This is a genomic window from Streptomyces sp. NPDC055966 (assembly GCF_042269865.1).
In the GTDB taxonomy this organism is placed as follows: domain Bacteria; phylum Actinomycetota; class Actinomycetes; order Streptomycetales; family Streptomycetaceae; genus Streptomyces.
Genome location: NZ_JBHJYK010000016.1, coordinates 160,238 through 263,576 on the forward strand (window position 1 = coordinate 160,238; position 103,339 = coordinate 263,576).

Consider the following 103,339-nt stretch of genomic DNA (forward strand, 5'->3'; position numbering starts at 1 on the left):
GCCCCTATTTTCCCCCCGGGTTTTTAACCCGGGGGGGGGGTTTTTTCTGGGGGGGGGGGGGGCCCCCCCCCCCCCGGGGGGGGCCGGCCCGCGGCCGCTCCCCCGGCGCCGGACTGTGGCTGTCGTCGTCCCCGTGCCGTCACCAGCACATGACCGCTGTCTCTCCCGAACCCCAGGTCGAGTACGACCGGACCCGGACGGCATAGCGGCGGCCCTTCACGAGCCGGACGCGGACGGCGGCGTTGTCCGGACTGCCGCCGTCGTCGTGCCCCGCGAGGAAACGCGGCTCCCCCTCCCGCTCCTCGAAGACCACGAGCACGGTGTCGGCGTCGCCGAAGGTGCCCACGGTGTACTCGCGGGTCTCCGGCGGCTCGACGGTGAAGTCGGCCTGCTCGCCCGGTCCGAGCCCGAGCGGCGCCGAACGGAACGGCACCAGCGCGGTCGGAGCGGCCGGGCCGGCCGGCGGATACCAGCGGAGCACGAACTCCTTGTCGGCCGGGGACGGAGCACCGGAGGGGTGCAGTCCCCCGCGGTACTGCTCCGGCTCCAGCACCAGCCCAGGCCCGAACGGAAACGCCATCACCGACTGCGGATCCCACACGGATCCGCTCGCCTCGCCCGCGTCGAGCGCGCGCAGGACGTTGGTGTCCGTCGTCTCCCGGCTCCAGAAGTTCGGCGGGCCCGCCAGTTCGGCGTACACGGCCTCGTCGTCCCAGTGGAGCCCGGCGTACGGGCTCTGGTGCTCGTGCACCATGCCGAGCGCGTGCCCGATCACATGCAGGATCGTGCCGCGCTCCTGGGGCCCCGTCACATCCCATCCCAGGTTCATGGTGCGCTCGCCCCGGCCGACCGACAGCGCTTCCCGGCCCACCGCGGACCAGGAACCACCGCCATGCTGGAACCCGATCCGCAGCTCCGCCTCGTGCCGGTCGCCGACCTCGGTGAACATGACACCGATGCCGAGCCCCTGCCACTCGCGCAGACAGTCGCGAACCGCGTCCCGTTGTGCTTCCCCACCGGCCCACGGCACCCGGCGCAGCTCCCCGGTCCCGGGAACCGGGATCACGGAGGCGTCGGAGCCGTGCTCGTAGAAGCAGTAGTGCAGGACCGTGCCGTTGACCCACATCCGCCGCCCGGCGAGCAGCGCGCCCAGCCGCTCGGCTGTCAGCCCCGGTGCGAAGTCCGGGACCGGCTGCCGTGGTAGCGAGCACAGGCGTCGGGTCATGTGCCCAGACTGCCCGTCGGCCGCGGCCGGGCGCCTGAGTCGGGGTCTACTCAAGTCACCCTGTATCAAAGCTGAGTACGCGCGCTCCTGATGATGTGACGACTTACGAACAGGACGCGACGACCCCTCGGCCGCCCTGGCCGTTCACCGGCCGGGACGACGAGCTGGAGCGGGTGCGCGGCGCATGGGCGGCCGGCCGCCGGGGCATCGTGGTGACCGGCCCGGCCGGTCACGGAAAGACCCGGCTGATCACGGAGGCGGTCCGGGGCTCCGACCACGCCCTGGTCACCGGCACGCCCGAGGCCCGGGAGCTGCCCTTCGCCGCCTTCGCGCACCTGCTGCCCGACGCCGTCTCGCCGCAGCGCGCGGTCCAGATCCTGTCCGGGGTACGGCTCCTCGTCCTGGACGACGCCCATCTGCTGGACGAGGCCTCGGCCGCCCTGGTCCACCAGCTCGCCGTGCACGGGCGTACCCGGCTCGTCGTGGCCGCGGTGGACGGGGTGCCCACGCCCGGCGCGGTCTCCCGGCTGTGGACCGGCGAACTGCTGCCCCGGCTGGCCCTTGCGCCGCTGCCGTACGAGGACGTCGTGCAGCTCCTCGCCCCCAGCGGGCTGGAACCGCTCACCGTGCGCCGCCTGCACGGAGTGTGCCGGGGCGATCTGCGGCTGCTGCGGGACCTGGTCGCCGCGCCGGCCGGCGCCGGCCTGCTGACGTCCCTTCCCGGCACCGGCGAGCAGCGCGGGCGCGGCCCGCTGCCGGTCACCCCGGCCGTGCGCGAACGGCTCGTCCCGCTGCTGGAGCGCTCCGGCCCCGGCGAACGGGAGACGCTGGAACGCCTCGCGTTCGCCGAGCCGCTCGCCCTGCCGCTGGACGGCCTCGACCTCGACGCCCTGGAGCGACTGGAGGAGGACGGCCTGATCCAGGTCGACGACCGGGCGGCGGCCGTCACCCTCGCCCACCCCCTGCACGGCCCGGCCCTGCGGGCCGTGACCGGCCGGCTGCGCGCCCGCCGGCTGACGCGTGCGCCGCGCGACCTCGGCCCCGCACTGGAGGCCGAACGGCGCGCCCTGGCACGGGGGATCGAGCGGCTGGACGTCCGGCCGGTGCCCACCCCGGTGGGGGAGTGGCTGGTCGCGGAGGGCATGCCGGTCCCGGCCGGATACGCCGCCGTACGGGCGCGGTTCGCGCGGCTGCGGGGCGAGGTACGGGACGCTGCCGCCTGGGCGCGCGAGGGGGTGCGGGAGACGCCGGGTGATGCCGCCTGCGAGGCGGAACTCCGGCTGACCGACAGTGAATTGGCGGCCCATGACTCGGACGGTGTGTTCGCCGTGTATGCGGCGGTGCGCTCGGGGAAGCCCGGGCGGGCGGTGGGGCGGCTGCCCGAAGGGAGTGTGTTCGCGCGTCACGCCGACGCGCTGCGGCGCGGTGACGGAGGCGGACTGGACCGGGCCGCCGAGGCGTTGGAGGAGCGCGGGTTCCTGCTGTTCGCGGCCGAGGCGTACGCGCAGGCCGTACGGGCGCACCGGGATCCGCGGGCGGCACGGCTCTCCCGCACCCGGGCCGTCGCGCTCGCACGCCACTGCCAGGGGGCGCGGACGCCCGCGCTGGACGGACTCGTGCTCGGCGAACTGACCGCCCGGCAACGGCAGATCGTCACCCTCGCCGCGGCCGGGCTGAGCAACCGCGAGATCGCCGAGCGGCTGACGCTGTCCGTGCGGACGGTGGGCAACCACCTGTACAGCGCGTACACCCGCCTCGGCACGGGCGACCGCGGCGCACTGCCGTGGCTGGTCGAACTGCCGGAGTGCGTCTCGGCCTAGGGGGTATCGTTTGGATCATCCCGGCGTCGCGGGGTCTGGCACGCCCTCCCCCAGAGGGGGCACCCCCAGCCGGGTTGTCGTCACTCGCCGACTCCCCCACGCTCGGCTTCGCTCGCGCGGGAGGGGCCCCACGATCCCGCTCGGGTCGGCCGATCCGCACCGTTCGTCTCGGCCGGCCTGATCCAAAAGACACCCCTTGGGGCCGACAGGCCCCAGCGGTCCTCACGCCGCCCCGAAGGCCGCGAACGCCCAGCCCGTCGCCTGGTGGAGGGGGTCGTTCGGCAGGGTCGTGCGGGCGTCGCGCAGGGCCTCGGCCAGGGAGAGGCCGGTGTCGAGGCCCTTGTGCAGGGCGAGCATCAGCGGGACCACCGCCGCGTCGTTGACCGGGGCGCTGCTCGCCACCACACCGGCCGTGCCCAGCGGGAGCAACGCGGTGACCAGGCCGAGGAGTTCGTCGGCGCCGACCGAGGCGAGGCGGGCGGTGTCGCAGCTGGAGAGGATGATCCGGTACGGGCTGCGGGCGAGGCGCTCGAAGTCGTGCACGATCAGCGGGCCGTCGGCCATCCGCAGGCTGCTGAACAGCGGGCTGTCCGCGCGGAACGTGCCGTGCGCCGCGAGGTGCGCGAGCGCCGCGCCGTCGAGGTGCTCCAGGACCCGGGGGACCTGGGCACCGGCGCCCTCCAGCACCGTCGCCGTGCCGTACCGGTCGGCCACTTCCGGCACTTCCGCGCCGCCGGTGGCGAGGCCGGGGCCGCGCACCAGGACGTGCCGGCCGCCCGGCGGCGGCTCGGTCTCGCGGGCGCGCAGCCAACTGCTCGCCGACGGCGACACGCTGAGCACCCGCTCGCGCAGCGCGGGCAGCAGCGCCCACGGCACCCGGTGCAGCGCGCCCGGCGGCACGATCACCACGGGAGCGCCGCCGAGGTGCTCGGCCGCGCCGCCCAGCAGCAGCTCCTGGAGCCGCCGCCCGCCCGCCTCCACCATCGGCAGCCGCGCCTCGGCGCCGGGGTGGGCGAGCCGGCGCAGCCCCGCCTGGACGTACTCGGCCTCCGCCAGCGCCTCCGTCAGCGCCCCGCCGGCGAACCGCCGTACCCGGCCCTGCCCGCACAGCAGGATGTGCACCCGGCCGTCCACGACGGCGAGTTCGACCAGGCGGGCGTCGCCGAGCCGTGCCAGCAGCCGGACCGTGTCGAAGCGGTCCCCCTCGTCGGACGCGGCGCCGCGGATGTGGTGGGTACGTGAGCGGATCTCCCGCTCCAGACGCCGCTGTTCCCGCTCCAGCGCGGGCACCGGGCGGCCCTCCATGCGGGCCTCCTCCGCGCGGGCCGCTATCTCCCGGTAGGCGGTCAGGCCGCTGAGCAGGGCCGGGTCGGCCGGCGGCCGGGCCGGCGGCGTGGACAGGACCGTGGCCCGCCAGCGCTCGCTCCACTCCAGCAGCCGCCGCGGGCCGCCCTGTGCGAGGCTCACCTCCTGGGCGAGCGCCGCCAGTTCGGCGCCCTGCGCGGTCGTGCGGGCACGCAGCTCGGAGGCGCCGAGCGTCATCCGGTGGTCGTCCAGCACGTCCAGGCCGCGCCGGCAGGCCTCCAGCACCCCGCGCCGGGACCCGGCGGCCCGGGCCCGCAGCGCCTGGGCGGCCCAGCCCGTCACCCGGGCCGGCGGCGGCCCGCCGTGCCGGCTGCGCGCGGCCACCGCCAGGTGCCGTTCGGCGTCCGCCGTCCAGCCCAGCGCGAGCGCGATCCGGCCCGCGAGCAGCGAGGCCTCGGGCGCGGCGGGCGAACCGAAGGAGGCGAGCTTCTCGGCGACCGCGGCCGCGTCCGCGACCAGGCGCCCCGAGCTGCGCCCGGCCGCCACCCGGGCCTCGATCAGCACCAGCCGGGCATGCGTCTCCCACCACATCCGCCGCTGGGCCGCGAACAGCCGTACGGCGACGGCGGCGCGGGCCACGGCGGTGTGCGGGTCCCCGGCCGAGCGGGCCGCGCGCGCCGCCGCCAGCAGCAGCTCGGCCTTGCGGGTGGACTGCCCGCCGATCCGGTCCAGCAGCGCGATCGTCGCGTCCGCCTCGGCCAGCGCCTCCGGGGCGAGGCCGGCCGCCATCAGCACCTCGCAGCGCCGGATGGACAGCATGTACGTCGGCGTGCCGAGCTTGGCGTAGCGCTCCTCGGCCTCGTCCAGCAGCCGCAGCGAGGCCGGGATGTCCCCGGACCGGAAGGCGGCGAGGCCGCGGCTCTCCACCGCGTCGGCCTTGTCGTGCTCCTGGCCGGTGGTGTCCCACAGCCGCTCGGCCGCCGTGAAGTCCGCGACGGCCCGGTCCACCGCGCCGAGCGCCAGGTGCACGGTGGCCCGCAGGGTCAGCGCCCGCGCGGTCCAGATGTCGTCGCCGACCTGCCGCAGCACCGGCAGCGCCCGCCGTACGTCCTCCAGCGCCTCGCGGTGATGCCCCAGCACCCACCACACGTACGCCCGCCGGTACAGCACCCGGGCCCGGGTGTGTCCGCTGCCCCGGGCGACCCCGCGCTCGAAGGAGGTGAGCCCCTGCCGTGTGCGCCCCGCGTGCACCAGTGCGACCCCGAGGGTCGCGAGCACGTCGGCCTCCCGGTCGGCCGAGTCAGCGCGGGCGGCGAGGTCCCGGGCGCGGCGCAGATGCCCGAGCGCGATCCGCAGGTCGCCGAAGTCCCGCTGCCAGATACCGAGAACCTGGTGGGCGACGCTGGCGTGCAGCGGCGGCGGTCCGGCTCGCAGCACCTGTTCCGCGCGCGCCCGGGCCTCGCCCGGGTCGGCGAAGACCAGGGGCAGCAATTCGGAAACTGACTCGCTTCCCGGCGTCACGTCTCGCATGGTAGTGGCCAGCTGTATCAGACGGTGTGCTCGGGACTCTCACTGTCGAGCACCGTCTTGTCGGGGGAGGAGACACCATGGCACCACAGCGCTTCCACGAGCAGTTCGACCACATCCAGCGGTCCATGCCCGGCACCGCCCTGGCGATGGGTCCGGACGACTCCGGGCACTTCCTGTACGAGCGGGGAGTCGTCCTCGCCAGGGACGGCGAGGAGGCCCGGCTCGTCGAGGACACCGTGCGCGCCCACTTCACGGTGACCGCGGGGCTCGTCCCCGACCACGTGCGCCGGGACGGCCCGCAGACCAACCGCACCGGCGTCACCCGTATCCGGATCGGCGACCCTGCCGAGGGCGACGACGCCGTGCCGCACGCCCTGCGCGCCCTGCGCGAGGCCGAGGGCCGCCACGGCCGGCGGCTGGTGAGCCGCAACCACGTGGTGCACATCGCGGTCAACGCCTGCCCCGGCGACGAGCCGGTGCCCGTCGCACGCGCCCGGCAGGCCAACCCGGCCGTCGCCGAGGACCGGCACGGCGCGCGGAGCGACGAGGGCCGCGTGGGCGTCCTCGTGATCGACACCGGCCTCGTGCACGACCACGCGGCCTACCCGCCGCTCGCCCACACCACGGGCGACGACCAGCCGGCCGAGACCGACGCCGACGGGGTGCTGCGCCAGTACGTCGGCCACGGCACGTTCATCGCCGGGATCCTCGCGGCCGTCGCGCCCCACACCGAGGTGACCGTCCGCAACACGCTGAGCGACGCGGGCGCCATCCTGGAGTCGGAGTTCGGCGCCCGGCTCTTCGACGCGGTCGACGGCGGAGGCTGGCCCGACATCATCAGCCTCTCCGCCGGCACCACCACCGAGGGCGTCACCGACGGCCTCATCGGCCTCGACGCCTTCATGGCGGAACTGCGCGAGCAGCGCACCCTGCTGGTGGCCGCCGCCGGGAACAACTCCAGCCACGCGCCGTTCTGGCCCGCCGCCTACGCCGGCCTGCCCGCGTACCGGGACAGCGTCCTGTCGGTCGGCGCGCTGAGCGCGGACGGGGAGTGCGAGGCCTGCTTCAGCAACCACGGGCCCTGGGTGCAGGTCTTCGCCCCGGGCGAGCGCCTCACCAGCGCTCTCACCGGCTTCGACACGCCCGTGCCGTACGTCTACCAGCACTCCACCTACGAGGCCTGCCGGTTCGACTACGACTACGCCTGCACCTGCCAGTTCCCGCGCCACACCGGCGCGTTGAGCGAGAGCCGGGAGAGCACCGGCGCCAAGCCGCACCAGGTGATGTTCGACGGTCTCGCGCAGTGGAGCGGCACGTCGTTCGCCACCCCGGTCGTCGCGGGCCTCGTCGCCGCGCACATGACGGCGTACGGGGAGCGCGACCCGCGCGCCGCCCGTGACGCGCTGCTCGCGGCGGCCACCGGCAGCGCGGAGGTGCGCGGGGCGCGCGTCCCGGTGCTCAGGCCGCCCACCTGGCGTCCGGCCGCCGTCGTCGACCCGGCGGTACCGGTATGAGGTCCGGAACGCTCCACTCCACGGCGTACGATGACGTGCCGTACACGAGGGGTGGAGCCGTGGACCGTACAGAGGTCGGGGGGTTGGTCCAGTCCGCCGTCGACGGGGACGCCGCGGCCTGGAAGGCGCTGGTGGAGGGGATGAGTCCGCTGGTGTGGTCGGTGGTGCGCGCACACCGGCTCTCCGACGCGGACGCCCATGAGGTCTACCAGACCGTCTGGTTCCGCTTCGCCCAGAACCTGGGGCGGATCCGCGAGCCGGACAAGGCCGGTTCCTGGCTGGCCAGCACGGCCCGGCACGAGTGCCTGAAGGTGCTCAAGAGCCTGACGCGGCTGACCCTGACGGACGATCCGCAGGTGCTGGACCGGGCCAGCGACGACCGGACACCGGAGGAGTCGCTGATCGACTCGGAGGAGGCGGCGGACCGTGCCGAGCGGGTGCGCCGCCTGTGGCAGGAGCTGGAGGGGATGGGCGAGCGCTGCCGGCAGCTGCTGCGCGTGCTGGTCTCGTCCCCGCCGCCCAGCTATGTGGAGATCTCGGCCGCGCTCGGTATCGCGGTCGGCAGTATCGGGCCTCTGCGCCAGCGCTGTCTGCGCCGGCTGCGGGCGCGAATGGACGCACGAGGTGCGGCATGAGCGGCAATGACGGCAACGGCGTGCCCCCGGAGGGCGCGGACGAAGCGGACGGTTTCGCCCCGGCGGGCGCGGACGACGAGGGCGTGCCGTCCGACGAGGACGCGGGCGACGGCGGGTTCGCGATGGCGCTGCTGGAGGAGGAGCTGCGGCAGGCGGCCGCCGTCCTGGACCCTGTCCCGGACATTCTGCGCCAACTGGCGCTGGACGCCTACGCGTTGCACGACCTGGACGCGCAGATCGCCGAGCTGACCTTCGACTCGCTGGTGGACGCGCTGCCCATCAGGGGCGTCACGGATCCGCCGCGGATGCTGACGTTCCGGTCCGGCGAGGTGACCGTGGACGTCGAGGTCACCGAGGGCGGGCTGATCGGGCAGGTGATGCCGGCGGGGTCGGCGCGCATCGAGGTGCTCGGCGGCCCGCAGACCGCCCGCCCGGTCATGGTCGACACGCTCGGCCGCTTCACCAGCGACACGCCCCCGGCCGGCCCGTTCGCCCTCAGGCTGCGGACCGGCGCCGAGGTGATCGTCACCGAGTGGCTGCGGGCCTGAACCCGGGCCCGCGCGGTCAGCCGGACCAGGTGACGGGCAGCGTCCGCGGGCCGCGGATCATCGTCCGGTGCCGCCACTGCACCTGCTCCGGCGGCACGGCGAGCCGCAGTCCGGGCAGCCGCTCCAGCAGCGTGTCGACCAGCAGTTCGGTCTGCAGCCGGGCCAGCAGCGTTCCGGTGCAGAAGTGCGGGCCGTTGCCGAACGCCACGTGCGGGTTCGGCTCGCGGTCGGGGTCGATGCGGTCAGGGTCGGGGAAGACGGCCGGGTCGCGGTTGGCCGCGAGGTAGGAGACATACACCGGCTCGCCCGCGGCGATCCGGTGGCCGGCGATCTCCACGTCCTGAAGCGCGATCCGGGACAGTCCGACCGAGCTGCGGTGCGGGATCCACCGGAACAACTCGTCCAGCACCGGGCCGCGCGCGTCGGGACGCGCCCGCATCCGCTCCATCAGTTCCGGCCGGGTCAGCATCAGGTACAGCATCTGGCCGCAGTTGTTCGTGACGGCCTCGCCGCCGATCTGCAGCGGTCCGGCGAGCCCGACGGCCTCCTCCTCCCGGACGTCCCCGCGCGCCACGGCCGCGCCGAGCATCGAGTAGACGTCCTCGCCCGGACTCGCGGCCCGGGCCCGGATGGTCTGGGTGATCCACCCGTACAGGCCCTCCTTGGCCCGGCCGGCCGCCTCGGCCCCGTTGGTGGAGATGATCTCCCGGGTCCAGGCGTGCACCTGTCCCCGGTCGGCGGCGGGCACGCCCATCACCTCGCTGACGACGCTGAGGGGGAACGGCTCCAGCACCCGCTCGATCAGCTCGGCGGGCGGACCGTCCCGTACGACCCCGTCCACCAGGTCGTCCAGGATCTCCTGGGCGCGGGGCCGCAGCCGCTTCATGGCGCTGACCGTGAAGGCGCCGGCCACCGGCTTGCGCAGCCGGTTGTGGTCGGGCTGGTCGGCCCAGGCGAGCGAGCCGGGACGGGGAGCGAAGTTCGGTGCCATGCGGGTGACCTGACGACGCGTCACCTCGGCGCGGCTGAAGCGCGGGTCGTTGGTGATCAGCTTCACGTCGTCGTAGCGGGTCGCCAGCCACGCCCAGCCCTCGCCGAACGGCAGCCGGATCCGGGTCAGCGGCCCCTCGCGCATGAGGCCGGCGAGGCACGGGTCGAAGTCCGTTCCGTCCAGGTCGGGTGTGGACCAGTCCCGCACGGGCGGCGGGGCCTGGCCGGTGAGCGTGGTCTCCTCGGTCATGCACTCCACCCTGGTACGGGGGCGGGGCGGTGTCCTGCGGGAGTGCTCCAGGCGGGGTGCCAGACGCGTGTCAGACGGTGTCGACGAGCGCGGCCAGCGCCCCGGCCAACCGCTTGAGTCCCGGCCCCGCCGCCCCTCCCGGCTCCGTCATGTAGGTGTCCCGGCGGATCTCCACCATCAGGGCGCCGACCCGGTTGTCCCCGCCGTAGAACTCCAGGGGCACGTACGTCCCGGCGAACGGGCTGTCCAGCCCCGTCTCCCCGCAGGCCGCGAACGCCTCGCGGGCGGCCCCGGCCAGCCGCGGCGGCGTGTGGAAGGCGTCCGTGCCCAGGCACACCGCGGGACGCGGGCCCTCGGCGTGCAGCTCGTAGGGCAGCGGTGCGGTCGGGTAGGAGTGCACGTCGATGATCACGGCCCGCCCGGTCGCCGCCAGCCGGTCCGCCACCGCCTCGGTCATGGCGCGCGCGTACGGCCGGAACCAGCGCTCCAGCAGGGGCTCCGGATCGGTGTCCGGCCGGCGCAGCTCGCCCTGGTGCGTGGTCCGGGTGTACACGGCGCCCATGCCGACGGCCGCCATCTCCTCGCGCTCGTCCGGGAACCGCTCCGGGTCCACGACCAGCCGGGACAGCCGGTTCACGAACCGCCACGGTGTCAGTCCGGCCAACGCGGCGGCACGCTGGGCGAGTTCGGCGGTGTGGGCGTCCGTGATGTGGTCGAGCTCCCGCTCCAGCGCGGCCTCGTCCAGGACGATGTCGCGGCGCACGTCCGCCGGGATCGCCCGCGCCGAGTGCGGCACGTGCAGCAGGACGGGCGAGTCGGGGGCGCCGGGGAGCAGTTCGAAGGAGGGCACGTATGACTCCGGAGGCCGGGTGACCAGGTCGCAGGTCACCGAGACGGCTCCGCCCCGGCCGGGAGGTACCGGCCGGGGCGGAGTGCGGCACGGCGGGCCGGCCGCCGTGGGCGGTCAGCTCAGGGACGCGAGCATCGCGTTCCAGGTGGCCGACGGGCGCATGACCGCGTCCGCCTTGGCCTGGTCGACCTGGTAGTAGCCGCCGAGGTCGGCCGGCTTGCCCTGGACGGCGTTCAGCTCGTCCACGATCTTCTGCTCGTCGGCCGCGAGGGACTCGGCGAACGGCGCGAAGGCCTTGGCCAGGTCGGCGTCGTCGGTCTGCCGGGCCAGCTCCTGCGCCCAGTACAGGGACAGGTAGAAGTGGCTGCCGCGGTTGTCGATGCCGCCGACGCGACGGGTCGGGGACTTGTCCTCGTTGAGGAAGGTCGCCGTGGCGCGGTCGAGGGTGTCGGCGAGGACCTTGGCACGGGCGTTGCCGGTGGCCTCGGCGTACTGCTCGAAGGACGGCACCAGGGCGAAGAACTCGCCCAGGGAGTCCCAGCGCAGGTAGTTCTCCTTGACCAGCTGCTGGACGTGCTTCGGCGCGGAACCGCCGGCGCCCGTCTCGAACAGGCCGCCGCCCGCCATCAGCGGGACGACCGACAGCATCTTGGCGCTGGTGCCCAGCTCCAGGATCGGGAAGAGGTCGGTCAGGTAGTCACGCAGCACGTTGCCGGTCACCGAGATGGTGTTCTCGCCGCGGCGGATGCGCTCCAGCGACAGCTTGGCGGCCTCGACCGGGGAGAGGATCTTGATGTCCAGGCCCTCGGTGTCGTGCTCGGGCAGGTACGCCTTGACCTTCTCGATGATCACGCGGTCGTGGCCGCGGGTCTCGTCCAGCCAGAACACCGCCGGGTCGCCGGTGGCGCGGGCGCGGGTGACGGCCAGCTTGACCCAGTCGCGGATCGGGAGGTCCTTGGTCTGGCAGGCGCGGAAGATGTCGCCCTTGGCGACGGCCTGCTCCAGGACGACGTTGCCGGCCGCGTCGACCAGGCGGACCGTGCCGTCGGCCGGGATCTCGAAGGTCTTGTCGTGGGAGCCGTACTCCTCGGCCTTCTGCGCCATCAGGCCGACGTTCGGGACCGAGCCCATGGTCGACGGGTCGAGGGCGCCGTGGGCGCGGCAGTCCTCGATGACGGCCTGGTAGACGCCCGAGTAGCTGTGGTCCGGCAGGACGGCGAGGGTGTCGGCCTCCTGGCCGTCGGGACCCCACATGTGGCCGGAGGTGCGGATCATCGCCGGCATCGAGGCGTCCACGATCACGTCGGACGGCACGTGCAGGTTGGTGATGCCCTTGTCCGAGTCGACCATGGCGAGGGCCGGGCCGTCGGCCAGCTCGGCCTCGAAGGAGGCCTTGATCGCGTCGCCCTCGGGCAGGTTCGCCAGGCCCCCCAGGATGGTGCCGAGGCCGTCGTTCGGGGACAGGCCGGCGGCGGCCAGCGTCTCGCCGTACTGCGCGAAGGTCTTCGGGAAGAAGGCGCGGACGACATGGCCGAAGATGATCGGGTCGGAGACCTTCATCATCGTGGCCTTCAGGTGCACGGAGAACAGCACGCCCTCGGCCTTGGCGCGGGCGACCTGCGCGGCGAGGAACTCCTTGAGCGCGGCGACGCGCAGCACGGCGGCGTCGACGACCTCGCCCGCGATGACCTTCAGGGGCTCGCGCAGCTCGGTGGCGGTGCCGTCCGCGCCGACCAGCTCGAAGCGGAGCGTGCCGTCCTCGGCGATGACCGCGGACTTCTCGGTGGCGGCGAAGTCGTTCTCGCTCATCGTCGCCACGTTCGTCTTGGACTCGGCGGTCCAGGCGCCCATGCGGTGCGGGTGGGTCTTGGCGTAGTTCTTCACCGAGGCCGGGGCGCGGCGGTCGGAGTTGCCCTCACGCAGCACCGGGTTGACGGCGGAGCCCTTGACCTTGTCGTAGCGGGCGCGGATCTCGCGCTCCTCGTCGGTCTTCGGGTCGTCCGGGTAGTCCGGCAGCGCGTAGCCCTTGCCCTGGAGCTCGGCGACGGCGGCCTTCAGCTGCGGGATGGACGCCGAGATGTTCGGCAGCTTGACGATGTTGGCCGCGGGGGTCTTGGCCAGCTCGCCCAGCTCGGCCAGCGCGTCGGGGATGCGCTGGTCCTCGGTCAGGTACTCCGGGAAGTGGGCGATGATGCGCCCGGCCAGCGAGATGTCGCGCGTCGTGACCGGCACACCGGCCTGCGAGGCGTACGCCTGGATCACCGGCAGGAACGAATGCGTCGCCAGGGCCGGGGCCTCGTCTGTGTAGGTGTAGATGATGGTCGAGTCAGTCACCGGGTGCTCCGCTCCACGTCTGCAACATTGCTCGACATCAAGATATCTCGTGATCGGGGTCGGCTCGACAGGGGTCCGCGATCGGGCCGGCGTTTTCCGATCTCCCGGTGCCGCCGGCCGGGACGCTTCCGTTGCATCGAACGTATGCGCTATTCCGTGGCTGCCGGGATCACGTCCTCCCCGCTGCGCTGCTGCGGAATCACCACCGCTCCCTGCTGGAGCGCCACCGTGCGGGCCGGGGCCGGGATGCGGATGCCCTCCTCGTGGTAGCGGCGGTGCAGGCGCTTGATGAACTCGTGCTTGATGCGGTACTGGTCGCTGAACTCGCCGACGCCGAGGATCACCGTGAAGCCGATGCGGGAGTCGCCGAAGGTGTGGAAGCGGACGGCGGGCTCGTGCTCCGGGACCGCTCCGGGGACCTCGCGCATGGTCGCCGCGACGACCTGCGAGGTCACCCGCTCCACGTGCTCCAGGTCGGAGTCGTACGCCACCCCGACCTGCACCAGCACCGTCAGCCGCTGCTCGGGGCGCGTGAAGTTGGTCATGTTGGCCTTGGCGAGCTGGCCGTTGGGGATGACCACCAGGTTGTTGGAGAGCTGGCGGACCGTCGTCTGGCGCCAGTTGATGTCCACCACATAGCCCTCCTCGCCGCTGCTGAGCCGGATGTAGTCGCCCGGCTGGACGGTCTTGGCGGCCAGGATGTGGATGCCCGCGAAGAGGTTGGCGAGCGTGTCCTGGAGGGCGAGGGCCACCGCCAGACCGCCCACGCCCAGGGCGGTGAGCAGGGGCGCGATGGAGACGCCGAGCGTCTGCAGGACGATCAGGAAGCCGATCGCGAGGACCAGGACGCGGGTGATGTTGACGAAGATGGTCGCCGAGCCCGCCACGCCCGAGCGGGACTGGGTGACCGTGCGGACCAGGCCGGCGATCACCCGGGCCGCGGACAGGGTCACCACGAAGATCAGCCACACCTGGAGGACCTGGTCGGTGTGGTGCTGGACCGTGCGGGTCAGAGGCAGTGCGGCCGCCGCGACCGCCGCGCCGCCTGCGATCGCCGCCCACGGCACGACCGAGCGCAGCGCGTCCACGATGACGTCGTCGCCGCTCCACTTGGTCCGCTTGGCGTGCTTGGCGAGCCAGCGCAGCACCGCGCGCGACAGGAAGGCGAGCAGCAGGCCCGCGGCGAGCGAGATGCCGGCGAGGACGAGGTCGTCCAGGGTCAGCGCGCGGTTCACCGGTCACCTCCGGGTCTCGCGGCGGCTGCGGGGTGGGGAGGACGCGTCACGTGATCACCTGCTCGATGTGCGGGATGTGCGAGCGCGCCGGCCCCGAACTGCGGTGACCGGCGCGATCGTTCATCCTGCCGTATCCGGAACACCAGTTCGTACCCGGACCGGTGCCCCGCGGGCGGGCGGATCAGATGATGCCCTCCGCGAGTTCGGCCTGGTCGCGGTCGTCGCCGTACGCCGCGGTGGTGGGCGTGCCGTACGAACGGCGGGCGACGTACCACCAGACGCTCGCCAGCACCAGGACGGCGACGAGCGCCACCGAGGCGTAGTTCATCGTGTCGACGGTGACCGGCGAGGCCTGTGGCAGGCAGAACAGCACCGTCACACCGGCCACCCAGATCACCGCGATCCAGCCGATCGGCCTGCTCCAGCGGCCCAGTTGCCACGGCCCAGGCCGGAACCGGTCGCCCGCGCGCAGCCGCAGCAGCACCGGGATGGCGTAGGCGGGCGTGATGCCGATGACGTTGATGGCGGTCACGGCGTTGTACGCGGTCGCCGAGTACAGCGAGGGCAGGGCGAGCACACAGGCGACGATCACCGCGAGCCACACGGCGGCGACCGGCGTCTGGGTGCGGCCGCTCACCTTGCGCCACAGGTGCGAGCCCGGCAGCGCGCCGTCCCGGCTGAACGCGAACACCATCCGGCTGGCCGCCGCGACCTCGGCGTTGCCGCAGAAGAGCTGGGCGATGATCACGACCAGCAGCAGGGCGCTCGCGCCGTCGGAGCCGAGGCCGTCGAGCAGGATCTGCGCGGGCGGCACACCGGTGGCGGTGGTGCGCGTCGCGTCGTAGTCCTGGATGGCGAAGGTCAGCCCGGCGAGCAGGACGAAGCCGGCGAGCCAGGACGCCCAGATGGACCGCACGATGCCCTTGGCCGCGGACACCGAGGCCTGCGAGGTCTCCTCGGACAGGTGCGCGGAGGCGTCGTAGCCGGAGAAGGTGTACTGCGCGAGGAGCAGGCCGATCGCCGCCACGTAGACCGGGTTGTGCCAGCCGGTCTCGTCGACGAACTTCGTGAACACGAAGGACGCCGACCGGTGGTGGTCGGGGATGATCGCGAGCGCGCCGACGATGACCGCGACGCCCGCCAGGTGCCACCAGACGCTGACGGAGTTGAGCAGGCTCACCAGGCGGACGCCGAACAGGTTCAGCACCGCGTGCAGCAGCAGGATGGCGCAGAAGATCAGCATGGTCCGGCCGGGCGTCGGCGTGAAGCCCCACTGGAGGTTCGCGAACGCCCCGGTGAACAGGGCGGCGCCGTAGTCGATACCGGCGATGGCACCGAGCAGACCGAGCAGATTCAGCCAGCCCGTGTACCAGCCCCAGCGCCGGCCGCCGAGCCGGTCGGCCATGTAGTACAGCGCGCCCGAGGTCGGATAGGCGCTGGTGACCTCGGCGAGCGCGAGACCGACGCAGAGGACGAACAGGCCGACGCCCGCCCAGCCCCACAGCATCACGGCGGGGCCGCCGGTGTTCAGGCCGAAGCCGTACAGCGTCATGCAGCCCGACAGGACCGAGATCACCGAGAAGCTGATCGCGAAGTTGCCGAAGCCGCCCATGCGGCGGGCCAGCACCGGCCGGTAGCCGAGTTCGCGCAGCCGCCGCTCCTCGTCCTGCTGGGGAAGGGCCGACGAGAGCGACGGCGATGGATCGGGGGCGGCGGACATACGGGGGACCTCCGGTCGACAGCGGTTGCGGACGGGGGTGTTGCGTTCAGGGGCGGGCCGCCCGGCAGCGGTCCCGGGCCCGGAGGAAGACCTCCACGGCGCGGTCACGGCCGGGGGCGCGGTACATCCAGGGCGCGGGCGTGAAGTACGGGCCGATCGCGTCGAACACCCGGGCCGCGTCCGGGAACTGGAGCGAGCCCCACAGCGCGTGGGCCACGTGGTTGAGGTCCAGCAGCGAGCGCTCGCCGCGGTGCGTGTGCTCGAACCAGGAGCGCAGGGCGTGCCGCGCCTCACGGGCCGCGTCCTGCGCGACCCAGTGCAGGTCGAGCGCCGCGTCGCGGCCGCTCTCGCGCCGGTAGCGCTCGACCCGGACGTACAGCGGCAGCACGTGCAGCGCGGAGCCGGCCGGGGCCTGCGCGGCGGCCCACTGGGCGTAGCCGGCGGCCTGCGCGAGCATGCCCGTGCCGCCGCGCGCGTAGAGGAACTGGAGCATCCGGTGGTGGGCCTCGCGGTTGTGCGGATCGCGCTTGCCCGCCTCGGCCAGCAGCCCCCAGGGGCCCGGCGGCAGCATCGGCCCGGGCGCGGGCTGCCGGTGTTCCTCCCAGCGCTGCTCCGGGTCCAGCTGCGCGAGGGCCACCAGGCACACCCAGGGCACCGGGTCGTGCGGCGCGGCCCCGGTGGCGCACTGGGCGGCGTCCCAGGCCTCGATCCACAGTTCGTGGGTCCGCAGATGCCGCTCCCGCCGGGCGCGCAGGGCCCGCTCCACCGCGACCCGGGCGTGCATCACCAACGCGTGGGCGCTGCCCGGCTCCTCGGCGAGCCACGCGCGCACCACGTCGGAGCCGGCCGCGGCCGCCGCGAGGACCTGGGTGCGCTGGGTCCAGTGCCACCAGTCCGCGGTGTCCGCGAGCAGGGCACGCATGGCCATCCAGCGGCCGGTGCGCAGGTCCTGGAGGGCGGCACGCAGCGCGCGGTCGGGGCCGGCCGGGTCGTAGGCGGGACGTGCTCCTTCTCCGGCCATCAGCCGTCGGTCCGCGGCCACTGGCACACGGGCGAGGTGGCGGGGTGGCGTGGCAACAGCGCTCCAAGGGGCGGGGGTTGGGCGCGGGGCGGTGGTCGGCGGTCACTATAGAGGGACAGGTACCGGCCCACCATTGTTGTCAACTCAACCAACCGTCCGGCCATGTCGACGGTCCGCCGATGCTTGACTCCGGACGCGGCGCGACGGCAGGCTGACGCGGTGTGATCTTCGACGCGCGACGGGAGAAGGTGCGATGACCGGGCCGGTGCTCGCCGTCGACCAGGGCACGTCCGGCACCAAGGCCCTCGTGGTCTGCCCCGAGCGCGGCGTCCTCGGCACCGGATTCGCCGAGGTCCGCCCCCGGTACCTGCCCGGCGGCCTGGTCGAGGCCGACCCCGACGGGCTGTACGACTCGGTGCTCGCCGCCGGGCGCCAGGCGCTCGCCGAGGCCGCCGAGCCGGTCGTGGCGCTCGGCCTCGCCAACCAGGGCGAGACCGTCCTCGCCTGGGACCCGGCCACCGGCCGCCCGCTCACCGAGGCCCTGGTCTGGCAGGACCGCCGCGCGGACTCGATCTGCACCGAACTCGCCGGACACGCCGATGAGTTGAGGCACCTGACCGGTCTGCCCCTCGACCCGTACTTCGCCGCCCCCAAGATGGCCTGGATCCGCCGCCGGCTCACCCGCGAGGGCGTCGTGACGACCTCCGACGCCTGGCTCGTCCACCGCCTCACCGGCGCCTGCGCCACCGACGCCGCCACCGCCGGCCGCACCCAGCTCCTCGACCTCGACAGCGCTCGGTGGTCGCCGCGCGCGCTGGAGATCTACGGCCTGGCGGACGAACGGCTCCCGCAGGTGAGCGACAACGCCCAGCACATCGGCACGACCACGGCCTTCGGCCCCGAGATCCCGCTCACCGGTCTGGCCGTCGACCAGCAGGCCGCCCTGCTCGCCCAGCGCGTCACCCGCCCCGGCGCCGCCAAGTGCACCTACGGCACCGGCGCGTTCCTGCTCGCGCACACCGGCGAGCGCGCCCGGCGCGGCGGCTCCGGCCTGGTCACCTGCGTCGCCTGGCGGATCGCCGGCACGACCAGCTACTGCCTCGACGGCCAGGTCTTCGCGGCCGCCTCCGCCGTCCGCTGGCTCACCGACCTCGGTGTCATCTCCGGCGCCGCCGACCTCGACGCCGTCGGCGGCGCCGTCCCCGACAGCGGCGGCGTCACCTTCGTCCCCGCCCTCGCCGGACTCGCCGCCCCCTGGTGGCGCGGCGACCTGCGCGGCTCGCTCACCGGACTCGGCCTCGACACCACCGCCGGCCACGTCGTGCGCGCCCTGTGCGAGGGCATCGCCGCCCAGGTCGCCGAACTCGCCGACGCCGCCGCCGAGGATCTCGGCACCGGCCTGGACCTGCTGCGCGTCGACGGCGGCCTGACCCGCTCCGCGCTCCTCATGCAGACCCAGGCCGACCTGCTGCAACGCCCCGTCGAGGTGTCCGCGCTGCCCGACGCCACCGCCCTCGGCGCCGCCACGCTCGCCCGCCTCGGCGCGGACCGCACGCTGGACGTCGGCCACGCGCTGCCCGAGGGGAGGCCCGCCGCCGTGTACGAACCCCGCATCAGCGCCGACCGGGCCGCCGAGCGCCGCGCCCGCTTCCGCACCGCCGTCCGGGCCCTGCTCGACTCATGACCGGCACGGTCACCGTCACCGCACACGGCCCGCTGCCCGCGAAGCCGTACGACGTGGCGATCGTGGGCGCCGGCGTCGTCGGCTGCGCCATCGCCCGGGAGCTCGGCCGCCACCCGGAGCTCCGCATCGCCCTGCTGGAGGCCCAGGACGACGTCGGCCAGGGCACGTCGAAGGCCAACACCGCGATCCTGCACACCGGTTTCGACGCGACGCCCGGCACCCTGGAGGCCCGCCTGGTCCGCGAGGGGTACGAGCGGCTGGGGGCCTACGCCGCCGAGACCGGCATCCCCGTCGAACGCGTCGGCGCCCTGCTCGTCGCCTGGGACGAGGAACAGCGGGCCGCCCTGCCCCGGCTGGCCGGCAAGGCCGCGCGCAACGGCTACGACGCGGCGCGCCTGCTGCCCGCCGACGAGGTGTACGCCCGCGAGCCCCACCTCGGCCCCGGCGCCCTCGGCGCCCTGCACGTCCCCGGCGAGAGCATCATCTGCCCCTGGACGACGACCCTCGCGTACGCCACCCAGGCGGTCCGCGCCGGAGTCGATCTGCACCTCAACACCACGGTGGAGCAGATCAGTTGGCAGGGCGGCCACCGGCTGCTCACCTCCCGGGGCACCCTGCACGCCCGCCGCCTGGTCAACGCGGCCGGACTGCACGCCGACACCCTCGACCGGCTGCTCGGCCACGAGGACTTCACCGTCACCCCGCGCCGCGGCCAGCTCCTGGTCCACGACAAGCTCGCCCGGCCCCTCGTACGGCACATCCTGCTGCCCGTCCCGACCGCGCTCGGCAAGGGCGTCCTGGTCGCGCCCACCGTTCACGGCAACGTCCTGCTCGGCCCCACCGCCGAGGACCTGGACGACAAGCGGGCCACCGGCTCCACCGCCGACGGCCTCGCCGGCCTCCGGGAGCAGGGCCGCCGCATCCTGCCCGCCCTGCTGGACGAGGAGGTCACCGCCGTCTACGCCGGGCTGCGCGCGGCGACCGGCCGGGAGGACTACCGCATCGCCGCCCACCCCGAGCAGGGGTACGTCACCGTCGGCGGCATCCGCTCCACCGGCCTGACCGCGTCCCTGGCCGTCGCCGCGCACGTCACCGGCCTGCTGGCGGACACCGGGCTCGGCCTGGGCCCCGTCCGGGACCTGGCGCCGCTGACCATGCCCAACCTCGGCGAGGCCTTCCCGCGCCCCTACCAGCGGCCCGAGCTCATCGCCGCCGACCCCGAGTACGGCACCCTCGTCTGCCACTGCGAGCGCGTCTCCCGCGGCGAGATCCGCGACGCGCTGGCGAGCCCGGTCCCACCGCGCAGCCTGGAGGGCCTGCGCCGCCGCACCCGGGCCCGCGCGGGCCGCTGCCAGGGGTTCTACTGCGGCGCGGCGGTACGGGAGTTGTTCGAGACGGCGCGGGGCGAGGAGCGGGGGTACGGCCATGACCGCTGAGGCAGGCGCGCCGGGTCCGCCGGTCCGCCGGGTCGACGTCCTCGTCGTCGGCGCGGGACCCGCGGGTCTGGCGACCGCCGCCCGCCTGGCCGCATCCGGTGCCGGCCGGGTCGAGGTGCTGGAGCGTGAGCAGGCGGCCGGGGGAGTGCCCCGGCACTGCGCCCACGGCGGCTTCGGCACGCGCGCACACCCGCTGACCGGCCCCGCGTACGCCCGGCTGCTGACACGGGCCGCCGCGCGGGCGGGCGCCGTGATCCGGACCGGGGTGACCGTCCTGGACTGGGGGACCCCCGCGTCCGTGGCCGGTGCGGAGTGCGCCGCCGCCCGCCCGGTGCTCACCGCCGTCGGCCCCGGCGGACCCGAGACCGTCGAGGCGCGGGCCGTCGTCCTCGCCACCGGCGCCCGGGAACGGCCGCGCGCGGCCCGGCTGGTGCCCGGCACCCGTCCCGCCGGTGTCTACACCACCGGCGAACTCCAGCAGTCCGTGCACCTGTTCGGGCAGCGCATCGGCACCCGCGCGGTCGTCGTCGGTGCCGAGGGCGTCTCCTACGCGGCCGCCGACACCGTGCGCGCCGCCGGTGCCGAGGTCGTCGCCCTGGTCACGGAGCTGCCCCGCGCCCACGTCCCCGCGTTCCGGGCCCAGTCGGCCCGGCTGCGGCACCGCGTCCCGCTGCTGACGGACACCACGGTCACCGAACTCCTCGGCCACGGCCGCCTGTCGGGGGTCCGCGTCCGCCACCGTGACGGCCGTACGACCGTGCTGGCTTGCGACACGGTCGTGTTCACCGCAGACTTCGTCCCGGAGCACGAACTCGCCCGCCGCGGCGCCCTCGCGCTGGACCCGGGCACCCGCGGCCCCGCCGTCGACGGCACCCTGCACACCTCACGGCCCGGGGTGTTCGCCGCCGGGAACGTCCTGCACGCCGTCGAGCCCGCCGGCACCGCCGCCCGGGAGGGCGCCCGGGCGGCCCGCGCCGTCCTGGACCTCCTCGCGGGCAGCGCCTGGCCCGGTCCCGGCGTCCCGCTCACCGTCGAGGCCCCGCTGCGCTGGATCGCCCCGAACCGCGTCACGCCCGCGGCCCGGCCCGAGCGCTACGTCCTGCGCGACGACGCCCCGTCGCGCGAGCTCGTCGTGTTGCACGTCCATCAGGACGGCCGCCTGCTGCACCGCGAACGCCCCTGGCCCAGGGCGGTGTTGCCCCGCCACCCCCTGACCCTCACCGCCCGCTGGCACGACCGGGTCGATCCCGAAGGCGGCGAGGTGCGGGTGAGCCGCGGCTGAGCGGCCGGGGTCGGCCCGTGTCTCGCGGTCCTTCCGCCACCGGCGGGCCGGCCCGCTTCCGGGACGTACCGCGCCGAGCCGACACACCGGCGGGGCCGGACCGGTGCCGCGCGCTCAGATCCCGTCGAACGAGCCGTGCCGTCCGGCGCCCGAGGCGAAGCGGGCCGCGCCCTGCGTGCTCTGTGCCAACACGCCCATGCCGTGGCGGAGTTCGGTGCGCAGTGCCGCCTCCTCGGTCAGCCCCTGCTGGTCGAGGACCGACGCGCGGTCGCTGCGCAGACACGCCTGCGGGAACCGGGCGATCTCGGCCGCGAGCGCCTCCGCCTCGGCGCGGGCGGACCCGGCCGGCACCACGCGGTTGGCGAGGCCCATCTCGTACGCCTCGCGGGCCGGTACCGGGCGGCCGGTCAGGATCAGGTCCATGGCCCGGCTCGCGCCGATCAGCCGGGGCAGCCGTACCGTCCCGCCGTCGATCAGGGGGACGCCCCAGCGGCGGCAGAACACGCCGAAGACGGCGTCCTCCTCGGCGATCCGCAGATCGCACCACAGGGCGAGTTCCAGGCCGCCCGCGACCGCGTGCCCGGCCACGGCCGCGATCACCGGCTTGGACAGCCGCATCCGGGTCGGCCCCATCGGAGCGTCGCCGTCCCCGGCCACGCGGTTGCCGCGCGCGGTACCGATCGCCTTCAGGTCCGCGCCCGCGCAGAACGTGCCGCCCTCGCCCCACAGCACCGCCACCCGGGCGCTGTCATCGGCCTCGAACTCCCTGAAGGCGGCGGCGAGTTCGCCAGCCGTGGGGCCGTCCACCGCGTTGCGGCACCCGGGCCGGGACAGGACGACCGTCGTGACGTACCCCTCGCGCTCCACACGGACCGGCACGGTGAACTCCCTCGTCTGGGCTGGGAGGGCCACTCTGCCTCAGATGACCTTGAGCCGCACCAGCGCCCCCAGCGTCAGCGCCCCGGGCACCAGCGGCACCCACACCGTGATGATCCGGTAGGCGAGCACCACCGCCGTGGCCACCGCCACCGGGCCGCCCGCCGCGACCAGCGCCACGATCAGCGCGGCCTCGACGGAGCCGATGCCGCCCGGCGTGGGCACCAGCGCCACCGCCACCGTCGCGGCCAGGTACGCCAGCGCCATGTGCGCGGGCGGCACCGGCAGCCCCAGCGCCTGCCCGACCGCCACCAGACCGGTGGCCTGCAGCGCCGGGAACGCGAGCGAGCCGCCCCACAGGGCGAGCGCCCGGGCCGGACGCGTGTGCACGGAGCGGGCTTCGCCCAGGGCGGTGCGGACGAAGCCGAGCGCGGCCGTGCGCAGCCGTCGTACGAGCGCCAGCGCGGCCGCCGCCACCACCAGCACCGCCCCCGCGATCACCAGCAGCGGGCCGACGGCCCCGGCGGGGACCAGGGTGCCGATCCGCAGCGCGTCGGGGAAGGCGAACAGCAGCGCGGCCAGCAGGCTCAGCCGGCCGACCGACTCGGCGAGCAGATACAGCGCGAGCGCGGCGGAGGAGCGGGCGAGCGGCACCCCGCACACGGTCATGAACCGCAGGTTGACCGCGCCCGCGCCGAGCCCCGTCGGCAGCAGGTGGTTCGCCGAACCGGCCGCGAACTGCGTGGCCAGCAGCCGCCACCGGGGCAGCGGCTGGATGACGGCGCCCTGCCGGGTGAAGGCGGCGGCCACCCAGGTCAGACACGTGGCGCCGCCCGCCGCCAGCAGCCAGGGCCACGAGGCCGTGCGCAGCCGGGCGAAGCCCTCGACGAGCACCGACCGGTTCTGCACGGCGACGACCGTCACGAGCACGAGCGGCAGCAGACACAGGATCTGCCGCACGGGCAGACGCCGGGCGAGCGCCGGCAGGCGGCCCGTGCGCAGGGCGGGGAAGTGGGGCGCGGTCACACCCGGAGAGGTTTTCCGTGCCGTCCCAACGGCGGGTGGCGGATTCGAGGACGGCGGTTTACAGGCTGTGGTCATCGGGGCCTTCGGGAGTGAAATGCGGCGGACATTGACCTCAACGAAGCTTGAGGTTCTACGTTCTTGCACATGAGCATGGAGACCACCGCATGGACGCAGCTGCACAGCGTCATGAACGCCCAGGACGACCGCCGTCCCTTCGCCCGCGCCACCCTGCGCCGTATCGCCGCCTTCGCCCGGCCGCACCGCGCGGGCATCATCCGGTTCGTCCTGTTCGGGGTGGTGACCGCCCTGCTCGCCGTCGCGACCCCCGTGCTCGCCGGCCGCGTCGTCGACGCGATCGTGGCGGGGCACGACTCCGGGAAGGTCGTACGGCTGTCCCTGCTGATCGCGCTCGTGGCGCTCGCGGAGGCGGGGCTCGGCGTCCTCGGGCGGCGGCTGTCGTCGTCGCTCGGGGAGGGACTCATCCTCGACCTCAGAACGGCTGTGTTCGATCATGTGCAGCGCATGCCCGTCGCGTTCTTCACACGGACTCGTACGGGCGCGCTGGTCAGCCGACTCAACAACGACGTGATCGGCGCCCAGCGGGCGTTCGCCAACACCCTGTCCGGCGTGGTGAGCAACCTGGTCACGCTGGTGCTCACGCTCGCGGTGATGCTGACCCTGTCCTGGCAGATCACCCTGCTCGCGCTGGTGCTGCTGCCGGTGTTCGTGCTCCCCGCCCGCCGCATGGGCAGCCGGATGGCCCGGATGCAGCGGGAGGCGGCGGCGCTGAACGCGGCCATGGGCACCCGGATGACCGAGCGGTTCTCCGCGCCCGGCGCCACCCTGGTTAAGCTGTTCGGGCGGCCCGAGGAGGAGTCCGCGGAGTTCGCGGCGCGCGCCGCCCGGGTCCGCGACATCGGGGTGCGCACGGCCACCGCCCAGTCGGTGTTCATCACCTCCCTCACCCTGGTCTCCGCCCTCGCGCTCGCCCTCGTCTACGGCCTCGGCGGCTGGTTCGCGCTGCACGGCACCCTCCAGGCGGGCGCGGTCGTCTCCCTCTCCCTCCTGCTGACCCGGCTCTACGCCCCGCTCACCGCGCTCGCCGGCGCCCGGGTCGAGGTGATGAGCGCGCTCGTCAGCTTCGAGCGGGTCTTCGAGGTGCTGGACCTCACGCCGCTCATCGAGGAGAAGCCGGACGCCGTCGAGGTCCCCGAGGGCCCGGTCGCCGTCGAGTTCGACGACGTCCGCTTCTCCTACCCGGCCGCCGACCAGGTCTCCCTCGCCTCGCTGGAGGAGGTGGCCACCCTCGACACGCGCGGCGGCGCCGAGGTCCTGCACGGCATCTCCTTCCGCGCCGAACCCGGTGAGACCGTCGCCCTCGTCGGCTCCTCCGGCGCCGGGAAGTCCACCATCGCCCAGCTGCTGCCGCGCCTGTACGACGTCGACGCGGGCGCGGTGCGCATCGGCGGGAGCGACGTCCGCGACCTGACCGCCGCCTCGCTGCGGGCCACCCTCGGCATGGTCACCCAGGACGGCCACCTCTTCCACGACACCGTCCGCGCCAACCTGCTGCTGGCCCGCCCCGGTGCCGGGGACGAGGAGCTGTGGGACGCCCTCGGCCGGGCCCGCCTGGACGGTGTCGTACGGTCCCTGCCGGACGGCCTGGACACGGTCGTCGGCGAGCGCGGTTACCGGCTGTCAGGCGGGGAGCGCCAGCGCATGACGATCGCCCGGCTGCTGCTGGCCCGCCAGCGCGTGGTCATCCTGGACGAGGCCACCGCCCACCTGGACAACACCTCCGAGGCGGCCGTCCAGGAGGCGCTCACCGAGGCCCTTCAGGGGCGTACCGCCGTGGTCATCGCCCACCGGCTGTCCACGGTCCGGGCCGCCGACCAGATCCTGGTCGTGGAGTCCGGCCGGATCGCGGAACGCGGCACGCACGAGGAACTGCTGGCGGCCGGCGGCAGGTACGCCGAGCTGTACCGGACGCAGTTCGCCGAGCGGGACGACGAGGTGGCGCCGGCCTGAGCGGGCGCGGCGGGCGGGGTGGGCGGCGACGGGGTCGCCGCCCACCCTCTTGACGTCAGTGGTCCGGACCTTTAACTTCACGCTTTAACTTCACGCCTTAATCAAAGACTCCGGACGCGCTCAACACCCCATCACACCAACGGTGTTGGCCTGCCTCCGTCCCCCCACCCGAAAGGCCGCCCCCGCATGCGCAAACCCCTCCCCGCCGCGGTCGCCGTCGGTGTCGTCGCACTCTCCGCCGGCCTGCTCACGGCGTCCCCCGCCCAGGCCGCCACCGGCGCCATCACCGGCCTCGCCGGCAAGTGCCTGGACGTCGCCGGGGCCAACTCCGCCGACGGCACCGCCGTCCAGCTCTACGACTGCAACGGCACGAACGCCCAGCAGTGGACGGTCGGCGGCGACGGCACGATCCGCGCCCTCGGCAAGTGCCTCGACGTGACCGGCAACTCGGTCGCCGACGGAGCCCGGGCGCAGCTGTGGTCCTGCACCGGCGGAGCCAACCAGAAGTGGACCGTCACCGCCGCCCACGACATCGTCAACCCGCAGGCGGACAAGTGCCTCGACGTCACCGGCGACAACTCCGCCAACGGCACCCGCGCGCAGATCTGGAGCTGCACCGGCGGCGCCAACCAGAAGTGGACCGCGCCCGGTTCGGACGGCGGCACCACCCCGGCCGCGCCGATGGCCGTCGCGCCGTACCTCTACAACGGCTGGGGCAGCCCGCCGAACCCCACCACCATCACCCAGGCCACCGGCGTGAAGTGGTTCACGCTCGCCTTCGTGCTCAGCAACGGCTACTGCGACCCGCAGTGGGACGGCAGCCGCCCGCTGACCGGCGGGGTGGACCAGCAGACGGTCACCACCGTGCGCGCGAACGGCGGCGACATCGTCCCGTCCTTCGGCGGCTACAGCGGCAACAAGCTGGAGAGCTCCTGCAACAGCGCGGGCGAACTCGCGGGCGCCTACCAGAAGGTGATCGACGCCTACGGCCTGAAGGCGATCGACATCGACATCGAGGCCGACGCCTACAGCAGCGCGACCGTGCAGCAGCGGACCGTGGACGCGCTGAAGACCGTGAAGGCGGACAACCCCGGCCTGAAGGTGTACGTCACCATCGGCACCGGCCAGTCCGGCCCCGACACCGGCCTCATCGACCGGGCCGCCTCGTCCGGGCTGACCGTGGACGCCTGGACCATCATGCCGTTCGACTTCGGCGGCGCCGGACAGAACATGGGCAACCTCACCACCCAGGCCGCCGAGGGTCTGAAGAGCGCGCTGAAGTCGGCGTACGGCTACGGCGACGACCAGGCCTACCGGGACATGGGCATCTCGTCCATGAACGGCATCACCGACAACAACGAAACCGTCACGGTGAACGACTTCCGTGCCATCCTCGGCTACGCCCAGCAGCACCACCTCGCCCGGCTCACCTTCTGGTCCGCCAACCGCGACCGTCCGTGCACCGGCGGCCCCGCCGACAGCTGTTCCGGAGTGAGCCAGTCCGACTGGGACTACACCCGCGTCCTCGCCGGCTACACCGGCTGACCCCCGGCCCCGAAGGAGAACCCCGTGCCTCCCCTTTCCCGCGGCCGAACGCCGCGTGGCCGCAGATCCGCGCTGGTCGCCCTCGTCGGCGCCGCGGCCGCCTGTGTGCTCACCGCCGCCCCGACGCCCCTGCTCGGGGCCACGTCCGCGCACGCCGCCACGGCCCTGCCCACCGGCTTCGCCACCGTCCTCGACGCGGCGAGCGGCAAGTGCCTGGACGCCAAGGCCGCGGCCACCGCCAACGGCACCGTCGTACAGCAGTACACGTGCAACGGCACCACCGCCCAGCGCTGGAGCTTCACCGACGTCGGCAACGGATACGTCGGCATCGACAACGCCAACGACACCAGCCAGGTCGTGGACGTCACCGACGTCTCCACGGCCGACAGCGCGCCCGTCCAGCTGTGGAGCTACGGCGGCGGCGCCAACCAGCAGTGGCAGCCCGTGGACGACGGCGGCGGCGCCTTCCACTTCGTGAACCGGAACAGCGGCAAGTGCCTGGACGTTCCGGGCGCGTCGCTCGCCGACAGCACCCAGCTCCAGCAGTACACGTGCAACGGCACCGCCGCCCAGCGCTTCCAGGTGGTCCCCGTCACCCAGTCGTCCGCGAACGACCCCGACCTCGGCCCGAACGTCGTCGTCTTCGACCCGTCGATGCCGGCCTCCACCATCCAGAGCAGGCTGGACACGATCTTCAAGCAGCAGGAGACCAACCAGTTCGGCTCCCAGCGCTACGCCGTCCTCTTCAAGCCCGGCGCCTACAGCGCGGACGTCAACGTCGGCTTCTACACCCAGGTGCTGGGCCTCGGGCTGACCCCGGACGCGGTGTCCGTGGGCGGCGCGGTGCACGCGGAGGCCGACTGGTTCCAGGGCAACGCCACGCAGAACTTCTGGCGCGGTGCCGAGAACCTCTCCGTCAACCCCACGGGCGGGCAGGACCGTTGGGCGGTCTCGCAGGCGGCGCCGTACCGGCGGATGCATCTGCGGGGCAACCTCGCCCTCGACGACGGCGGCTGGTCGTCCGGCGGCTATCTCGCCGACAGCAGGGTCGACGGGCAGGTCGACTCCGGTACCCAGCAGCAGTGGATGACCCGCAACTCCCAGCTGGGCAGCTGGACCGGGTCCAACTGGAACATGGTGTTCACCGGCAGCCAGGGCGTGCCGTCCACCAGCTTCCCGAACCCGCCGTACACCAGCGTCGCGCAGAGTCCGGTCACCCGCGAGAAGCCGTTCCTGTACGTCGACGGGGGCGGCAGCTACCAGGTGTTCGTGCCGTCCGCGCGCACCGACACCTCGGGGACCAGCTGGGCGAGCGGCGGCGCGGCCGGCACCTCGCTGCCGCTGAGCCGGTTCTACGTCGTCAAGCCGGGCGCGACCGCCGCGCAGATGAACGCGGCCCTCGCGGCCGGGCAGAACCTGCTGGTGACGCCCGGGGTCTACCACCTCGACCAGACCCTGAAGGTGACCCGCCCCGACACCGTCGTCCTCGGCCTCGGGCTCGCCACCCTCGTCCCGGACAACGGCGTCACCGCGATGACCGTGGCCGACGTGGACGGCGTCCAGCTCGCGGGCCTGCTCTTCGACGCCGGCACCACCAGCTCGAAGACCCTGGTCGAGGTCGGGCCGGCCGGCTCCGCCGCCTCCCACGCGGCCGACCCGACCTCCCTGCACGACGTCTACGTCCGCGTCGGCGGCGCGGGCGTCGGCAAGGCGGCCACCGGCCTCGTCGTCAACAGCAGCGACGTCATCGGCGACCACATGTGGCTCTGGCGCGCCGACCACGGCAGCGGGGTCGGCTGGACCAGCAACACCGCCGACACCGGGCTGGTGGTCAACGGCGCGGACGTGACCATGTACGGGCTGTTCGTGGAGCACTTCCAGAAGGACCAGGTGATCTGGAACGGCAACGGCGGGCGGACCTACTTCTTCCAGAACGAGATGCCGTACGACCCGCCGGACCAGTCCTCCTGGATGAACGGCGCCACGAAGGGCTACGCCGCCTACAAGGTCGCCGACTCCGTCACCAGCCACCAGGCGTACGGCCTCGGCAGCTACTGCTACTTCAGTGCCGACCCGAGCGTGACGGCCGACCACGCCATCGAGGCGCCGGACAACCCGAACGTCCGCTTCACCAGCATGGTGACGGTCTCCCTCGGCGGCACCGGCACCATCAGCCATGTCATCAACGACAGGGGAGGGCCGTCGAACGCGTCGTCGAACGTGGCGGACCTGGCCGGCTACCCCTGACCGTCCCCCGTCCGGCCTAGTCAGAGGACACCTCACCCGGTCCCGTCGCTGCACAATCGCCCCATGGAGCCGTACACCGGCAGGGCGCGACGGGACCGGGGCCGGGGCGCCGTGCACCCGCCCGGCCGGGGCGGCACGGCGCCTTGGATCGTTTGCGCGTTCGATTGGAGTCCCCTGGCCAAGGGGCGGCGGTGACGGGGCCGACCTGGGAGTACGACGGCTACCGGCCGCAGGAGGAGCGGCTGCGGGAGTCCCTGTGCACCCTCGGCAACGGCTACTTCGCCACCCGCGGCGCGCTGCCCGAGTGCGCCGCCGACGACGTCCACTACCCGGGCACCTACGCGGCAGGCTGCTACAACCGCCTCACCTCCGAGGTCGCCGGGCGGCGGGTCGAGAACGAGGACATGGTCAACCTGCCCAACTGGCTGCCGCTGCGCTTCCGCCTCGCGGGCGGGGACTGGCTCACCCCGGACACCGCCCCCGTCACCGCACACCACCAGGTCCTCCACCTCGACCCCGGCCTGCTGGAGCGCCGCACCGGCTACGGCCTCCCCGGCGGCGGCACGCTCCAGGTGCGCCAGCTGCGCCTGGTCCACCTCGCCGACCCGCATCTCGCCGCCCTGCGCACGGAGCTGACCGTCGAGGGCCGCGCCGTCGGCCTGGAGGCGGAGGCCGCGCTCGACGGCGGCGTCACCAACTCCGGCGTGGCCCGCTACCGCGAGCTGGACGGCCGGCACCTCACCCGCTTCGACACCGGCACCGCCGCACCCTCCACGGTGTGGCTGCACTGCCGTACCCGCGCCTCCGACATCGGCTTCGGGCTGGCCCACCGGCTGACCGTCGACGCGCCGGTCACGCACGCCAACGAGGCGCACCGCGCCGTACAGCGCGTGCACCTGCACCTCGCGCCGGGCCGTACCGTCACCGTCGACAAGACCGTCGCCCTGCACACCTCACGCGACCCCGCCATCGGCGACCCCCGGCACGCCGCCGTCGAGCGGGTCGAGGCCGCCCCCGGCTTCGACGCGCTGCGCGAGACGCACGCCGCGGCCTGGGAGCAGCTGTGGCGGCGCTGCGCGCTGGAGGTCCCCGGGGAGGCGGGCAGCATCCTGCGCCTGCACCTGTTCCATGTGCTCCAGACCCTCTCCCCGCACACCGCCGACCTCGACGTCGGCGTCCCCGCGCGCGGGCTGCACGGCGAGGCCTACCGCGGCCACGTCTTCTGGGACGAACTGTTCGTCCTGCCCTACCTCAACCTCCACCTTCCCGAGGTCTCCCACGCCCTGCTCCGCTACCGGCACCGGCGCCTGGACGCCGCCCGGCACGCGGCCCGGGAACTCGGCCGGCGCGGCGCGCTCTACCCCTGGCAGAGCGGCAGCGACGGCCGCGAGGAGACCCAGGAGCTGCACCTCAACCCCCGCTCCGGGCGCTGGCTGCCGGACCACTCCCACCTCCAGCACCACGTCGGCTCGGCGGTGGCGTACAACGTCTGGCAGTACTGCGAGGCCACCGGCGACACCGACTTCCTGCACGGCGAGGGCGCCGAGATGCTGCTGCACATCGCCCGCTTCTGGGCGGACTCGGCCGACTACGACCCCCGCCTCGGCCGGCACCGCATCCGGGGCGTGGTCGGGCCCGACGAGTACCACGACGCCTACCCGGGCGCGCGGACCCCCGGCCTGGACGACAACGCGTACACCAACGTGACCGCCGCCTGGGTGCTCGCCCGCGCCCTGGACCTGCTGAACGCCCTGCCCGAGCCGCGCCGCCGCGAACTCACCGACGGCATCGGCCTGGAGCAGGACGAGCCCGCCCGCTGGGACGAGGTCTCCCGCACCCTGCACGTGCCCTACCACGACGGCGTGATCAGCCAGTTCGAGGGCTACGGCCACCTCGCCGAGCTGGACTGGGCCGCCTACCGCGAACGGTACGACGACATCCGGCGCCTGGACCGGATCCTGGAGGCGGAGGGCGACACCGTCAACCGGTACAAGGCATCCAAGCAAGCCGACGTCCTCATGCTCGGCTACCTCTTCTCGGCCCCCGAACTCCGCTCCCTCTTCTCCCGGTTGGGCTACCACCTCGACGACCACACCTGGGCCGCCACCGTCGACCACTACCTGCACCGCACCAGCCACGGCTCCACGCTCAGCGGCCTGGTCCACGGCTGGATCCTGGCCCGCGCCCGGCGCGCCGACGCCTGGGCCTTCGTCCAGGAGGCGCTGCGCGGCGACATCGCCGACCTCCAGGGCGGCACCACCGGCGAGGGCATCCACCTCGGCGCGATGGCCGGCACCCTCGACCTCGTCCAGCGCGGACTGACCGGCCTGGAGACCCGGGCCGGCGTCCTCAGCCTCGACCCGGTCCCGCTCCCCGAACTCTCCTCCTACGGCTTCCCGCTCCGCTACCACGGCCACTGGGGCGTCCACGTGCGCCTGCGCAGCGGCCTGCTGGAGATCGCCGTCCCCTCCTCCGACCGCTCGCCCATCGGCGTGCGCCTGTGGGACGAGGTGATCCCCGTCGTCCCGGGCGAGACGGCCCGCCTGGTCCTGCCGGAATAAGGTTGAAGCGGCTACCAGTTGGTGCCGACGCGACAGCCGTGGGAAGGAGCCTCGCGGATGACCCCGACCGATGTCCCCTTGCGCGTGCTGGCGGTGGACGACGAGGAACCCGCGCTGGAGGAACTGCTGTACCTCCTGGGGCAGGACCCGCGGGTCGGCCGTGTGCTGTCCGCGACCACGGCCACGGAGGCACTGCGCCGGCTCGGCGGGGACGCCGTCGACGTCGTCTTCCTCGACATCGACATGCCGGGCCTCGACGGACTCGAACTCGCCCGCCTGCTGGGCGCCTTCGCCGCACCGCCGCTGATCGTCTTCGTCACGGCTCACGACGACTTCGCGGTCCGCGCCTTCGACCTCAAGGCCGTCGACTACCTGCTCAAGCCCCTGCGCGAGGAGCGCTTCGCCGAGGCCGTACGACGGGCAGACGAACTCGTGCGCGCCGGACAGGGACCCCGCCCCGCCACCACCCCTGCCGTCCGCCCCGCACCCGGCCCCGGCGACCACGTCCCCGTGGAGCTGGGCGGGGTGACCCGGTTCGTGCCCATCGCCGACATCACCTACGTCGAGGCCCAGGGCGACTACGCGCGCCTGCACACCCGGCGCGGCAGCCACCTGGTGCGCATCCCGCTGTCCACGCTGGAGGAACAGTGGCGCGAGCGCGGCTTCGTCCGCATCCACCGCAGCCGCCTCGTCGCCCTCGGCCGCATCGAGGAACTCCGCCTGGACGGCGGCAACGTGACCGTCCGCGTCGGCGACCGGATCCTCGCCGTCAGCCGCCGCAACGCTCGGGAACTGCGCGACCTGCTGGCCCGCCACGCGGCGGGGGCCCGCCGGACCTGACGACCGTGACGGACGTGACGGCCGTGTGGCGATTCTCGTCCGGTCGCGTCCGGCGGCTGTCGAGCGCGTCGCGCGCTGCGTACACTCGCCGCACACCAGGTGATCAGCGCGGACTCGGGGAGTACGTCATGGGTGCGGAGTCCGTCCCGCGCAGAGAGGTGGTCACCGGTCGGCCGCGGACCGCGGAGCACCCGCGGTACCCGGAGCACCCGGACCGCGCGGCGCGGCGCCCGCCGGCCGCGTCGGGCGCGCGCCCGGCTGCCGCGCCCCAACACGACGCCGTGACACGTCGGATGATGCGCCGCCAGCTACACGCCGCCCTCGTCGTGAGCGCCCTGCTCGCGGTCCTGCTCGGCCTGCTCCCCGTCCTCCTGCGCCTCCTGCCGCTCGCCACCACGGCGCCCCGCGTCCCGCTCGCCGTCTGGCTCGTGCTGGGCGTGGCGCCGTACCCCGCGCTGCTGGCCATCGGCGCCTGGTACGTCCGCCGCGCCGAGCGCAACGAGACCGAGCCGGCCGCCCGGGTCCGTCCGGAACGCCCCTGACCGTGAACCAGACGTACGGCATCGCGGGCGTGACGGCCGTGGTCCTCGCCACGGTCCTCGTCGGCGCGCTCGGCCTGCGCATCTCCCGCACCACCTCCGACTTCTACGTCGCCTCGCGCACCGTCGCCCCCCGCCTGAACGCCTTCGCGGTCAGCGGTGAATACCTCTCCGCCGCCTCCTTCCTCGGCGTCGCCGGGCTCGTCCTCGCCCAGGGCGTCGACATGCTGTGGTTCCCCATCGGCTACACCGCGGGCTTCCTGGTGCTGCTGGCCTTCGTCGCCGCCCCGCTGCGCCGCTCCGGCGCCTACACGCTGCCCGACTTCGCCGAGGCCCGGCTGGAGTCCCGGGCGGTCCGCCGGGTCGCCGGGGTGCTCGTCGTCGGCATCGGCTGGCTCTACCTGCTTCCCCAACTCCGGGGCGCGGGGCTCACGTTGAGGCTGCTCACCGGTGCCCCCGGCTGGCTCGGCGGGCTGGTCGTCGCCGTCGTGGTGACCGCTGCCGTGGCCGCGGGCGGCATGCGCAGCATCACCTTCGTGCAGGCCTTCCAGTACTGGCTGAAACTCACCGCCCTGCTGGTGCCCGTGCTGTTCCTGCTGCTCGCCTGGCGCGCCGACCGGGCCCCCGCGCCCGTCTGGGACCAGCGGCCCGTCTTCCACCGCTCCACCGAGGTCCGTATCGACCGCCCGCTCACCGTCACCGTGCGCGAGCCGGTCGGCGTGACGGCGTCGGGAACCGTCGACGGCCGTACGGTGCACGGGGTTTCGCTGCGGCTGGACGAGGGCCGGCACCGGCTCGGCGCGGACACGACCGTCCGCTTCCCGGCCGGCGCCGTCGTCCCGCTGCCCGACCGCACCGCCGACCGGGCCTCCGCGGGGTGGGCCGAGCCGCTGTCCTCGTCCCGCGAACAGCACGGCCTCTACGCCACCTACGGGCTGATCCTCGCCACCTTCCTCGGCACCATGGGCCTGCCGCACGTCGTCGTGCGCTTCTACACCAACCCCGACGGCCGCGCCGCCCGCCGCACCACCGTGAGCGTGCTGGGCCTGCTCGGCGCCTTCTACCTGCTGATGCCGCTGTACGGCATGCTCGGCCGCCTCTACGCCCCCGACCTGCTGCTGACCGGCGACACCGACGCCGCCGTCCTCGTCCTGCCGCAGCGGCTGATCGGCGGGGCCGCCGGGAACCTGCTCGGCGCGCTCGTCGCCGGCGGCGCCTGCGCGGCGTTCCTGTCCACCGCCTCCGGACTCACCATGTCCGTCGCGGGCGTGCTCGCCCAGGACGTCCTGCCGACCCTCGGCGTACGCCACTTCCGGCTCGCCACGCTGCCCGCGATCGCGGTGCCCACGGCCGCGTCGGCACTGGTCGGCGACCTGCCCGTGGCCGACGCCGTCGGGCTGGCCTTCGCCGTCTCGGCGTCCTCCTTCTGTCCGCTGCTCGTCCTCGGCATCTGGTGGCGCGGCCTGACCCCGCCGGGGGCGATCGCCGGACTCCTCCTGGGCGGCGGCTCGGCGCTGACCGCGGTGACGGCCACCATCGCCGGCGGCGCCGACTCCGGCTGGCTGCACACCCTGCTGGCCTGGCCCGCGGTGTGGTCCGTCCCGGCCGGCTTCGCCGCGATGATCCTGACCTCGCTGGCCACCCGCGACCGCGTCCCGCCCGGCACCGCCACCACCATGACCCGCCTCCACCTCCCGGAACCACCCCCACCGGGCCCTGCCCCCAACTGACCGAGAAGCCACCGCCACCCCCGCCCACCTCACCGCCCAGGACCACCCGGGGCGCCGCCCGTCGCCGTGTGGTTCGGGTGTGGGGTGGGCGCCGGGCTGTGTGGGGTCGGCTCGGCTCCCGCCGAGGAGCGGTGTGGGGCCGGTCCTGTCGGGCAACTTGCGCTGTCTGTAAGGTCCTTGGAGTCACCGGAGGCCGGGTCGGCCGTCGACGCCGTCAGGCATCCGCCGGCCACCGGGCCCCCACCCGCCACCGAACCCCGGGGCCCGCCCATGACCGTCCTCGGTACCGTCGCCCTCGTGCTCGCCGGGCTGGCCGTGTTCGTGCTCGGGGCCGGTCTCGGGCACGGGGCGGCGCGGCGGCAGCAGGAGCACGCGGCCGACGGCGAGGAGGCGCTTGCGCGCACCCTGCACTCCGCCGGGCTCGCCGCGGCGCCCCTGCGCGGCGGGCTCGGCCCGGACACGGCCCGCAGGGCGGCGCGGCGGCTGCGGCCCCTGCTCGCCGTCCCCGCCCTCGCCCTCACCGACGGCACCTCCGTCCTCGCCTGGGACGGCGCCGCCGATCACCACCGCGACCAACTCGCAGCCCAGCTCACCGGCCCGCCCCACAGCCGTACCTTCCCGCTCGCCTGCGACGACGACGGCTGTCCCGTCCGCTGGGGCGTCCTGGCGCCGCTCACGGCCGGCGGCCGGCCGGTGGGCGCGCTCGTCGTGTGCGCCGCCACGGACGCCGGCGCCCACGCCCGGGGCGCCGAGGCGGCGGCCGCCCGGCTCTCGCTGGAACTCGACTTGGCCGACCTCGACCGGGCCCGCGCCGACGCGCACGAGGCCGAGATGCGTGCCCTGCGCGCCCAGATCTCCCCGCACTTCATCTACAACTCCCTCGCGAGCATCGCCTCCTTCGTCCGCACCGACCCCGAGCGCGCTCGTGAACTCCTCCAGGAATTCGCCGACTTCACCCGCTACTCCTTCCGTCGCGACGGCGACTTCACCACCCTCGCCGAGGAGTTGCGCTCCATCGAGCAGTACCTGGAACTCGCCCGCGCCCGCTTCGGCCGCCGCCTCAAGGTCACCCTGCGCATCGCCCCCGAGGTGCTCCCCGTGACCCTGCCGTTCCTCTGTCTGCAACCCCTGGTCGAGAACGCCCTCAAACACGGCCTGGAGGAGTCCGTGGAGCGCAGCGTCATCACCCTCACCGCCGAGGACGAGGGCACCGAGGCCCGGGTCGTCATCGAGGACAACGGCGTCGGCATGGACCCGGAACGGCTGCGCGCGATCCTGCGCGGCACGGCCGGAGCGGCCACCGGCATCGGCCTGAGCAACGTGGACCGCCGGCTGCGCCAGGTCTACGGCGACGACCACGGCCTCGTCATCGAGACCGGCGTCGGCGCGGGCACCAGGATCACCCTCCGCCTCCCGAAGTTCCGCCCCGGTGTCCAGGCCCCACCGCCGGGTCAGTCGCCCTCGTCGTGACAGCCCTTCGGGAACGCGGTGTCGCCGTCCGGCGCGGCGAGGAAGAACACGTCGATCCGGACCTCGCCGGACGCACCGCCCTTCCAGTAACCGCGCTTGGGCGCGTGCTTGAAGTGCGAGAACCCCTTGGTGATCTGCGAGTTGACCTTGTTGGCGGCGTCCTGCCCCGGCCCCGGGTCCGGCGCCGTACCGAACGACAGCACGAAACCCGCCGTACGGCTCGCCACCCCCGCCCCGCGCAGCTGTGCGCCGAACTGCTGCCGCACCGACGCGTCGCTGCCCGTCCGCACGGTGAAGCTGCACGGCTTGAGCACCAGTCCGCGCTCGGCCGGCTGGGTGCTCGGCGAGCCTGCCGAGTCGCTCGGCGTCGGCGACGGATGCGCGTCCGCCCGCTGTTCGCGCGGCAGGGAGCCCAGTGCGATCACGAGCAGCAGCAGAAGCAGGTCGGCGAAGAGCCACCCGGCCAGCAGCACCGTACGCCCGGCCGCGCCCTGTGGCGGCAGCCCCTTCACGGCCGCCCCCGGTACGGCGGCGGGTCGGCGTTGTCCAGGCCGGCGGGCGGCAGCTGTCCCGAGCGGGTGTCGAGCCGGTCGACGAGCTGCCAGATGCCCCGGGTGGAGTCGACCAGGTTCTCCGCCCGCTCGGTGAACACCATCAGCGTCTCGCCGAGGCTGCGGGCCAGTTCACGCACCGCGGCGACGGCGAGGTCGTGCCGGTGGATCTCCTGCCCGGTCGCCTCCTGCGCCCGCCGCAGATCGCCGACGAGCGTCTCGATGGCGGCCCGCAGCTTCGCCTCGTCCTCGGCGGTCTGCTCCCGGATCCGGATCAGGTCCTGGGCCAGCTGGCTCGGCGGGGTGAGCGCGCGGATCAGCCGGGTCAGCTCGTCCACCGTCTTCGTCCAGCCGTCCAGCGCGGTCTGGATCCGGCTGCCGGGCCCGGTCTCCAGGACGGCCTGGATCTCCTCGGAGGTCCGGCGCAGCGCCGTCTCCAGTTGCTGCGTACCGGCGTTGAGCTGGGCTGCCAGCCGGTCCGCGCTGCGGCTGTCCAGCGGCTTGCCGGCCGGCCGTGCGGGCGTGGCCAGCAGGAACGTCGCGAGGGTCAGCTCGGCGGCGAGCTCGTGGCGCTCCTGCTCGCGCGACAGGTTCCGCTCCCGGTTCTGGTGCAGGGCGTGCACCGCCAGCGTCAGCGCGACGACGACCAGGATGAGCAGGGTGACATGGAGCGCGGAGGTGCCCAGCGTCACCGTCGTCGCCTCGGCCGGGCTGCCCTGCGGGAAGCCGCGCGCCCAGCCGAGCAGGAAGGGCTCCTCGCTGCGGCTGGCCTGGTAGGCGCTGAGGGCGCCGCGCAGCCGCCACCAGGTCAGCGCGATCGGCGCGAAGACCAGCACGTCACGGGCGACGCCGAGCCAGCCCTCCAGCGTGCTGCGGCCCCTCGCGGTGGCGTCCGGGAGCAGCACCTCGGGCGGATAGGCGGCGACCAGGTCGGTGCCGGCGAGCGTGGCACCGCCCCGTTCCAGGTCCTCGACGACGCGGTCCAGGACCCGGGTGTCGGATCCGTCGGCGCGGCCCCGCTGGGCCAGGGCACGGATGCGTCCGGCGATCCGGTCGAGTTCCGGATCGGTGCCGGTGCGCTGCGCGGGAACCGCCCTGGGGGGCGGCGGCGTTGACTCTTCAGTGGATGTCATGCGGCGTCATTCGTGTCGTCCGGCGGGGGAGGTCAGAGCATGGAGTTCAGCAGGACGTAGCCGAGCGCGCCGACCAGGATGAGGACGAGCGCGCCCAGGAAGAACACGGTCACCCCGTCGAGCCCCAGGCGGTCCGGCCCCCGGCGGCCGCCGTCGCCCGCTGGCGACGGCGGGCCGGTCCCGGTGCGCGGATCGCCCGGACCGTGGGCCGTCTGCCCGGGCGGCACGGGCGTGTCCCAGTGCGCGGGGTCCGGGTCGACCCGCTGCGTGGGGTGGGCCGCGTCGGCGGCGACGGGATGCGCCCACTCGGTGTGCGTGTGCGTGCCTGCTTGTGTGGCGTACGGCTGGGGCCGGGTTGCCGGGGCGGGGGCCGGGCGTGCGGTGGACGCGGCCGGTGCGGCTGGCGGGGTGTGCGCGGCGGGTCCGCCGGTCACCGGTCCGCGCGGCCGGGTTCCGTACGCGGAAGCGGCGGTCGATCCCGTGACGGGCCCGGCGTAGCCGTGGTCGCGCAGGAACTGTTCCGACAGCTCGTGGCGGATCGGCTGCTGGGCCGCGTCGTCGGCCGCCAGCTCCAGCGCGGCGGCGTAGAGCCCGAGCGGCGCCTGGACGCCCGCCCGTTCGACCAGTTCCCGGGCGGCCGTGCGGTCCAGTCGCGGGCCGTGGGCGGCGATGAGCAGGTGACGGAAGCAGTCGGTCTCCTTGGCGCGGTCGCCGGCGGCGATCCGGTCGACCGGGCCGAGCAGCAGCCCGTGGCCGTACCACAGCCGTGCGGTGTCCGGGCCGTGTCCGGCGTCGGCGAGGTGGCGCAGCACCAGGTGCGCGGCGTCCGGGAAGTGCTCGGCGTGGCGGGCGACGAAGTCCAGCAGTTCGTCCGCCGGGCTGGCGGCGAGGAGGCCGCCGTGGTGCAGTGTGCCGGCGGGCAGGCCGAGGTGCAGGGCCACGACCAGCAGCCGGCGGTGCGCGGCCCCGCTCAGGTCGAGGCCCCCGTCCGGCACGTGCCGCAGGAAGGCGGCGGCCACTGTCGGGGCCGGGGGCTCCGCGTCGGCCGTCGCGTACACCAGCGCGTCGGGCCCGCCGGCCAGACATGCCTCCACGGCCTCGCTCACCAGGAGGTCCCGCAGTTCGTGACGGCGTATCGCGCGCTGCTCCAGGCGGCGCCAGCGGCGCAGTGCCGCGGCCAGCCAGTCCGCCGGCTGCCGTCTCAACTCCCCGGCGAGCTCGGCCTGTCCGGACACGAGGGCGCCGCGCGCGGCGGCCTGCTCCAGCAGGACGTCGTCGAGGAAGACGTCCGGTCCGGGCCGCGGGTCGGCGATCCGGCCGTCCACGATCGGTACCGACCGTCGCCAGGCGGTCACGTCGACCGCGTCGGTCAGCGGCCGGCGCGGGCGGATCCGCTCCAGGGCCGGGTGCCCGGCCGTCCGGTACAGCTCGACCAGCTGGGCGGCGAAGCGGGCGGTCTCCGACGCGGGCGGCGGTTCGGTGACGTCGACGCGCAGGCGCTGGTTGATGTACATCGACTGGGGCGGTCGGGCGGCGAGGAACACCACCCGGGGCTGGTGGCTGCCCTTGTCGGTGGACTCCCGGCCGGCGAAGGTCCACGGGCGGCCGGCGACCGGTCCGACGATGTCGAGCAGGGCCGTCATCATCGGCAGGGCGAGCTGCGGCCGGGCGATGACGCTGAAGTCCTCCGCCGGGTCGGCGAGCACCCGGGCGACGAGCGTGGTGAGCTGGTCCGCCGGGACTCCGGCAGCCTCCTCGCGCAGCGCGGCCAGCCCCGGCCGCGCGGCCTGTTCGAGTCCGGCCAGGTCGAGCGGGGCCAGCGCGGCACGGGTGCCGTCCGGTTCGCGGTCCTGCCAGCCCGGCCAGTCGTGCAGCCCGAGCGCGAGCCGCGAGTCGATCGCGCGGGGGTCGCCGACGAGGACATGGGTCAGGGTGGCGCCGCCCCGGCCGTGCGGATTGCGGGAGGGCAGCTTGCGCAGGACGGCCGCCTCGTCCTCGAACACCAGGTGGACGAGGCTGGCCGACGCCTCCGGCTGGTCGCCCTGGCCGTCCTGGGTGGCCCACACGTACTGGAGGCGTTTGGCCCAGCGGTCGATGGTGCGCAGCCCGGAGTGCGCGACGGGGCGTACCCCGGCGTTGCCTTCGTGGTCCCGTTCGGCCCAGCCGAAGAGGATCTGGTCGACCGTCGTCATCCGGTAGCTCCCTGGCCGAGGTCGGTGGGGCCGAGCACCCCGCACATCGCGAAGAGGGCGAGCATGGGTTTGAGCGTGCGGCGGGGCGCGAAACTCCCGTGCGGGGAGCGCTGGACGCCGTCCGCCTCGACGGCCTTGTGGCCGGTCGCCGTGGCGAAGTGCAGGGTGGAGTGGGCGCAGCGGACGAAGGGCGCGAGCCAGCCACGGGCTTCCCGGGAGCTCAGGAAGGCGTACGCGTCCTCGCTCTCCTCCTCCACGGTGGCGAGGTGCAGTTCCTCGTCGGGCGAGGCGTTCTGGAACCAGCGGTCGACGAGGGTCTCGTGATGCCGCAGCAGATCGCACTTGCCGATCACGACGGCGGCCGGCAGCGGCAGGAACTGGGAGCCGTCGACCCCGCGCAGCCGCGCGATCTTGTCGAGGACGACACCGAAGGACGGGTCGCCGGTGACGCTGCCGCCGGCGGCGGTCAGCCCGCGGATCCGGGTCGGGTCGACCACGAAGACCAGCGCGCTGACCGCGCCGAGGAACGGCACCTCCGCGTCGTGGTCGGCGAGCCACTCGCCGGAGACGTCGAAGAAGGCGACGGCGAAACTGCGGCCGGTGTTGCTGTTGTGGATCCACAGCGCGTCGGTGAATTCCGGAGGCTGCGCCGGGGTTCCCGCCAGGCCCAGCCCCTGGTCGAGGAAGGGGCGGACGACGTCCTTCAGATAGCGCTGGTGCAGTTTCAGGTCGAGGCCGCCGACGACCAGCCCGAGCCGGGCCATCCGGTCGACGTCGGAGAGCATGCCGAGCATGGCGGCGAGCAGATGGCTCTTTCCGGCGGCGGACTCGCCGACCACCCCGATGACCAGGGGCTCGCCGAAGTCGCCGTAGCGGCCGGGCAGGACATGCGGTTCGCCGCCGCCTCCGGCGCACAGCCGGTAGGCGTCGAGGCGGCGGTGGTTCCAGCGCACGTCGTCCTCGTCGGGCAGCCGGACGAGGGGTTCGGGCCGGCCGTCGGCGTTGAGGGTGACGGTCTCGGCCTGCGCCCAGTCGACGGTGCTCAGGCAGATGGGGCACCTCACGTGGTCTGTCACGTCACTCCTCCTGTCAGGCCACCGCGACCACGGCGGCGACCACGGCGATCAGGGCGACGGCCAGGACGGTGTACACGACGACGGTCTGCCACCGGCGGGGGCCCGGGTCCGGGGGCCGGGCGGTCCGACCGGCGGGCCCCGGGGCGCCGCCGGGGTCGTACGCCGGTCTGCGCGAGGCCTGGTGGAAGGCGTGCTGCCGGGCGCGCAGGTCCCGGAAGTGCTGCCGGGCCTCCTGCTCCCGCTCGGCCATCCCGGGCACGCGGCGCACGCCCGGTCCCTGTGCGGTGATGCGGCCGGTCCGGGTGTCGTGGCGCAGCTGGAGGGTGTACCCGGTGACGCGGTGGCGGGCCTCGTCGGTGAAGACCCCGTCCAGCAGGGTGCGCAGACCGGGGTCGAGCCAGCGCACCCGGTCCCGCATCTCCGCCGCCGTGGTGACCTCCTCGCCGGTGGCGAGGTGGAAGAGGACGGCACCGGCGGCGTACACGTCGTCGCGGCAGTCGGCGGGGCCCCGGCCGCCCGCCTGTTCCGGTGAACGCCACGGGTCGGTGCCAGCCGGGCCGCCGCGCGGATCGCCCTCGTCCAGGGTGAGACCGAAGTCGGCGAGCTGCACGGTGGTGCCGTCCCACCACAGGGTGGCGGGCCGGATGTCGCGGTGCACCAGGCGCAGGTCGTTCAGGTGCCGCAGCACCGTGAGGACGCCGCCCGCGACGGCCGACAGCTCGTCGGCCGGCAGTGGCAAGTCGGCCAGTTCGGCGAGGGGGCGGCCGCGCCGGGTGGCCACCAGGAAGGGCGCCCGGTCGTCCGGCCGGTAGCCGATGACCCGGCCGAGCTCGGGCGGGTAGCGGGTGACGCCGAGCCGGCGGACCAGCACGTCGGCGGTGCGCACGGTGCGCTCCAGTTCCCGGCGCGCCCCGTCGGTGTGCGCGATGCGCTGCACGACGTGTTGGCCGCCGCCGTGCACCAGTACGCCGTGGCGCTCCCGGAATCCGCCGCGGGAACTCTCTCCCTGTTGATCAAAGTCGATCTCGAAGATCGACTTTCCGGCTTCGCGGCCACCACAGGTGATCATTTCCAGACGCTCGATCAAACCCGCCCCCGATAAGTGTGCTGCGGAATCCGAAACTACACCCGTCGGGCGCCACTGCGCGTACTCTTCTCCCCAAGGGCCTGTGCAGCAACGGTAGTTGTCTCGGGGGACGACGGATGGCCAGTCCGACATGGAAACTTCTGCGCGACGCCGGCGCATTCGAAACACTGGGCGAATTGTTTCCGGACATGCTCAGCAGTCACGCATTTCTCGAAGACGTGGGAATAAGCCCTGCCCTGCTGCCGCCTTTCGGCGGGCCCCTGCCCGCCGCCTCCTGGTGGCGCGCGGTGTGCCGCACCGTCGACCAGGGCCGCTTCGCGGGCATCACCCTGGGCGACCTCGTCGCCGCGGCGGCCGCCCTCTTCCCGGGACACGAGGGCCTCACCGCCCTCGCCGGCCCGGCCGGCCACGGCGCGCCGGCCGGGCTGCGGGTGCTGTGCCTGATGGCCGCGCCGCTGGACGAGGCCAGGCTGCGCCTCGGCGCCGAGCAGCGCGTCATCCAGGACGCGGCGGCCCGCTCCGCCGGCCGGCTGACGGTGACCGTCCACCCGGCCGTCCGGATCTCCGACCTCCTTCCCCGGCTCCGCACGGCACGGCCTCACCTCGTGCACTTCGCCGGGCACGGCACCGACGACGGGCGCCTCCTCCTGGAGGACGACACGGGCACCTCCGCGCCGGTCCCGGTGCGCGCCCTGGCCGCCGCGCTCGCCCTGTCCGCGCCCCTCGTCTGCGTGGTCCTCAACTCCTGCTGGTCGGGGGCGTACGCGGACGGCCTGCTCGACTGCGCCGACACCGTCGTGGGCACCCGCGGCGCGCTCGACGACGCCGCCGCGCTCGTCTTCGCCGAGGGCTTCTACGGCTCGCTCGCCCACTCCACCGCCGTCGACCGGGCGTGCGACGCCGCCCGCGCGGCCCTCGCCCTCGCCGGCCACGCACCGGACGAGGTGCACCAGTGCTCCCGAAGGAGCCGCGCCGCATGACGACTCCCGAGACGCCCGCCGGGACCTCCGCCCCGGCCGACGTCGCCAGCGCCTTCGAGCGCGGGCTGCAGCGCGGCGACAACCCGCAGGTGGCGGGCGCCGACGGCCCGGCCTCCACCACCCTGGACTCCCGCTGGCTCGGCACCTGGCGGCGGCCCGGCTCCCCGCGCCGCGCCCCCTGCCGGGTGTGCGGGCACACCTTCCGGCTCGACGACACCGTGTACCTGCGCCACGCCGAGGACGGCAGACTGGCCGACGTCACCCACCACCTGCGCAACCTGCCGTGCAGCGGCGAGGCCCCGGCGGCGTCCGGACCGCCCGACCCGGACGCGCAGGCCGCGTTCTTCCACGGCGTCGACGACACCGACCCCCGCCCGGACACCCTGCACACCGTCCGGCTGATGCCCGGCGACCCGGTGCTCGGCCGCCCCGGCCGGCGCAACGCCTGCTTCGTGTGCACCCACACCTTCCGGCTGTTCGAGACCGTCGTCGTCTGCCCCTGCTCGCCCGAGGCACCCGGCTGCCGCAAGGCCGTCCACCAGGACCCGGCGCGCGGCCTCGGCTGCTTCGAGCAGTGGCGCAGCGAACTGACCGTCAAACAGTGCCCGATGAACTTCCGCACCCTGAGGCGGGAGTAGCCATGGGACGCTTCGACCGGCACGCCCTGATCGCCGGCTGGGACCAGCGACGCCTCGCCGGGGCCACCGTCGTCCTGTGCGGAGCGGGCGCGCTCGGCAGCCAGTGCGCGCAGGCCCTCGCCCTCGCCGGCGTCGGCCGGCTGGTGCTGTGCGACCCCGACACGGTCTCGGAGTCGAACCTCAGCCGCGCCCCGCTGTTCCGCGCCGCCGACATCGGCGCGCCCAAGGCGGCCGTCGCGGCCCGGTACCTCGCCGAGCTGTCCCCGGTGACCGGTGTCGACGCCCGCACCGCCCCCCTGGTCAGCGGGGTGGGCCTCGCGGAACTGCGGGACGCCTCCCTGGTCGTGAGCTGCCTGGACAGCCTCGCTGCCCGGCTCCAACTCGCGGGCCGCTGCCTCCAGGTGGGCGCGGCCCTGCTGGACGGCGGCACCAGCGCCTGGGGCGGCGAGATACGGCTGTACGAGCCGGACGGCCCCTGCTTCGGCTGCGGTCTGACCGCCCGCGACCGCGCCGCCCAGGACGACCCCTGGTCCTGCACGGACGCCGTCGTCCCCGAGGCCGGCGCCTCGGCGCCCGTCTCCGCGCTCATCGGCTCCTGGCTGGCGGTCACCGCGGTACGGCAGCTGTGCGGCGCCGGCCCCGCGCCCGGCGTGGTCCGGGTCGACGCCGCCGGCGGTACGGCGAACCCGGTCACCGCGCGCCGCGACCCCGGCTGCCCGCTGCACAGCCGTATCCCCGCCGACCTCGTCCGCGCCGTCCCGTGCACGGCACAGTCCACCGCGGCCGACCTGACCGGCCGACTCGCCCCCGAGGAGACCGTGATGACCTGGGCGCCGCTGCCCGGTACCGCGCCCACGCGCGAATCCACCCGGCTCGCCGACGCGCCCCCGCGCGCCCGGCTCGCCGATCTCGGCGTGGCCCCACGCGAGATCCTGCCGGTCGTCACGACCGGCCGCACCCGCGGAATCCGCTACCTGGAACTCTCCGGGGCCGGCGGGAAAGGAACGCCCCGATGAGCTACGACACGGGCAAGCTGCCAGGCGAGATCAAACGCGTCCTGGTCGACACACTGGCCGACATCTACCGCACCCAGGGCCAGGCCGAGGAACTGCTGGAGGACATGGACTTCCCGCCGCTGACCCGGCCCCGCTGGGACGCGGCCCAGGAGGTCGCCGCCTACTGGCGGCAGGTGGTGCGCGCCCTGGAGCTGGGCGCCCTCCAGCGCGACGGCGTCCGGCAACTGGTGGACGCGGTGCTGCGGCGCTGGCCCGGCAACCAGGACCTGACCAAGATCCGCGGCTTCCTCGAATCGCAGGAGCAGGAACAGGAGGGCGGCGGCGGAAACGCCGAGACCCTGTACCGCACGGTGGAGTTCGTGGGCAGCGAGGCCTACCCCGAACTGCTCAGACTCGTGCGCGAACTGCTCGACGCCGACGCCGTCCAGCTCTACGCCGGCCACCGGCAGGCCGCCTTCCGCATCGCCGCCATGCCCGCCGACCGGCTGGAGGAGCTGCGCGAGCGGGCCGCGCGCATCGCCCCCGGCGTCGAAGTGCTCTACGGCGAGTACGACTTCCGGCCCACCCTGTACACGCGCCTGGAGGTCATGGGCCCCGACGGCCAGCAGTTCGAGATCCCGTACGTGCCCAACACGACCCTGCCGGGCGAACTCGTCCCTGCCGTCTGGGCGCAGTACCGGCCCGAGGTGGCCCAGGACGCCAACGGCCATCTGCTGCGCGCCGTCGTCGACTACCGCGACGAGAACGGCGAGGCCCACCGGCTCGACCCCGAGGAACCGCTGCACAACCAAGGGGTCCGGGACGGCGGCCAGTTGCAGATGTCCGCCGAGTCCACCGCCGGTGTCGACAGCTGGCTGCGGCTGGAGGCCCTCGCCCGGGCCCGCGACGACATCGTCGACTTCGCCGCCGAGCACCCGGAGTTCACGCTCGTCGAGATGGACGACGACCGGCTGCCGCTGGAGTACACGGTGGAGCTGCACGTCCCCGGCTTCGCCCCGCCCGAGGACCTGGAGGCCTGGCCGCCGGACCCGCAGCGCATCGACCGGCACGAGCTGATCGTCTGGATGCCCGCCGAGTTCCCCATCCAGGCGCCGCGCGTGCGCTGGCAGTCGGACGTGTTCCACCCGAACATCGCCCGCGACAAGGACCACAAGGGCGGCGTGTGCCTCGGCCCGCTGATGACCGACTACACCCCCGACCTCAGCATGTACTCCCTGTGCCAGATGCTCATCGACATGGTGCGCTACCGCAACTACGAGATCCTGCCGCACGACTACCGCATGGCCCGGGACTACGACAGCCTGGTGCAGGACATCCTCCAGCGCGGCGAGTACCTCGACGCCGACGCCGCCGCCTGGGCGTTCTCCTGGGAGGGCCAGGAACGCATCAAGGAGATCGGCGGCACCACCTGGCTGACCCGGGCCGGTCTGACCGAGCGGGCCGACCGCTCCCGATTCCTTCAGGTGGAGCGCGTGGAAGCGAGCCCGGATGAGTGACGAAGCCCGCGCCGGCGCGGCCATGGTGCTGCTCTACAAGGGCACCTCCTTCGAACTGGTCGGCAAGATGACCCTCTCCTCACTGCTGGTCGAGGCGGTGCGCAGGGAACTGGCCGGCGGCGACCCGGACGAGCAGCTGGTCCTGGAGATCCGCTATCTGCGCCGGCCGGACCCCCGGCTGGCGGACGGCCCGCGCACGATCCACAACCTCCGCAGCCAGATCGGCAGACTGGCACTGACCGTCACGCGCGGCTCGGAGAAGGTGGTCGACGGCGAGTTCCCGGTGCGTGAACTGCTCGGCCCGGTCCTCCAGCACGTGGTCCAGCAGATCGATCCCGACGAGGAGGTGTGGGGCTTCTGCCTCGACCACCCCTCCCTCAGCGGAGTCGCCCTCGGCCGCTCCACCCCCGAGGTCGAGGGCACGATGGACCTCAACCTGCGGGAGAGCAGGCGCAGTTTCACCGTGCGCAAGGTCGCCGAGCCGCCGATGCCCGGCCTGGACCCGGACACGCTGGGAATCGACGCGGCCGGACTCGGCCCGGTGACGGTCCTGCTCTCCGCCGACCTCCACGACCATCTGCACGAGATGAAGCTCTCCCGCCGGCTGGAGGAGGGCGGCTTCCTGCTCGGCAAGGTCCTCAGGGTCCTGCGCCCCGACCGGGCGACGGCGGACGGCAGCGACGGCGAGGCACCGGCCGACCGCTATCTCGTGGAGATCACCGAGGTCACCCCCGCCGAGCACTCGGGCGCCGGAGCGCTGCACTTCACCTTCACCGGCGACTCCTTCCGCGACATGAACCAGCGCATCACCGCCTCCGGACAGGACCGCCAGCTGATGGGCTGGTACCACACCCATCTGTTCTCCGGGAACGACTCGGGGCTCTCCAGCATCGACGTCGATCTGCACCTCGGCACCTTCCGGCAGCCCTGGCAGGTGGCCGGACTGATCAACCTCTCCGGCGACGAGCGTCTGCTGCGCTTCTACGCCCGTCGTGGCGACTCGGTACGCGAATGCGAACAGTGGGTGAAAGATGACCGCGGTCGATACCGCCTCGCGCGTGCTGCTGTGGTCGACGACGACTGACGGCACGGCGGCGGCCCCGGCCCCGCCCGAAGGCGAACTGACAGATCCCCAGGAACTGGCCGTGCCACCGCCCGACGTCGGCGCGGCCGTCGTCCGGCTGGCCGCACAGAGCGCGGCCCGGCTCCGGCTGGACGCACTGGCGTCGGGGGAGCGGCGCCCGGTCGGCGTGGGCGCCCTGCTGCTCGCCGCCGCCGTCGGCGGCCGGGACCGGGCCCGCCTCGCGGCCGAGACGGTACGGGCGGTGCCGCCCGCCCGCTCGCTGTGGGACGTGCTCGCCCACCACGCCGTCGTCGCACCCGCCCTGCCGCACGTCGCCGACCCGACACTGGCCGGTCGGCTGCGCGCCGCCTCGCCGCTCACCGCGCTGCTCGACCGGCCCGACCCCGTCGGCGAGAGCGACGCCGAACTCCTCCTGGAGGACCGACTGCTGACGCACCCCCAAGGGCGACGACTGATCACCACCGTCTACTGCGAGGCCCCGGCCTCCCCGGCCCAGGCCCTGTGGCGCGGCCGACTGCTCGACCAACTCCGCATGAGCGAACGCGAGTTGGTGATCGATGTGTACGAGGCGGCCCTGCTGCGCCACACCGCGGCCCACCTGGCACTGATCCGCCGGGCACGCATCGGCCTGGCCGTGCCGCCCGACCTGGAGGCGGCCCGCCCCGTCGCCCGCTGGTGGGCCGCGCTGGCCCGGCTGGAGCGCTCGCACCGGCAGCTGCTGCGCGCCCGCTCCGGCATCGGCAAGGAGTACCTGGCGGGCGTACGCCTGTACCGGCAGGTGGAACGGCTGGAAGCAAGAGGGGGAAGTCCCGCATGACCACGAGCGTGCGCCGTATCTCCGTCGTCGCGCCGGACGAGCCTTCCCGGGCCGCCCTGCGCCGGCAGCCGCCCCATGTCACCGTCGAACAGGCGCTGGCCTCCGGGCCGTACATGCTGCTCCTGCCGCTCCCGCGGGGCTGGGACCTGCTGGCCTGGGAGACCGTCTCGGCCGACCTGCTCCTCCAGGCCGACCTCTCGCCCGGCACCCCGCTCTATCCGCCGACGTACGCCTCGGCCCGGCCGGACCTCGCCAAGGCGCCCGCCCCACGGAGCGAGGACCCGCCGCCGCGCGAGCAGGCCCCGACCGAGGCGCCCGTCCACCGGCACCCGCAGCCCGCCGAACTCCACGAGGACGAGGCCACCGTCCTCGCCTACGGCCGGGACATCGCCCAGGTCTCCTCGCTGCTACGGGCCGGGCTGTCCGTGCTGGTCGTGGCCGAGAAGCCGGTGGTGCCGCACCTGTGGCGGGAGATGGCGACCCGGGCCGGACTGCGCGCCGAGGTCCTGGAGGAGCCCCCGGACGGCGACGACGCCGGGGCCGAGGACCAGCCGCCGGGCGGGGAGCCGCTCATCCCGGTGCAGCAGAACCCGCGCCAGCGCCTGCTGGGCCGGCTGCGCGAGCTGGTGCGCGCCCTCAACGACGACACCGTGCTCGTCGTCCAGCACCTCGACCTGCTCGCGGGCGGCTCCGACGGGCAGCTCTCGCCGGAGGCCCGCGAGGTGACCGAGCTGCTGCACGGGGCGCCCGAACGCGTGATGCTCGCCTTCGCCGCCCCCTCGCTGTCGGTGCCCGAGGTGCTGGGCGAGCGGTTCAGCACCCGCGTCACCATCACCGGCGTCCCGCGCACCGTCTGGTTCCGCGACGACCAGGAGGAACAGCCGCTGGGCCGGGCCCTGGTGACGGTCGGCGAGTCGGCGCGATTCGAGCGCTACGACCCCGTCGAGTTCTACAAACACGTCGCCGGCATGAACCCGGTGCTGCTCCGCCAGGCCCTGCGCTACGCGATGAGCGTCCACCGGGACCACCCGGCCCCCGTCGCCCGCGACCTGTACGCCACGATCCGGGCGTTCAAGGCCCAGATGTCCAGCAACTTCGAGGTGCCGGACGTGGGTTTCGACGACATCGCCGGCTACGACGAGGTCAAGGCCCACATCCAGCGGGCCATCGACATCGTGATGGGCCACCACCGGCTGCCGCAGGAGTTCGACCACCTGCGCACCAAGCTGATCCCGCGCGGCTTCATCTTCCACGGCCCGCCCGGCACCGGTAAGACCCTGTTCGCCAAGGCGATCGCCAACCGCATGAACGCCACGATCCTCGTCGTCTCCGGCCCCGAGGTCATGGGCACCTACGTCGGCGAGAGCGAGCGCAACGTCCGGGAGATCTTCGCCGAGGCGCGGCGCAACGCCCCCTCGGTCGTGGTCTTCGACGAGTTCGACTCCATCGCCTCGCGCCGCTCGGAACACTCCGACGGCGGCACCCGGGCCGGCAATGCCGTGGTCGCCCAGATCCTCACCGAGATGGACGGTTTCCGGCCCGAGGTGCCCACCCTGGTGATCGGCACCACCAACCGGCTGAACCTCATCGACGAGGCCCTGCTGCGGCCCAGCCGCTTCGAGTCCATCGCCATCGACCTGCCCAACGACGAGGCCAGGCTGAAGATGATCAGCCTGCACGCGGCCAAGTTCGGCATCGACGTCGGCGGCGGCGTCGACGAACTGATCGCGTCCGCGCTGCGCGGGCGCAACGGCGACGACATCCACTCGGTCTTCCGGGACGCCTTCGTCGCCGCCCACTTCCAGGACCCGCCGGTGCCGCCCACCCCCGAGCAACTCGGCCAGATCGTCGGCCGGTTGCAGCGCAAACGGCGCGAGCAGCGCCGCTCGGGCAGGCGCTGACACCGTGACGGACACGAGGGACACGAGGCAGGAGGCGCGGTGAGCTGGGGCCAGGACACCGTCGACACCATCAGGGACCTGGAGTACGTACGGCGACGGCTCGGCGACGAGTTCGTCGGCCGTGAGCGGGCCGTACGACTGCTGCAACTCGCCGTGGTCTGCCGGGAACACGCGCTGCTGCTCGGTCCCACCGGCACCGCCAAGAGCGAGCTGATCTCCGCCCTCGCCCGGCACGTCGAGGCCCGCCGGTTCAGCTATCTGCTCACCCGGTTCACGGAACCGTCGGAGATCTTCGGCGCGCTGGACTTCGAGCGGTTCCGCGAGGGCACCTACCAGGTGCGCACCGAGGGCATGCTGCCGACGGCCGAACTCGTCTTCCTGGACGAGGTGTTCCAGGGCAGCAGCGCCATCCTCAACACCCTGCTGACCCTGCTCAACGAGCGCCGCTACCACAACGGCGCGGCGGCCCAGAGCGCCCCGTTGATCAGCCTGCTCGGCGCCACCAACGAGATACCGGACGACCCGGGCCTGACCGCCTTCTCCGACCGCTTCCTGCTCCGCCTCCAGGTCGAACCGGTCGGCGGCACCGACCTGGAACGGCTGCTCCAGGTGGGCTGGGGCCACGAGACCCGCCGCTTCACCGAGGCCGTGCACACGGCCGAAGAGGCACGGCGCACGGGCGCCCCCGTCCCGGCCGGTACCGACGACGGCTCGGGCACGCTCACCGTCGAACGGCTCGGCCGCCTCACCCTCCGGCTGCGGGACGTCGACCTGGACCCCGTCCTCGGTGAACACCGGGAACTGGTACGGCAGTTGCTGATCCAGGGCGTACGGCTCTCGGACCGCCGGCTGGTGCGCAGCCTGAAGCTGGTCGCCGCGGCCGCGCTGCTGCGCGAGTCGCGCACCGCCGCGCCGGCCGACCTGTGGCCGCTGGCCCACATCTGGACCGACCCGGCCGACCGCACCACCGTCGAGGAGGCCGTCCAGGCCGTCGTCGAGAAGCACGGCGGGGAACCGGCCCGGCGCCGCCGCTCCGACCACGAGATCCTGCTCGACGCCCGCGAGATCGGCGCGCCGCTCAGAAGCGAACGGCAGCCCAGCGAGTGGAGCGTCGTCGAAGGACTGCACAAACTCGCCGACCTGGCACGGGAGTTGCGAGAACATCCGCCGGTGAACACCGGGACCGAGGCAGAGCTGTCTCGTATCATTGCCGAAGTGAACGCCCTGCTCGACCAGTTCGAGTGAGGGCGGGAACACCCAAGGGGGTACCCCACCATGTGCAATCCCCGACGCGTCCGCGTCCGGGCCTCCAGCCGGCTCACCCGCATGTGGCAGGAGGAGATCAGCCGCACGGCCAGCGCCAGCACCGAGGTGGCCGCGGAGGCCACCCTGCGCCAGGAGTTCGGGACTCTGCTCGGTGTCCCGGCCCGCAAGGCCTTCGAGTCCGCGCTGGGCGCCGACACCCGCTGGACCTGGCAGGACGACGCCTACCGGCTCGACACCGACCACGGCACCGTCGTCTACCACCTCGCCACCGGCGAGATCGAGATGACCGCCCGGCTCACCGACGTCGTCACCGCCGAGGCCGAGGTGACCCGCACCCTGCGGGGCACGGTGGAGGTGAACGCCGTCGCCGAGGAGAGCGCGCGCTACTACGACGACAGCTGGGGCGGCCTGAGCCGGTCGGTGGCCGAGCGCACCGCCCGGATGCAGGCCCAGGAACGCGCCGACCGCGAGGCCGCCGAACAGATCGCGCGCGAGGAGGAACAGCAGCGCCTCGCCGGACAGCGCCAACTCGCCGGCCAGCGCGACGACATCGACGCCGAGGCCCGCGCCGAGGCCGAACGCCGGGCCGCCGCCGGCGCCGGCCGGCGCCGCGAGGAACTCGAACGCGACGCCGCGGTCCGGCTGCGCGACACCCGCACCGGCCTCCTGCGCCCCGTGCACGAGGTGCTGGCCGTGGCCTACCGCGACGCCATCGTGACGTACGCCCGCGAACACGGCGTACAGGACCTGCGGGTCGACGAGTCGGACGGGATGCTCAACATTCAGTTCGAGATGGAGGCCTGAGCGATGCGGGTCAGGGTCGAGTTCCGGTACAACGCCGAGACCGGCGAGGTCGAGCTGTTCCGGGTGGACGACATCGGCCGCGCCACCCGGGTCGGCGACCACGACGCCACCCACGACGAGATCGCCCACGGCATCGGGCGGGTGCTGGACCGCAGGCCCGGTGTCGAGGAGGTCGTACCCGGCCGGGAGCCGGTGCCCGAGCCGCCACGGCCGCACGAGCGGGACCAGCCGGGCGAGGCGCCCCCCGAGCGGGAACGCCTCCAGTGAGGACGCGACCGCCCGACCTGTTGGTGCGCGCCGCCCACTGCTACGAGCAGACCGGCGACTACGCCCAGGCCGCCCGCTGCCACGACGAGGCCGGCCACCCGCTGAAGGCGGCCGAACTGTGGGAACAGGCGGGCGACGTGACGCGCGCCGCCGACTGCTGGCAGCGCGCCCGCCGGCCGACCCGGGCCGCCGAGTGCCTGCTGTCCGCACACCGCTACGAGGAGGCCGCCGCGTGCTTCGAGGCGGGCGGTGACCTGCTGCGCGCCGGATTCACCCTGGTCACCCTCACCCGGTCCTTCGCCACCGCCGAGCAGCTGTTCGCCACCGCACGGGCGCAGACCCCGGGCGGGCAACTGCGGCGCCGGCTCGGCCGGCAGCTCGCCGCCGCCCGGGCCTACGGCGACAGCGGACCCCTGCTGCACACCCTGGCGGAGGTGCCGGAGCGCATCGGCACGCTCACCCCGGCCCGGGAGCGGGCCGACGTCGAGCGGTGGGCGGTCGTCGCGGCCGGCCTGATCCACCGCCCGGACCTCGGCGCCCTCGTCTTCGCCGCCTCCTACCGGGCCGGTGTCGGCGGCTGCGCCGAGCGCTGGCAGCACTGGGCCGCGGAGCACCTGGGCGACACCACCGGCGTACCCACCGGAACCGCACCGCCGGACCCGGTACCGCACCCGGTCCCGGCTTAGGCGAGCGCGCGGCGGCAGCACCAGATCCACTCATCGGGGGACCCATGACCACTCCTTGGCGGCGCAAGAAGCGTCCGTTCCCGTTCGTCTTTCCCGCGCAGCAGTCCGCGCCGCCCCAGCCGTCCGCGCCGCCACCGCCCGCCGGGCCCGCGGAGGTGCCGCCGCCCCGCTTCACCGCGGTCCCCGTGATCCCCGGCGGTCACGACGGGCCGCCCGCGCCGCCCGACGACCCCCCGTCCGCCGACCCGGGCGAGCGCGGTGAATCCCCGGCCTGGTCGGTCGCGGTCCGCTTCCCCTCCGCCCGCGCAGCCCTCGGGCATGTCGCGGCCACGGTGGAACTGGGCCCGCGGGCGCTGCGCAGATCGCCCCACGACCACTCCGTGTGGACCCTGCTCCACCCCGGACAACAGCCCGCCCTCGCCCTCGCCCCCGCCTACGGCGGCCTGGCCTGCCACGCCGACGCCGACGGCCTGCTGTGGCCCGACGGGCTGCCGGGGCACGGCTCGGCGCCCGGCCACGACACGGCGCACGGCCACGACGGACCCGCGGGGCGGTCCGCACGGGCTGTCGGGCACCTGTCCACCGTCGCCGGATGGGACAAGTTCGGCCTCGCCGAACTCGCCGCGCACAGCCCCGAGGACACCCCGCCCCCCGGGCTCAGGGAGGTCACGGTCCTCGCCCCGGGCGCCCTCGCCCGCTGGCTGCTGCGCCGCTGCCTGGCCACCGGGGTGGCGATCACCTTCCAGCCCGTGGAGCGGATCGGCCGGGACGGCGGGCGCGACCCGGGCTGGCTGCTGCTGCGGCTGAGCGCCCCGTCCGGCGCCGTACCCGCCGGACTGGTCGAGGCGTGCGGCCGACTGCCCGGGACGGTGGCCTGCCGGGCGGCGGACCCGGACTGCCGGCTCCTGATCGACCTGCGGCTGCGACTGCCCCTGGACGACGCCGTGCTGCTGGAGGACATCCCGCTCGGACGGCACCTCGTCGTGGAGCGCGCCGGGTCCGGCATGCCGTGGCAGTGGCGGCCCAGTGACGACGAGCGGCCGGGCGAACTCCTCGACGCGCGCCCGGTGCTGGCCACCGGGGAGCCCGCGCGCACCTCCGTGCCCGTGCCGCCCCTCGGTCCCGCCGTGCCGGTCCGCCTGGTGACCAGCGCCCGCGCCCCGCACCGGGTCGACGCCGTGCTGATCGCGGACGCCGAACTCGCCCTGCTGCGCCGCTTCCTGCGCTCCCGGCCGCTGCACGAGACCGCCGTGATCGCCTTCGGACCGGGCCGCCACCTGGTGACCGAACCCCCCGGACTCTGCCAGACCCTGCCCTTCGGCGTCCCCGTCTACCAGGCCGGACCCGGCGCCCTGTACCTGGAGAGCGGCTGCGTGCTCAACCCGCCGCTGCCCGACACCGCACGCGACGAGGTGCTCGGCCTCGGCCCCGACGTCGTCACCGTGCTGTGCCGGGACGGCGCCTGGCGGCTGCGCCTGGAGGACGTACGGCCGGCCTGGCACCTGTGGGTGCCCGAACCGCCCGCCTTCGCCGCCGGACTGTCCGGCCCCGCACGGGAGTTGCTGGACCGGGTCGCCGCCGCCGTACCCGCCCCCGAGCCCGCCGCCCCGGCCGCGCCCCGCACCCCCGAGGCCGAGCGGCGCCGGCTCAACCAGGCCGCCATGGAGCACTCCCTGCGCGGCGAGTACCGCGAGGCCGCCGAACTCCTCGAACAGGCGGGCCACTTCCAGCGCGCCGCGCAGATGTACGAGCGGGCCGCCGCCGAGCTGGGCGAGGGCCGGTGAGCACACCGGCCGCCGGCGCCTGGAACGCCCAGCAGATCCTCACCGTGCCCGCGCCGGACGCCCGCTGCCTGTGCCTGTCGCCCGACGGCACCGGACTCGTCGTGGTGCACGCCGAGGACGTCGTGCGCTACGACGACGAGGGGCGCGTCGTGTGGCGGCTGCCCTGGCCCGGCCCGACCCCCGGCACCGTCCGGCACTCCGGCACCGACGCGGCCGTGTGGAGCCCCGACGGCGACCGCCTGTTCATGCTCGGCGCGGGCCGCGCGGTCCTGCTGGACGCCGACACCGGCGACGCCGTGGAACTCCCCGCCGCGCTGCACACCGAGGGCGAGATCACGGCCCTCGCCCTGTCGCCCGACGCCCGGCACCTCGCGGCCGGGCTGGGCTCGGGCGACGTGCTGCTGCTCGGCCGCGCCGACGGCACGGTGACCCGGCTGCGCGGGGTCGACCCGGTGGTGGAGGTGTGCTGGATCCCGGGCCGCCAGGACACCCTGTGCGTGGCCACCGCGACCTCCGCGCAGCTGTGGGAACCGCACGGCGGCACCATGACCGGCACCCTCGGCGGGCTGTTCGAGGGCCTGCGCCGGGTCGCCTGCTCCCCGGAGGGCCGGACGATCGCCGTCGAGGACTACGCGGGGCTGCGGCTGCTGGATCCCGGCTCCGGCCGGGAGCTGGGCCGCGAGTTCGTGCCGTACCGGATGAACGCGCTGACGTTCAGCCACGACGGCTCCCTGCTGGTCGCCGGCTCCGCGCTGGAGGGCCTGCGCGTCCTCGGCCCGCGCCTGGACCTCCTCGGACAGCTGCCCGGCCGGGTCACCGGCCCCGGCGAACTGAGCCTGTCCGCCAGCGGACTGTTCGCCGCCCGGCTCGATCCCGACACGGTCGCGGTGTGGGAGCCGACCGGCGCCGTACCGCGCTCGCACCGGCGCCGCGCCCCGGCCGCGCTGCACCGCTGGGCCAACGCGATGGGCGTGACCGTCGGCAAGGTCCACACCCGCACCGGGGAACGGCCCCCGGGCGTGCTGCGCGCGCTGCGGCTGCCCGAGGCGGGGACCGGCTGTGTCGCACCCGCCCTGGTCTGGTCGCCCGACGGCGCCGGCCACTGGTGCGAGTCCGGCCCCGGCCGCATCCTGGCCTACGCCGCCGACGCCACCGAACCGCACGGCTCGGCACCCGTGCCGAGCTTCCCGCACGGCTGGTACGACGCCGCCTGCCTGGCCGGCGACCGCCCGGTGCTGGTCCTGGCCGCCCACTACGAACAGGGCGTCAACCGCCTCGTGGACCCGCGCGACGGCACCGTGCTCGCCGAGCGCACCGCGGGGCAGGCGGTCAGCGCCGACCCGGTGCGCCCGCTGCGCTGGGCGGTGCCCGAACCGGGCGCCGACCCGCGGATGTTGCAGGTGCACGACCTCGGCCCGGGTGCCGGCGGACCGCAGCGGCTGCCCGTCGAGGACGGGGTGCGCCGGCCCGCCTGGTCCCCGGACGGCCGGCTGCTCGCCGCCGGCACCCGCGGCCGTGTCGTCGTCTGGGGCGTCGGCGCGGGCGGCCGCTGCCGACGGGTGCACGTGCTCGACTGGCCCGACCCGCGGGCCCTGGTGTGCCGGGTGGCCTGGTCCCCGGACGGCAGCCGGCTCGCCGCGACAGCGGGCAGCGCCGGCGGCCCGGTCGTGGTCTGGGACACCGGTACCTGGCAGCGCCTGCGGACGTTCGGCGAGGCCGGCGGCCGGGACTGGGCGCCCGCGCTGTCCTGGTGCGCCGACTCCCGGCTGCTGGCCTTCGCCACCGCCGAACAGGACTCCGTGGCCGAGGTCTGGGACACCGAGGAACCACGCCGCATCCGCGTGCTCGTGCCCCCGGACGGGGTCGGCGGGCATCTGTGGACGCTGCGCTGGTCACCGGTCGGCGACCAGCTCGCGGCCACCTACAACTCGGGCGCCGCGGTCCTGTGGGAGCTGTTCACCGGCGGCCCGCGCACCGCCGCCGCGCCGGTCGCGCCGAACGGCCAGGAGGAACTGGTACGCCTCGGGGTGCTGGCGGCCGTCCACGGCTTCGGCGTACCGCTGGACCTGCTCGGCGACGTCCTGGCCCTGCTGCGCGGCACTGTCCCGCCCCGGCTGCGCGCCCTCGCCGACCACCGCGGCCTGCACGCACTGCGCGAACTGGGCTGGCCGGGGCCCGCGTTGGCGGGACTGGCGCTGCTGCTGGTGGCGGACCTGCCCGCCGCGCCGGCGTACCTGGCCCCGCCCGAGGTCACCCCGGCCGACCTCGCCCAGGCGCTGGGCCGGGCGCTGACCGGCTCCTCGATCCCCGCCCGCGCCTCCGCACCGGCGCTGACCGAACTGACCGCCGCCCTGGGCACGGTGGACGACCGGCTGGTGGCCCTCCTGCGCATCCTGGGCCCCGAGGCGGTCGCCGTCGATCCCACACTGCCCGCCCGGATGCGCCTCCTGCGCCTCTCCCTCACCCCGCCCGGCCCCGCCCAGCGCGCCCTGCTCGGCCTGCGTCTCCTGGACGGCGACACCGGGCTCGCCATGGGCGGCGCCGGCGGCACCGGCCGCTCCGGACTGGCCCGGCACGGCCCCGCCACCCGGCTGCTGCCCACCCAACTCGCCCTGCCCATCGATCTGTTGCGGGCCCGGCACGCCCGGGACGAGCTGCTGTACCGCACCAGCAGCGGCCGGCTGCCACGCGATCCGCACGGACTGGTGCTGGTGCTGGACGACACCCCCGCCACGCACGGCAAGGTCGGCTCCGTGCTGCGGCTGGCCGCCCATCTGATGGCCGTTACGGTGCTCCGGCTCGGCCGGCCCTGCGCGCTCGTTCCGCTCGGTGAGCCCTGGCGGTCCCGGCTGCTGCTCGGCCCGGAGGACCTGGTCCATGTGTGGGCCGCCGGACCGCTGTCGGCGGGCGATGTGCCGACCGCGTTCCGCGAGGCCGAGGTGGTCGCGGCCCGGCTCACCGCCGACCTGTCCGGGCCGCCCCGGATGGTCCTGCTGTCGCACCCCTACCTACGGCCCGTGCCCCGGCCCGGACTGCGCGAACTGCGCGTGCACTACCCGGGCGTCCCGTGGCGTGAGCCCGCCCGGCACCGCCAGGTGCTGGCGCCCGAACCCGCCCCGGAGGACCTGCGGGCGGCGCTGACGGCACTGCTGTCGGACGACTGAGTCCCGTGCCGTCGCTCAGCCGCAGAGCATCTGCTCGATCGCGTCGGGGCCCAGCCGCTCCAGCAACTGCTCCAGCACCTCGGGCCGGAAGGCGTCGCCGAGCACCTGGACCCCGTCGCCGTCGACACGGATGCTGATCCGCACCAGTCGCCCCTCGGGATGTTCCTCGTACTCCTCGGGCTGGATCAGGTCGGGGATGTGCTCGACCATCCGGTACTCGGTCATCGCCTCACCATCGTCCTTCCGCCACGGTGCCGCACCGCGGGCACCTGCCGTCGTCGAGAACGTTCCGGCCCAGCGCCCAGACGTCCCGGGCCACCACGGTCGTACGGCATCCCGCGCACCGCGTGGCCCGGCCGTCCGCGCCGAGGGCCCGCTCCACGTACACGTGCCGCAGCCCCGCCTCGTGCCCGATCCGCACCCCGGCCGCCAGGTCGGCCACCGGGGTGGGCGCGTGGCCGGTGCGGCGGTGGGCGGGGGTGGCGCGGACCAGATGCCAGGGGATCGCGGGGTCCAGCGCGGCGAGCGCCCGGGCGATCGGGCGCAGTGTGCCGGGCCCGGCGGTGAGGCCGGGGATCAGCGGGGTCGACACCTCCACCCAGACCCCGCGCTCCCGCAGGCCCGCGAGGGTGTCGAGGACGGGTCCGGGCCGGGCGCCGGTGAGTTCGCGGTGGTCGCGTTCGTCGAGGGTCTTCACGTCGACGTTGACGGCGGCGACGTGGCGCGCCGCGAGGTCGACGGCCTCGGGGGTGAGGAAGCCGTTGCTCTTCCAGACCACGTCCACCCCGAGCGGGCGGCCCGACTCGGCGAGCGCGGCCGTGAGTTCGATGGCCAGCGAGGGCTCGGTGTACGAGATCGCGACACAGCCCCCGCGCGCGGCGGCCTCCGCGGTCACGTCCTCGGGGTCGACCGGCTCGGCGTCCCAGCGGACGGAGTCCTCGCGGCCGTACTGGGACATGCGGTGGTTGATGCAGTAGTCGCAGGCGAAGGTGCAGCCGGGTGCCGCCAGGGTGAGACAGGGTGTGCCCGGGCGGTAGTGGAAGAGCGGCTTGCGCTCGACGGTGTCCCAGTGCCGTACGGACGACGCGAACGTCGCCGTCTCCAGCCGGTCACCGGAGCGGCGGCGCACCCCGCACAGCCCCGTCTCGCCGTCCTTCAGCGCACACCGGAAGGGACACAGCAGGCACTGCACCCTCCCGTGCCGCTCGCGCTGCAGGACCGCCGGTGTCCACCGCATCCCCATCCGCCGTCCCCCGTCCGGTCGGCACGCCACCGCCAGCGTACCTCTGATGTACCGCCAACTCGCCATGATCAACGATGAGTTGACTCCTCCACGGCGTCGAGCGCGGCGAGCACGGCAAGGCCCGCCGCCCCGTGTGTGCTGCTGTGCCGTTGCTCGTCCGGTGGTTCCGGTCCGGCGCCTGCACGGGTGCCGGACGCCCGCAGTGCCAGCACCTCGGTGACGGCACGCTCGCCGACGTCACGCCGGTCGTACGCGGTCGGGTCGCACCGGAAGGCCAGGGCGGCCGCGGCCAGCACCCCGGCCGCCGAGGAGCACCGGGACGGGCCCCCGGCCAGCAGCCGCCGGGCCCCCTCGGACACGGTCGCGCCGGCGGACGCGCGCTCCGGGACGAGCAGTCCGGCGAGCGACAGCCCGTGCAGCCCGGACCAGCCGCCCGTCGTCAACGCCCGTGCCACGACGGCCGCTTCCTGGCCGTACGCGTTGTCCTTGCCGTCCTCGACATCCCCGGCCTGCGCGTCCGGGTGTCCGGCGAGGCGGGCGGCGGCAGCGGCCAGCCGTAGGCGGGCTGCCGGGGGTGGGTGCGGGCCGTCGAAGTCCCGTTCGTCCACGCCACTTTCACCGCCGTCGCCGCATTCGCCGTCGCCGCTGTCGAGCAGGTCGGCGAGTACGGCGGCGTAGGCGGGGCCGCACAGCACGGCGGCGCACACGTCGGCGAACGCCTCGCCCGCCCAGCGCACCCAGTGCGCGCGGCGGTCCGGCGCCAGCGGGGCGCCCGCGACCCGCTCGCGGATCTCCGTGCCGAGGCCGCAGTCGTCGTCGATGTGGTGGGCGGCCTCGTGTGCCACGGTCAGCAGGGCGGGCAGATGGGAGCCGAAGGACCAGGGCACGTCGATCACCGGGAACGGCAGCCGGGCCGCGGCCGCCCGCCCCTCGGGGGTGTGGATGCCGCCCCGGGGCAGCAGATCGTGGTAGGCGCCGCCCCTGCGGTGCGCCCGCGGCGAGGCCGCCCGGCTGAACCCGACGAGCGGCGGCTCCTTGGGCCGGGCGCCGGGGAGCCGTACGACCGGGCCGTACGTCTCCCAGGCCAGCTCGTCGGCGACGTCCAGGAAGCGGCGGTACGCGCGCACGTGGCGCAGCATGAACCGGGTGCGGTAGAAATCCCACACGTGGTGCAGGTCCAGCACCCGGCCCGGCACCTCGCAGGCGCGCCCGTCCGTGAGCCGGACGCGCACGTCGGCCACCGCGGCACCCAACAGCACGCCGACCGCGTCGAGTTGACTGCGGTGCTTCTCCAGCGGCCCGCCCGCGCGGCTCACCGCCTCCCACTGACGCAGCTCCGCCTCCAGCCCGGCGACGGCGTGCTCACGGACGGCGGTGCGCCGGGCGGGGGAGGTCAGGGGGCGTCCTGGGCCGGGGCCGTCGTCGGCTCCGCCGCCGGGAGGGGCTGGGGCGGGGATTCGAGGACGGCGGCGGGGTCGTCGCCGGCCTGCTCCAGCAGGAGGGGCGGTACGGGCTCCGCGTCCAGGCCGCGCCCGGGCTGGACCGGCCCGTACTCCTCGCGCACCCCGCCGAGCCAGGTGGTCCGCAGCCGTACGACGCGGTGGAGCGGCGTGACGCACGCGCCGATCCACTGGAAGCCCAGGTGCCGGCTGCCCGCGATCCGTGCCGCGCCGGCGAGGTCGAGCAGGGACAGCGGGCCGACGCCCGCGGACGTGGTCAGACGCAGCTCGACGGCCGCTCCCGCACCGGCGGCCACGAGCACGGCGGCGGCCTCGGCCCGGACCACCTCGGTCACGGCGAGCAGCTCCGCGTCCCACCGGCCCTCCCAGTAGCGGCGCACGAGCGCGCGGGCCAGGGCACGGGTGTCCGTGACCCCGCTGCCGGTCATGCCGCGGTACGCCACCAGCGCCGCCCGCTCCCGGGCGAACCGCAGCAGCACACCGGCGTCCGCGTCGACGAGGGCCGAGAACAGCGGGTCGGTGGCGCCGGACGCCTTGAAACGCAGGTCGATCCCGCCCCCGGCGTCGTACACGAACGAACCCCGGGCCGCGGGTGCCGTCTCCTCGCACGTGATCCGCCGGTCGCCCAGCGTCCCGGCCGTGCGGACGGAACCCCGGGCGTCGTGCAGGACGTCCCCGACGGCCACGTCCTGGAGCAGGGGCCAGGTCAGCCACCAGTCGCCCCACGCCTCGCGCAGGGCGTCCCGGTACACGGCGAACGCTTCGACCACGGCGGTCAGCTCCTCCCTGCCCCACGCGGGTTCCGCTCGGGCACCGCCCGGGGCCTCTGCGCGCAGGCTAGCAGCGGCATCACCGGGACACGCCCGAACCGCCGTGATCGGCGAGGGGAGTTGACCGAGCACTCAGGGGCTCTCCACCCGTGGACGGAGACCGGTGGAGGCCTCTCCATCGACCCGTGGGTTGTGGTGATCGGCCGTGCCGCGGAGCAGCCTGGAGGCATGGCAAATCTGCACGCGCTACTCGTCCTGATCACCACCGTCTGCGTCACCGTCCTCCTCCTGGCCCGGACCGCGGGCGCGCTGGGTGCCGGGCGCGATCCGGGCGAGCGTCCCGCTGGTCGGGGAACACCACCTGCGGGGCCGGTGCCGGCGGCGGTGTGGACGAGCGGTCCGGTACGCACCCGTGAGCGGCGTCCCCGCGCGGAGCTACGCTGCGGTCATGGAACTGACGGTCCTGGTCGTGCCGGCGTGCCCGCACACCGCGCCGCTGCACGAGCGCCTGACCCTCGCCCTGGAGGGGCGTGACGACGTCACCGTGACCTGGCGCGAGGTGACCGACCCGGAGGAGGCCGAGCACCTGGGCATGCACGGCTCACCGACGCTGCTGGTCGACGGCACCGATCCGTTCGCCCGCCCGGGCGAGGAACCGAGTCTGTCGTGCCGCGTCGTCGGCCTGCCCTCGCTGGACCGGCTCCGCCGGGCCGTCGCCCGGCCGGACGGCCCCTGAGACGCCGGCTGCCGCCGGTGCCACCGGCCGGTGCCGGCAGCCGGTCCAGGTGTATGTCGACGGGTTCTGGGCCGACGATGGATGAAGGCAGCACACCCGCCGGTACGGCAAGCGCCGAGGCGCCGAGCGGGAAGGACGATGAGGCATGGGCACGATGGACTCCTCCCGAGCAGGCCATGGCCGGTCGGTGGCGGGTCCCGCCGCGCCCCCGAGCGGGCTGCTCGATCTGCTCAGCGTCGCCGCGGTGGTGCTGAACGCGCAGGGCCAGGTGGTCTTCTGGAGCCCGAAGGCCGAGGAGCTGTTCGGTTACACCGCGATGGAGGCGCTGGGTCAGCACGCGGCTCGGCTCACCGTCCACGAGGAGCACCGGGACGCGGTGATCAAGGTGTTCGCCGAGATCATGGAATCCGGCACCGACTGGGCGGGGGCGTTCCCGATCCGGCGCAAGGACGGCAGCACCCGCCTGGTGGAGTTCCGCAACATGCGACTGCTGGACGACCTCGGTGACGTCTACGCCCTGGGCCTCATCGCGGACCAGGCCGCCGTGGAGCGGGTCGAGCGAGATGCCGCCCTGGCCATGCGCCTGGTGTCCCAGTCCCCGGTCGGGCTGGCCATTCTGGACCCGGACCTGCGGTACCTGGCCGTGAACCCTGCTCTCGAACGCATCACCGGCCAGTCCGCCGCCGAGCGTCTGGGCCGGCCGGCCGGCGAGGTCCTGACCTTCCTGGACACGGACCCCGAGGCACGTCTGCGCCGTGTCCTGGAGACCGGCGAGTCGGTCGTGGACCGGGACATCGTCTGTCATCCGCCCGGCGACCCGGACCACGAGCATGCCTGGTCCGTCTCGTACTACCGGCTGGAGGACTCCGGCGGGCGGGTGCTGGGACTGGCCTACTCCGTCATCGACGTCACCGAGCGTCACCGGGCCGCTGCCGAGGCGGCACAGGCCCGGCAACGGCTGGCACTGATCGCCAGAGCCTCCGCCTGTGTGGGTACCACCCTCGATCTGGAGACGACGGCGCGCGAGCTCGCGGACGTCGTCGTGCCGGACCTGGCCGACGTGGCGGCCGTGGACGTACTCGACAGCGCCCTCGACTGCCGGAGCGCGCCGCACGAGGGACCCGCCCGCTTCCGCGCCCTCGCGGTCAGCGCGGCCCACGCCACCGAGGCGGTCCACGCGGCCGACCCGCCGGGGGAACTCGCCATCTACGACAGCGACCGCCTGATCACCCGCTGCGTGCGCACCCGCCGACCGGTGCTGGTGCCCCACACCACCCGTCAGGATCTGGAGCGCATCGCCCGGCACGGCGAGGCCGCCTCCGCCCTCGCCGCGGGCGGCGTTCACTCCTATCTGGCCGTGCCGCTCCTGGCCCGGGGCGAAGTCCTGGGCGCCCTCGACCTCGTCCGCACCCGCAATCCCGTGCCCTTCGACGACGACGACGCCTTCCTCGCCGGCGAGTTGGCCGCCCGAGCCGCGGTGTGCATCGACAACGCCCGCGGATACCAGGCCCAGCGTCATGCGGCCCTCACCCTCCAGCGCAGCCTGCTTCCGGAGCGCCCGTCGCACCTGCCCGGCCTGGAGGTCGCCTGCCGCTACCAACCCGCAGGCGCCGCGAGCGAGATCGGCGGTGACTGGTACGACGCCGTCCCGCTCCAGGGCGACCGCACCGCCCTGGTCGTCGGGGACGTCATGGGCAGCGGCATCAACGCCGCCGCCACCATGGGCCAACTCCGCAGCGCCGCCCGTGCCTTCGCCGAGCTGTCCCTCGCCCCCGCCGAGGCCCTCCATCACCTGGACCGCCTCACCGAAGGCATCGAGCAGACCATCACCACCTGCATCTACTGCGTCTACGATCCGCACCGGGGCGAGTGCGAGATCTGCCTCGCCGGCCATCTGCCCCCGGCCCTGCTGCGTGCCGGGCGGGCGGCACGGCTGCTGGACCTGCCCACCGGCGCGCCGCTGGGCGTCGGCGGGGTGCCCTTCGAGGCCGCCACGATCGCCTTCCGCCCCGGCGACGCGCTGGTCCTGTACACCGACGGCCTGGTCGAGACCCGGAACGAACCCATCGATGCCCGCCTGGACGCCCTCCTCGACGCCCTCACCGCGACCTGCGGCCACGATCTGGAGTGCACCTGCGACCGCATCCTGGAGCTTCTGCGCTCGCCCGGCGGTGAGGACGACGTGGCGCTGCTCATCGCCCGGGCCCGGCCCTGAGCCCTGGACCCGAGCGGGGCGTGCCGCGGAGGATGGCGGTGTGGACAGGATCGCGGATGCCGCCGGGGCCGAGCCGGTGGACGTGCTCGCCGCGGCGCCGACACCCCGGACGGCGGTGGCCTGGCTGCCGCCGCCGGAGCTCTGGCCGGCGATCCAGGAGATCCGCCTGGAGCACGATCCGCAGGTACGGCGCTGGCCGCCGCATGTGAATCTGCTGTTCGGCTTCGTGCCGGAGGAGGAGTTCGCGCGGGCGCTGCCGCTGCTGCGCGCCGGGGCGGCGCAGACGGCGCCGTTCCCGGCGCGACTGGCCGGGGCGCGGTACTTCCGCCACCGGCACTACGCGACGGTGTGGCTCGATCCGGCGTCGGCGGGCGCGGCGCCCTGGGCCCGGCTGTACAGGGCGCTGGAGGCGCGGTTCCCGCTCTGCGGCGGCCGTGGCGGCCGTTTCACCCCGCATCTGTCGCTCGGCCGGACACAGGACCCGCGGCGGCTCGCCGCCGAGTGCGCCGCCCGGCTCGGCACCCTGTCGGCCACGGTCGAGGACGTGGTCCTGCTCTCGCGGCACGGTGACGAACCGATGCGCCCCCGGGCCGTCATCGCTCTGGGCACGGGCGAGATCTGCCGTCCACGCCCGCCGCCCGGGCTCTGAGCGGCTCGCACCCGACCGGGTCCGCTCGTCGCACCCCTCATGGGCGGCGGGGATCGTCACGGCCGGCCGGAGACGGCCTTCGCCCAGCCCCGGGTGACCGTCTCCCGCGCCTTCTCCAGTTGTGCGTCCGACGGGAACTGCGGCGTTCCCTCGACCGTCGGCAGTCGTGCCGCGGTGGCCTTGTCGAGGGTGCCGTCCTGCCGCATGACGTCCATGAGCACCGGGCGGGCGTAGGCGCGCAGCCGGAGGTTCTGGCCCTCGGCACTGAAGAGGTACTCCTGCCACAGGCGGGCCGCCGCCGGGTGCGGGGCGCGCCTGTTGACCGCCAGCGCGTAGTACTGGGCGAAGCTGCCGTCGAACGGGATCGCGACCTGCCAGTTCACGCCCTTGCCGCGGAGCTGGTCGGCGTAGCCGAGGTTGACGTAGTCCCAGTTGATGCCGACCGGGGTCCGGCCGCTGGTGATCGTCGCCGAGTCGGAGTCGGCAGGGTTGAAGTTGCCGCGCTTGTGGAGTTCGGCGAAGAAGTCGAGGCCGGGCTGGACATCGTCGAACGACCCGTTGTTCGCCAGCGCGGCCGCATAGACGCTGGCGAAGGCGGTGGCCGACCGGGGCGGGTCGCCTTCGAGCGCGACCTTGCCCCGGTAGGCGGGCTTCAGCAGATCGGCGAAGGTCTGCGGACAGGGGGTGACCCGATGGGCGTCGCAGCCGATGGAGATGTAACCCCCGTAGTTGTTGGTCCAGCGGGCGTTCGCGTCCTTCTGATTGGCGGGGATCTGGTCGAAGGCGGCCACCTTGTACGGTGCGAGAAGGTTCTGTTCCGCCGCTTTGCGGGCGAACGTGTCGCCCACGTCGATCACGTCCGGCGCTGTCGGCCGGTTCCCCCTCTTCGCCAGGGCGTCGATCTCGTCCTCGCTGTGGCCCAGCGGGTTCTCGACCGTGACCCTGATCCCGTACTTCTTCTCGAAGCCGTCGATCAGACTGCCGTAGCCGGCCCAGTCACGCGGCAGCGCCACCGCCCTGAGCGCGCCCTCGTGTCTCGCCGCGGCGATCAGCGCGCGCAGGCCGCCCACGCTCTCGGCGGACGTGGCCGCCGACGGCTTCACGGGGCCGGCGGGCGGTGCGCTCTCGCACGCGCTCACACCGAGTGCCGCGAGGGCGAAGCAGCCGAGGACCGCCGCTGCTCGGGCACACGGTACGGTCACGGCTGCTCCCGGACGTGAGGGGACGAGGCGGTCACCTCACCCCGCCTGTTCGGCTCCACGGCGCCGACAAACATCGACAAAATGGTCATCGAGGCCAGGGTACCCGGCCGCCTCGACGGCGGAATGCCGTCCGGGAAGCCCGGGATCGCCGTCTTCTACGGCACTTCTACAGCGCGATGTCGTCCCACTGGTCGAGCAGGGAGTCGCCGAGTCCCTCCGCCTCCGGTGTGGCGTCGTGCGCCAGGGACCGCTCGGCCCAGATGACCTTGCCGGTGGCGGTGTAGCGGGTCCCCCAGCGTTCGGCGAAGCGGGCGACCAGGAAGAGTCCGCGGCCGCCCTCGTCGGTGACCTTGGCCCGGCGCAGCCGCGGCGAGGTGCTGCTGCCGTCGGCGACCTCGAAGATCAGGGTGCCCGCATCGGGGCTGCCGTCCGGCTCCGTGCGGAGCAGCCGTACGGTGATGGGCTCGGCGCCGTAGCGGACGGCGTTGGTGATCAGCTCGCTGAGGATGAGTTCGGCGGTGAAGACGACCTGCTCCAGCCCCCATTCCGTCAGCCGGCGGGCGCAGGCGGCGCGCACCGGGGCCACCGCCGCCGGGTCACGGGGCACCTCCCACTCGGCGACCTGATCCGGTCCGAGCCGGCGCGTGCGGGCCACCAGCAGCGCGATGTCGTCCCGGGGCCGGTCGGACAGCATGGCCTCCATCACCGCCGTGCAGGTGGCCTCCGGCGTGCGCGCGGGCCCGGTCAGGGCGTCGCGCAGGGCCGCCGTGCCGGCGTCCGGGTCACGGGTGCGGTCCTCGATCAGCCCGTTGGTGTAGAGCACCAGCCGGGCATCCTCGGGCACGGTGAGCTCGGTGGTCTCAACCGGCAGGCCGGCGCCGAGTCCCAGCGGCGGGGAGACGGACAGCCGGGGAAAGTCGACGGTCCCGTCGGGCCGGACCACCGCCGGTCCGGGGTGGCCGGCGCTGGCGACGGCCAGTCTCCCGGAGGTGGGGTCGTAGACGGCGTACTGGCAGGTCGCCCCCGTGATCACGTCCTGCTCGTGCTCCGCCGCGCCGGCCTCCTCGGCGTCGATCTGTGCCACCAGCTCGTCCAGCCGGCCCAGCAGCTCCTCCACGGGCATGTCCAGGCCGGCGAAGTTGTGCACGGCGGTGCGCAGCCGGCCCATCGTCGCCGCGGCGTGCAGACCGTGGCCGACGACATCGCCGACGACCAGCGCCACCCGGGTACCGGACAGCGGGATGACGTCGAACCAGTCCCCGCCCACCCCGGACTGGGCCGGCAGATAGCGGTAGGCGACCTCCAGGGCGGCTTGCTGGGGCAGTGCGCGGGGCAGCAGGCTGCGCTGGAGGGCGACGGCCATGGAGTGCTCGCGGGTGTAGCGGCGGGCGTTGTCGATGCACACCGCTGCCCGGGCGGCCAGCTCCTCGGCGAAGGACACGTCCTCGTCCTCGAACGGCGGGGATCCCCGCGCGCGCCAGTAGACCACCGCGCCCAGCACCACGCCGCGGGCGCGCAGGGGCACCGCGAGCATGGAGTGGATACCGTGCTCAAGGATCCGCCGGGCACCTTCGGGCTGCTGGGCCTGCCAGGCGCCGGCGGTGCCCAGGTCCCCGACCCGGACCGGGCGGCCCTCGGCCATCGCCACGCAGACGGGGTGGGCCGGGACGGGCCGGATCAGTTCGCCGACGGGGTGGAGGGGATGGTCCGCGTCGAGTCCCGCGACGGCGCTGCGGCGCAGCTCGGTGATCTCGGCGGGCGCACAGGCGATCTCCTCGCCGCGCAGGACCGGGTCCAGCAGATCGACGGTGGCGACGTCGGCGAACCGGGTCACCGCCACCTCGGCCAGTTCCTCGGCCGTGCGCTTCACGTCGAGCGTGGTGCCGATCCGCATTCCGGCGTCGTAGAGGGACTGCAGCCGTTCGCGTGCCACCTCCGCCCGGCCGGTGAGGGCCCGCAGCTCGGTGGTGTCCCGGAGCGTGACCACGCTGCCGCCCGGTCCGTGCGGTGCGGTGAGCCGCTTGCTGACCGCGAGCAGCCGGTCGGCCGCCAGGTACACCTCGTCGGTGGCGGGGCGCTCGGAGGCCAGCAGGTCGGCGAGGTCCTCGTCCAGCCCCAGATCGGTGATGTGCCGCCGCTCCGCGTCCGCCGGCAGGCCCAGCAGCCGTCGGGCCTCGTCGTTGGCCAGCAGCAGCCGGCCGTCACCGCCGACGATCAGCACTCCTTCGCGCACCGCGTGCAGCACCGCGTCGTGGTGCTCGTACATCCGGGTCATCTCGGTCGGCCCCAGGCCGCGGGTCTGCCGCCGCAGCCGCCGGCTCACCAGGGCCGACCCGCCCACGGCGACGACCAGGGCGGTGGTGGCGCCGACGAGGAGGACCGGCAGCTGCTGGTTCACCCGGTGCTGCACCCTCTCGACCCTGACGGGCACGGAGACGATGGCAATGACCGAACCGCCGGGATCCTTGACGGGCACCGCCGAGACCACGGAGAGCCCCAGTGCGCCCTGGAACGTACTCGTGAACGGCTGCCCGGTCGCCGCCGCCGCGTAGGGCCCGATGACGCGTTTGCCGACCAGGCGCGGGTCGCTGTGGGCGATGGTGATCCCGTTCAGCCCGTACACGATGACCGCGTCCACGCCGGTGGTCCGCTGGGTCGCCTCGACGTGCGGCTGCAGCGCCGCGGTCGGGTTCGCGCTGTTCAGTGCCGCCACGGTCCCCGGGGCGTTCGCGAACGTCTGCGCCACGGTGAGAGTCCGGTTTCGGGCGTCCGCCCGCACGTCGCGTTGCGCCTGCACGACGAGCGCCACCAGGGCGGCGGCGACGAGCAGCATCGCAACCGCCAGCTGGAGCAGGAAGACCTGACCCGCGAGGCTGCGCAGGCTCAACAGCGAGCCCGACCGCCACGGCGCTACCGCCCGACGGCGCCGACCGGGCCGAGGGGTCCGCAGGGACGCATCGGACGCGCCGGACGCATCCTGCCCGGACTGACCGGAAACTCCGCTCATACCACCTTTCTATCGTTTCGAGGGGATGACCACGAAGCGGCGAGGGCGGACGGGTCTGCTCGGGGACGCCGTGACGACGGCGAGTGGATCACCGTGTCCGGACCGCCGAGGCGGTCCCGCTGGCGCAGGAGGGGGCACGGCCGCCGGGGATCGCCGCGAGCAGCTCACGGGTGTACGCGTGGCGGGGGCGGGTGAACAGCTCTTCCGGAGGACCCGTCTCGACGACGCGGCCGGCCCGCATCACGGCGACCTGGTGCGCGATCTGGCGTACGACGGCCAGGTCGTGCGAGATGAAGAGGTACGCCACGCCCGTGTCGGTCTGCAACTCGGCCAGCAGGTCCAGGACTTGGGCCTGTACGGACACGTCGAGCGCGGAGACCGGCTCGTCGCACACCACCAGGTCGGGGGAGAGGGCGAGAGCACGGGCGACGGCCACCCGCTGACGCTGCCCGCCGGACAGCTCCGCCGGGCGGCGCTCCAGCGTGGCGGCCGGCAGCGCCACCCGGTCGAGCAGCTCGCGGGCCCGGTCGCGCCGGGAGAGGCGGTCGCCGACCCCGAAGGCGCGCAGCGGCTCGGTGATCACCTCGGCGACGGAGAAACGGGGGTCGAGCGAGGCGTACGGATTCTGGTAGACGAGCTGGGCGCGCCGGCGCAGCTGCCTCGCCCGGGCGCCTCGCGCGGTGGTGACGTCGGTACCGTCGAACAGCACCTGTCCGGCGGTCGCCTCGGCCAGCCGGAGCACCAGGCGGGCCGTGGTGGACTTGCCCGAGCCGGACTCGCCGACCAGGGCGAGGGTCCGGCCGCGGTGGAGGGCGAAGCTGACGTCGTCGACCGCGCGCAGGGTCCGGGGCCCGTCCCCGGTGCGGGGCAGCCTGAACTCCTTGACCAGGTTGCGCGCTTCGAGCAGGGGCGCGGTGTCCGCCCGCGGCGCGGGTACGGCCGTACGGGGCCGGGTGGTGGCCATGCTCGGGGCGCCGGCCAGCAGGTGGCGGGTGTACTCGTCCTGCGGGTCGGCGAGGATGTCGTGGGTCGGTCCCGCCTCCACCACCCTGCCCTGCTCCATGACCACCAGGCGCTGGGCCCGGTCGGCGGCGACGGCGAGGTCGTGGGTCACGAGCAGGACCGCGGTGCCCGACTCCTCGGTGAGGTGCTGGAGATGGTCGAGGATGACCCGCTGCACGGTGACGTCGAGGGCGCTGGTCGGCTCGTCGGCGATGATCAGTTCGGGCTCGGCGGCGACGGCGATGGCGATCAGGACGCGTTGCCGCATGCCGCCGGAGAGTTCGTGCGGGTACTGCCGGGCCCGGACGGCCGCATCGGGCAGCCCGGCCCGGTCCAGGACGGCGACCGCCTCGGCGGGGGCCGAGCGGCGGGTCGCCAGACCATGGATACGCAGGACCTCCGCGACCTGTTCGCCGATCCGCTTGACCGGGTTGAGCGAGACCGCCGGGTCCTGGGGGACCAGCCCGATCCGCGCTCCGCGCACCGTACGCAGCTCCGCCTCGGACAGTGCGGCGAGGTCGTGGCGGCCGAAGCGGATCGTACCGGCGGCGATGCTGCCGTTGCCCGGCAGGAGCCGGGTGATGGCGTGGGCGGTCGTGCTCTTGCCGGAGCCGGACTCACCGACCACCGCCGTCACCTGCCCCGGCCGGACGTCGAGGTCCACGCCCCGGACGGCCGCGACCGTGCCGCCCCGGGTGCGGTACGACACGGACAGGCCGCGTATCTCCAGCAGTGGTGCGGTCACGTCGTCACCGTCCACGTCGTTCTCCCGTTCAGCGCGGTTCTCACGGTCACTGCGGTTCTCCCGTTCCTCGGTCATCGCTGCCGGGACCATTCGCCGTCCAGCGCGCGGGCGATGCGGTTGGCGGCCAGCACGGTCGCGGCGATCGCCAGCCCGGGCAGCGCGCTCAACCACCAGGCGTTGGCGAGGTAGTTGCGGCCGTCGGAGATCAACGTCCCCCACTCCGGGGCCGGCGGGGGCGCCCCGTAGCCGAGGAAGCTCAGCGCCGACACGGCCAGGATGGCGGAGCCGAAGTCGAGGGTGGCCAGGACGATCACCGGGCCCGCGGCATTGGGCAGCACATGCCGGCCCAGCACCGAGTACCAGCGGGCCCCGCACGACCGCGACGCCTCGACGAACACCGCCTGACGCACCCGGAGCACCTCCGCGCGAGCCACCCGGGCGAACGCGGCGACACTGGCGATGCCGACCGCGACCGCGACCTTCACCGTCCCGTATCCCAGCGCGGTGACGAGGGCCAGGGACAGGAACAGCGCGGGGATGGACAGGAGCACGTCGACGAAGCGCATGAGCACGTCGTCCACCCAGCGGCCCACGAACCCGGCGACCACGCCGAGCAGACCGCCGACGACGAACGCGACCAGCACCGCGATCAGCGTGGCCTTCAGGGACAGCTGGGCGCCGTGGACCACCCGGGAGAACACATCGCGGCCCAGCTCGTCCGTGCCGAACCAGTGGGCGCCGCTCGGGCCGCGGAAGTTCTGCGACGGCACGCCTCTCAACGGGTCCTGCGAGGTGAACAGGCCCGGCCGGAACGAGGCCAGTACCACCAGCACGAGGACGACCACCGACAGCAGCAGACCCGGGCGGCGCACCACGAAGCGCAGCAGCCGACGCACGTCCACGCGGCGCCCCGGCCGGGGCCCCACCCCGACGCGGCGGGCCGGTCCCGGCGCCGCCTCGACCGCGTCGTCGACAAGGCTCCGGCTCATGCGACACCCGCCCTTCCGCCCGAGGCCACCACGACCCGCGGGTCGAGCAGTGGATAGACCAGGTCGACGACCAGGTTGGTCGTCACGAAGATCAGCGACCCGAACAAGACCACCCCTTGGACCAGCGGAATGTCCTGGGCCGTGACCGCGGCCGCGGTCACCCGGCCGAGGCCGTCGCGGGAGAACACCGTCTCGACGACCACCGAACCGGCGATCAGCTGCCCCACCAGCAGACCGACGACCGTCAGCGCCGGCAGGGACGCGTTGCGCAGCGCGTGCCGCAGATGCACCCGCCACCGGCCGGCGCCCTTGGCCCGCGCGGTCCCCACATACGCCTGATCGAGCGCCGTGAGCAGGCTCTTGGCAAGCACCTGGGCGACCTGCGCGCCGGTCGGGACCGCCAGCGTCAGGGCCGGCAGCACCAGCCCCCTCAGGCCGTCGTTGCCGAACGCCGGGAACCAGCGCAGCCGGAAGGAGAACGCCTCGACGAGCAGCAGCCCCACCCAGAACGTCGGGACGGACACCCCCAGCGGCGGCAGCGACAGCAGGAGCTGCCGCAGCCATCGCCGAGCGGTGTACGTCGCCACCACCGCCAGACCACCGCCGAGGACCACCGCGAGCAGCAGCGCCACGCCGGTCAGCTGGACGGTCTGCGGCAGCGCGTCGGCAAGCACCCGGGTGACCGGCCGGCCGGTCGCGACCGAGTCGCCGAAGTCCCCGCGCACCGCCCGGCCGAGGTACTCGGCGTACTGGACCGGTACCGGCTTGTCGAAGCCGTACTCGTGCCGCAGGGCGGCTGTCTGCCGGGGGTCGACCTGTCCCGAGTCCATTCCGGCACTGGCCATCGCCGTGACCGGGTCACCCGGCAGGTAGTCCAGCACCAGGAACGAGACCGTGTAGGCCGCCCAGAGCACCCCGACCGCCTGGGCGAGCCGTTTGATCACATAGCGGCGCACGGGCTAGCCGATCCAGGTGTCGTGCAGCTGGATCCGGCTGGAGGCGTCGAAGTCCAGGTCGTGCACCCTCTTCGAGACCCCCAGCTGGGTCTGCAGCTCCACCACCGGCGCGTAGTAGGCGTTCCGCACGATCAACTGCTCTGCCCGGGCCACCAGTTGCTCGCGTTCGGCCGGGGCCGTGGTCGTGGCCTGCGCCGACAGCGCCGTGTCCAGATCTCCCGCCGGCACGCGGTAGAAGTTGGCCAGCCCGGTGGAGAAGGAGCTGCGCAGGATGTCCGGGTCGGCACGGGTGCCGTTGCCCCAGGCCGCGTCGTAGTCGCCCGACTGGAGCGTCGGGGCGAACCGGGTGACCTGGAGCTGCTTGAGGGTCACCGCCACGCCGATGGCCTTGAGCTGCTGCTGGACCAGCTCCAGCGCGGGCTGGTTGGTGGCCGCGTTGGGGAACCAGTCGACGGTCAGGCTCAGCCTCCTGCCGTCCTTGGTCCGGATGCCGTCGCCGGCGGACTTCCAGCCGGCCTCGTCCAGCAGGGACTTCGCCTTCGCCGCGTCGAAGGCCAGATCCGGGCCGAGGCCGGTGTAGTCGGGCGTGGTGTGCGCGAGGATGCCGGTGGCCGCCCGGGTGCCGGTGGGGAACACCGTGTCGGCGATCTGCTGCCTGTCGATGCCGAACACGATCGCCCGGCGTACCCGCGCGTCCTTCAGCAGCGGTCGCGCGTTGTTGAACCCGAGGCCGAACACCACACCGGGGTTGGCCCGCCGCTGGAGCGTGACCCGGCCTCCCCCGAGCGCCGCCTCGTCGGCCCTGCCGACGCTGCCGATCGCGTCCACCTGGCCGGACTGCAGACTGCCGGTGCGCACCCCCGCCTCGGGTACGACCTTGAACACCAGCCTGTCCAGGTACGCCTCGCCCTTCTTGCTCCACAGCGAGGAACCCCAGGCGTACCCGCTGCGCCTGGCCAGGGTGATCGACTGGTTCTGCACGTACCGCTGCAGCGTGAAGGGTCCGGAGCCGACCACTCCGGCACTGCACTTCTGCTGCGGTGTCCTGCGCACGCTCGCCGATGACTCGATTCCCAGCGAGTGTGTCGAAGTGGCCTGCAAGAACTGGGCGTTGGGCTTCCTGAAGGCCACCCTGACGGTGAGGGGGTCGACCACCGTGGTGCTCCTGACGCCGCTGAGGTAGCCCTCGGCCAGCGTGCCCAGCGCGCCGAGCTTCGGCACCGCGTCGAAGTTGTCCTTGACCACCTGCGCGGTCAGCCCGGACCCGTCGCTGAAGGTGACGCCCGACCTCAGGTGGAAGGTGAACGTGGTCGCGTCGGAGCTGATGTCCCAGCTCTTCGCCAGCCACGGCACGATCTTGCCGGTCCTGGGGTCCTGGTCCGTCAGGGAGTCCACGATCTGGCGCACCGAGTAGATGGTGTCGTTGCTGGCGACCTGCTGGGGGTCCACGCAGCCGGCGTCCGAACCCACCGCGAAGGTCAGGGTGCCGCCGGACCTCGCCCGGCCGCTGTCCGAGCCGGAGCCGGCGGTGCTCGACCCGCACGCGGTCAGCAGCACACTGGTGGTGAGAAGGGCGGCCAGCGCCGTCCATCGGGAGGATCTGACATCGGGAAGTGCAGTCACGGAGGGGTTTCTCCTACTCGTGTCACCAGGCACGGGGTCCCGTCCGAGGCACGGCCGCGCACAGGCGTGCGGCCCCGGCCGACAGGCGGAAACGGGGATCAGACGGAAACGGGGATCAGGCGCTGAGGGGGATCAGACGGAGACGGGAGCGGCGACGGCCGCTCCCGGCCGTCTACCGGCGGCGGGAAGGCCCGTCAGTCCTGACAGAAGCAGCTGGTCGAGCGCTTCAGGTCGATGTGACGGCGGCGCGCAAGCCGGGAGAACACCATCGCGACGGCGAAGGAGGCACGGGGGTCGTCGCTGCGCCGCATGGCCCTCCTCCGTGTCTCCGGCCCGGTCAAGGGGCCACGCGCTTGCGGGGATCGTCGGTGATTCCGCCGGGCTTTCACCTGGAGCACCCCGCCGCTTGGGAGGGTTGCCGGTCAGCGAGCCAGGGCTTCACGCTGACACTCGATGCCGATCGCGATGCTACGGAGCGGTCTCGGCGTACGTCAATGCCGTCACCGGACGCCCTACGGCCGCCCGGCTCAGGATCCGCCGCGTTCGCGGGGAATCTTCTGACCTGCCTCGATCGCCACCGGCAGTCGGTTCTCGGCCGGTGGCAGCGGGCAGGTGGCCAGGTCCGTGTAGGCGCACGGCAGGTTCGCGGCGCGGTTGAAGTCCAGGACGACCGTGCCGTCGGCGGCGGGCGGCTCGACGGTCAGCACCCGGTTGGCGGCGTAGGTGGTGACCCCGGAGGTCGCGTCGGTGAACAGCACCATCAACCGGCCGGCACCCTGTCCGGGGAACGCGGTGAGGGACAGCTGACGCCCGTCCAGCTCGAACTCGACCCTGCCCGGAGCGTCGTACACGTGCTCAAGGCCCTCGACCGCGGCGCCCACGGTGGTCGGCCGCGGCTCGTCGAAGGGGACGTACCGGCCTGTCACCGCCCAGCGCGGGTCGGGGGAGTAGGCGGGCGTTCCGGTGAAGGCGGTGCGCAGCGGCGCGTCCGGGTGCCGTGGGCGCACGATGTCGCTGCCGCCGCGCTTGGCGACCTCGATGACGGCGTCTCCCCAGACCGCGTCGACGCCGCCGCGCTCGGGAAGCACACCGAAGCGGTGTTCGCCCCGCACCGGCGCTCCGTCGACGACCAGTTCCTCGCCGTCGTCGAGGGTGACGACGACCCCGTCGGCGCCGGTGTGCCACGCCCCGGGCGCGTCGGGGAAGCGCCGCGGCCGGTCGTCGAGCCAGTGCAGGCCGGTGACCGCCAGGAACCCGTGCGGCGCGGCGAGCCGGGCCTCCTGGGCGCGGTACCAGTCCAGCCAGTTCTCGGTGAAGGCCTGGGGGTCTGCTGTGGTCGGTTCGGTGGTCATGGGTTCCCTGTCTCTTCTCGGTCGCGCGAGGCTCGTCCTCGCACAGGAGGGGACGGCTGCCGGGCCGACGGCCCGACGGGCCTGCTCAGCCGGCCAGTTCGCCGAGGAGCGCCCAGGTGCGCCGGCGGTCGGCTTCTCCCGCGATCTCGGTGCCGGAGAAGACGACCTCGGTGGCCCCGGCGTCGCGGTAACGCCGTACCTCGGCTGCGACCGTCTTCTCGTCGCCGATCACCGCCAGGTCGCCGGCCCGTTGGCCGCCGGAGAGTTCGACGACCCGTGCGTAGGACGGGATCTGTTCGTAGAACGCGAGGCTCTCGACGGCCTTCGCCCGCACCGCGTCCACGTCGTCCGTGACGACGCCGGGCACCAGGGCCACGACCCGGGGCGCGGGACGGCCGGCGGCCTCGGCCGCGGCGGTCAGGGCGGGAACGATGTGGTCCGCCAGGGCGCGCGGTCCCACCAGATACGGCAGGATCCCGTCCGCCAGCTCACCGCTGACCCGCAGCGCCTGCGGCCCCATCGCGGCGACCAGCACGGGGACGCCGCCCTCCGCACCCGGCACGCGCGCCGGTACCGGAGTGGTGGCGGTGAGCAGCTCACCGTGGAAGTCGGCCGTACCGGTCCGGGTCAACTGCCGCAGTGCCGTGAGGAATTCACGCAACCGCGCGATGGGGCGTTCGAAGGGCAGGCCGAAGCCGGTCTCCGTCAGCAGTTTGGTGCCGAGGGCGAGACCGAGGTGGTAGCGGCCGTGGGTCGCGGCCTGGGCGGTCTGGGCCTGGCTGGAGACGAGCAGCGGGTGCCGGCCGAAGACGGGGATCGCGGAGGTGCCCACCTGCAGCGAAGGCACCGAGCGCCCGACGATCGCGGCGAGCTGGGGTGAGTCCGCGCCGAAGGTCTGGCCGAACCAGGCCGACCGCAGGCCGGCGGCCGCGGCCTCTTGGGCGAGCTGCACGGTGGCGTCGACCTGGTTCCGGGCGTCGGTCGCGTTGAGCGCTACTCCAACAGTCATGCCAGTCAGAACGGGCGCCGGCCGCACACGCATTCCGGCCCGCGTGTGACAGCTTCTTGTCAGTCATGTGTACAGGAGCCGAGCCTCCCTCCGATCCCGAGGGCGCCAACTGGCCGAAGACGCCGAAGGGTTCGGCATTCGTGACCGGTACGACGGGCGCGATCCCGGTGGGGCCCGCGGGGCCGGACAAGGGCGTTCCTGCCAGGTCGTCGCCACCACCGACACGGCGCTCGAAGAGCCGTTGATCCCACATTGCTAAAAGACCCGCATATAGGCTCATATCGCGTCAATTCAGGACTGCGTCCCCCGTAAGAAAGGGTCGAACCATGCGTAGGATTCAGCGTGCTGCCGTCGTGGCCGCGGTGGTCACGGGGCTGTCCGCCCTCGGTGCCGGCGCCAGCTTCGCCGACGGCTACGACGCCCCTCCCAGCCCTCCGCAGATCACCGCCGTGGCCCATTCCCAGGCCCGCGCCGTAGCCGTCGGAGGCGGTACCGCGGTGGCCAACTCGCAGGCCAACGCCGTGGCGACGTGGGGCGGATACCAGTACGGTCAACCGCAGTACGCCGCCCCGTCGGCGTGACGCGGCCGACTGACGTCGGGCGCGCGGATGCTGCTGGTGCCCAGCCGGTCGAACGACCCGGCCGGGCCCCGGCTAGCGTTTGATGCCCACGCCCGCCAACAGGCTGATCTGGGCGTCCGTGGGCTCCGTCCCGTCGGCCGGTCCGGCGGGACGCCAGCGGTGACAGCACACGATGCCGGGGTCGACCAGGTCGAGTCCGTCGAAGAAGCGGCGGACGTCGCTGTGCGAACGGAACTGCACCGGAGACCCGGACTTGGTGTAGACCTCCGCGACCTTGTTCCAGGTGACGGGGTCGAAGTCGGGCGTGCAGTGGTTCATGGCGAGGGCGCTGCCCACCGGGAGCGGGTCGAGCAGCCGGCGGACGATGGCGTACGGGTCGTGCGGGTCGGTGATGAAGTGCATGAGCGCGTTGAGGGAGAGGGCGATGGGCTGGTCGAAGTCCAGGACCTCCGAGGCCTCCACGGCGCTCATCAGCGCATCGGGGTCCCTGACGTCGCCCTCGATGTAGGCCGTGCGTCCCTGCGTCGTGCTGCGCATGAGGCGTTCGGCGTACTTCAGGACGAGGGGGTCGTTGTCGGCGTACACGACGCGGGCGTCGACCGCGACGGACTGGGCGACCTGGTGCAGGTTGGGCTCGGTCGGGATGCCCGTGCCGATGTCCAGCCACTGGCGGATGCCGTGCTCCTGCGCCAGGACCCGGGTGGCCCGGTGCATGAACGCCCGGTTCTCGCGGGCCGTCACATAGATGCCGGGGTGGGCCTGGGCGGCGACGAGGGCCGCCTCCTTGTCGATCTCGAAGTGGTCCTTGCCGCCGAGGAAGTAGTCGTACATCCGGGCCGAGTGCGCCTTGCTCGTGTCGAGATCCCGGCCGGCCTGCCTGGTGGTCATGTTCTCCCCTTCACGCGTGTGTCTGTCGGCCCAAAGGCCCGGAGCGGGACCGGTGTCGTCGTCCCGTACGTCCGCCGCCGGTCACCCGGCGGCCAAGTGATCGGCCAGGCCCTCTTTGACCCCGCGGACGAACGCGGCGATCTCCTCCGGCGCGTAGATCAGCGCCGGACCGGCCGGGTCGGTCGACTGCCGTACGGCCACACGGCCGTCGGCGAGCAGTTTCGTCTCGACGCACTGGCCGCCGTTCGGTCCGCTCCAGGGGCGCTCCCAGCCCTGCTCCCCGAGGTCGCGGGCCGGCATCCCGTTGTAGACGCCCTCGTCGGTGAATGTCACGAGTACTCCTTGCGTATGCGGTTCAAGAGCGCCCTGCTGTCCTCCGACGACGTCAGCAGCGCCATACGGGAATGCGCTTCGAGATGGGAGACGACGTCCGCGCGCTGGTCCAGGTAGACGGAGGCGGAGAGAAGTTCGCTGTAGACGATGTCGGGCAGCTCGGGTTCCTCGAACCGGAAATACGTGAACGGGGCACACGCCCCGACATGCGCACCCGCGGCGAAGGGCACGACGTCGATGCTGACGTGCGCGAGCTCGGACATGTCCAGCAGCCGCTCGATCTGCTCCCGCATCACGTCCGGGCTGCCCACCACCCGGTGCAGGACCGCTTCCTCCATCACCACCCACAACGTGGGGGCGTCCTCCCGCTCCAGCAGGCTCTGGCGGCGCAGCCGCAGCTCCACGCGGCGCGCGAGCTCCTCCTCGCTCCCGTTCGGCAACCCGCCGCGCAGTACGGCGTGGGCGTAGTCGCGGGTCTGCAGAAGGCCGGTGACGTACAGGGGTTCATAGGTGCGCAGGGTCTTGGCGCTGGTCTCCAGGCTGACGTACGCGGTGAACCAGCTGGGGACGGCGTCGCGGTACGAGTGCCACCAGCCGGGCTCGTTGGCCTGCTCGGCCAGGTCGACGAACTCGTCGACCACCTGGCGGTCCGCCCCGTAGGTCTCCAGGAGCTTCTCCACGTAGAGAGGCTTCAGCGCGACCTCGGCCTTTTCCAGCCGGCGGATCGTCAGGGGCGTCACGCGCAGGGCTTTTGCCGCGTCCTCCAGCGAGGCACCGGCGTCGAGCCGCATGTCCTGCAGCCGACGGCCGAGGATCATACGCAGGACCGTCGGTGCGCTGGTCCCGGAACGGGCCTCGCTCACGCCCAACCTCCTGAAGAACTGTCAACGCCGCCATTCTGGCAGTGGCTTGATGGTGCCGCCAGGGTGATACCCGCACTGCTGAAATTATCAGGGAGTCGGTTGCAGCGTGAGCGCGATCACGCGCATAGTTGACATGTGAGCGGTCAAGTCACAGCTCTGACACGGCATCCGGCCCGGACGGGACACGCGACGCCGATGCCGTCGTCGGCACCCCGTCGCGGGGCGCCTGCCTCGTCATACGCCTCTCACCGCTCGTGCTGGAGCCCGCATCCCCCCACCGAGCCCGCCCCCGAGAAGGCACTGGAAGGCGACATCCGTGACTCTGCCCACGCCCTCAGCCCCGGCCCCCGCCTTGGCCACGACCCTGCCTCGCCGGGAGTACTGGTTCGGCCTGCCCGCCCTGCGCACCAGTGTGAGATCCGCCCGCGACACCGTGCGCGACCGGCTCCGTGCCTGGCAGGTACCCGGCGACACATGCTGCGACGCGGTGCTGCTGGTCTCCGAGCTGACCACGAACGCCGTGCTCCACACCGACAGCGGTCATGTCCTGTGCGGCCTCACGCTGACCGGCGACGCGCGGCGCCTGCGGATCGAACTCCACGACGACGGCCCCACCCCGGTCCGCCCGCCCGAGGACCACGCCGGCCCCGGCGAGGAGAACGGGCGGGGCCTGTTCCTCGTGCAGCAACTTGCCGACCGCTGGGGCTCCGCATGTTCGACGCGGGCCGAAGGAAAGGTCGTCTGGGCCGAGTTGACGGCCTGCCCCTGATGCCATCGGCACCGGCCGGCGCCGCGCGGCCCCGCCACGTCCCCTTCGCGCTGCGAGGAATCCCTTCTCCTCGATCCACCTACAGAAGGCGCCCATGACCCGCCACGGCGAAACCGCTCCTCCTGTCGTGCTGTACGTATGCGCCGACCGAGCCCGGGGCGCGTCCGGGTCGGCCACGCAGTGCGCGCGGACGGAAGGCCACGCGTTCGCCCGGGAGCGCGGACTGACGATCGCCGAGGTCGTCACCGACACGTACGGTGAGCCCGACCCGGCCCGGCGCAGAGGGTGGCGGCGGGTGAGACAGCTGGTACAGACGGGCCACGTCACCGCGGTGCTCGTCCGCTGGCCCAGCGCCATCGCCCCGGAGTCCGCGCACGAACTCCGGCACCGCGAGACCGCCTGGCTCCACGACCACGGCGTGCGCGTCTGCTACACGTGGGCGCCCTTGTCGTCGAGGAGCGCACCGGATCCACCACATCCCGGATGAACTCTCCGAGGCCGGCCGGAAACGCAGCCGCGCTAGAGTGGCATGCAGCCCTTGACCTGCACAAAGCGGGCAGGGAGCCGAATTCCGGGAGCATTGCATGCTGCGTACCATGTTCAAGTCCAAGATCTAGCGTTTGGATGTTTCCGCAGGTCAGAGCATTGATGGCCCCGCTCGGGTCAGCAAACGGTCAGCATCGGGCGCGGGAGCGTCCCAGCTTGCTGACCTGGTGAACGCCATGACGGGGGACCTGGACACAGGTGCCTGGCTCCCGCTTGGGACGTTCGCTGCGTTACTCGACAGCTCGTCCGCGGCATGGGTCCTGAGTGGGTGGGCTGCGTTCGGGGCCGAAGCGGCGTGCCTTGTGGATGCCGCCTGTCCCCTCCGGCCGCTACCGCGACCTCGCCCGCCCCGGTGTCCCTCTCGTCCACTGCGCCGGCGCCATGGGCCTCGGCTTCGGCACCGTCGTCATTTCCGGCACCGAGACCGAAGCCGCAGCCGACTCCACTGCGGCGGCCCTCCGCGTGACCTGCTGCGTCATGATCACCCGCGCCCGCGAGCGGGGCTGGTCCCGGGTCTGCAGGGCAGCGGTTGCCGCGCCACCTGGGGGCCTGCGCGGGTAGGCGATGATGCGCTAAGCGCCCACTGGGTGAGATGTCCGAGGGAAGGGCGGGCGGCCGCCCGACCCGTACGTACGACAGGGGATCCCCGTATCAGCCATGCCGCCGCCTCCCACCAGCGATACTGGATGCATGGACACGACGATCACCGCCCCCCGCGCCGAGGTGCTGCGGGACCGCTACCGCAGCCGACTGCCCGAGCGCTTGCAGGAGCTGGTCGGCCCCGTCGAGGGCGACGTGGACCTACCGCTCCACATCGTCTGGTCCGGGCGGACGAGCTACAGCCTGGACCGTCCGAAGTCCCGCATGACGCTCTACCGGACCGTCCTCACCGAAGGACTGAGTGAGGACCTGGTGGCCCTCCTGCACCACCGGCTGCTCACCGAGCAATGGCCCGTGCTACGGCGCTTGATCAGCCCCTACATCCGCGAGGTCTGGGAGGACGCCTTCCCCGAGCTGCTCCGCACCGCTCCGGCCGACACGACCGCCGCGTGAAGCTCACTCCGCTCCACGAGCGTCTCCTCGCCGACATCCTCGACCTCGGCTCCCCCTACCCTCTGGTCCTCACCGGCGGATACGCCGTGCAGGCCCACGGCCTGGTCGAACGCTTCAGCCGTGACCTCGACGTCGCCACCGAGAACCCCGCTCCGATGCAGGAGATCGTCGCCTCACTCACAGCAGGCCTCAGCGCGCGCGGATGGCGGACCACGCACGTCCAGACCGATCCGCTCAGCGGCCGGTTCCTCGTCACCGATCCGGACACCGGCGGGGAGTGCGAGGTCGACGTCCTCAAGGAGGCGTTCTGGGCTCCGCCTGCCCAGACCCCCTACGGCCCCGTTCTTTCCCTCGACGACGTGATCGGCACCAAGGTCCGTGCCCTCGCCGACCGCGGCACCGTCCGCGACCTCATCGACGTCCAGGCTGCCTCCCGCCACCGCTCCACCGCCGACCTCGAATCCCTGGGCCGCCGTCGCGCCCACGACGAGTTCAGCCTCGAAAACCTCCGGGACCGGCTCATCGGCGCGGACTGGTACGAGGATGAGGACTACACCGCGTACGGGCTCACCTCCCGGCAGATCGAAGAACTCAAGGCGTGGGCGCTGCAGTGGGCGGAGGATCTGGGTGCGCGGATCCATGACGAGAACGCCTGAGAGGCAGTCATCGCGTCCATCCCCTCTACCGCCGTTGCAACGAGAGGATGCGGTGTAGCCCAGCAGGTTCCAACCCGGAGCCGTCCACGGTGGGTGGCTGCCCTGCACGGCGGATGTGCAGGGAAGCCGAGCGATACCCCGCAGTGGACTCACGTCGAAACCGGGCTGCGGTAACAGTCAAACACTGCATCCCGCTCCCACTCCCATGTCCAGTCCGGGTCCCGACGGTGGAACTCGGTAACGGCCAGCTCGAAGAATTGGTCGGAAGGCTTCCGGCTGGATCCATTGACTACCAGTGCAGACAGCATCGGCTCGGGACCGGTGCTTTCCCTGCGGCAGACGTCTGCCAGCAGAAGCGACATCATCCGGCTGTGGTAGTGCACCCGGTGCTCCGGTGCCACGGCCTCGCTCAGCGCCTTGTAGGTGTCGGTCCGGCCCTCTCGGGCCCACCCCTTCAGAATCGCTACCGTGGCGTTCCGGGCAGCCATGTAGTCCGCATCTCCATACTTCATGTGAGCCCCCTCCAGCCGACTGGAGCGACACGGTATCGAGTCGGGGCGGTGCTGAGGTTGGATCTGAAATAGTCGCCCGCGCGCCGTCTCGGAGGCGGGGGAGCGGGGACGTCCACCGCGACGTCCGGCTCGCCCTTCGATTGTCAGTGCCGCCTCCTGCGATCGCCGTTGATCAGCCTGCAGCAACGGAGGGGGTGTGATGGACGAGATCCGTCGCGGGGAGCGAGGCAAGCAGAAGGCATGGCAGTGGCTCATGGTCCTGACGGCGCATCGGGGCTTGTGTGCCTGTGTGCCAGTTCGGCTCGCGGAAGCTGAACCCCGTCACGCCTGTCCGTGTCCGTCAGTCGCCCCGCGAATACTTCTACTGAAGGTCCATAACCTTCCGAATCAAACTATGATGTAGGCCACGTTCCGGGGCTCCAGGGGAGGGAGACCCGAGGGAGCGGGGCGGTCAAGCATGGGCTGGGCCGTGTGCAAGGGGGGTGTGCATGCCCGAAGGGCAGACGGTTTCTGCGGCGTCGCGGAAGGTTGCGGAGCTGGTCCGCGCCTTTACGTCCGGAATTTCTGAGCGGGAACTGGTCGTCGAGGCCAAGAGACAGTTCCGCACACTGCCGGAGCAGCGGTTAGTCAAGCTGGTCGCCGAGGCGGTCCGTGGAGGTTTGCTGATCGCTTCGGGGGACCTTCTCCTGCCTGCTGCTCTGCAGGAATCGGCGCCCCCGGCACAGGTCGCGCCTGAACCACCCAAGCCATGCGCTGAATCCGCTATCGCTGCACGGTTGGACGAGACATCGGTGTTGCGGGCCGTCGCGCTCGACGTCGAGAGCGTCGTACGGACAACGGCGACCGCTCCCTACTTGGAGCGGCACGTCTACGAGGTGGCAGCGGTCAGGTTTGGCGCCGATCGGGAATGGGTCGCTGCGGCCCCTCGCTGGCGGCGTTACCTTAGGTTCTCTGGGGACACCAAGGAGTTGCGTGACGGCAGCGTCCGGGACGCCGTACTCGGCCAGGGGCTATCCCCGCAACAGGCGTGGCCGGAGCTGAGCGACTTCCTGTCGGATGCTGATGTTGTGGTCGCCTTTAACGGCACGACACTGGACTTCCCCGTCGTCAGTGAAGCGGCGAAGGGGGCCGGTACCCGCGATCCGCTCTCCGCCGTGCGCCCTGTCGATGCCCTGCACCTCGCTCATGCCGTGTGGCCGACAGCCCCGTCCCACCGACTTCAGGACCTCGCGCTCCAACTCGACGTCTCCCGTTCGGACCTGCGGGCCCATACTGCGGACGGTGACGCGGTCTTGCTGGTGCGCCTCCTGGAGCGGGCCGCCGCCGAGTTCGCCTGCAGGACGGCCGAGTTGCGCGATCTCATCGCCGACGTCTGCCCCGACTCCGACGCGTGGCGGCTGCTGCGGGAACTGGCCGAGGGTGAGGCCGCCAACGATCGAGAGCCGCGGGCGTGGGAGCAGGCGCACGTGGCCCGCCTGTTGGGTGCCGAGTTTGGGCAGCACGCGCCGCGTCGAACCACTGGCGAAAGGGCACCGGGCCGGGGCGCCGTGGACGTGCCGGACGTCTTACGGGGCGCTGGCGGACGGGTCGAGCCGACCGCTCTCGCCCGGGTCGTGCACGGCTCCAGCGTTGAACCCCGGCCCGCCCAGCAGGAGATGACGGCGACGCTGCACACCTGGATCGACCGCGGCGTCGGCGGCCTGCTGGAAGCGCCCACCGGCACGGGCAAGAGCTATGCGGTGCTTGCCGCCGCGCTGGACTGGCTCGCCGGTGGCGACAGCCGTACCGCTGTCATCGCCACGTACACCAAACAGTTGCAGAGCCAGATGGCGAAGGACATCCAGGACCTGGAGCGGGCCCTGCCGGGCATCCTTGGGGTCGCCGACCTGGTCAAGGGCAAGTCCAACCGGCTCTCCCTCGCCGCCCTGACGAAGAGCCTCGCCGAGGCCACGCGTCGGCGCCGCTCCGCGGGCACCGCCCGCGCCCGCTTCTCCCAGCGGCACCGGTTCCGCGAACTCGCCGTCTTCCTCACGCTGCGCCTGCTCGCGGCCAAGGAGCCCCCGCAGTCCTGGACGGCCAGATCGGTCGACCCGGTGGACCTGCCCGCCTTCTTCGCCGACTACATCGGGCGCGGCCTGCCGCTCTGGCTGGAGTCGCTGTCCCAGCGCGACGGCGACTACGGCCCCGCCGCAGGCAACCCGCTCACCGTGCACACCGACAGCGTCCGGGAGTCGATCGACAGCCACCGCCTTATCCTCGCCAACCATGCGCTCGTCCTCTCCCACCTGGACGACCTGCGTGCCGTCGGACCCGAGGTGCTCCTCGTGATAGACGAGGCGCATGAGCTGGAGAACGCCGCCACGTCCGCGCTGACCGTGACCGTCGACTACCAGGACCTGGAAGCTTTGCTGCCGGAGTACCAGGCATGGATCGCGGACGCGCACCAGGGCACCGCCAAGGAGCAGGCCGCCGCAGCGATTGCCGAGCTCGAACGGCTGCTCGATGATGAACGCCTTCCCCGGCTGGCAGCGCAGGCCTTCGACGCCCAGGCCAAGGGCGTGGGTGTACGCATCGGCAGCCGGGCGACCACGCTCGCCAGCCCCTACGCCGGCACCTCCGGCACCCGGCACACCCGGCGGCTGTCGCTGGTGCTGGAGAGCATCGCCAAGGCGCTCGTGTCCTGTCGCATCACGCTGGAGCGGTACGTGGTCCAGCACGCTGCCGGAATCGATCCCCTGGTACGCGAGCGCCTGACCGCGCTCGCGGAGCACACCGACTCCCTCGCCACGGCCCTCGACCGGATCACGGCCGACATCCGCGCCTTTCTCGACCCCGCCCTCACCCTGGACGAGGCTCTCCCTTCCCGCGTCATACATATGGAGGAAGTAGACGAACCCAGGGCGGAGCTGCGGTCCTACCGCTTCCGTGTCGCCACCAGTCCCGTCGATCTGCCCGCAGACCCGGAGTGGCGGCGCTACCTGGAGTCCTTCGACCGTGTCCACTACGTCTCCGCGACCCTGCGTGTCGCCGGGGAATGGGATTTCGTGCGGACCCGACTCGGGTTGCCCGACGATCTGCCGACGCTGGCCCTGCCTTCCCCGTTCGCCCTGCGTAGCCAGGCCGAGGTCGTGTGCTTCTCCGACTTCCCCTCCTGGGCGGAGCAGGAGGAGGGCGCCCTGCGGACCGTCGCCCACCAGGTCGCCGGATTCGCCACCGAAATGACACGTGTACGCGCCGACGGCAACGGCTTCGACGGCGGCGGCATGATCCTCACGACCGCCCGCTCGACCGCCGCGGGCATCGGCTTTCACCTCGTGCGGGAGCTGCGCTCCCGCGCCCTCGACACCCCGGTCGTCGAGGCGCTCACTCTCGGCAACGGCCGGGCCTATCAGGCCTTCACCGACCGGTGGGACGGCGGAGGGTTTCTCGTCGGCACCAAGGGACTCTGGCAGGGGGTCGACGTCTCCGACGCCGAGCGGCTGCGTCTGGTGTGGATCAACAAACTGCCCTTCGCACCGTTCGCCGCTCCGATCGTGGAGGCCCGGCGCGCAGCGGTCGCCGAACGCGCCGAGCAGGCCGGCCACCCCGATCCGGAAGGTGCCGCCACCGAGCACTACTACCTGCCGCTCGCCGCGCTCCAGCTACGTCAGGCGGTGGGCCGGCTCATCCGCTCCGACCGCCACCGCGGCGTCGTCGTCATCAGCGACCGCAAACTCGCGGGAGCAAGCAGCCTGCGCCGCTCCTACCGGCGTGCCGTCCTCGGCAGCCTCGATGACGGACTGCAGCGCCCCGACCCGGACACCGGCGACATCGGCGGCGGCAACGTCGCCACCATGGCCGAAGGATGGCGTCGCATCTGGGAGTTCATGGCGGCCCACAACCTCCTGGACCCCGCCCGGGCCGCGGAGCTGTGTACCGACGAAGCCCTCGAACGACAGACCCTCCTGCCGCACACCAGGCGCATCCGCGAACTGGCGCTGACCACCGAGGAGACTCGGAAGCTGCGTGAACAGGGCCTGCTCGTGGAGGAGATCAAGGACCGCTGTGCCCGCATTGGAGGATTGCTGCGGCTCGTCGACGAACCTGTGGCCCTCAAGCCGGCTCAGCAGGCCGTCATCGCCGCCGTGGCCGAGGGACGCAACGTACTCGGACTGCTTCCCACAGGCTTCGGCAAGAGCTTCACCTTCCAGCTGCCCGCGCTGGTCCTGCCCGGCGTCACCGTGGTCGTCAGCCCGCTCGTCGCTCTCATGCACGACCAGGCCCTCGAACTGAACCGGTCCATCGGTGGCGCGGTCCGCGCGCTCATCTCCCCGCTGCGCGAGTCCAGCAGCAGGGCCGGCAAGACAGAAGTGACGGACCAGCTCCTCGGTCGGGCCGACCACGGTATCCGCCTGGTCTACGTCAGCCCGGAACGCCTGTGCCAGCGGCGCTTCCGGGAGACCGTCCGCGCGGCCGCGGCGGCGGGCCGGGTAACCCGGATCGCCGTGGACGAGGCGCATACCCTCCCGCAATGGGAGGACTTCCGGCCCAGCATGCGCCGGGTCAGCAGGTTCTTGGACGAGCTGCGCCGGGACCACGGGGTGGCAGTCACCGCGGTGACTGCCACCGCCAACAGGGCCGTCCACGAGGCGCTGCGCGAAGGACTGTTCGGTCTGCCCGCCGAGGTCCCGGAGCCCGCTTCGGCCGAGGCGACCGCCGAAGCGGAGCATCCCGGAGTCGTCGGCGGGCTCCTGACGGTGCGCGAGAACCCGATCAGGCCCGAACTCGCCGTCTTCCGCCGCTCCCTCGACCGGCTCGGACAGGGAGGTGTGGCGGGGTTGGTCGAGCGCGTCGTCGACGCCCTCGACGGTCACGCCATCCTCTACTGCCTCACCGTCAAGGAGGTCAACACTCTCTACACCCACCTGCGCGAGTACGTGGGTGACGCCGGCGTCCGCGTGCTGCGGTTCCACGGCCGTCTGACGGAGGCGGAGAAGGCGGCCGTCATGACGGAGTTCCGGGAGGCGCCCCGGGAAGGCGACGACGGCTTCGTCCCGGTCATGGTGGTGGCCACCTCCGCATTCGGGCTTGGCGTCAACCGGCCCGACGTACGCACCGTGATGTGCGTGTCGCCGCCTACCGACCTGGCCGCGCTCTACCAGCAGTTGGGTCGGGCGGGGCGGGATGGCGCGGGCCGGGGGACGGCCGGCGACGGCCCCGTCAACAGCGGTCTCGCCCTCGTGACGAGCCGAGGTCTGCGCATGGTCCGTTTCATGACGGGCCAGGAACTGCCCCCGTCGCTGCTCCGGCGCATGGGCAGCCTCGTCCTCGCCCAGCGGGACGGCACGCTCGATCCGGTACGGCTGGCGGACCTGCTCATGGCCGAGGACGCCGCGAGCGGTGCGCTGAGCGAGGCCGAGTTGGACGACCGGCACACCCAGGAGCGCTACCAGGGCGGCATCATGCGGGCGTTCAGCGCGCTCGCCGACCTCGGCGCCGTCGAGGACCTCGGCGACCACCCGCCGTTCTGCGCGGTCAAACCCGGCGACCTCCGACCGGCCGGCCACGGCGCAGGACACACGCCTACTACTGCAGCGGAGCGCGACGAGGAAGCGGCCGGGTCCGTGCGGCTGGAGCAGACCGTCATCGACACCGCCCTGTCCTGGGACACCCCACGACAGGTCGACGTCCGAGCTCTCGACCGGGAACTCACCGCCCGGTGCCCCGACTACCGCTCGGTCGCCGATGGACCGTCGGCGACCTGGGAACTGCTCGCCGACCTCCACGACCGTGGGCTCCTGGACGTCTCCGCGGCACCCAGCCCCCGCCTGGTCACCGGTCTGACCACCCGCACCGGCACCCTGCCCGACGGGTTCCTCCCGCTGCTCGGTCGACGCGGCCGCCGAGCCGCCGAGGAACTGGCCAGGCTCCGGAACTTCTTCGACGCGAGCACGGTCTGCGCCCAACGGGTCTTCGCCGACTACTTCGGCGTCAGCGACCTGCCCGAGGGGTGTTGCACCACGGCCCGCTGCCGCTGCTCGGCCTGCTGGGACACCGGCCGCTGGCCCGTGGAAGAGCGGCGCCCTGCCGTCGCCCAGGCCTTCGACAGCCCGCGCCCCCGCGAGGGAGGCGGTGCCGACACCTCACTGCGCGACCAGCGCGTCGACCTCCAGGTCCACCGGCTGCTGCAGCTCCAGCCGCAGGGCACACACCCGCGTCGGCTCTGGCACGCACTGCGCGGCGACGAATCCTCCTACAACCCGATGAATCGAAAGATGATCCCCCTGCCGAAGGCGATCCGGGAAAGCCGCCACTTCGGCGGTCGCGCCGATCTGCCCTATACGGCAGTAGGCGAGAGCCTCACACGGCTGGCCGCAGCCGGAGCCGCGGCCGAGGGCCCGGACAGCCTCTGGCGAGCCGTCCGCCCGGTCCGACACACGAGATCCCGCCGGGCGGGAAGCGGATCCGAACGGAAGGACGGCTGGGCGTGACCACGATGATCAGCACGGGACCGGACATCTGGCGGCCGTTCGACGGCGAGCCTGTGCTCACTCCCGCCATGACCGGCGGACACCGCAGCACACCCGCCGAGGAACTGGAACGGTTGCGTCGCTACCTGAAGGCGGTCGTGGCTGACCGCGTGTGTCCGGTGCACACCGCGGTCGCCTTCAACGCCGCCTACTTCGGCTACGAACTTGGTGGTGAAGGCCACGGTAACGGCCCCTTCGACCTGGACGCGTTCCCCTCCCTGGCGCTGGGCGACGAAGTACCGGCCCTGCCCGTCGGGGCACTCGTGCGCATCGAAACCGGATCCGACCCGCTGTACGCGGAGATCGTCTACAAGGAGGGCCGCCACCCCGGCGTCGAAGAGGGTGCCGACGTACCCGCGTGGGTGTCCGGGGCACCGGCCGGTGTCCGAGGACCGAGCGAGCTGTCGGAGGCACTGCACCCAGTGCGCCGGGAGCTGCTGGTCCCTGATCCCACGGCCTTCGGCCCCGCGCTGCAGCTCAGCGAGGCGAAGCTGCAGCGGTTCCGGGCCCGCCAGAAGTGGCTCAACAAGGACGGCCACGTCGTCGTCGACGCCCGCTACGGCTCGGCGCCGCAGGCCGGGCTCGACGACTGCACCGCCTTCGTGCAGCACCTGCTGACCCACCAGCGCGAAGCACTGCTGAGCCCCCTCGTTCCCGTGTCCGTCGCCCACCTGGCCGGGGGCGGCACGGAGGAGCGATTGAAGGACGCCCTCAGCGGGCTGCTGGACACCGTCGATCACGCCTTGCGCACCAGCGACAGCCTGCGCAGCTGGGGCAACTACGCACTGACCCGTACCCGCATCGGGGCCGCCCTGGGTCACGACGGACCGCTGGGCGGCGACGACCTGAGAGCCCTCGCCGGCTCCCTGGAACGCAGTGCGGTCCCTGTCACCCGCCGACGGCACGGCCTGAACGGTTCCCGCACCGTGTACACGGCGATCGGGCCGTGGCTGCGCGGCGTCGACGGTGCCGAACCACTGCTGAGCGGAGTGGAATACGCGGTCTCGGTGTGCCGCGCCAACCTGGCGGTCGCGGACTTCGTCCGGGGAGACACGGACAACGGCATACGCACCGGGAGCGACGTACGGATCACCCTCGACGACGACTTCCAGAACGGTGGCATCTGGCGGTCCCATCACCCGGGCTCGGAGGAGGCGGATGACAGTGATCCGCTGCGCCCAGCGGGACGCGGTTGGCATGACACCGTGCATCCACCCGTGCCGCCCCGGCCTGTCGCGGTGCCGTACGCACAGAGCGTCCCCCGAGAGGAACAGCCGGAGGACGAACGGTACGTAGATGCCGAACCCGCGGACACCCCGCTCGTGGACGGTGACCGGATCGGTCCGCCGAACTACCTGAGGATCAACGACAGCGAGGTCTGCTGGCAGACCCCGCTGCGTCTCGCCCACCTCATGGAGGACCGACTGCCGTTGAGCCCCAGGGTCCGGGATGGCTTGGCATATCTCGGCACGCATACCGTCTCCGTGCGCGTACGCCTGGAACTCAGCCATCCCGGCGGCGACCTCGACGCGTCCGAGGAGGTCCAGGAGGTGCTTCTGGATCTCACCGAAGAGACCGGCATGCTGCGGAACGTCCAGTGGCCCATCGATTTCTTCCCCGGGCTGAGCCTGTACATCCAGTGGCCGCGCGGCGGCACCGTCTTCCGGGTCCACACCGTCGAACTGGGACACCCCGTCGACATCGACGGGCAACTCGTCGCGCACCGCTACGACCCGGGAGTGCTCACCCGGGAAGCAGCGCCGGGCAGTGACCGGGACGGTGACTCATCCGCCGGCCTCGACACCCGGCGTCTGGTCCTGCGTGCTGTACGGCGCTTCGGCCGCCTCACGCCCGACGGACATGCCCTCCTCGACCGGGCCACCCTCCCACGAGGCGTCTACGACACAGCTCCTGCTCCCCACCAAGTCACCGCATTGGAGCAGGCCGTGGACGAGCTACTCGCCGAACACCACCTGTACCCGGCCAGCGGCAGCCGCGGTGCGGACGGCGAGCCCCACCACCCTGCGCGCGACGGTGAGCTGCCCATCGCCCTGATCGGTTACGCGCCCAACCCCGTGGCGGTGCCACGACCGGGCTCGCGTGTCGGCGCGCCGCCGCAGGTCCACGGCGTGGAGCACTTCGTTCACGGCTTTCTGCGGAGGTTGCCCGCGGGCTCGAATCCGACCGATGCCCAGCGCGCTGCCTACCGCGAGCACTGCCGCCACGTCGGAAAGGCGGACGGCTGGGAACTGCCACCCGGCTACACCTTCGTCACGGAACACTCCCGCCGGCGCTGACCCGCCCGGGCCGGACCGGCCGGGCATGCGCGCGCCGCACGCCACACCCCCCGCATCCACATCACAGGAAACAAGAGATCGGGACTGAATGACCGCCAGCTACCCCGTAGTTGCCAAACCACCGTCCTCTCCGCACGGCACACCGGTTGGACTGCTCAAAGAACTCGCCGCAACGCTCGATGGGCTCGGCCAGGTCCTGGACGCTGCCCTCGACGACCTCACGGTCGGCGAGACGGAACTCGCGCTGAACTCCCTCGGGCCCAAGGACCGTCAGGCGATCATGAGGGGCCTCGGCTTCCGCAAGGTAGAGCCGCGGCGATTCGGACGCGTGCTCAGCGAGCAGGTGCTCAAGCGGTTGCAGCGGGTGGAGCCGACCCACCACAGGCATGCCGCGTCCCACCTTACCGCCCGGATCATGAACGACATCGATCACGTGGTCGCTGAGCACGGGGCCGCCGGCATGAGCCCCGGTCTCGTGGACCGCTGGGGCGCGTGCCTGCTCCGCCTGGCGCTCTTCTCTCACCTCCAGGCTTCGGCACACGACGCCCGACTGCTTGTATGGGCCGCGGGACACGACTGGTTCGGTATGGAGACGGACGAGGCGGCACTGGTCGCGGTACTCAAGGCTGCTCAGCAGGTGATCGACGCGACTCCCGGGTTCGACCACCTCACCGCGCTGGACCAGGATGCGGTGGCTCAGGAACCACAGCCGACCGCTGCAGTCCCGGCTCCCCGGCGACCCGATCACATCTCGGCTCCGGAACTGGCCGAGTCCTCACCGCAGCAGGGAGAGCAGCCCCCTGGTGAGGGGTGCTCCCTGGACGACCTGGCCTTGGCCGAGCAGGAGCTCAAGCACGCCGTCGAGGAGGCACGAGGTGCCGCCGACCGCGTGCGCGCCGCCCTGCTGGACGGGTGCCCGCCCGCCGACACAGATCTGGTGCCGCTCGCCACCGTCGCGCCGGCGTTCTCCCACGCGCGGGGCGTGCTCTCCGCACTCGGCGTCACCGGCGTCACCGATCGCCTCACCGATGTCCTGAGGGCGATCGACGAGGTTCGTGCACGCGTCGAACGGAAGGAGAGGAACGCCGAGGCCCGTCACGTGGTCGAGACGGTGACGGCCCTCGGCTGCTCTCCGGGCAGTGCGGTGGCCGCCGTGATAGCGGACGCCAGGCAGCGCGCGGAGGCACTGCTCGCGAAGCAGGAGTGGGACGAACAGGACGACGCCTGCGCACACGTTCTCACGCTGCTGGTGCGCCTCGCCGACATGAAGGACCGGTCCGACGCACAGCAGGAGATCATCGAGCTCCAGCAGCAGTTGTCGGTCGCACATCCGCCGTACGCCGTGGCCGCCGTCCTGTACCAGCAGATCACGTTGACCGAGCACAGGACCACCACCCACGACACGGCCGCCGCCCCGGAGGGCGAGGAATCCGCCGAGGTTTCCGAGGCGTCGGAACGGGCCATATCCCCGGACTCGGCCACCGCCGCGCAGGCTGACACCGGCGTGCCTGAGACGCAGGAACACAGCACCGCCGATTCCGTCCCGGTCGAGCAACCTCCCCGGTCCGCCGGCAACGCGGAGCAGCAGCCCCCGCCGGACGGGTGGGTCATCGCCGACCCAGCGGTCCCCGCGGCAGTCGACACCACCACGGATACCGCTGACGGCACGGGAACGGCGGGCATCGAACCCGTCCTCGCCCGGCTCATCGCCGAGAAGCGCTTCGGGCTTGCAGCCCACCTGTCGCAGGCCGCCGATCGCCCGGACACTGAGTCCGCGGTCCTGCGCCTGGCCGCCGCGGGGCCACTGCTGCACTCCAGGACCGGCCGAGCGGCTCAGGTCATCGAGGAAGCGCTGCACGAATGGGAGGCCCGTAAGGAGAGCGACAGCGACGCGCTGTCCCTGCTCCTGCTGCCCACGCTGGTCCGCGCAGCCCTCGTGACGGGTGCGCCCGTAGTCGGTGCGCAGCTGAGGGCGCTCGCCCCGCAACTGCCCGATGCCCTGCACGAGGTGGCCACCATGGTGGCAGAACGCGCACTGCAGGGCGCACTGCTCATCGCGCCACCCCATGCCGTTGTCGCCGATGTCTCCCACACCGAGAGCGCGCTGCGCGCGGCGGTGGACGCCTGCCAGGCTCTGCTCACCGTGCCTCGGCTGCGTTTCCAACGGGCCAGCGCCATGGTGCAGCGCTGGCTGGCGCCGACCGGTCTGCTCGGCAGCGTGCTGACCGCCATCGTGGTCGGGGCCTCGGACGCCGAGAACCTGGCCGACGAGCTGCTGGAGAACCTCACTCGCCGAGCTCAGGTCGAGGCGGCGATCGACGAGATGGACGCTGCGCTGCGCGGGCCAGGCGGTCGTGGCATCCAGGGGGCGGGCCGCAACAACGTCCGTCACTGCCTGGAGCGCGTCCGGGACGCCGTACGGCAGTGGCGTGCGGTCAAACGTGACCTGGAAGCGGGACGCGCGGAAGAGAACATGTGGGCGTTCCAGTCCGTCGCATCCCTGCGCCTCTCCCTCCTCGGCCTGCGCGAACGGGTAGCCGACGATCTCGCCGCGGCCGAACGCAGCTCCGCCGTCCTGGCGAAAGCCACCGCCTACGTGGCGCGGGACCTGTTCGCCGAGGTCTTCGACGGGCTGGACGCGAACAGTCGACCGGTCGAGACGGGATCCGAGCCGGACGTTCAGACGGTTCTGGACGCCGAGCTCCACAAGGCCGAACCGGCCGCGCCGGGAGAGAAGCCGACCGTGGACGGCTTGCTGAAGGCAGTGGACCGTACCTGGGACGACGCGATCGAGCACCAGCTCGCCCGTGACGAATTCGGCGTGATTCGCACCATCACGGACCTCGCGGACTTCGACGTCCTTCCTGCGGCCCACACCTTGTCGCTCTCGGAGGAGCGTCGCGCATACCTCAGCGCGATCGAGAAGGAGCGCCGCGCGGCGCTCGCCGAGAAACAGCGGCAACTGGCCGCCCGACTCCGTCGGTCCCAGGCCGACGAGGCACTCACCGTCGAACAGGACGTCAGCCTCCAGGAGCTGCTCGCGGACGCCCGAGCACACGTGGAGCACGACCGACCGGGCGAGCTGGCCGCGGTCCGACGCAACCTCGACCGAGTCGAGGAGCTGCTGCCCCGCTACCGCGAGGAAGCCGCCGACCGGCTGCGCGCCCGGCTGGCCGCGCTGACGGACGTGAGCGCGGAGGACCGGGAACGAGTTCTGCGCAATCTGGACACCGACAGCCTGGCCACTGCGGCCGAACTCGTCTACTTCCTCGAACTGGGCGAACCGGTACCGGAGATCAGGTCCGAGGACTCGCACCTGGAGGCGTTCTTCCCCGCCGTGCCGGACTCGCTGCCGGGCGGCATCGACGCTGAGCTGATCGCGGCCGTCCGCTCCCGTGGCCGCTGCGGCGACCACGCTGTGCTGGACTATGCAGGACTCTCGGAGGAGGAGGCCGAAAGGGCGGCCGCGGCCCTGATGTTGTGGAGCACGCTCGCCGCGACCAAGGACCGTATCAACATCAATCCGCGCGAGAGCCTTAATCCGGCTCTGGCACTCCTCGGATACGAGGCCCGGCGCGCACGGCCTCTGGACGACCTGCCGCGCGGCAAGGACTACCGGTTCTTCGAACTCGCACCCGTGCATGTCACCGGCCGTGCCTGGGCGCCCGCCTTCGGATCGCAGATCAAAGACCGGGGCGGCAAGCTCCGCGCCCTGCTGATCTGGGGCCGGCCCGCGGCCAAACTGCTCATCACCCGCGCTCTGCAGGACCCCGACGAGAGCAGCCTGCTCGTCGTCCACTTCGGGACGCTGGACAGCAGGACCCGAAATGAGCTGGCCGCTGCCTCCCAGGACACCAAGCCGATCATGGTGGTGGACGACGCCGCGCTGGCCTACCTCGTCGCGCACGGCAACCGGCGGGTGGATGCCACGACCGAGACGCTGCTGCCGTTCTCCGCGGTGAACCCGTACATCAAGGAGAAGCGGGGCCAGATCGGCCGGGAGATGTTCTACGGCCGGGACCGCGAGCGTAAGAGCATCCACGACCCGGCGGGGACCCAGATCCTCTACGGCGGCCGAGGTCTCGGCAAGTCGGCCCTGCTCGCCGACGCGGGGGACCGCTTCGAGGAACAGCGGCCGGGGGCCTACCGCAAGCTCTACCTCAACCTGGACAAGATCGGCATCGGCCGGGGCACCGCACTCGGTGCCGAGGCCATCTGGCCCACGCTGGACCAGGAGCTGATCAGGCAGGGAGTCCTGGAGGAGCCCCGACGCCGGGGTCCACAACAGGAGTCATGGCAGCGGGTCACCGACGGGATCGCCCGGTGGCTCGCTCAGGATGCCGACCGGCGGCTGCTCATCCTCCTCGACGAGTGCGACCGCTTCTTCGAGGCAGACGTCCCCGAGTGCACGGAGACTCGCCGGCTGCGCGGTCTGGGTGAGGACTCGCGCGGCCGGGCCAAGGTCGTGTTCGCCGGTCTGCACTCGGTGCAGCGTTTCACGCGGCTCGCCAGGAACGGCCCGTTCAGCCATCTGGCGCAGACCCCGACAGTCGTCGGACCGCTTGCCCCGCAGTTCGCCGCCGACCTGATCGTGCACCCGATGCGTGCGCTCGGCTTCGAGTTCGCCGACGTCGACCTCGTCAACCGGGTGCTCGGCTTCTGCTCGTACCAGCCCTTCCTGCTGCAGATCTTCGGCAGCCGGATGGTGCAGGTCATGCAGGACAAGCGGGCTCGCGCACCACTCGCGCCGCCTCCGTACACGATCGAGGAGTCCGATGTGGACGCGGTGGAACAGGACACCTCGCTGCGCTCGGACATCACCGCGGCCTTCAAGGACACCCTCGCCCTGGACGACCGCTACCACGTCATCGCGAATGTCCTTGCCCAGCACGCCCGGGACAACGGTCTGGAAACCCGCCTCAGTGACCGGGAGTTGCGGGAGGAATGCGCCGGCTGGTGGCCCCGCGGCTTCGAGCACCTGGACAGCGAGGGTTTCCGCGCCTATCTGCAGGAGATGGTCGGCCTCGGTGTCCTGGCGCCGAACAACGATGGGCAGGGCTGGCATCTGCGGGGGCCCAACGCGCTGCGCATGATCGGTACCGCCCAGGAGATCGAAGCGCGGTTGCTGCGGGCGGAGACAGAGTCCCGGCTGGAGGAGACCGTTGTCCTGGAGAGCCGTCCGGACCTCTACGACGGCAGGTCCGCTCCGCTCACCATCAACCAGATCGACTACCTGCTGGGCGAATATGTCAACCAGGTCCGCGTCGTTCTCGGCGCACAGGCGACCGGCGTCGCTGATGTGGAACGGACCCTGCGTGAGGTGACGGGCAGAGTGGCGGGCTGGTCCGTGCCCGCGATCGGAAGCGCCAAGACGTTCCGCAAGGAGCTCGCCGCCGGTCGCGCGGGCGAGCGGCGACTGCTGATCAGCGATCTCTCGCAGGGCAGCGAGAAGTCCTGCCGGGAATCCTTCGACCTGGCCAGGGCAGTGCTGCCCGAGGCCGCCGAGGCGACCCGCTCCGTGGTTCTCGTGTCAGGTGTGGAACAGATCGGCTTCTGGTCCGGCCTCCTCACCGGCCCCGACGCAGACCACGACACCGTCGTGGTGCTGCGCCGACATGACCTGGGCAGCCTGAAGGACTGGACGCAGCGCCACAGCCTGTGCGAGACGGAGGAACGGCTGACGCGCCTGGCGGAGGCGACCGGTGGCTGGCCGTACCTGCTGGACAAGGCGCTGCAGCTGCGTGATCGCCGACCGGACCAGGACCGGGTGCTGGCGGACCTGACGTCGTGGCTGGAGCAGAGCAGCGGCGCCGAACAGTTCGTCGACGCCGTGGGGCTGCTGGAGAACGACACCCTCAAGACCGCCTACGACGGGGTCGTCGAGCAGCTCGGTACCGACTGGCATGACGACGCCTATCTCGCCACCGCGGCCGAGATGGCCGGTCTCTCTTCCGAGGAGGCACGCTGGGCCGTCGTCTGCCTGGAGGCCCTCCAGGTGTTCGATCGGGACGGGACGCGCCTGCGCGTGGAGCCGGTCCTCCAGGCGGCGCTGGGCGTCCTTGAGGCCAAGGTCTGACGAGCCGGATGGGGCCGGGGTTGCGCCTGGCCCCATCGAAACTCGACCAACACCCGCGTCCTGTCGGCGGCCACAATCGAATACCGACGGGACGGTCTACTGTTGCCCCTTTTCCAGCTTGCTGCCGAGCTTGCTTTGCCATCGGAGACTCTTGGCGTCGATGACGATGGCCGGGGCGAGGGTCAAGCATTCGGTCGGCCCCGTCGTGGCAACGGAACGAGACGTCCCACTGGTCGCGAGGGCGTCGGGAGCTTCTCCGGAACTGAAGACCGCCGAAATCTACTGGGCCGATGCGAAGGCCGTGCGCCTGACGCCGACTGTGTGAACTCGCGGAATCTTTCGGGCTGCAATGGCCCTCCCGGGCAGCGAGTCTTCCTGTGGCCCGCATGTACCTGATGCGGCGTCAGGAAAGTCAGCACACGGTCAGCATCAGTTCCCGAACATCCTGGAAAGGTTGTCCGAACAGGAATCTGGTCGGTGGCCTCGCAACAGCCTGGTCGGCGCGGAAGCCCAGGCAGGGAGACTTCTCCCCATAGAGAAGCGATGTCCCTCACAATCATCGACTCCGACGCGTGCCGGTGTACAGTGAAGACCGCCCTTGACCTGCAGAAAGCTGGCAGGGAGCTGTCTTTCAGGAGTCCAAAGTGCTGCGTACTCTGTTCAAGTCCAAGATCCACCGCGCCACCGTCACCCAGGCCGACCTGCACTACGTGGGATCGGTGACCATCGACGCGGACCTGCTCGACGCCGCCGACCTGCTGCCCGGCGAGCTCGTGCACATCGTCGACATCACCAACGGCGCCCGGCTGGAGACGTACGTCATCGAGGGCGAGCGCGGTTCCGGGGTCATCGGGATCAACGGAGCCGCCGCCCATCTGGTGCACCCCGGCGACCTGGTGATCATCATCAGTTACGCTCAGGTCACCGACGCCGAGGCGCGACAGCTGCGGCCGCGGGTGGTACACGTCGACGGCGGCAACCGGATCGTGTCCCTCGGCGCCGACCCGTCCGAGCCGGTGCCCGGCTCGGACCAGCGGCGCAGCCCGCAGGCCCGCCCGGCCTGACGGGCCCGGACCGACGGGTCCGCCGGACCAGGACGAGACCAGGAGCGTGTGAGCCCATGAGCGAGATCGAGATCCGCGACGACCGGGCGGCGGGCCGCCTGGAGGCCGTCGGCGCCGGCGAGGTCGTCGGCCACGTCGAGTACTTCGTGCTGGAGTCGCCCGCGCGCGCCCTGGTCCCGGTCCACACCATCGTCGAGCCCGCCCACGAGGGCAAGGGCATCGCCGGCTCGCTCGCCCGCGAGCTGTACGCCCTCGCCGAGCGCGAGGGCGTCCCGGTGGCCCCGCTGTGCCCGTACGTCGTCAAGTGGGCCGAACGCCACCCCGAGGTCGCCCCGCCGGCGGACCCGGAGCTGCTGTCGGCCGCGAAGCAGTGGCTGCGGGAACACCCCGGCCGCTTCTGAGCGCACGGCCAGGGGGTCCCAGCGCGTGAGCGGAGCCGAGTGCGGGGGAGCCGCCCGCGACGCCGGGACGATCCGGACGACACCCCCTGGCCCTGTCGGGTGGGTGACCCGCGGCCGCCGGGCAGACGGGGGGACCGGTCCGGAGGGACGATGAGTCCACAAGGCCCACGCCCCGCGACCGCCCGGAGGCCCCCATGACCACCCCGGACCCCTACCCCACCCCGGTCCCACCTCCGGCACCCCCGCCCCGGCCGACCCCGCCGGAGCCGGAACCACAGCCCCCACAGCCCCCGCCGCCCCCGGCCCCGGTCCCACCGGAACCGTCGCCGTCCCCGATCCCCCCGGGCCCGGAACCGGTCCCGAACCCGGAGCCGGGACCGCCGCTCACCTGAAGACCCGGGGGCGGGAACGAAGGGGCGCGGGGCTGTGCCGATGCCGCACGAAGCGCCCGCGCCCCTACGCGGAGACCTCGCTGCGGTCCCCGCCCCACAGCGTGTGGAACGCCCCGTCCCGGTCCACCCGCCGGTACGTGTGCGCCCCGAAGAAGTCCCGCTGCCCCTGCGTGAGCGCCGCGGGCAGCCGCTCCGCCCGCAACGCGTCGTAGTACGCCAGCGCCGCGGAGAAGCCGGGCGTCGGCACGCCCTCCCGCACCGCCGCGATCACCACGTCACGCCAGTCGTCCTGCGCGCCCGCGATCTCCCGGGCGAACGTCTCGTCCGACAGCAGGCTCGGCAGGTCGGCGCGGGCGTCGTACGCCGCGCGGATGCGGTCCAGGAACGCCGCCCGGATGATGCAGCCGCCCCGCCAGATCGACGCGACCTTGCCGAGGTCGATGTCCCAGCCGTACTCCTCGCTGCCCGCGGTGATCTCGTGGAAGCCCTGCGTGTACGACACGATCTTGGACGCGTACAGCGCCTGCTCCACCTGGTCGGCGAAGGCGGCCGCCTCCTCCTTGCCCAGCGGCGCCGCCTTCGGGCCGGTCAGCCCCTGCGAGGCCGCGCGCAGCTGCGCGTGCCCGGACAGCGAGCGGGCGAAGACCGCCTCCGCGATGCCGGACACCGGAACGCCCAGGTCCAGCGCGATCTGCACCGTCCAGCGGCCGGTGCCCTTCTGCTCGGCCTGGTCGACCACGACGTCCACGAACGGCTTGCCGGTCGCCGCGTCCACGTGGGACAGCACCTCGGCGGTGATCTCGATCAGGTAGGAGTCGAGACGGCCCTGGTTCCAGGTGCGGAAGATGTCCGCGATCTCGGCGGGGGAGTACCCGGCGACATCGCGCAGCAGCTGGTACGCCTCGCCGATCAGCTGCATGTCGGCGTACTCGATGCCGTTGTGGACCATCTTCACGAAGTGCCCGGCGCCGTCGGGGCCCACGTGCGTCACACAGGGCGCGCCGTCCTTCTCCGCCTTCGCGGAGATCTTCTCCAGCATCGGGCCCAGCGAGTCGTACGACTCCTTCGGGCCGCCCGGCATGATGCTCGGCCCGTGCAGCGCGCCCTCCTCGCCGCCGGAGACGCCCATGCCGACGAAGTGGATGCCCTGCTCGCGCAACGCCTTCTCGCGGCGCCGGGTGTCCGCGAAGTGCGCGTTGCCACCGTCGATGATCATGTCGCCGGGCTCCAGCAGCGGCGCGAACTCCTCGATCACCGCGTCCGTCGGGCCGCCCGCCTTGACCATGATGACCAGGCGGCGCGGACGCTCCAGCGCCGCGACGAACTCCTCGGCGGTCTCCGCGGCGATGAAGTCGCCCTCGCCGCCGAACCCCTCCACCAGCGCCTTGGTCCGCGCCACCGTACGGTTGTGCACGGCGACGGTGTAGCCGTTGCGGGCGAAGTTCCGGGCGAGGTTGCGGCCCATGACCGCGAGGCCCGTGACACCGATCTGCGCTGAAGTGCTCATGCCGCCTGCTTCCTGGTTGCCTCGTGACTACGGCTCCGTCAGTACGAGCCCTCGCCCATCTTGACCTGCCGACCTGGCGAGCGCACATGAGACCCGCCAGGCTTGAGTACGCGGCGACGGCGCCGGAAGCCTCACCCCTTCGCCGATCAGGCCAAGAGGGGGCCGTTCCCGGCCACTTGAGGGGCGTGGGAGGCCGGATTTCCGTCTTGTCATGGCCTGTTCGCCGCGCTTAGTTTTGCCCCTCCTGACGCATGCCGAGGGGAATTCGGACATGGCCGTACGCGGCCGGCATCGCCGGTACCAGCCGAACAGGATCAACCGCGCCTCACTCACCGTCACGGCGGGCGGCGCCGGACTCGCGATTCCGCTGGTCGCCGCCGGCACCGCCGACGCGGCCGACGCCTCCACCTGGAACAAGGTCGCCGCCTGCGAGTCCAGCGGCGACTGGAGCATCAACACCGGCAACGGCTTCTACGGCGGACTCCAGTTCACCCGGTCCACCTGGGAGGCGTACGGCGGCACGCGGTACGCGCCGCGCGCCGACCTCGCGAGCCGCGAGCAGCAGATGGCCGTCGCCGAGCGGGTCCTCGACGCCCAGGGGCCCGGCGCCTGGCCGGTCTGCTCGGTGCGGGCCGGACTGAACCGCGGGGACGCCGAGCCCGGCGCCCACACGGACAGCGCCGCGACACGCCCGGTGCCCGCGGCGAAGGAGAGCACCGGGAAGAGCGCGCGGCGGAGCACCGGGGAGGGGACGTCCGTACGGGACGTGACGCCCCAGACCACCCCGCAGTCGCGGGCCGGCCGCGCCGAGATGTACACGGTGGTGCGCGGCGACACGCTCTCCGGCATCGCGCAGGACCACCAGGTGCGCGGCGGCTGGCGCGGCCTCTACGCCGGCAACCGCAGGACGATCGGCGCCGACCCCGACCTGATCCTGCCGGGCCAGCGGCTCAGCCTGCACGGCACGGCCGCCGCCGGCACCAAGTCCCCGAGGCGCAAGGCCCCTTCGGAGCACACGAGCACCCCGCACCGGACCACGAACACGGGCCGTACGCTCGTCGCCCCGGTCAACGCCCCGATCGGCACCGGCTATCGGGTGGCCGGCGTGCACTGGTCGAAGGGCTACCACACCGGCGTCGACTTCCTCGTGCCGACCGGCACCTCCGTGAAGGCCGTGGAGGCCGGGCAGGTGGTGGCCGCCGGCTGGGGCGGCTCCTACGGCTACCAGGTGGTGATCCGGCACGCCGACGGCCGCTACAGCCAGTACGGCCATCTGTCGGCGATCACCGTGCGGATCGGGCAGAGCGTCACCGCCGGCCGGCGCATCGGCCGTTCGGGCGCGACCGGAAACGTCACCGGTCCGCATCTGCACTTCGAGATGCGGACCGGACCCGACTTCGGCACGGACATCGACCCGCTCGCCTATCTGCGGGCGGGCGGCGTCACGATCTGACCCCCGCACCGGTTCGGGCGCAGGACCGGCAGCGACACGACCGCGCCCGCGGCCTGCGCCGTGTACGTCACGGGGAACACGCGGCCCGCGGGCGGGCCGGGCGGCTCGCCGCCCTCGGCGTCCGCGGTGTCCGCCCCGCCGCCCGTGGCGGGGCGGACACCGCGGGAACCGTCCCCGTCCGCGGCCGGGTCGACGGGGCGGCCCCGGGCCGGCACCAGCAGGTCGGGCACGACCGGCGCGTCGAGCCCGCCGCCGTCCTCGGCGGGCGCGGGCGGCTCCGCCTCGCCCGGCGCCGGCA

76 protein-coding genes, 1 pseudogene and 1 riboswitch are annotated in these 103,339 nt (G+C 73.2%); of the genes and pseudogenes, 43 read left to right on the top strand and 34 right to left on the bottom strand.

Translation table 11 applies throughout. The features are described from left to right. Window positions 1–139 precede the first annotated feature (139 nt). A complete protein-coding gene (locus tag ACFC8N_RS30875) occupies window positions 140–1,225 on the bottom strand; it encodes a M12 family metallopeptidase (RefSeq protein ID WP_362822603.1) in 1,086 nt (361 codons plus the stop codon). Window positions 1,226–1,320: 95 nt separating this feature from the next. On the opposite strand from ACFC8N_RS30875, the gene ACFC8N_RS30880 reads away from it, so the two are divergent. Beyond that, window positions 1,321–3,045, top strand: coding sequence for a LuxR C-terminal-related transcriptional regulator (locus ACFC8N_RS30880; RefSeq protein ID WP_376291500.1), 1,725 nt, complete (start codon window positions 1,321–1,323; stop codon window positions 3,043–3,045). Between the two features lie 222 nt (window positions 3,046–3,267). Here the strand turns inward: ACFC8N_RS30880 and ACFC8N_RS30885 are convergent, their stop codons facing one another. Next, window positions 3,268–5,871 (bottom strand): CHAT domain-containing protein, encoded by a 2,604-nt coding sequence (locus tag ACFC8N_RS30885; RefSeq protein WP_362822605.1) that lies wholly within the window; start codon window positions 5,869–5,871, stop codon window positions 3,268–3,270. Window positions 5,872–5,957: 86 nt separating this feature from the next. On the opposite strand from ACFC8N_RS30885, the gene ACFC8N_RS30890 reads away from it, so the two are divergent. Genes ACFC8N_RS30890 through ACFC8N_RS30900 form a run of 3 tightly spaced genes read left to right on the top strand, consistent with a single transcriptional unit; the run spans window position 5,958 to window position 8,577 of the window. After that, window positions 5,958–7,394 carry a S8 family serine peptidase gene (locus tag ACFC8N_RS30890; RefSeq protein WP_376291502.1) on the top strand — a complete coding sequence of 479 codons (1,437 nt, stop codon included), beginning with the start codon at window positions 5,958–5,960 and terminating at the stop codon, window positions 7,392–7,394. Continuing rightward, window positions 7,391–8,029: a sigma-70 family RNA polymerase sigma factor gene (locus ACFC8N_RS30895; RefSeq protein ID WP_356038440.1), complete on the top strand. Its 639-nt coding sequence runs from the start codon at window positions 7,391–7,393 to the stop codon at window positions 8,027–8,029. The genes ACFC8N_RS30890 and ACFC8N_RS30895 overlap by 4 nt, the downstream gene beginning before the upstream one ends. Beyond that, on the top strand, window positions 8,026–8,577 hold the full coding sequence (locus ACFC8N_RS30900) for a hypothetical protein (RefSeq protein WP_376291504.1): 552 nt from the start codon (window positions 8,026–8,028) through the stop codon (window positions 8,575–8,577). Before ACFC8N_RS30895 ends, ACFC8N_RS30900 begins: the two co-directional genes overlap by 4 nt. A 16-nt stretch (window positions 8,578–8,593) precedes the next feature. Here the strand turns inward: ACFC8N_RS30900 and ACFC8N_RS30905 are convergent, their stop codons facing one another. From ACFC8N_RS30905 to ACFC8N_RS30930, 6 genes are all read right to left on the bottom strand, one after another. Next, on the bottom strand, window positions 8,594–9,817 hold the full coding sequence (locus tag ACFC8N_RS30905) for a cytochrome P450 (protein WP_376291505.1): 1,224 nt from the start codon (window positions 9,815–9,817) through the stop codon (window positions 8,594–8,596). A 70-nt stretch (window positions 9,818–9,887) separates the two neighbouring features. Further along, on the bottom strand, window positions 9,888–10,667 hold the full coding sequence (locus ACFC8N_RS30910; RefSeq protein ID WP_376291508.1) for an N-formylglutamate amidohydrolase: 780 nt from the start codon (window positions 10,665–10,667) through the stop codon (window positions 9,888–9,890). A gap of 114 nt (window positions 10,668–10,781) precedes the next feature. Continuing rightward, entirely contained in the window at window positions 10,782–13,001 is a 2,220-nt protein-coding gene (locus ACFC8N_RS30915) for an NADP-dependent isocitrate dehydrogenase (protein ID WP_376291509.1), read from the bottom strand. Between the two features lie 149 nt (window positions 13,002–13,150). After that, entirely contained in the window at window positions 13,151–14,236 is a 1,086-nt protein-coding gene (locus tag ACFC8N_RS30920; RefSeq protein WP_376291512.1) for a mechanosensitive ion channel family protein, read from the bottom strand. Window positions 14,237–14,417: 181 nt separating this feature from the next. Then, complete coding sequence (locus ACFC8N_RS30925; protein ID WP_376291515.1) at window positions 14,418–15,956, bottom strand: amino acid permease; 1,539 nt, start codon at window positions 15,954–15,956, stop codon at window positions 14,418–14,420. Window positions 15,957–16,002: 46 nt separating this feature from the next. Then, entirely contained in the window at window positions 16,003–16,977 is a 975-nt protein-coding gene (locus ACFC8N_RS30930) for a hypothetical protein (RefSeq protein WP_356038424.1), read from the bottom strand. Window positions 16,978–17,230: 253 nt separating this feature from the next. Between ACFC8N_RS30930 and ACFC8N_RS30935 the strand changes: the two genes are divergently transcribed. Genes ACFC8N_RS30935 through ACFC8N_RS30945 form a run of 3 tightly spaced genes read left to right on the top strand, consistent with a single transcriptional unit; the run spans window position 17,231 to window position 21,379 of the window. Then, window positions 17,231–18,661 (top strand): FGGY family carbohydrate kinase, encoded by a 1,431-nt coding sequence (locus tag ACFC8N_RS30935; RefSeq protein WP_376291518.1) that lies wholly within the window; start codon window positions 17,231–17,233, stop codon window positions 18,659–18,661. Further along, window positions 18,658–20,097: an FAD-dependent oxidoreductase gene (locus tag ACFC8N_RS30940; RefSeq protein ID WP_376291520.1), complete on the top strand. Its 1,440-nt coding sequence runs from the start codon at window positions 18,658–18,660 to the stop codon at window positions 20,095–20,097. The genes ACFC8N_RS30935 and ACFC8N_RS30940 overlap by 4 nt, the downstream gene beginning before the upstream one ends. Beyond that, window positions 20,087–21,379, top strand: coding sequence for an NAD(P)/FAD-dependent oxidoreductase (locus tag ACFC8N_RS30945; RefSeq protein ID WP_376291522.1), 1,293 nt, complete (start codon window positions 20,087–20,089; stop codon window positions 21,377–21,379). Before ACFC8N_RS30940 ends, ACFC8N_RS30945 begins: the two co-directional genes overlap by 11 nt. Window positions 21,380–21,493: 114 nt before the next feature. Here ACFC8N_RS30945 and ACFC8N_RS30950 read toward each other — a convergent pair whose 3' ends face one another. Together ACFC8N_RS30950 and ACFC8N_RS30955 are read right to left on the bottom strand one after the other, a co-directional pair. Beyond that, window positions 21,494–22,258 (bottom strand): crotonase/enoyl-CoA hydratase family protein, encoded by a 765-nt coding sequence (locus ACFC8N_RS30950; RefSeq protein WP_376291525.1) that lies wholly within the window; start codon window positions 22,256–22,258, stop codon window positions 21,494–21,496. 39 nt (window positions 22,259–22,297) lie between these two features. Then, window positions 22,298–23,215 carry a YbhN family protein gene (locus tag ACFC8N_RS30955; protein WP_376291632.1) on the bottom strand — a complete coding sequence of 306 codons (918 nt, stop codon included), beginning with the start codon at window positions 23,213–23,215 and terminating at the stop codon, window positions 22,298–22,300. A 216-nt stretch (window positions 23,216–23,431) separates the two neighbouring features. Here ACFC8N_RS30955 and ACFC8N_RS30960 point away from each other — a divergent pair, with 216 nt between their 5' ends. The 8 genes from ACFC8N_RS30960 (at window position 23,432) to ACFC8N_RS30995 (ending at window position 36,241) form a co-directional block, all read left to right on the top strand. Further along, a complete protein-coding gene (locus tag ACFC8N_RS30960) occupies window positions 23,432–25,309 on the top strand; it encodes an ABC transporter ATP-binding protein (RefSeq protein WP_362822640.1) in 1,878 nt (625 codons plus the stop codon). A gap of 186 nt (window positions 25,310–25,495) precedes the next feature. Then, window positions 25,496–26,854: a lectin gene (locus ACFC8N_RS30965; protein ID WP_376291527.1), complete on the top strand. Its 1,359-nt coding sequence runs from the start codon at window positions 25,496–25,498 to the stop codon at window positions 26,852–26,854. 24 nt (window positions 26,855–26,878) lie between these two features. After that, window positions 26,879–29,101: an RICIN domain-containing protein gene (locus ACFC8N_RS30970; protein WP_376291530.1), complete on the top strand. Its 2,223-nt coding sequence runs from the start codon at window positions 26,879–26,881 to the stop codon at window positions 29,099–29,101. Window positions 29,102–29,292: 191 nt separating this feature from the next. Then, entirely contained in the window at window positions 29,293–31,662 is a 2,370-nt protein-coding gene (locus ACFC8N_RS30975; protein WP_376291532.1) for a glycoside hydrolase family 65 protein, read from the top strand. 57 nt (window positions 31,663–31,719) lie between these two features. After that, entirely contained in the window at window positions 31,720–32,502 is a 783-nt protein-coding gene (locus tag ACFC8N_RS30980; protein ID WP_376291534.1) for a LytR/AlgR family response regulator transcription factor, read from the top strand. A gap of 128 nt (window positions 32,503–32,630) precedes the next feature. Next, window positions 32,631–33,044, top strand: a complete 414-nt coding sequence (locus tag ACFC8N_RS30985; protein WP_376291537.1) for a hypothetical protein — start codon at window positions 32,631–32,633, stop codon at window positions 33,042–33,044. 2 nt (window positions 33,045–33,046) lie between these two features. Then, window positions 33,047–34,771, top strand: coding sequence for a cation acetate symporter (locus ACFC8N_RS30990; RefSeq protein ID WP_376291538.1), 1,725 nt, complete (start codon window positions 33,047–33,049; stop codon window positions 34,769–34,771). Window positions 34,772–35,041: 270 nt separating this feature from the next. Then, window positions 35,042–36,241 (top strand): sensor histidine kinase, encoded by a 1,200-nt coding sequence (locus tag ACFC8N_RS30995; RefSeq protein WP_376291540.1) that lies wholly within the window; start codon window positions 35,042–35,044, stop codon window positions 36,239–36,241. Here ACFC8N_RS30995 and ACFC8N_RS31000 read toward each other — a convergent pair. From ACFC8N_RS31000 to ACFC8N_RS31020, 5 genes are read right to left on the bottom strand one after another with little or no spacing between them, the layout of a single operon-like run. Next, window positions 36,223–36,753: a hypothetical protein gene (locus ACFC8N_RS31000; RefSeq protein ID WP_356034610.1), complete on the bottom strand. Its 531-nt coding sequence runs from the start codon at window positions 36,751–36,753 to the stop codon at window positions 36,223–36,225. The genes ACFC8N_RS30995 and ACFC8N_RS31000 overlap by 19 nt on opposite strands. After that, complete coding sequence (locus tag ACFC8N_RS31005) at window positions 36,750–37,925, bottom strand: hypothetical protein (protein ID WP_376291542.1); 1,176 nt, start codon at window positions 37,923–37,925, stop codon at window positions 36,750–36,752. The genes ACFC8N_RS31000 and ACFC8N_RS31005 overlap by 4 nt, the downstream gene beginning before the upstream one ends. Window positions 37,926–37,957: 32 nt before the next feature. Next, entirely contained in the window at window positions 37,958–40,117 is a 2,160-nt protein-coding gene (locus ACFC8N_RS31010; protein ID WP_376291544.1) for a hypothetical protein, read from the bottom strand. Continuing rightward, window positions 40,114–41,193, bottom strand: coding sequence for a hypothetical protein (locus tag ACFC8N_RS31015; protein WP_356034616.1), 1,080 nt, complete (start codon window positions 41,191–41,193; stop codon window positions 40,114–40,116). Before ACFC8N_RS31015 ends, ACFC8N_RS31010 begins: the two co-directional genes overlap by 4 nt. 13 nt (window positions 41,194–41,206) lie before the next feature. Beyond that, the gene (locus ACFC8N_RS31020; RefSeq protein WP_362822618.1) at window positions 41,207–42,262 is read right to left on the bottom strand and encodes a hypothetical protein; all 1,056 of its coding nucleotides are present in this window, start codon (window positions 42,260–42,262) and stop codon (window positions 41,207–41,209) included. Window positions 42,263–42,396: 134 nt separating this feature from the next. On the opposite strand from ACFC8N_RS31020, the gene ACFC8N_RS31025 reads away from it, so the two are divergent. The 13 genes from ACFC8N_RS31025 to ACFC8N_RS31085 are packed head-to-tail and all read left to right on the top strand — an operon-like array spanning window position 42,397 to window position 58,183. Further along, complete coding sequence (locus tag ACFC8N_RS31025) at window positions 42,397–43,260, top strand: CHAT domain-containing protein (RefSeq protein ID WP_356034620.1); 864 nt, start codon at window positions 42,397–42,399, stop codon at window positions 43,258–43,260. After that, on the top strand, window positions 43,257–43,898 hold the full coding sequence (locus ACFC8N_RS31030) for a hypothetical protein (protein ID WP_356034622.1): 642 nt from the start codon (window positions 43,257–43,259) through the stop codon (window positions 43,896–43,898). The genes ACFC8N_RS31025 and ACFC8N_RS31030 overlap by 4 nt, the downstream gene beginning before the upstream one ends. A gap of 2 nt (window positions 43,899–43,900) precedes the next feature. Next, window positions 43,901–44,914, top strand: a complete 1,014-nt coding sequence (locus tag ACFC8N_RS31035) for a ThiF family adenylyltransferase (protein WP_376291548.1) — start codon at window positions 43,901–43,903, stop codon at window positions 44,912–44,914. Beyond that, window positions 44,911–46,410 (top strand): effector-associated domain EAD1-containing protein, encoded by a 1,500-nt coding sequence (locus ACFC8N_RS31040; RefSeq protein ID WP_356034626.1) that lies wholly within the window; start codon window positions 44,911–44,913, stop codon window positions 46,408–46,410. The genes ACFC8N_RS31035 and ACFC8N_RS31040 overlap by 4 nt, the downstream gene beginning before the upstream one ends. Further along, complete coding sequence (locus ACFC8N_RS31045; protein ID WP_376291552.1) at window positions 46,403–47,494, top strand: JAB N-terminal domain-containing protein; 1,092 nt, start codon at window positions 46,403–46,405, stop codon at window positions 47,492–47,494. Before ACFC8N_RS31040 ends, ACFC8N_RS31045 begins: the two co-directional genes overlap by 8 nt. Further along, window positions 47,442–48,311: a hypothetical protein gene (locus ACFC8N_RS31050; RefSeq protein ID WP_376291554.1), complete on the top strand. Its 870-nt coding sequence runs from the start codon at window positions 47,442–47,444 to the stop codon at window positions 48,309–48,311. The genes ACFC8N_RS31045 and ACFC8N_RS31050 overlap by 53 nt, the downstream gene beginning before the upstream one ends. Then, entirely contained in the window at window positions 48,308–50,212 is a 1,905-nt protein-coding gene (locus ACFC8N_RS31055; RefSeq protein ID WP_356034632.1) for an ATP-binding protein, read from the top strand. The genes ACFC8N_RS31050 and ACFC8N_RS31055 overlap by 4 nt, the downstream gene beginning before the upstream one ends. A gap of 39 nt (window positions 50,213–50,251) precedes the next feature. After that, window positions 50,252–51,457, top strand: a complete 1,206-nt coding sequence (locus tag ACFC8N_RS31060; RefSeq protein ID WP_376291557.1) for an AAA family ATPase — start codon at window positions 50,252–50,254, stop codon at window positions 51,455–51,457. 30 nt (window positions 51,458–51,487) lie between these two features. Continuing rightward, entirely contained in the window at window positions 51,488–52,282 is a 795-nt protein-coding gene (locus ACFC8N_RS31065; protein ID WP_376291559.1) for a hypothetical protein, read from the top strand. A 3-nt stretch (window positions 52,283–52,285) separates the two neighbouring features. Then, window positions 52,286–52,549 carry a hypothetical protein gene (locus ACFC8N_RS31070; RefSeq protein WP_356034638.1) on the top strand — a complete coding sequence of 88 codons (264 nt, stop codon included), beginning with the start codon at window positions 52,286–52,288 and terminating at the stop codon, window positions 52,547–52,549. Continuing rightward, the gene (locus tag ACFC8N_RS31075; RefSeq protein WP_376291562.1) at window positions 52,546–53,235 is read left to right on the top strand and encodes a hypothetical protein; all 690 of its coding nucleotides are present in this window, start codon (window positions 52,546–52,548) and stop codon (window positions 53,233–53,235) included. The genes ACFC8N_RS31070 and ACFC8N_RS31075 overlap by 4 nt, the downstream gene beginning before the upstream one ends. A gap of 44 nt (window positions 53,236–53,279) precedes the next feature. After that, window positions 53,280–55,019, top strand: coding sequence for a hypothetical protein (locus ACFC8N_RS31080; protein ID WP_376291565.1), 1,740 nt, complete (start codon window positions 53,280–53,282; stop codon window positions 55,017–55,019). Further along, a complete protein-coding gene (locus tag ACFC8N_RS31085; protein ID WP_376291567.1) occupies window positions 55,016–58,183 on the top strand; it encodes a WD40 repeat domain-containing protein in 3,168 nt (1,055 codons plus the stop codon). The genes ACFC8N_RS31080 and ACFC8N_RS31085 overlap by 4 nt, the downstream gene beginning before the upstream one ends. A 15-nt stretch (window positions 58,184–58,198) precedes the next feature. Here the strand turns inward: ACFC8N_RS31085 and ACFC8N_RS31090 are convergent, their stop codons facing one another. The 4 genes from ACFC8N_RS31090 to ACFC8N_RS31105 form a co-directional block, all read right to left on the bottom strand. Then, the gene (locus ACFC8N_RS31090) at window positions 58,199–58,408 is read right to left on the bottom strand and encodes a radical SAM-modified peptide, FtsH ternary system-associated (RefSeq protein ID WP_071384068.1); all 210 of its coding nucleotides are present in this window, start codon (window positions 58,406–58,408) and stop codon (window positions 58,199–58,201) included. A 4-nt stretch (window positions 58,409–58,412) separates the two neighbouring features. Further along, window positions 58,413–59,420 carry an AmmeMemoRadiSam system radical SAM enzyme gene (amrS, locus tag ACFC8N_RS31095; RefSeq protein WP_356034646.1) on the bottom strand — a complete coding sequence of 336 codons (1,008 nt, stop codon included), beginning with the start codon at window positions 59,418–59,420 and terminating at the stop codon, window positions 58,413–58,415. A 74-nt stretch (window positions 59,421–59,494) separates the two neighbouring features. Next, on the bottom strand, window positions 59,495–60,742 hold the full coding sequence (locus ACFC8N_RS31100) for a hypothetical protein (RefSeq protein WP_376291570.1): 1,248 nt from the start codon (window positions 60,740–60,742) through the stop codon (window positions 59,495–59,497). Between the two features lie 77 nt (window positions 60,743–60,819). Further along, window positions 60,820–61,656, bottom strand: a complete 837-nt coding sequence (locus ACFC8N_RS31105; protein ID WP_376291572.1) for a hypothetical protein — start codon at window positions 61,654–61,656, stop codon at window positions 60,820–60,822. Window positions 61,657–62,104: 448 nt separating this feature from the next. On the opposite strand from ACFC8N_RS31105, the gene ACFC8N_RS31110 reads away from it, so the two are divergent. The 3 genes from ACFC8N_RS31110 (at window position 62,105) to ACFC8N_RS31120 (ending at window position 65,256) form a co-directional block, all read left to right on the top strand. Continuing rightward, a complete protein-coding gene (locus ACFC8N_RS31110) occupies window positions 62,105–62,392 on the top strand; it encodes a hypothetical protein (protein WP_376291574.1) in 288 nt (95 codons plus the stop codon). A gap of 145 nt (window positions 62,393–62,537) precedes the next feature. After that, the gene (locus ACFC8N_RS31115; RefSeq protein ID WP_376291577.1) at window positions 62,538–64,607 is read left to right on the top strand and encodes a SpoIIE family protein phosphatase; all 2,070 of its coding nucleotides are present in this window, start codon (window positions 62,538–62,540) and stop codon (window positions 64,605–64,607) included. Between the two features lie 40 nt (window positions 64,608–64,647). Continuing rightward, entirely contained in the window at window positions 64,648–65,256 is a 609-nt protein-coding gene (locus ACFC8N_RS31120) for a 2'-5' RNA ligase family protein (protein WP_376291579.1), read from the top strand. 56 nt (window positions 65,257–65,312) lie between these two features. On the opposite strand, the gene ACFC8N_RS31125 is transcribed toward ACFC8N_RS31120, so the two are convergent. The 9 genes from ACFC8N_RS31125 to ACFC8N_RS31165 form a co-directional block, all read right to left on the bottom strand. After that, entirely contained in the window at window positions 65,313–66,458 is a 1,146-nt protein-coding gene (locus ACFC8N_RS31125) for an extracellular solute-binding protein (RefSeq protein ID WP_376291582.1), read from the bottom strand. A 166-nt stretch (window positions 66,459–66,624) separates the two neighbouring features. Continuing rightward, on the bottom strand, window positions 66,625–69,465 hold the full coding sequence (locus ACFC8N_RS31130; RefSeq protein ID WP_376291584.1) for a SpoIIE family protein phosphatase: 2,841 nt from the start codon (window positions 69,463–69,465) through the stop codon (window positions 66,625–66,627). Window positions 69,466–69,553: 88 nt separating this feature from the next. After that, complete coding sequence (locus ACFC8N_RS31135) at window positions 69,554–71,287, bottom strand: dipeptide ABC transporter ATP-binding protein (RefSeq protein ID WP_376291586.1); 1,734 nt, start codon at window positions 71,285–71,287, stop codon at window positions 69,554–69,556. After that, window positions 71,284–72,201: an ABC transporter permease gene (locus ACFC8N_RS31140; RefSeq protein WP_356034662.1), complete on the bottom strand. Its 918-nt coding sequence runs from the start codon at window positions 72,199–72,201 to the stop codon at window positions 71,284–71,286. Before ACFC8N_RS31140 ends, ACFC8N_RS31135 begins: the two co-directional genes overlap by 4 nt. Continuing rightward, window positions 72,198–73,157: an ABC transporter permease gene (locus tag ACFC8N_RS31145; RefSeq protein WP_376291588.1), complete on the bottom strand. Its 960-nt coding sequence runs from the start codon at window positions 73,155–73,157 to the stop codon at window positions 72,198–72,200. Before ACFC8N_RS31145 ends, ACFC8N_RS31140 begins: the two co-directional genes overlap by 4 nt. A 3-nt stretch (window positions 73,158–73,160) precedes the next feature. Next, the gene (locus tag ACFC8N_RS31150; RefSeq protein ID WP_376291589.1) at window positions 73,161–74,780 is read right to left on the bottom strand and encodes an ABC transporter substrate-binding protein; all 1,620 of its coding nucleotides are present in this window, start codon (window positions 74,778–74,780) and stop codon (window positions 73,161–73,163) included. Between the two features lie 194 nt (window positions 74,781–74,974). Next, on the bottom strand, window positions 74,975–75,091 hold the full coding sequence (locus ACFC8N_RS31155; RefSeq protein ID WP_356034669.1) for a putative leader peptide: 117 nt from the start codon (window positions 75,089–75,091) through the stop codon (window positions 74,975–74,977). Window positions 75,092–75,124: 33 nt separating this feature from the next. Further along, a riboswitch (SAM riboswitch) is annotated at window positions 75,125–75,238 on the bottom strand. A 69-nt stretch (window positions 75,239–75,307) separates the two neighbouring features. Beyond that, window positions 75,308–76,132 carry a DUF1684 domain-containing protein gene (locus tag ACFC8N_RS31160; protein ID WP_356034671.1) on the bottom strand — a complete coding sequence of 275 codons (825 nt, stop codon included), beginning with the start codon at window positions 76,130–76,132 and terminating at the stop codon, window positions 75,308–75,310. 85 nt (window positions 76,133–76,217) lie between these two features. After that, window positions 76,218–77,141: an LLM class F420-dependent oxidoreductase gene (locus ACFC8N_RS31165; protein ID WP_376291593.1), complete on the bottom strand. Its 924-nt coding sequence runs from the start codon at window positions 77,139–77,141 to the stop codon at window positions 76,218–76,220. 326 nt (window positions 77,142–77,467) lie between these two features. Here ACFC8N_RS31165 and ACFC8N_RS31170 point away from each other — a divergent pair, with 326 nt between their 5' ends. Beyond that, window positions 77,468–77,722 carry a hypothetical protein gene (locus ACFC8N_RS31170; protein WP_356034676.1) on the top strand — a complete coding sequence of 85 codons (255 nt, stop codon included), beginning with the start codon at window positions 77,468–77,470 and terminating at the stop codon, window positions 77,720–77,722. A 72-nt stretch (window positions 77,723–77,794) separates the two neighbouring features. Here the strand turns inward: ACFC8N_RS31170 and ACFC8N_RS31175 are convergent, their stop codons facing one another. The 3 genes from ACFC8N_RS31175 to ACFC8N_RS31185 all read right to left on the bottom strand — a co-directional run bounded on the left by ACFC8N_RS31175 (window position 77,795) and on the right by ACFC8N_RS31185 (window position 79,806). Further along, complete coding sequence (locus ACFC8N_RS31175) at window positions 77,795–78,610, bottom strand: SAM-dependent methyltransferase (RefSeq protein WP_356034679.1); 816 nt, start codon at window positions 78,608–78,610, stop codon at window positions 77,795–77,797. A gap of 81 nt (window positions 78,611–78,691) precedes the next feature. Then, on the bottom strand, window positions 78,692–78,910 hold the full coding sequence (locus ACFC8N_RS31180; RefSeq protein ID WP_376291634.1) for a DUF397 domain-containing protein: 219 nt from the start codon (window positions 78,908–78,910) through the stop codon (window positions 78,692–78,694). 29 nt (window positions 78,911–78,939) lie between these two features. Beyond that, a complete protein-coding gene (locus ACFC8N_RS31185; protein WP_376291596.1) occupies window positions 78,940–79,806 on the bottom strand; it encodes a helix-turn-helix domain-containing protein in 867 nt (288 codons plus the stop codon). A 316-nt stretch (window positions 79,807–80,122) separates the two neighbouring features. On the opposite strand from ACFC8N_RS31185, the gene ACFC8N_RS31190 reads away from it, so the two are divergent. From ACFC8N_RS31190 to ACFC8N_RS31210, 5 genes are all read left to right on the top strand, one after another. Further along, complete coding sequence (locus tag ACFC8N_RS31190) at window positions 80,123–80,575, top strand: ATP-binding protein (protein WP_376291599.1); 453 nt, start codon at window positions 80,123–80,125, stop codon at window positions 80,573–80,575. A 94-nt stretch (window positions 80,576–80,669) separates the two neighbouring features. Then, the gene (locus ACFC8N_RS31195) at window positions 80,670–81,062 is read left to right on the top strand and encodes a hypothetical protein (protein ID WP_356034689.1); all 393 of its coding nucleotides are present in this window, start codon (window positions 80,670–80,672) and stop codon (window positions 81,060–81,062) included. Window positions 81,063–81,427: 365 nt separating this feature from the next. Further along, on the top strand, window positions 81,428–81,682 hold the full coding sequence (locus tag ACFC8N_RS31200; protein WP_376291602.1) for a hypothetical protein: 255 nt from the start codon (window positions 81,428–81,430) through the stop codon (window positions 81,680–81,682). 129 nt (window positions 81,683–81,811) lie between these two features. Continuing rightward, window positions 81,812–82,174, top strand: a complete 363-nt coding sequence (locus tag ACFC8N_RS31205) for a hypothetical protein (RefSeq protein ID WP_376291605.1) — start codon at window positions 81,812–81,814, stop codon at window positions 82,172–82,174. Next, window positions 82,171–82,830: a nucleotidyl transferase AbiEii/AbiGii toxin family protein gene (locus tag ACFC8N_RS31210; protein ID WP_376291608.1), complete on the top strand. Its 660-nt coding sequence runs from the start codon at window positions 82,171–82,173 to the stop codon at window positions 82,828–82,830. The genes ACFC8N_RS31205 and ACFC8N_RS31210 overlap by 4 nt, the downstream gene beginning before the upstream one ends. 149 nt (window positions 82,831–82,979) lie before the next feature. Here the strand turns inward: ACFC8N_RS31210 and ACFC8N_RS31215 are convergent, their stop codons facing one another. After that, the gene (locus tag ACFC8N_RS31215; RefSeq protein WP_376291611.1) at window positions 82,980–83,342 is read right to left on the bottom strand and encodes a hypothetical protein; all 363 of its coding nucleotides are present in this window, start codon (window positions 83,340–83,342) and stop codon (window positions 82,980–82,982) included. A gap of 968 nt (window positions 83,343–84,310) precedes the next feature. Between ACFC8N_RS31215 and ACFC8N_RS31220 the strand changes: the two genes are divergently transcribed. The 5 genes from ACFC8N_RS31220 to ACFC8N_RS31240 all read left to right on the top strand — a co-directional run bounded on the left by ACFC8N_RS31220 (window position 84,311) and on the right by ACFC8N_RS31240 (window position 99,689). Then, complete coding sequence (locus ACFC8N_RS31220; RefSeq protein ID WP_376291613.1) at window positions 84,311–89,812, top strand: DEAD/DEAH box helicase; 5,502 nt, start codon at window positions 84,311–84,313, stop codon at window positions 89,810–89,812. Window positions 89,813–89,817: 5 nt separating this feature from the next. Continuing rightward, window positions 89,818–92,148, top strand: coding sequence for a hypothetical protein (locus ACFC8N_RS31225; RefSeq protein WP_376291635.1), 2,331 nt, complete (start codon window positions 89,818–89,820; stop codon window positions 92,146–92,148). Window positions 92,149–92,236: 88 nt separating this feature from the next. Further along, window positions 92,237–98,224, top strand: a complete 5,988-nt coding sequence (locus ACFC8N_RS31230) for a hypothetical protein (protein ID WP_376291615.1) — start codon at window positions 92,237–92,239, stop codon at window positions 98,222–98,224. Window positions 98,225–98,868: 644 nt separating this feature from the next. Continuing rightward, entirely contained in the window at window positions 98,869–99,288 is a 420-nt protein-coding gene (gene panD, locus ACFC8N_RS31235) for an aspartate 1-decarboxylase (RefSeq protein ID WP_376291617.1), read from the top strand. A gap of 56 nt (window positions 99,289–99,344) precedes the next feature. After that, on the top strand, window positions 99,345–99,689 hold the full coding sequence (locus ACFC8N_RS31240) for a GNAT family N-acetyltransferase (protein WP_356034695.1): 345 nt from the start codon (window positions 99,345–99,347) through the stop codon (window positions 99,687–99,689). A gap of 456 nt (window positions 99,690–100,145) precedes the next feature. On the opposite strand, the gene gndA is transcribed toward ACFC8N_RS31240, so the two are convergent. After that, a complete protein-coding gene (gene gndA, locus ACFC8N_RS31245) occupies window positions 100,146–101,588 on the bottom strand; it encodes an NADP-dependent phosphogluconate dehydrogenase (protein ID WP_356034698.1) in 1,443 nt (480 codons plus the stop codon). 271 nt (window positions 101,589–101,859) lie between these two features. On the opposite strand from gndA, the gene ACFC8N_RS31250 reads away from it, so the two are divergent. Continuing rightward, window positions 101,860–103,041, top strand: coding sequence for a transglycosylase family protein (locus ACFC8N_RS31250; protein ID WP_376291619.1), 1,182 nt, complete (start codon window positions 101,860–101,862; stop codon window positions 103,039–103,041). On the opposite strand, the pseudogene ACFC8N_RS31255 reads toward ACFC8N_RS31250, so the two are convergent. Continuing rightward, window positions 103,011–103,339: pseudogene (locus tag ACFC8N_RS31255) on the bottom strand (hypothetical protein); the annotation flags it as partial. The gene ACFC8N_RS31250 and the pseudogene ACFC8N_RS31255 sit on opposite strands and share 31 nt — an antisense overlap.

Bases quoted from the DNA above. Each gene is read 5' to 3' on its own strand.
- ACFC8N_RS30875 (WP_362822603.1), bottom strand. From the start codon at position 1,225: ATGACCCGACGCCTGTGCTCGCTACCACGGCAGCCGGTCCCGGACTTC.
- ACFC8N_RS30890 (WP_376291502.1), top strand. From the start codon at position 5,958: ATGGCACCACAGCGCTTCCACGAGCAGTTCGACCACATCCAGCGGTCC.
- ACFC8N_RS30895 (WP_356038440.1), top strand. From the start codon at position 7,391: ATGAGGTCCGGAACGCTCCACTCCACGGCGTACGATGACGTGCCGTAC.
- ACFC8N_RS30900 (WP_376291504.1), top strand. From the start codon at position 8,026: ATGAGCGGCAATGACGGCAACGGCGTGCCCCCGGAGGGCGCGGACGAA.
- ACFC8N_RS30905 (WP_376291505.1), bottom strand. From the start codon at position 9,817: ATGACCGAGGAGACCACGCTCACCGGCCAGGCCCCGCCGCCCGTGCGG.
- ACFC8N_RS30925 (WP_376291515.1), bottom strand. From the start codon at position 15,956: ATGTCCGCCGCCCCCGATCCATCGCCGTCGCTCTCGTCGGCCCTTCCC.
- ACFC8N_RS30930 (WP_356038424.1), bottom strand. From the start codon at position 16,977: ATGGCCGGAGAAGGAGCACGTCCCGCCTACGACCCGGCCGGCCCCGAC.
- ACFC8N_RS30935 (WP_376291518.1), top strand. From the start codon at position 17,231: ATGACCGGGCCGGTGCTCGCCGTCGACCAGGGCACGTCCGGCACCAAG.
- ACFC8N_RS30940 (WP_376291520.1), top strand. From the start codon at position 18,658: ATGACCGGCACGGTCACCGTCACCGCACACGGCCCGCTGCCCGCGAAG.
- ACFC8N_RS30945 (WP_376291522.1), top strand. From the start codon at position 20,087: ATGACCGCTGAGGCAGGCGCGCCGGGTCCGCCGGTCCGCCGGGTCGAC.
- ACFC8N_RS30960 (WP_362822640.1), top strand. From the start codon at position 23,432: ATGGAGACCACCGCATGGACGCAGCTGCACAGCGTCATGAACGCCCAG.
- ACFC8N_RS30965 (WP_376291527.1), top strand. From the start codon at position 25,496: ATGCGCAAACCCCTCCCCGCCGCGGTCGCCGTCGGTGTCGTCGCACTC.
- ACFC8N_RS30980 (WP_376291534.1), top strand. From the start codon at position 31,720: ATGACCCCGACCGATGTCCCCTTGCGCGTGCTGGCGGTGGACGACGAG.
- ACFC8N_RS30985 (WP_376291537.1), top strand. From the start codon at position 32,631: ATGGGTGCGGAGTCCGTCCCGCGCAGAGAGGTGGTCACCGGTCGGCCG.
- ACFC8N_RS30995 (WP_376291540.1), top strand. From the start codon at position 35,042: ATGACCGTCCTCGGTACCGTCGCCCTCGTGCTCGCCGGGCTGGCCGTG.
- ACFC8N_RS31005 (WP_376291542.1), bottom strand. From the start codon at position 37,925: ATGACATCCACTGAAGAGTCAACGCCGCCGCCCCCCAGGGCGGTTCCC.
- ACFC8N_RS31010 (WP_376291544.1), bottom strand. From the start codon at position 40,117: ATGACGACGGTCGACCAGATCCTCTTCGGCTGGGCCGAACGGGACCAC.
- ACFC8N_RS31020 (WP_362822618.1), bottom strand. From the start codon at position 42,262: ATGATCACCTGTGGTGGCCGCGAAGCCGGAAAGTCGATCTTCGAGATC.
- ACFC8N_RS31025 (WP_356034620.1), top strand. From the start codon at position 42,397: ATGGCCAGTCCGACATGGAAACTTCTGCGCGACGCCGGCGCATTCGAA.
- ACFC8N_RS31030 (WP_356034622.1), top strand. From the start codon at position 43,257: ATGACGACTCCCGAGACGCCCGCCGGGACCTCCGCCCCGGCCGACGTC.
- ACFC8N_RS31035 (WP_376291548.1), top strand. From the start codon at position 43,901: ATGGGACGCTTCGACCGGCACGCCCTGATCGCCGGCTGGGACCAGCGA.
- ACFC8N_RS31040 (WP_356034626.1), top strand. From the start codon at position 44,911: ATGAGCTACGACACGGGCAAGCTGCCAGGCGAGATCAAACGCGTCCTG.
- ACFC8N_RS31045 (WP_376291552.1), top strand. From the start codon at position 46,403: ATGAGTGACGAAGCCCGCGCCGGCGCGGCCATGGTGCTGCTCTACAAG.
- ACFC8N_RS31050 (WP_376291554.1), top strand. From the start codon at position 47,442: ATGACCGCGGTCGATACCGCCTCGCGCGTGCTGCTGTGGTCGACGACG.
- ACFC8N_RS31055 (WP_356034632.1), top strand. From the start codon at position 48,308: ATGACCACGAGCGTGCGCCGTATCTCCGTCGTCGCGCCGGACGAGCCT.
- ACFC8N_RS31065 (WP_376291559.1), top strand. From the start codon at position 51,488: ATGTGCAATCCCCGACGCGTCCGCGTCCGGGCCTCCAGCCGGCTCACC.
- ACFC8N_RS31070 (WP_356034638.1), top strand. From the start codon at position 52,286: ATGCGGGTCAGGGTCGAGTTCCGGTACAACGCCGAGACCGGCGAGGTC.
- ACFC8N_RS31080 (WP_376291565.1), top strand. From the start codon at position 53,280: ATGACCACTCCTTGGCGGCGCAAGAAGCGTCCGTTCCCGTTCGTCTTT.
- ACFC8N_RS31090 (WP_071384068.1), bottom strand. From the start codon at position 58,408: ATGACCGAGTACCGGATGGTCGAGCACATCCCCGACCTGATCCAGCCC.
- amrS (WP_356034646.1), bottom strand. From the start codon at position 59,420: ATGCGGTGGACACCGGCGGTCCTGCAGCGCGAGCGGCACGGGAGGGTG.
- ACFC8N_RS31110 (WP_376291574.1), top strand. From the start codon at position 62,105: ATGGAACTGACGGTCCTGGTCGTGCCGGCGTGCCCGCACACCGCGCCG.
- ACFC8N_RS31115 (WP_376291577.1), top strand. From the start codon at position 62,538: ATGGGCACGATGGACTCCTCCCGAGCAGGCCATGGCCGGTCGGTGGCG.
- ACFC8N_RS31130 (WP_376291584.1), bottom strand. From the start codon at position 69,465: ATGAGCGGAGTTTCCGGTCAGTCCGGGCAGGATGCGTCCGGCGCGTCC.
- ACFC8N_RS31135 (WP_376291586.1), bottom strand. From the start codon at position 71,287: ATGACCGAGGAACGGGAGAACCGCAGTGACCGTGAGAACCGCGCTGAA.
- ACFC8N_RS31140 (WP_356034662.1), bottom strand. From the start codon at position 72,201: ATGAGCCGGAGCCTTGTCGACGACGCGGTCGAGGCGGCGCCGGGACCG.
- ACFC8N_RS31155 (WP_356034669.1), bottom strand. From the start codon at position 75,091: ATGCGGCGCAGCGACGACCCCCGTGCCTCCTTCGCCGTCGCGATGGTG.
- ACFC8N_RS31160 (WP_356034671.1), bottom strand. From the start codon at position 76,132: ATGACCACCGAACCGACCACAGCAGACCCCCAGGCCTTCACCGAGAAC.
- ACFC8N_RS31165 (WP_376291593.1), bottom strand. From the start codon at position 77,141: ATGACTGTTGGAGTAGCGCTCAACGCGACCGACGCCCGGAACCAGGTC.
- ACFC8N_RS31170 (WP_356034676.1), top strand. From the start codon at position 77,468: ATGCGTAGGATTCAGCGTGCTGCCGTCGTGGCCGCGGTGGTCACGGGG.
- ACFC8N_RS31175 (WP_356034679.1), bottom strand. From the start codon at position 78,610: ATGACCACCAGGCAGGCCGGCCGGGATCTCGACACGAGCAAGGCGCAC.
- ACFC8N_RS31180 (WP_376291634.1), bottom strand. From the start codon at position 78,910: ATGCCGGCCCGCGACCTCGGGGAGCAGGGCTGGGAGCGCCCCTGGAGC.
- ACFC8N_RS31195 (WP_356034689.1), top strand. From the start codon at position 80,670: ATGACCCGCCACGGCGAAACCGCTCCTCCTGTCGTGCTGTACGTATGC.
- ACFC8N_RS31200 (WP_376291602.1), top strand. From the start codon at position 81,428: ATGCCGCCTGTCCCCTCCGGCCGCTACCGCGACCTCGCCCGCCCCGGT.
- ACFC8N_RS31205 (WP_376291605.1), top strand. From the start codon at position 81,812: ATGGACACGACGATCACCGCCCCCCGCGCCGAGGTGCTGCGGGACCGC.
- ACFC8N_RS31215 (WP_376291611.1), bottom strand. From the start codon at position 83,342: ATGAAGTATGGAGATGCGGACTACATGGCTGCCCGGAACGCCACGGTA.
- ACFC8N_RS31225 (WP_376291635.1), top strand. From the start codon at position 89,818: ATGATCAGCACGGGACCGGACATCTGGCGGCCGTTCGACGGCGAGCCT.
- ACFC8N_RS31230 (WP_376291615.1), top strand. From the start codon at position 92,237: ATGACCGCCAGCTACCCCGTAGTTGCCAAACCACCGTCCTCTCCGCAC.
- ACFC8N_RS31240 (WP_356034695.1), top strand. From the start codon at position 99,345: ATGAGCGAGATCGAGATCCGCGACGACCGGGCGGCGGGCCGCCTGGAG.
- gndA (WP_356034698.1), bottom strand. From the start codon at position 101,588: ATGAGCACTTCAGCGCAGATCGGTGTCACGGGCCTCGCGGTCATGGGC.
- ACFC8N_RS31250 (WP_376291619.1), top strand. From the start codon at position 101,860: ATGGCCGTACGCGGCCGGCATCGCCGGTACCAGCCGAACAGGATCAAC.